The organism is Collinsella tanakaei, assembly GCF_016900375.1.
Lineage (GTDB): Bacteria > Actinomycetota > Coriobacteriia > Coriobacteriales > Coriobacteriaceae > Collinsella.
On the sequence record NZ_JACJKB010000002.1, the window covers coordinates 172,799 to 261,736 of the forward strand.

Consider the following 88,938-nt stretch of genomic DNA (forward strand, 5'->3'; position numbering starts at 1 on the left):
ACCGAGTTCATCTCGCAAAACGCTGCCTGCGGCATCCCCGACGAGGGCGTCGGTCGCATCGAGCGCTATGCGATCGCCTATACCGGGTGCGTCGAGGTCGACGGCGGCTATGCCAACGCGGTGCTCGTCAGCTTCTGTGAGCGCGGCCTGCCGTGCGGCTACTCGGCCTTCGTGCTGTTCGACGGCATGGGCGAGGGAGACAACTTTATGTGGAGCGACCCTGAACCTGCAGGTGAGGAACCCGCGCTCTTCTAAGAAACGCTACTATATATTCGTTTTTTCCGAACCGGTTACCGAGAATATCGCGCGCCCGCCGATTGGCGCTGGCTCGCTGCTGCACTGAGTGAAAGGGAACACATGCGCGTTGAGAACCTGAGGGATATCGCCATCATCGCCCACGTCGACCACGGCAAGACCACGCTGGTGGATAAGCTGCTGCGCGCCACCGACGCCTTCCGCGCCAACCAGAAGGTCGAGGACCGCGTGCTCGACTCCAACGATCAGGAGCGCGAGCGCGGCATCACCATTCTGGCCAAGAACATCTCCATCGAGTACAAGGGCGTGAAGATCAACGTCATCGATACCCCCGGCCACGCCGACTTCGGCGGCGAGGTCGAGCGCGTGCTGCGCATGGCCGACGGCGCCCTGCTGCTTGTCGACGCCTTCGAGGGTCCCATGCCCCAGACCCGCTTCGTGCTGCGCCACGCCATCGACACGGGCCTCAAGATCATGATCGTCATCAACAAGATCGACCGCGACGGCGCTGAGCCCGAGCGCGCCTACAACGACTGCCTCGACCTCATGGCCGACCTCGGTGCCACGGACGAGCAGCTCGAGTTCGCCATGGAGCACGTCGTGTACGCGAGCGCCGTGAACGGCTTCGCGCGCCTCGACCCGAACGACGGCAACGACGACATGTACCCGCTGCTCGACATGATCCTGAACGACATGCCCGCGCCCGACGTCGACGTGGACGGCCCGCTGGCCATGCAGTGCGTGACCGTGGACCACTCCAGCTACGTGGGCCGCATCGGCATCGGCCGTGTGTACTCCGGTACCGTGCACCAGGGCGACCAGATCCTCGTCGTCAAGAACGATGGCGAGCGCGCCACGGCAACGGTCAAGCAGCTGTTCACCTTCGACTACCTGGGTCGCACCGAGTGCTCCGAGGTGGGCGCGGGCGACATCGCCGCGGTCGTGGGCGTCGACTCCACCGACATCGGCGACGTCTACACCGATCCCGAGAACCCCGTTGAGCTCGACCCGATCGAGATCGACCCGCCGACGCTGTCCATCGTGTTCGAGGCCTCGACCTCGCCGCTCGTCGGCCGCGATGGCGACATCGTGGGTGCGCGCCAGCTCAAGGAGCGCCTGTTCAACGAGCGCGAGAACAACGTGACCATGCGTATCGAGGAGCTGCCCGACAAGAGCGGCGTCGAGGTGTCCGGCCGCGGCATCCTGCACCTGTCCGTCCTGATGGAGACCATGCGCCGCGAGGGCTTCGAATTCCAGGTCGGCCGTCCGCGCGTGCTGTTCAAGAAGGACGACGACGGCAATCGCATGGAGCCCGTCGAGCAGGCTGTCGTGGAGTGCCCCGACGAGTACGCCGGCAAGGTCATCGAGGTCTTCGGCAACGCTGGCGGCACCATGACCAACATGCAGGCGGGCACGACTGTCACGCACGTCGAGTTCCGCATCCCCACGCGCGGCATCATGGGCCTGAAGAACCGCGTCATGAACGTCACGCACGGCGAGGGCGTGTTTTACCACACCTTCCTCGAGTACGGCCCTTACGCTGGCGAGATCGGCAACCGCAACAACGGCGCCATGATTTCGATGACCACCGAGAAGGCGGTCGCCTACGCGCTCGGCACCCTGCAGGAGCGCGGCCAGCTCTTTGTGGAGCCCGGCACCGAGTGCTACGAGGGCATGATCGTGGGCGAGCGCTCGAAGCCCGGCGACATGGTTGTCAACATCGCGCGCACCAAGAACCTGGGCAACCAGCGTTCCTCCACGGCCGACATCGCCGTGCAGCTCGTGCCGCCGCGCACCTTCTCGCTCGAGGAGGCGCTCGAGTACATCGCTGACGACGAGCTCGTGGAGATCACGCCCAAGAACATCCGCCTGCGCAAGCGCCTGCTGAACGCGACGGACCGCAAGAAGGCGGCTGCTCGCGCCATGAACGGCAAGTAAGGCTTTATCACATCAACTGAAAGGGGCGGGTCAAACGACCCGCCCCTTTCTTTTTATATGTCGAGACGACGGTGCGCACGTGCCTTGCGATGCTTGCGCAGCTTGTCGAGGGCGGCCTTGCGGCGTTCGTAATGGCGGCGGCGCTCGATATCGGCCTGGACACGCTCGCGGCGCTCCTCGAGCTCCTCGACGGAGCGATTCGTGGTTTCGGGGCGGGTGCTGTTGCGCACACGGCGGCGCGAACGGTGCAGCGCTTGGGCGATATCCATATCGACCGGGCTTTTGATGTCGAAGTGCAGCGACAGGTAGCGCAGCGACATGGTGACGATCACGCATGCGACGAGCGCGACGATGTTGGAGAGCCCGGCGCCGACCATGAGCACGTAGACGACGGCGCCCGCGATGGCGGCGACCGCGTAGAAGTTGCTGCGCTGGAAGATAGCTGGCGTCTGGCCGAGGCAGATGTCGCGCAGCATGCCGCCGCCCACGGCGGTGAAGAAGCCCATCATGACGCCGATGATCGGCTCGAAGCCGTAGGCGAGCGCCTTGTCGGCACCGGTGGCCGAGAACAGGCCGACCGAGAAGATGTCCAGAAGGCCGATGAGTCGGTCCTGCTTTTCCAGCAGCGAGGGGATGAGGAACGACACCGCGGCGGTGATGATGGCGGCGGGCAGTGCCAAGGGCTGATTCAGGATGTAGACGTTTCCCACCTGAAGGATAACGTCGCGCAACAGACCGCCGCCCAAGCTGACGATCACGGCCAAGCATACAGCTCCCAGCAGGTCGAGTTGCTTTTCACGCGCTTTGAGGGCACCGGTGACTGATGCCGTGATGATGGCCATCATCTCGAACCCGATGGGGATCGTCACCATGCGGCTGGCTGCGCCGGCACCGGCGACGGCTGCCGTCACAGCGGGGTATGCGATATCGAGCAGGGCGGTCATGCAAGGGTCTTTCCGGTCGATCGTGCGCTGTCGGGCGGGCCATGTGGCCGCCCTGTGCCATCTTACACGGAATCGGGCGCGCCGAACGGGGCATTGCCTGCCGCTTGACCCGGCATACGGTATTCACTTTTGCACCGCACTCATGCACATGACAGTTAGGACGGGGCGCACTGTCATGTTTTTCTCCTTCCAGGCAGCCATCGCCAGCCGCTCCGAAATCGAACCTACGGGTTTGTACCGTTTCAACGCCCCCAAACGGTACAAACCCACAGGTTCGATTTTCATGACAGTTAGGACGGGTCCCAGTGTCATGTTTTGCTGTCCGCGGCGCGGGTCCTGCGGGTTCGAATCCCTCTCTCGGTTGGGCAATCGACCTGTTCGATATGCCGTCGCTGAGTGGCGGAGAGAGAGGGATGTCGGCCGCCGCTTCGCGCCGCCCTCCCGCTGCGGGCGGCTGCGCCGCCCTTGCGACTCATGCTGGCAAAGACGCTCACGCGCTTTGCGCAGCATGAGGCCCTGCGGGTTCGAATCCCTCTCGCGCGTGGTCGAGAAGGGCTCCGGGCCTCAAACTATTTCATTGTTGGGGATTTAACGGGCGGAGAGAGAGGGATTCGAACCCTCGGAACGCTCGCGCGCTCAACGGTTTTCAAGACCGCCGCATTCAACCGCTCTGCCATCTCTCCGTAATGTGTAATGATAGCATCGAATCCAGACGAGTAGGGGAAGGGGAGGCGCGTGGTCGCGATGGATGCGGACGAGAGGTTCATGCGCGAGGCGCTGGCAGAGGCGCGTGCCGCTGCGGAGGCCGGCGAGGTTCCCATCGGTGCGGTCGTTGTTTTCGAGGGCCGTGTTATCGCGCGCGCCCATAACCGCCGCGAGCTCGACGAAGACCCATCCGCCCATGCCGAGTTCTCCGCGATGGTTGCCGCTGCACACGCGCTCGGGCGCTGGCGCCTGACGGGCTGCACGGTGTACGTGACGCTCGAGCCCTGCACCATGTGCGCGGGCCTCATGGTCAACGCGCGCATCGACCGCTGTGTCTACGGCGCGACGGATCCCAAGGCGGGTGCGGTGGGGTCGCTCTACGACCTCAGCCGCGATTCCCGGCTGAACCATGCGTTCGAGGTGCGCTCCGGCGTGCTCGAGCAGGAATGCGCGGAGGTGCTGCGCACGTTCTTTGCGGCCGCCCGAACGCGCGAGCTGCCGCGCGAGACTCCCGATGACGTGCCTCGCGCGAACGACCGCCCCAGCTCGCAGCCACGCATCCCGCAACCACGCGTGCTGCTGGCTCTCGACTCGTTTAAGGGCTCGGCGCAAAGCGCTCGGGTCGAAGCCTGGGTGCAGGAAGGCGTCGAGCGCGCTTGCCCGGGCGTTCGCGTGCGCTGCCTGCCCATCGCCGATGGCGGCGAGGGTACGCTCGAGGCCATCGGGGCGACGCTCGGCGGTATCGAGCAGACGGCATCGGTCACCGGCCCGCTCGGCTCGCCGGTGCGTGCCCGCTACCTGCAGGGCGCGGGCGAGCGGGGCGACATAGCCGTTATCGAGATGGCCGAGGCAGCGGGTATCGAGTACTCGCCCCGCACGCAAAGCGCCGCCCTGCGGGCAACGACCCGAGGCGTGGGCGAGCTGCTGCTCGAGGCGCTAAAGGCGGGTGCCCGCACGGTCTACTTTGCCATCGGTGGCAGCGCGACGAGCGACGGTGGCGCGGGATTTCTGCAGGCGCTCGGAGCGCAGCTGCTCGACGAGCGCGGTGAGCAGATCGCGCCCGGTCTTGCCGGCTTGGCTGACCTTGCGCATATCGACATCGCCCCTGCGCTGAAGGTCCTTACAGGCTGCCGTCTTGTGGTGCTTTCCGATGTCGATAATCCGCTCGTGGGGGCTCGCGGCGCGGTGTGCACCTTCGGTCCGCAGAAGGGCCTGGGTAGCGATGCGGCAAATGACGCAGATCGCACTGACATCTTGCGGAAACTCGACGCCCGCATGGTCGCCTATGGTCGCCGGCTCGATGCTGCGCGCGGGGGCGTTTGTCTCGACGCCGAGCCTCCTGCGCGCCGCTTCCGCTCGGTGCTCGGCGTGCCAGGCGCGGGTGCTGCCGGCGGCCTCGGCGCGGCGCTCCTCGCCCTGGGGGCGCAGATGGTCCCCGGCGGCAACGCGGTGCTCGATCTCGTGGGATTCGACGAAGCCGTTGCCAACGCGGATCTGGTCATCACGGGCGAGGGCATGATCGACGCCCAGACGGCTCACGGCAAGGCGCCGGTGGCCGTCGCGCGCCGCGCCAAGCGCTTCCACAAGCCGGTGGTCGCTCTGGGCGGTGGCCGGGCCGAGCAGCTTGAAGCTGTGTACGCCGAAGGCGTCGACCTCGTGCTTCCCATCGTGCGCGCGCCGATGTCGCTCGCCCAGGCGCTTTCGCCCGAGGAGACCCGGCGCAACCTCATCTGCGCTGGCGAAGAGGCCCTGCGCGCCTATCTGCTGCGCAACGCCCACTGACGATTGCTGCCGGGGGCAATGCGCTCGGGGGAAACTGCCTCCCGGTACCAAACGCCCAGAATGCACCTTGCGGAGAGCCCGATTCCGTCCAACTGGTATCGGATGGCCAAACCGGGCCGCCGTAGACGCCGCGCCCACCGCAGCCACGGCGGTCGCCAAGCCGAACCATCCCGCCGCCGTGCCATCCGCCTTGCCCTCCGCGTGCGTGATACGATGCCTATCGTTTACCGCCAAGCGATGGGAGCGCCTATGTCCGAGCACATCACCTACAACTTCGACCAGGTCATCGATCGTCGTCACGATCGCTGGAGCTACTCGGAGAAGTGGAGCGATTCGGCGGAGACCGCCGAGCATTGCGGCGTGCCGGCCATCGCCGACGACCATATCGCCCTCTTCACCGCCGATATGGATTTCCGCTGCGCCCAGCCCATTCTGGACGCCCTGCACGCGACCGTCGACCATGGCATTTTCGGCTACTCGGGCCTGGCGGGCAACACCCGCTACTACGATGCGTTGCGCGCCTGGTTTGCGCGCCGCGACGGCTGGGACATCGACACCGACCTCGTGTCGTACTCGCCTGGCACGGTGCTGGCGCTCAACATCTGCGTCCACGCCTTCACCAAGCCGGGCGATGCCATCATCATCCAGCGCCCTGTCTACCCGCCCTTCACCAGCGCGGTCGAGGGCAACGACCGCGTCGTGCTCGACAACCACCTCGTGCGTCACACAGCCGACGACGAGCAGGGCGACCTTTACTACACCATGGACTTCGACCAGCTCGAAGAGCTTGCCGCTCGCGATGACGCGCGCATGCTCATCCTGTGCAACCCGCACAACCCGGTCGGCCGCGCTTGGACGGCCGAGGAGCTCGCTCGCGTGGCGGATATCTGCACCGCCCATGACGTGCTGATCGTGGCCGACGAGATCCACGGCGACCTCATGGCGCCCGGCTACCGCATGGTGCATCTGGCTCAGGCTGCGCCCAAGGCGCGCGTCGTCACCTGCACGGCCACCAACAAGACGTTCAACCTGGCCGGTCTTCCCGCGACTAACATGGTGTTCAGCAACGCCGCCGATAAGGCCCGCTTCGAGGAGGTTCGCGGCTACGCCGAGCCCTCGCCGTTTGCCATCAGCGCCGCTATCGCCGCATACGAGGACGGCGAGGACTGGCTCGCGCAGTGTCTTGCCTACATCCAGGGGAATATCGACGCGGTGATCGGCTACTTTGCCGAGCATCTGCCCGACGTGGGCGTTCGCGCGCCGGAGGGCACCTACATCCTGTGGTTCGACTTCACCGAGCGCTGCCGGAAGCTGGGCATCGACGGCGCCGAGCTGCATCGCCGCATCTACGAGGATGCCCGCGTCTTGCTGCAGGACGGCACGAACTTCGACCCGCAGGGCGGCGAGTTCTTCCAGCGCATGGTGGTGCCGAGCCCGCGCAGCATGCTGCTCGACGCCTGCGAGCGCATCGCCCGCGCACTCTCCTAGCCGACAAGTTGGTGCCAGGTACAAACTTGTCGCCCGGCACCCCGTCGCCGATGCGCGCTTACGGAACATGGTACGAGGGTTGGCTGTGCGCTTACGGAACACATGGGGCCTCGGGGCGTTCCGATAGCGCACAGTCATTGCAATCGGCCAGTTTTATGACAGTGGGCCCCGTCCTAACTGTCATGCTTTTGCGATTTTGGGGACAGGTCCCAAAAATGCACGGGGTCTGCTAGTATGGAGCGACAGCGCCTAGCGCGCTCGATGGGTTCGGGTGACGATATGTTCCGAATCTGGTCAGGTCCGGGAGGAAGCAGCCATAAGGATCCTCTGCCGGGCACCCGTTCCCATCGAGCGCACGGGCGCTACTTTTATGCCGCGACGGCGTGTCAGGCGGCTGCGAACGGCCCGGCGCACCCCCATATCTGCGATTTACCTGAACTCATAGTTGCCTTTACCCCAGCGTTACGTATGTGTGCGGGCGGGTGTCGTATGATAGCGGGCGGTTGTGTCCCGCCCGGCACCGCGCCCGCAGCCCCGGCTGCATGCCGCGCGATGTGCCGTGGCCGTAACGAGGGTACCTTATGCTGGAACTGCTCAAACGTTTTTCAGCCGGCTTTCGCCGGTACTTTGTCATCGGGCCGGCATGCAAGCTGCTTGAGGTGTTCTTCGACCTGCTGACGCCACTGGTCATCGCGCGCATGATCGACGAGGGCGTCGGCGCGCGCGACGCGGGCATCGTGTTGCGCTACGGCGCACTGCTCATCGGTATGGCCGTCGTGGGCATGGGCTTCACGCTCGTGTGCCAAAAGATGGCTGCTCTGGCATCGCAGGGCATGGGCACGTCCATCCGCTCGGCGCTCTACCGCCGCATCAACGAGTTCTCGTACGCCGAGCTTGACCGCTTCGGCACGCCCTCGCTCATCACCCGCATCACCAACGACATCAACCAGGTGCAGCTCGCCGTGGCGCTCGGTGTTCGCCAGCTCATCCGCTGGCCGTTTCTCGCCGTGGGCTCCATGGTGGCGGCCCTGCTGATCGACCTCAAGCTCGGTTTGATCTTCCTGATTTCCACCCCGCTCATCGGCCTGGTGTTCTGGATCGTCATGGCCCGCTGCGTGCCGTATTTCAAGCAGATGCAGGCGCGCCTCGACCACATCGGCCTCATCACGCGCGAGGGCCTGTCGGGCGTCCGCGTGGTGCGCGCCTTCGTGCGCGAGGACCACGAGCGCACGCGCTTCCGCGACGCCGCCTACGCGCAGGCCGCCGTGGCCATCGCGGTGGGCAAGCTCTCGAGCGTGCTCAACCCCGTGACCTTCCTCGTCATGAACCTCGGCGTGTGCGCCATCCTGTGGATGGGCGGCATCCAGGTGAACACCGGTGCGCTCACCCAAGGTGAGGTCATGGCCTTCGTGAACTACATGACGCAGACCCTGCTCTCCATCGTGTACGTGGCGAACCTCGTGGTCGTGTTCACCAAGGCGAGCGCCTCGGCTTCGCGCGTGAACGAGGTGCTCGACTGCGAGCCGAGCATCACCGATGAGGGCAACGAGCCCGTCGCGCTGCCGAGCGCCGAGGCTGCGGCCGCCGGTACGGCCGCGCCCGCACTGCGCATGGACGCCGCGTGCTTCGCCTTTGGCGATGCCGACGTCAACACGATCGACCGCGCGAGCCTGACGCTTAAGCTCGGCCAGACGCTCGGCGTGATTGGCGGCACGGGCTCCGGCAAGTCGACGCTCGTCTCGCTCATCCCGCGCCTGTACGACGTGCGATCCGGCGCCGTCGAGGTCATGGGCGCCGACGTGCGCACCTGGCCGCTTGTGCAGCTCCGCCACGTGGTGGGCATCGTGCCGCAGCGCGCGAGCCTGCTTTCGGGAACCATCCGCTCCAACCTCTGCTGGCGCGAGACCGGTGCCTCCGACGACGACCTGTGGAGCGCGCTCGAGGTTGCCCAGGCGGCCCACTTCGTGCGCAAGCTGCCCCAGGGGCTCGATGCTCCGGTCGAGGCCGGCGGTAAGAACTTCTCCGGTGGCCAGCGCCAGCGCCTGACCATCGCCCGCGCGCTGGTGGGCAATCCCTTGCTGCTGATTCTGGACGACTCCGCCTCGGCGCTCGACTTCAAGACCGACGCCGCGCTGCGCCATGCGATTTGCGAGCGCGCGGCGGGCGGCGTGGCCGCGGGTGGGTTGCCGCTCTCCACGGTGATCGTGAGCCAGCGTGTGTCGTCGGTGCGCGACGCCGATCTCATCTGCGTGATGTCGCATGGCAGCGTTGCGGGCCTCGGCACCCACGATGAGCTGCTGGCCAGCTGCCCGCTTTACGAGGAGATCTGCCTGTCGCAGCTCAAGCGCGAGGAGCTCGAGGGGGCTGGCGCCGCCGCACCCTCCGCAGCCGCAGGAAAGGAGGTCGCCGAATGAACCCCTATGCTTCCGCAGGATCCGTCTCGACCGTGACGGCGAGCGTGTCCGGTAACGACAACCTGAACGGCGACGGCAAGGGCACCCCGCGCGGCGACATCGGGGGCCGCCGCCTCTCGACCGCCGAGGTCACGCGCCGCCTGCTGACCTACGTGCGGCCTCACGCCGGGTCGTTCTCCATCTCGTTCATCTCCGCCGCCATCTCGGTGGTGCTCCAACTCTACACGCCGATTCTCATCGGCCAGGGCATCGACCTCATCATCAGCACCGGCCAGGTCGACTTCGCCGCGCTCTTCCCGCTCGTGCGCACGCTCGCGTTCGTGGTCGCGGGAGCGGCTGCCTTCCAGTGGCTGCAGGGCTACTGCGTGAACCGCCTGTGCTACGAGACGGTGCGCGACATGCGCATCGAGGCCAGCGAGAAGCTCGGCCGCATGCCACTGTCGTTCATCGACGCGCATCCGCATGGCGACCTCATCTCGCGCGTGGTCAACGATGTCGACCAGGTGGGCGACGGCCTGCTCCAGGGCTTCACGCAGCTGTTCACCGGCGTGGTCACCATCGTGGGAACGCTCGTGTTCATGCTTACGATCTCGGTTCCCATGGCGATCGTCGTCGTGCTCGTGACCCCGCTGTCGGTGCTCGCGGCCTCGCTCATCGCCAAGTTCTCCAACCGCAGCTTCGTCGACCAGCAGCGCATCCAGGGCCAGCTCGGCGGCTACATCGAGGAGTATGTCGGCAACCAGAAGCTCGTGGAGGCCTTTGCGCACGGCAGCGACGCCCAGGAGGGTTTCGACGCCATCAACGGGCAGCTGTACACCGCGGGCGAGCGCGCGCAGTTCTTGAGTTCTCTCTCCAACCCGGGCACGCGCTTCATCAACAACATCATCTACGCCGTGGTGGCCATCATCGGCTGCATCTGCGTGATCACGGGCGTGCCCGCCGCGCTCACGGTCGGCGAGGTGCAGACCTTCCTGTCCTACGCCAACCAGTACACCAAGCCGTTCAACGAGATCACGAGCGTCATCACGCAGATCCAGACGGCCTACGCCTCGGCCCGTCGCCTGTTCGCGCTGCTCGACGCCACCGAGGAGGAGCCCGACGCGGCCGACGCCCTCGAGCTTTCCGACGCGCGCGGCGAGGTGGAGCTCTCGCACGTGGACTTCAGCTATGTGAAGGACCGCAAGCTGCTGCAGGACATCTGCATCGACGCCCGCGCCGGCATGCGGTTCGCGCTCGTCGGCCCCACAGGCTGCGGCAAGACGACGCTCATCAACCTGCTGCTGCGCTTTTACGACGTGGACGCCGGCACGATCATGATCGACGGTCACGACACGACGGACATCACGCGCGCGAGCCTGCGCCGGAGCTTCGGCATGGTGCTGCAGGATACCTGGCTGTTCGAGGGCACGGTGCACGATAACATCGCCTACGGCAAGCCGGATGCCACGCGCGAGGAGGTCATCGACGCCGCGCGCCGTGCGCGTGCCGACAAGTTCATCGCCGCTCTGCCGCAGGGCTACGACACGGTGATCGGCGAGGACGGCGGCTCGTTCTCCGCCGGCCAGAAGCAGCTTCTGTGCATCGCCCGCGTCATGCTGACTGACCCGGCGATCCTGCTGCTCGACGAGGCGACCTCGAGCATCGATACCCGTACCGAGCTGCAGATTCAGGCAGCCTTCGACGAGCTCATGGCGGGCCGCACGAGCTTCGTGGTGGCGCACCGTCTGAGCACGATCCGCAACTCCGACTGCATTCTGTACATGCGCGACGGTGTGATCGAGGAGCGCGGCACCCACGACGAGCTCCTCGCCCGCGGCGGCGCCTACGCCGAGCTCTACAACTCCCAGTTCGCCGAGGCCTGACAGTTAGGCCGGGGCCTACTGTCATAAAAACCTTGCCGTTGCATTGACTGTGCGTTATCGGAACGCCGGCCGCGACTGGCTGTGCACCATCGGAACATCCTCATCGCCGATATGTTCCTAAAGCGCACAGCCAGACCCTGCGCAATGTTCCGATAGCGCACATGAGGCGCCGCAAGGATGCGCCGATGCGCAAAAAACTTGCCGCCGCAGGCTTCGCGCCCACGGCGGCAAGTTTGTACCTGGCACCATCTTGTCGCTACAGCACCTCGACGCCGTTGGTGGCGCAGGCCTGCAGAAAGTCGGCCGGCAAGTTGCCGTCGCTGACGATGATGTCCACCTTGTCGAGTCCGCAGACCGAGAACGTGCTGCGGTTGCCCACCTTGCTGGAATCCATAAGGGCGATCACCTCGTCGGCCTGCTCGATGCACGCGCGTTTGAGGCTCGCCTCCTTGCTCGAGCCGCAGGAGAAGCCCGTCTTGGGCGAATAGCCCGTCACGCCCATGAAGTACTGGTCGAACGCGAGCTCTTTGATGGCATCGACGCTCTGGCTGCCGGTGATGCTCATGCTGTAGCGGTTGAGCTTGCCGCCGATAACGTAGACCTGAGGGCGCTCGAGACGCGCAAGCTCGGCGGCGCAGGTGAGGCCCGAGGTGAAGATCAGCGCGTTCTCGTCGGGGAACTCCGCCGCAAGTGCTGTCGTCGTGCTGCCGGAATCAAGAAATACGCTGGTATTGGGCTTGATGAGCTCGAGTGCCTTGCGGGCGACCAGGCTCTTGGCCTCGATGTTCTTGCCCGTACGCGTGCTCAGCAGGCCGTCGGTGCCGATGATCTGCTCCACCGAGCGCGCCCCGCCGTGGATGCGCACGATGCGCCCCTCGGCATCGAGCGCCTTCAGGTCGGTGCGCAGCGTCATCTCCGACACGTTGGGAAACTGCTCTTTCAGCTGTCGGAACGAAACCGTACCCATAGCATCGACCAGCCCAACGATAGCGTTACGGCGCTCTTCCATATCAACCACCTAGATAATCGAGGCAATCATTCGGAAGCTCTATCTTATCAGCTTTCGAAGCGACAATTCGGGTGCGATCGGGGCTGCGGCCATACAGGCAAGGCGATGCTACGAACGCGCAAAAACCTTGCTCTACAGATGGTTCACAACGTTGTTAATGCTACCGGCTATGCAGAGGACGCCGAGAATGAAGAACAGAACAATGCCGATAGTGCGCGAACGCGGCTTCTCTCCTTCTAGAGGAAACCGGTATATCACTGCGCAATGGATCAGACAGACGACCCCAAACATGATACCCAGCGCATACGAGACCGCTTTTGCATCCATGAGGATGGCTACGCCGTTCGTAATTACAAGGACGCTCGTTATGCCCGACAGGGTCCTTCGAGGGGATAATGCATCGTTCTGCTTGGCCATCGGACGCTTCCGTCAGCTGATTTGCGACATGCGTATGGTTCTCTGTCGCTACGTTTCCCGTTAATTCGAAAGTTTAAATGACGAGAGCCGGTCCGTAGCGTACGGCTCTTTTGTCGCGCAGAAGCGCGGCGCAAGCGGCGAAAGACATTCGAGCGAGGACGCGCCAGGCGACCCATATGCATAATGCGCGCCCGGCCAGGTTACAAGTGGCCGGGCGCGAGCAAGGTCAACAAAGGCGCCGAAGCCGGGTGCGCGCAAGATGGGGAGAGGCGACGCACCCGGCCGGCGGACGGAAGGAGCGAAAAGGCTACTCGGTCTCAGTCCAGTGCTCGAGCAGGTATCGCTCGGCAGCGGGGCACCACAGGCCACGGTTGGCCTCAACGATGTCGGCGAGCCCGGCGTAGCGCTCGTCCTCGGCGGCGCGGTCGCGCAGCTCGTCGAGGGCGGTCAGCGGCATGCTGATATGCGTGTAGATGAGCTTCTTGCCGCCAGGGATCTTCGGCAGGGTGAGCGTGGTCTCGGCTGCGGCGTCAAGACCGCCCACGTGGGTGACCATGACGGAGGGGTCGACGCGGTCGGCGGCGGTGAGCTCGAGCGACTCGACCATGTCGGCGGTGTTGCCGCCGGTCGTGCCCATCACGTGGTGGCTGCCGTAGTGGACCTCGTAGAAGTTGATCGGCGCGCTGAAGGCCTTGTCGGTCGGGCCGGCGAAGAAGTTCAGGCAGCCGTCGCGGCCCATGATGGCGTCGGCGAGCGTGACCACGGGCGCCACGGGCGCGTAGCACAGCACGTCGTCGAAGCCCTCGCCGCCGGCGATGGCGCGCAGCTCGGCCACGGGATCGGCCATCTCGCCGTTGTTCGCGAACACGAGCTCGATGCCCGTCTGCTCCTTGATCTCCGCCGGCGGGAAGAGCTCGGCGGCGCGGTCGAGGCGCTCCTGGTTGATGTCGGCCACGACCACGAGGCTCGGCCTGCGGTCGCAGTGCAGCGCGTAGGTGAGCGCGCCCAGGCCCATCGGGCCCGCGCCGGCAACAATCGCGAGCTTGCCGCCCTCGCGGATGCCCATCTCGTGCGTGTAGACGCCCATCTGGGTGTGGTACGCGGCGTGGAAGGCGCCGATCGAGCAGCTCATCGGCTCGGCGAGCGACGCCTGGTAGTAGGCCTCGCCGGTGTACTCGAGCAGGCAGTCGCACTCCATGACCTCGGCGGGCAGGATGCAATAGGTGGCGTCGCCGCCGCAGAACTCGTAGGAGTAGCCGGGGCTCCACATGGTGCCCTTGTAGTTGAGGGCGGGCTGGATGGTGAACTTCATGCCCGGCTTGAAGCGGTCGGCCCACTTGGCGCCGACCTCAACGATATCGCCGGCGAACTCGTGGCCCATGATGGCCGGGTGCTCGGCCACATCCTCGTGCACGCGCTTGTGCTCGACGCCCAGCGTGGCGCACTTGTACGTGGACATGCAGATGCTGTCGGACACGACGCGCACCAGCACCTCGTCGTCCTTGATCTGCGGGAGCTCGAACTCGTCGAGACGCAGGTCGTTGGCGGCATGAAGACGAACGGCTTTGGCTTTCATGACGTTTCCTTTCTATTTCGCATCTCGCGGATAGGAGATGCTGGGTTACGGTATGGGGGAGGGGAGGTGGTAGGAGATTTCCCGGTTGCCGCGGCTAGGCGCGGTGATTCTTCGGGGCTGCGGGCGCTAGAGCGCTTCGACGGTGACCTGCTCCAGCAGGCGGTCGATGTCGTCCTTGTGCGCGGGCTCGGTGCCCGGACGCATGACGGTTGCGGCGCCTACGGCCATGGACAGGCGCGCGGCCTCGTCGAGCGGCAGGGCGCGGTCGGTGGCAAAGGCCAGCGTGGCGACCACGGAGTCGCCGGCGCCCACGGTGGACTCGACGTCGACGGTGGGCTGGCGCAGGCGCCACGTGCCCTTCTCGGTGGCGAAAACGGCTCCCTCGCCGCCCATGGACACCATTACCTGACGGATACCGCTGGCCACGAGCTCGCGCGCTGCGGCGACGATGTCCTCGACGGTCGAAAGCTCGCGGCCAAGCAGGCGGCCGAGCTCGACGTCGTTGGGCTTCACCAGGTACGGCTTGGCGGCGAGGCCCTCGCGCAGGGCGTCGCCATCCGCATCGAGGAACACGCGGGCGCCGGCCTTGCGCAGGGAGCGCGCCCAGGTGGCGTAGGTGTTCTGGGGGCTGCCCGCGGGCAGGCTGCCCGAGAGCACGACGATGTCGCCCGGGTTGACGCCCAGCGTGACGATGGCGAGCGCGTCGTCGAGCAGCTCCTGGGTAACGGCCGTGCCCGGCTCGTTGACGTCGGTGTAGGTGCGGTTTGCGAGGTCGACGATCTTGGTGTTGGTGCGCGTCTGCCCCGGTACGTCGAAGGCCTTGACGGCGATGCCCATCGCCTGCAGCGCCTCCTGGATGAAGATGCCCGTGGCGCCGCCCAAAAAGGCGATCGCGGTGCTTTCGCCGCCGAGCTCGTGGATGGTCTTCGAGACGTTGATGCCCTTGCCGCCGGCGTCCTGGCGGACCTCGGACGCGCGGTTGACGGCGTCGATGGCAAAGTTGTCCACATAGACCGTCTTGTCGACCGCGGGATTCAAAGTAACAGTGTAAATCACGGGAAGCCCTCCAAATCTGTTGGAACGAAAGCTGAGTTCATAGTAAAACGCCAAAAATGGATGTCAATACAACAGCCAAAAACTTTGGAAACAACAGTGAAAAATGCCGCCTGCCGACGAAAACATGCCGTTAACGGTAGAAAAGTGTCCTTCATTCGGTAACTGTTGAAACAACAATCTAGGATAACAGCTGTCGAACTGATGGCCTCAAACGAAAGGGAGGACACGATGGCGATCAAAGACAAGGTGTCGTCATTCGGAAAGTTCTTGAGCGGTATGGTCATGCCGAACATCGGCGCGTTTATCGCTTGGGGTTTCCTGACGGCTCTGTTCATCGAGACGGGCTGGCTGCCCAACGAACAGTTCGCGAGCATCACGGGACCGATGCTGAGCTATCTGATTCCCGTGCTCATCGCCGCCCAGGGCGGCTACCTCACCGGAGGGGACCGCGGCCGCATCGTCGGCGCCATCGCGGTCATCGGCTGCATCGCCGGTGCCCCCGACACGACGATGCTCATGGGCGCTATGGTCATGGGCCCGTTCGCTGGCTGGGTCATCAAGATGTTCGATAAGTTCATGGAGGGCCGCACGCCCGCGGGCTTCGAGATGCTCATCGACAACTTCTCCGTGGGCATCATCGGCATGCTGCTCGCGATGCTCGGCTACATCGCCATCGGCCCGATCATGACCACGATTCTGGCCATCCTCATGGGCGGCGTGCAGATCCTCATCCAGTACAGCCTGATGCCGCTGCTCGCCATCTTCATCGAGCCCGCCAAGGTGCTCTTCCTCAACAACGCGATCAACCACGGCATCTTCACGCCCATCGGTATCGCGCAGGCCGAGGAGACCGGCCGCTCCATCATGTACATGCTCGAGGCCAATCCTGGCCCCGGCGTGGGCGTGCTGCTGGCCTACTGCTTCTTCTGCCGCGACAAGAAGACCCGTCAGTCCGCTCCCGGTGCCGTGATCATCCACTTCTTCGGCGGCATCCACGAGATCTATTTCCCCTATGTCCTCATGAACCCCAAGGTCATCATCGCTCCCATCGTGGGCAACATGTGCGCCATCGCGTGGTTCAGCTTCACCGGCACCGGCCTGACCTCCGCCGCCTCGCCCGGTTCCATCATCGCCTTCCTGTCCATGACGCCGCCTGAGTTCATGGTCACGAACATCATCGGCGTCGTGCTTGCCGCCGCTGTGTCGTTCGTCATCGCCGTGCCCCTCGTGCGCTCCATGGCCACCGCCGATATCGACCAGGCGAGCGAGCAGATGCGCGAGATGAAGGGCACCTCCGAGGCCGCGGTCATCTCCAACACCGAGGGCGGCAAGATCGTGTTCGCCTGCGATGCCGGTATGGGTTCCTCCGCCATGGGCGCCACGCGCTTCCGCAATCGTATCAAGGCCGAGCGCCCCGACCTGACCGTCGAGCACTCCAGCGTGGACACCGTGCCCGCCGACGCCGCGATCGTCGTCTGCCAGCGCGTCCTGTCAGAGCGTGCCCGCAAGAGCGCCCCAACCGCGCAGATCGTGACCATCGATAACTTCCTGGACGACCCCGCGCTCGACGCGCTGTACGACGCCCTGACCAAGCTTTCCAAGGCGCATGAGATCGCGACCGACGAAGTTGTGGCTCCCGCTCTCAAGGAGGAGCCGAAGGCCGAGGAGCCGGCGAAGTCCGCGCTCAGCGTGACCGCGGCCGACATTCAGGTGGGTTGCGCGACTCTGCCGCGCGAGGACGCCATTCGCGCCTCCGGCAAGATGCTTGTCGAGAAGGGTTGCGTGGACGCGAGCTACATCGACGCGATGGTCGAGCGCGACAAGCTCACGAGCGTCTACATGGGCATGGGCGTTGCGATTCCCCACGGCACCGGCGACGCGAAGGATCACGTGGCCAAGACCGGTGTGGTGCTGCAGCAGTACCCCGAGGGCGTCGACTTCGACGGCGAGAAGGCCTACCTGCTCTTCGGCATCGCTGGCAAGGGCAACGAGCACCTCGAGGTCCTGGCGAGCATCTGCAAGGTGCTCGAGGACGAGAGCGTGCTCGAGAAGATGAAGACCACCGACGACGTCGCCTGGATTGCCGAGACCCTGAACGCGGCAAAGTAGTCTTCAGAGCTAACACTATCCAATCGGCCAAGCAGGGGTGGCCGTCACGATAACGCGGGGGAGCGGTACCTGACAGCCGCCCCCCGCTTTTTTACTGGCACCTCCCGGCTACGTCCCCAATGAGGCCATTGTTGGCCTCATTGGGGACGTAGCCGGGAGGTGCCACTTGTTGGGACTCCGCGAATGTCCTGAAACATCTCCGTCCTGAAAGTGGACATTTGGGTATAGAGGTGGGTGTTGAGACATCCCACGCGAAAGGTGGAGGCTATGGCGTACGCAATCGTATACAACAGCAAGGGCGGCAACACCAAGATGGTGGCCAAGGTGCTTCAGCAGGCGCTCACCGGCGCCGGTGTCGAGGCGACGCTCACCGAGGTGACCCCCGATACCGTGCAAGCAGCCGCGCAGGCGGCGCGGGACGCCGAGGCGGTGCTCGCAGGCTTCTGGTGCGACAAGGGTTCCTGCACGCCCGAGATGGCAGACTTTTTGGCGGGCCTGGCGGGCACCCGCGTCTTCCTCTTCGGCACCGCCGGTTTCGGCGGCGAGCCGGCCTACTTCGCCCGCATTCTCGAATCGGTCCGAGCCAAGCTCCCCGAGGCCGCCGACTACCTGGGCGGCGCCATGTGCCAGGGCAAGATGGGTCCCGCCGTGCGCCAGCGCTACGAAGCCATGCTCGCCGAAAAGCCCGACGACCCCCGCATCCAATCCATGATCGCCAACTTCGACGCCGCCTCGACCCACCCCAACGCCGTCGACCTAGAAGCGATCACCACCGCCGCCAAACAATCCCTCAACCTCCAGTAACCGCCCGTGGCCTCATTGGGGACGTAGCCGGGAGAGGCCAGAAATGGCCTCTCCCGGCTACGTCCCCAATGAGGCCACAACAACATCCAAGCTACCGGACCCCTCCGAACCCTCGGCACCATCGGCCACAACGAAGATCAACAACGTTAACGCAGGAAGCCCCGTGTAGCCCCTTGAGCGAATCCGCAGGTTTTTAGGTCTTTGACCTAAAAACCTAGGACCAGCGAAAGGGGCTACATGGGGCTTCCGGTGGGAACAGGAAGGCCTACATGATCTTCGTTGTGCCCGGGTCCAGGTTCGGGTCCGTCTCGTTTGCGGCGGACTGCTTGCGCTTGGTGTAGATGCTCTTGCCGTCGTAGAAGAGCTCGTAGTACTGCATGGTCGCGTAGTCGTTGCGCGCGTCGATGGCCGCCTGCAGCGACGTGTTGCCGTCAGCCTCGCTCTGGTTCGACAGGTACCAGCGCATCGTCGAATCCTGGAAGCCCGTTGTGTTGATGGCGGGCAGCGCCTCGCGCAGGCTCAGCAGTGCCTTCTGGTAGGTGGAAAGCGGCGCGCCGATGACCTCCATGAGCTGGGAGCCCAGGAAGTTGACGGACAGGTTGTCCACCTCACTCGTCTGGCTGTTGCCCGCGACGTCGTAGTTCGCCCAGATGATGTAGTCGGTCTGCCACAGGCGCTCCTGATGGACCGCCTCGTCCTCGTCGGTGAACCACAGGTCGTTGAAGCGCGACGGGAAGTACGGCTGATGGTCGCCAAAGAACACGACCACGACCTTGCGGTCGAGCTGGCGCAGCTTGCCGATGAACTCGGCAAGCGCGCGGTCGGACTCCTGGATCAGCGAGACGTACTCGTTGACCTCGGCGTCGCTCATGCCGTCGATGGACAGGTTGAGCTGCTTGTCCTGCGGAATCAGGTTCGTGGTGTAGCCGGAGTGATTCTGCATCGTCACATCGAAGATGAACTGCGGGCTGCTGTTCGTCTCGAGCTGCTCGAGGATCTCGTCGTAGGTCGCGCGGTCGGTCACGATGTTGCGGAGCCACTCGGCTCCCGCGAAGTCCTCGATGGCCAGGAACTTATCGAAACCGAAGTCCTCGTACACGTTCTCGCGGTTCCAGTTCGTCGCGTGGTTGGGGTGCATGGCGAGCGTGTCGTAGCCCAGATCCTTGAACTGCTGGGCGAGGTTGCCCACGTCAGCCAGGTTGTAGATGGTGTAGGGATACACGCCCGAACCGAGGTTGGCCATGGAGTTGCCGGTCAAGAACTCGAACTCGGTATTGGCCGTGCCGCCGCCGTAGGCCGACACGAACAGCGATCCGCGCGCAAGGCAGTCCGACATGCTCTTGAAGTACTCGGGGCCGGTATAGTCGGCGTGGAGCATCTGGTAGATGGAGAGGTCTGAGAACGTCTCATTCATGATGGCGATGACGGTGGGCTTCTCCTCGCCGAACTGGGCCTCGGCGGCGGCGCGGTCCTCGTTGCCCGCCTCGGCGCTGTCGTAGGCGGCAGCGTACTCCTCGAGCAGGTCTTCAGCCTCGTCGACATCGTAGCCATCGGGCTTGGGCGGATTGATGGTCTGCGCACCGGAGATGAACGTGGGCAGGAAGCCCTGACGGTAGTAGCTCTCCAGCGGGCGCCAGGTGTAGATCTGGATGCCCAGCGTGTGGTAGTAGTCGATGAGGGTCGCATGGCCCGCCACGCCGCCGATGAGCGCGAGGCCCACGAGCAGGTTGATCACAAGGCCGCGGCGCGTGCGCTGCGCGCGCGCAGGGCGCAGGCGGCCGGCCGCCTGGAGCAGCAGCATGGCCAGCGCGGCGAAGGCGATGCCGTAGAGGCAGTACGCCGAAAGCATGTAGGTGTAGCCCGACCCCGCGACGGCGGCCGCCGTGGACAGGGCGGACAGGTCGCCCGGCGAGATGGGCATCGACTTGAACAGGATGACGAAGTACTCCGCAAGGCCGATGAAGAACAGCGCGAACGTCACGACGGCCGCAGCGGCGCCACGGCGCTGGAACAGGAAGAACACGCCTGCGAGCACGCCGCCGACGAGGAAGTACTCGAGCAGCAGGCACAGCGGGTACATCCAGGTGAGGTTATGGTTGGAGGGAATCTCGAGCGCGAGCACCGTGAGCGCCGTCGCGATCAGCAACAGCACGACCGTGACGGCAAACGGGTGGCTCACGCCGAATCCGGTGCCGTCCTCCTGGCGGGTCTCAAGGCGCTGCTTGAGCGCATAGCGGTTGAAGCTGAGGCCGGCGCAGGCGGTCAGCACCACGTTGGCGATCACCGCCGAGAGCGCGTCGTCCTGAACGAGGCCGATGCCCGACCACACGGCGACAAACGCCTGCATAAGCATGAAGATGGCGCCCCAGACAATCGCGCCGGCGCTCACGGGGGCCTGGGTGGCGCGTCCGCGGAGGATGCTGGCGACAGCGAGGGCGATCGAGCAGAGAAGGCCGATGCACGTGATGATAGTGACGGTCATGGAAAGATTGCTCCTTTTGGCCGTGTGGCGGCCGGATGAATCCTGATGCGGGGATGACAAATCCCTGATAATGCAAGCCCACATGGTACCGAACGATTGTCGAGATTCTATCGAGTTGACGAGGTGCGCACAGTTAGAACAGCGAAACTGCGAGCCGCGGGCGCAGTTTCCCGATTTCGCGCGCTGCATGCGCTGGCAATCGTGCCTGCCGTCACATATGCTCTCATCTAGAAGGGAAGGGCAAGTCATGGATGCAACATCATTCGTCCTTAAAGGAAACGTGTGCTACAGCGTGAGCCCGCAGGAGGCATCCTGCACGGCAGGCGGCTACCTGGTCTGCGTCGAGGGCAAAAGCGCCGGTGTGTTCGCCGAGCTGCCCGAGCGCTTCGCATCGCTTCCCGTGATCGATTGCGGCGACCAGCTGATCGTGCCCGGCATGAGCGATATCCACGTCCACGCCCCGCAGTACGCGTTCCGCGGCCTCGGCATGGACCTCGAGCTGATCGATTGGCTGAACACCCGCACCTTCCCCGAGGAGGCGCGCTACGCGGACCTCGCCTACGCCGAGCGCGCATACAGCATCTTTGCGGACGACCTGCGCCGCTCCGCCACCACGCGGGCTGTGGTCTTCGGTACGCTGCACGTCCCGGCAACCGAGTTGCTGATGGACAAGCTCGAGGCCACCGGCCTCATCACGTACGTGGGCAAGGTCAATATGGACCGCAACAGCCCGGATAGCCTGGTGGAGACAAGCGAGCAGTCGGCCGAGGCCACGCGCACCTGGATCGCCGACGTGGCGGGCCGCTACGAGCGCACCCGGCCCATCATCACCCCGCGCTTCACCCCGAGCGTCACCGACGATCTGATGGCCGAGCTCTCGCGCATCCGCGCCGAGTTCGACCTGCCGGTGCAAAGCCATCTGTCCGAGAATCTCTCCGAGGTCGAGTGGGTGCACGAGCTATGCCCGTGGTCGAGCTGCTATGGCGACGCCTACGACCACTTCGGCATGCTGGGGCCTGCGACCGTCATGGCCCACTGCGTGTATTCCGACAACGAGGAAACGGAGCTGCTGCGCCGCACGGGCACCTATGTGGCGCATTGTCCGCAGAGCAACGCCCAGCTTGCGAGCGGTATCGCGCCGATTCGCCGGTATCTGGACCTTGGCATGAACGTCGGTTTGGGAACCGACGTCGCGGGCGGCGCGGACCTCTCGATGTTCCGCTGCATGGCCGACGCCGTTGCGGTCTCCAAGCTCCGGTGGCGCCTTGTCGACCAGGAGCTCGCACCCCTTACCACGCAAGAGGCACTGTGGCTCGCCACGGTCGGCGGCGGCTCGTTCTTCGGCAAGGTGGGGTCGTTTGCCGAGGGCTACGAGCTCGACGCGCTCGTGCTGGACGACTCCGGCATCCGCACCCCGCGCGAGCTGTCGGATTGGGAGCGCGTGGAGCGCTATGTGTACCTGGCCGAAGAAGGCGGGAGGATCGCTCGCAAGTTCGTCGCCGGCCGTGAGGTCGAGCTCGGCGCGTAGGCCGAGCTGCGCATGCCCTCTCCGAGGCGGTGGGCCGTGCCCGCCCTATACTGGTGCGTGTACGACACGATCTCCAAGAGATGGGAGCCCCTATGACAGCCGAGTCCCCGATGTTTGGGCGCGAGACGCTCGACATAATCGAGCAGCGCAGCTCGACCAGGCAGTTCGCGCAGGATGTGGAGATCACCGACGAGCAGCGCGAAGCCGTGCTGCATGCCGCCTCGCGCGCCCCTTCGGCGGGCGCCATGATGATGTACTCGATCATCGACATCCGCCGTCAGGAGACGCTCGACCGCCTTGCCGTGCTCTGCGACAACCAGCCCATGATCGCCAAGGCGCCGTGGACGCTCGTCTTCGTGGTCGATTACTGCAAGTGGATCGATCTGTTCGAGCATATCGGCTGCTACGATCACGATTTCATAGCGCGCACGGGCATCGATCCCAAGCTCACGCCGGGCTTGGGGGAGTTCGCCATCGCAGCGCAGGACGCGGTAATCGCCGCGCAAAACGCTGTGATCGCGGCTGAGGCCGTTGGCCTGGGCAGCTGCTATATCGGCGACGTGGTCGAGAACGCCGAGGAGATGGGCGACCTGCTGGGCCTGCCCGCGTACACCGTTCCGCTCTCTATGCTCATCTTGGGTGCTCCCGCCAAGGATCGCCCCGCCACACCGCATCCCACGGTGAACCTCGTCATGCCCGAGCGCTACCGCCGCGCCGACGAGGCGACCCTCGACGCGCAGGTGGCCGAGATGGACGCCATGTTCCGCCCGCATGCCACGCGGCCCGGCGAGCGCGTGCTCGACATCTACATGCGCAAGCACACCTCCGACTTCATGGACGAGATGGGCCGCTCCATGGAAATCTGGCTCGACAACTGGATGTACGCCTAATCCAACCCCGCGGCGGCCTGGCCTCTCTGGGGACGTAGCCGGAAGGTGAAATTTAGGGGACAGGTCCCAAACTTGCAGGCGGGCGGGGAGCTTCCAAGCTCCCCGCCCGCCTGCAAGTTTGGGACCTGTCCCCTAAATTTCACCTCAGCTGGCCGCGGGTGGCCGAAAACATCTCCGTCCTGAAAGTGGACACGGGACGGCTGTGCGCTTAGGGAACATCCCCCGCGGTGCCGCTGTGCACTATCGGAACATCTCGCGCCCCAAAGCGTACCGATAGCGCACAGTCGGTTGCGGCCCGCGTTCCGAAAGCGCACAGCCGTTGTCGGCTAGCGCGTCAGCACCCGGCCGTCCGGCCCCGACATCTCACCTCAACAAACGAAGGCCGCCGCGAGTCGATCGCGGCGGCCTTCTGCCTTACGGATGCGAGATACGAGCTGCGCACAGCGCGCGGCGCACGCGCTCGCTAGTTCTTGTCCGGATAGATGCGCTCCAGGCGCTCGACGGCCTTGAACTTGGTGAACAGGGGCACGTACTCGTAGATGACGCTGGAGTTCTCCAGGCCGTACCACTGCACCGGCGAGCCGGCGTGGCGGCGGATCGCGTACTTGAGCGCGATGGCGGTACGCTCGCTCGCCTCGACGTCAGACTCGGGGGCAAGCGTCTTGTACACCATGCAGAAGCGGAAGCTGCCGATGGGGCCGGGCGTCTTGTACACCGAGTAGTCGCTCCTCTGCGGCGGCAGCTCGCCGGAGGCCGAAAGCTCGCCGACGACCTGGCGCAGGTAGGCGTTCACACGCTGGTTGACCTTATAGCCCAGGTAGAACGTCACGCGGAACACGTAGTCGGTGCCGAAGTTCTCCACCGAGTACGCGAAGGTGTGCGGCTCGTCGGTAACCTGAACGTTCAGGAACCAGTAGGCCTGCGCGCGCTTGGGATGCTTGTCGAAGATCGAGTACAGGATGTCGCGGTCCAGGTAATCGGGGCGCGGGTTGTTGGTCAGGTACACGAGGTTGTCGCACAGCTTGTCGTACGTCTCGTCGTGGCGCAGGCGATCGAGCTGGTCCAGATAGTCGTGGATGGGCAGCAGGTTGGCCTGACGACGCTCGACACGGCTGCCGTTGTACCAGCTCACCATGATGGCCATGATGAGGGCGGCGAGCATGATGGTGAAGTAGCCGCCGTGGAAGAACTTGGTGAGCGACGAGATGAAGAAGAAGCCCTCGAGCGCCACGAAGAACGCCACGAAGATGAAGGGGAAGACCTTCACGTGGCGGATCTTATGCAGGTAGAAGAAGAGCAGCAGCGTGGTGCAGAGCATCGTGATGGTGATGGCCAGGCCGTACGCCGCCTCCATGTGAGCCGAGGACTGGAACAGCAGCACGACGATGATGCAGCCGACCCACATGACGTTGTTGACCATGGGGATGTAGAGCTGCCCCTTGGTCTCGGCGGGGTAGAACACCTGCATGTGCGGCATGAGGTCGAGGCCGCTCGCCTCGGACACGAGCGAGAACGCGCCGGTGATGAGCGCCTGAGACGCGATGATGGCCGCGCAGGTGGAGAGCACGACGCCGAACGGGCGGATGACGTCGGGCAGCATCTGGAAGAACGGGTTGAGGTCGGAGATGCTCGCGAGGTCGGCGTTGCCGGCGTTGGCGAGCAGCCAAGCGCCCTGACCCAGGTAGGACAGGACCAGGCAGATCTTGACGAACGGCCAGGTGGCGTAGATGTTGCCGCGGCCCACGTGTCCCATGTCGGAGTAGAGCGCCTCGGCGCCGGTCGTGGCGAGGAAGCAGCTGCCCAGGATCATGATGCCCGCGTGGTTGTTGGGCGAGAACAGGAACATGATGCCGCGCAGGGGGTTGAATGCCATGAGGACGATGGGGTTGCCCAGCACGTGCATGAGGCCGGAGACGCCCAGGAACAGGAACCAGAACGTCATGACCGGGCCGAAGGCGCGACCGATCTTGGACGTGCCGGCGCGCTGCACCAAGAACAGGATGCACACGATGATGAGCGTGATGATGACGACGTTCGTCTGGTTATCGCCCATGACAGCATGGACCTCGGGAATGGTGCGCAAGCCCTCGATGGCGGTGGTGATGGTGACCGCGGGGGTCAGCACGCCGTCGGCCAGAAGTGCCGAGCCGCCGAGCATGGCGGGGATGATGAGCCATTTGGCGCCACGGCGCACAATGCTGTAGAGGGCGAAGATGCCGCCTTCGCCGTGGTTGTCGGCGCGAAGCGACACGAGCACGTACTTGACCGTGGTGAGCAGCGTCACCGTCCAGATGACGAGGGAGAGGGCGCCGAGGATGAACTCCTCGGTGACCGACATGATGCCACCGTTGCCTGCGAGCAGGGCCTTGGTGACGTACATGGGCGAGGTGCCGATGTCACCGTACACCACGCCCAGGGTGACCAACATCGCACCGATGCCGATCGGGATTTCGTGCGACGCGTGTGACGACGAGGCGTCAGCGCCGCACTGAGGGGTTGATCCCATGATGTTCGATTCTCCTTGTTGTATACGACGATACTTGGCAACCAATTATCGTAGCGAATCTGCATAAGGGCAAGCATCCGCATGCCTGGCCTCTCTGGGGACGTAGCCGGGAGGTGAAATTTAGGGGACAGGTCCCAAACTTGCAGGCAGACGGGGAGCTTTCAAGTTCCCCGTCCGCCTGCAAGTTTGGGACCTGTCCCCTAAATTTCACCTCCCGGCTACGTCCCCAGAGAGGCCAGGCCGCGGCGGATGTCCGAAAACATCTCCGTCCCGAAAGTGGACACCCAAACGCGGTTAGGCGCGGCGTACTAGGTAGCAGTGGTGGATCTTGGCGTTGCGGGCAAAGTCCTCGGGGATGGTCTCGGCCGTGATGTCCTCGATGGCTACGCCTGCTGCTGCGAGCTCGTCGAGCGAGGGCTTGAACGTGCGCAGGTTGCACGAGAAGATGGCCAGGCCGCCGGGTGCAAGCAGGTCGGCCAGGCAGCTGAGCAGCCACACGTGGTCGCGTTGCACGTCCCAGGTGCGTTCGCCCATCTTGGACGAGTTCGAGAACGTCGGTGGATCGCAGAAGATAAGATCCCAGGTGTGTCCGGCGCGGCGCTGCTCGGCGACCCACGCAAGCACGTCGGCGCGCACGAAGCGGTGGGCGCGGCCCGTAAAGCCGTTGAGCTCCATATTGCGGCGTGCCCAGTCCAGATAGGTATTGGACAGGTCGACCGTCGTGGTCTGCTGGGCGCCGCCGTCGGCAGCGTAGCAGGTAGCGGTGCCCGTGTAGGCAAACAGGTTGAGGAAGCGTTTGCATCCCTTGGCGCGCTGGCGAACGAGGTCGCGGGTCACGCGGTGGTCTAGGAAGATGCCGGTATCCAGATAGTCGTCGAAGTTGACCGAAAACGTGAGGCCGCCTTCTTCAATCAAAGGTGATGAACCTTTCGTTGAGGATTGGCGCTTCTGCCCGCGCGATCCCTTCGAGCCCGCTTCCGCATACTGCGAACCGCCGCGCGAGCGAGTGCGCGAACGGGCCGCCACATGGTCGGGCTCCACATCGAGCACGCGCGGGGCGATGGCGAGCATGTCGAGCATGCGTGCCTGAGCGAGCTCGGGGTCGACGGAGCGCGGCGCGGCGTACTCGGCCAGCACGAGCCAGCGGCCCGGCGTGGAGGCCGAGCCCTCGTACAGGTCGATGGAAGCTGCGTAATCGGGGAGGTCGGCGTCGTACACGCGATAGCACGTCACGCCGGAGCGCTTGGCCCACTTGCGGCGCAGACGGGCGACCTTCTTCAGGCGTGCGGCAAACTGATCCGACTCGGGGACGAGCACGGGGATGGGTGCGCCGTCGCCCAGGTCCACGGTTGCACGCGGAGCTCGGGCAGCTGCGGCCTCGTCTGCATCGCGGAGCCCGTCCGCGTCGGCCTCGCCGGGGGCGAATACCAGCAGGCGGGCCGGTTCGTTGTTCGGGCGCACGGCAATCGAGGCACTCATCGGGCGATCGAGCGCGCGTTCGGCCAGCTCGTCGCGCGCAAGCACGGCGATGGGCAGCGCGTCGAGGCCAGGAGTGTCGCAAAGGTCCTGCACGAGCTGCAGAGTGCGTCCCATCGTGGAGAAACCGGCCTCGGCGATGTCTGCCACCACGGCTCCGCCGAGTTCGATGCCGGCGACGACTCTGCCCAAGCCCAGCTTGGGCGCGATTTTGTCTACGTCTGCCTGCGCGAAGATGACGCGGCGGTCGAGGCCGGCACCCTTCAGCACGCGGCGGGCCAGCGAAAGCGCGCGCTGATCGTCATCGGCAGCCACGATGCGGATCGATACCGCCTCGTCGCCATCCGCTGCCTGCTGGCGCGCCTCGGCCTGAAGATGGGCCCAAGTCAGCGGGTCGTGCTCAACCCAGCTGGTAAAGCCCCAGTAATCGCGATCGATGCCCGGCGCCCGCCCTGCCGCGATCGAGGCCGCTTCGAGGGCGATGCCGCCGCCCGCGCAGCAGGCGTCAACCAGCACGCAGGGCGTGCCATCCTGCTCGGCGCGCCTGCAGCTCTTAGCCCATCCGACCTGCGCAAGCACGAGCGCCGCGTAGTCGGGGCGCAGCACGTGGGCGGCTCCGGCGTGCGCCGCCTCGCGAGGCAGGCGGCGGAACAGGGCCTCGCCCGAAAGGTCGAGCTGGATGCTCGCACGCTCGCCGCGCAGCGTGCAGGTGATGTGCGCATCGGGCTGGTCGGTGTCCACATCGGCGCGGCTGCCCGTCTCGTCCGCCAAGCGGTCGCATACGGCGTCTTTCACGCACAGCGAGATGTAGCGCGAGTTGCGCAGCTCATCGTTGGTGCCGCGCGCCGAAACGGCGATCGTGGAACCGCGGCGCAGGATGTCCTCCCACGGAATGTCGTAGACACCGTCGTACAGATCGCGCGCATCGCGGCAGTAAAAGCGCCCCACGACAACCAGCACGCGGCTCGCCAGGCGCGACCACAGGCATACGCGCTCGGCGTCCAGTGCAGTGCCCTCGAACGACACGCGCCCCTTTAGCTTGCGCACGCGCGGCGTACCCAAACCGCGCAGCTCATCGGCCAAAGCGGTCTCAAAGCCCTCGGGGCAGCTTGCGTAGAACTCCATGGGAAACCTTTCGAGATGTCGTCGTTGTCGCACCATTATATGCTGGCAGACAGCGTCGATGCCTGCCGCCGCGCGCCCCGCCCCGCCGGCCATGGTGGCTGTGTAGCGCTTACGCGTTGTTTGCAAATGGGGGCATCGCGCCAGTATATGATGGTGCCTGTTTGAGACGAATCCCCAGTAAGGACGGAACGGCATGCAGGACACCAACGGTACGGGCGCGGTCATCTTCTTCGACGTCGACGGTACGCTTATCTGGCACGACCCGTCGAGCAACGCCGCCCAAAACGTTGCTCACGCGCGCCCGTCCGCGGCGACGGCCGACGCCTTCGCGCGCCTTCGCGAGCGTGGCCACCAGGCGTTTATCTGCACCGGTCGTCCCCTGTGCCTTGTGCAGCAGGCACTGCTTGACCTTGAGCCCGCGGGCCTTGTGCTCTCCGCCGGCGCCTGTCTGTATATGGATGGCAAGATCGTCGAGGAGCATGTGATCGACGACGCGCTGCTCGAGGAGACCGTGCGCCGCTTTACTGACCTGGGCATCGAGGTCGTGTTCGAGGGTACTGACACCTTCGCAGCATTTTTGCCCAACGGCGGCGACTACACCGACATCCCGGGCACGGTGGTCACGCATTCGCTTGACGAGCTGCGCTCCAAGACGAACATGCGCTTCAGCAAGTTCTCCTTCACCAACGAGATGCTGCCCAAGCTTGATCAGATCGGCGATTTTCTGGCTAAGCACTATGGCCGCTACGACCTCGGTCTGGGCACGGGGGAGTGCACTCTGCTGGGCGTCGACAAGGGGGCCGGCGTCCGTGCCGCCCTGGCGTATCTCGGCCATGGCATCGAGAACACCTTCGCCTTCGGCGATTCGGAAAACGACCTGCCCATGCTGCGTGCCGTCGAGACGCCGGTCGCCATGGGCAACGCCCTCGATTCGGTCAAGGCAGAAGCCGTCTACGTGACCGACCGTGCCGAACACGAGGGCGTGTCTACCGGCCTGGCGCACTTCGGGCTGATTTAGACCCGCTGCGGCTCCAATTTCCTGCCGGAATTAGCTGACCCCAGGCGAGACCGCTGTTTCTCTCTCTAACTTGCCGTAAACAGCGGAGTTAGAGAGAGAAACAGCGGTCTCGCCTGGGGTCAGTTAATGCGCGACGGAGAAGCCAGCTTCATGGAGTTTCGTCAAGCTCTTCAGCATGCGTGTCACGTGTGCTGCGCAGATCGCCGCCGTGCACCGCCAGGCCACGCCATGAATCAGCCGGTAGGGCGCCCGTGTTTGATTCGGGCCAGATGCATGCCGACAGCGTGCAAGACACGGGCTCGAATCATCAGGATTCCGATTCAGCAGCACCGTTTACCGTAGACCTCCCACGAACCACTTGAGCAGCAAGTTCTTTAGTATTACGATAAAGTAATACTAAAGGTTGGGAGCGCCTATGCTATCCAGGCCCTTAGTAGTAAAGCATGCGTACAAGCATGGCCTCAGCAAACGAGACATCTTGCATGTATGGGAGTACGCGTATACAGCAAAATCGCGAGTTGACGAACGATCATTCGAAAGAATCCTTGTCGGCCCCGATGGAAAGGGCAGAGACATACAGCTGGTAGAGCTGTGGGACGAGCGGAGGCAGCGCATGGCGATTATCCACGCAATGCCTCTTGCAAGCGGTGGCAAGCAAGAGCTGGGATGGAGGCGATAGCGATGTTCAGAAAGAAGAAGCTGAGTATGGATGAGCTTCGAAACGACGAAGTCGTCCTCGTCGCCGAAGATGGCACGGAGTATACGAACAGGATGATCGACGACCTTGAGCAGAAGTTCGCAGCGGGCGATTTCGGCGAAGGCGAATGGGGCCCCATCCAACTCGGCCCAGGCTCCCCAGGAGGCCCCTCCAAACGCGAATGGCGCCGCATAATGTCCGCTCCACCAGGCCGCCCACGCCTAGCCCCAGAACCAACCGACGTAGTCACCTTCAAGATGCCCCGCTCCCTAGTCGACTACGTCAAGCAAGCAGCCAAAGCCTGCGGCAAGTCGAAGTCCCAATTCATCCGCGAAGCCGTCCTAGAAAAAGCCCAAGCGATTCTAGATAACCAATAACGCAACGAGTCAGATAACATAGCCGGCCGGCGAAGCCACGCTTCGCCGGCCGGCGGTCAACAACAAGGGCCCTCCGGCGCATTGCGCCGGAGGGCCCCACAAAACCGAGCCTGCGCTTCGCGCAGGCCGGCCAACTTCCCCCCGCTGCGAGAAAAGCCCGCATGCGTCGTCTGGGTCCTGCCCGGGTTGCCGGGTGCGGTCCGGGCGCAATCCCGCAGGCCGCAGGCCGAGGACGCGCCCGGACCGCACCCGGCAACCCGGGCAGGACCCAGACGCGTCACGCAAAGAGCTTATTCGAGCTCAAACGCGCCCGTGTACAGCTGGTAGTACGTGCCGCGCTTGGCGATCAGCTCATCGTGGCTGCCGCGCTCGATGATGCGGCCGTGGTCGAGCACGATGATCGCATCGGAGTTGCGGACGGTCGACAGACGGTGCGCGATCACGAAGGTCGTACGGCCGCTCATCAGGGCGTCCATACCGCGCTGAACGATTGCCTCGGTACGCGTATCGATCGAGGAGGTCGCCTCGTCCAGAATCATGACCGGCGGGTCGGCCACCGCGGCGCGCGAGATGGACAGCAGCTGGCGCTGACCCTGCGACAGGTTGGAGCCGTTGTCGGTCAGCATCGTGTTGTAGCCCTCGGGCAGGCGCTCGATGAAGCCGTGCGCGCCGGCCAGCTTGGCCGCGGCGATGCACTCCTCGTCGGTAGCGTCCAGGCGGCCGTAGCGGATGTTGTCCATAACGGTGCCGGTGAACAGGTTCACGTCCTGCAGGACCATACCCAGCGAGCGGCGCAGGTCGTCCTTGCGGATCTTCTCGACGTTGATGCCGTCGTAGCGGATCTTGCCGCTCTGGATGTCGTAGAAGCGGTTGATCAGGTTCGTGATCGTGGTCTTGCCGGCGCCGGTCGCGCCCACGAAGGCGATCTTCTGTCCGGGCTTGGCCCACACGCTCACGTCGTGCAGCACGGTGTGGCCGGGCTTGTAGCCGAAGTCCACGTCGACCAGGCGCACGTCGCCCCGCAGCGGCACGAGCTCGACGGTGCCGTCCTGGTGCGGGTGCTTCCACGCCCAGCGGCCGGTGTGCTTGCCCTCGACCTCGACGAGCTTGCCGTTCTCCATCTTGGTGTTCACGAGCGTGACGTAGCCCTCGTCCTGCTCGGGCTCCTCGTCCATGAGCTCGAAGATGCGCGCGGCACCCGCGAGGCCCATGACCACGGCGTTGATCTGCTGCGAGATCTGACCGATCTGGCCGGCGAACTGCTTGGTCATGTTCAGGAACGGCACGGTCACGGCCACGGAGAAGCCCAGGCCGGAGATGGACAGGTTGGGCACGTTGAGAGCGATGAAGACGCCGCCCACGAGCGCCACGATGACATACATCAGGTTGCCGAGGTTCATGAGGATCGGGCCGAGCGTATTGGTGTACATGTTCGCGGCGCGCGCGGCGCGGAACAGACGCTCGTTGCGGACGTCGAAGTCCTCCTGCGCGGCGTCCTCATGGCAGAACACCTTGACGACGCGCTGGCCGTTCATGATCTCCTCGACATGGCCCTCGACCACCGAGATCTCGTGCTGCTGCGCGAGGAAGTTGCGCGCGGAGCGGCCGCCGAGCTGCTTGGTCATATAGGCCATGAAGCCCACGCCGAGGATGACGACGAGCGCCATCCAGACGCTGTAGTACACCATGATGGCGACGACGGAGACGCAGGTGATGACGGTCAGGCAGATGTTGGGCATCGACTGCGAGATCATCTGACGCAGCGTGTCGATATCGTTGGTGTAGTAGCTCATGATATCGCCGCGCTGGTGCTGGTCGAAGTAGCTGATCGGCAGGTCCTGCATGTGGTCGAACAGCTTCTCGCGGAACTTCTCGAGCGAGCCCTGGGTGATGATGGCCATGAGGCGCGTCTGCGTGAAGTTGGCGATGAGCGTGATGGCGTACACGCCGACCAGCGTCAGGCTGAGCGTGGTGACCTGGCCGGACACGGAGTTCCAGTCGCCGGATTCCCAGGTGGCGCCGACGATCTCGAGCGCGCGCTGGATGAAGATGGCGGGCACGGCCGACAGGATCGCCTGCACGAGGATGCAGATGCCCACGATCGGCAGCAGCTTGGGATAGAACGAGAAGAGGGTCTTCACGAGGCGGCCGAGGATGTGGCCGCGGCCGGGGCGACGATCGCCGTCGTCGGTCTGTCGGCCGGCGACGTTCTGGCGGTTGGCCTCGTACTGCTTTTTGGCTTCGGCGTTAATGCTCATCGGCGACACCCCCTTCCAGGGTCGTGGCTTGCGGTGCGGTAGCGGCGGGCTCGGGCGCGGCAGCCGGCTCGGCTGCGGGCGCAGCCTCGGCCTCGACATCCTCCTCGCTCGTACGGTTCTGCTGCTCGTACGTGTCGCGGTAGATGTCGCAGGTCTTCATGAGCTCGTCGTGCGTGCCCAGGCCGGCGATGTGGCCATTGTCCAGCACGAGGATGCGGTCGGCGTGCTCAACGGAGCTCGTGCGCTGGGCGATGATGATCTTGGTGGTCTCGGGCAGGTACTGCGCCAGACCCTCACGGATAAGGGCGTCGGTCTTGGTGTCAACGGCGGAGGTGGAGTCGTCGAGGATCAGGACCTTGGGGTGCTTGAGCAGCGCGCGGGCGATGCACAGGCGCTGCTTCTGGCCGCCGGACACGTTGGTGCCGCCCTGCTCGATGTAGGTGTCGTACTTCTGCGGGAAGCCCTGGACGAACTCGTCGGCCTGGGCCAGCTTGCAGACCTCGACAAGCTCATCGTAGGAGGCGTCGGGGTCGCCCCAGCGCAGGTTCTCCTTGATGGTGCCGGAGAACAGCACGTTCTTCTGGAGCACGACGGCCACGTTGTTGCGGAGGAACTCGAGGTCGTAGTCGCGCACGTCCACGCCGCCGACCTTCACGGAGCCCTCGGTCACGTCGTACAGACGGCTGATCAGGTTCACGAGCGAGGTCTTCGCCGAACCGGTGCCGCCCATGATGCCCAGGGTCTCGCCGCTCTTGATGTGCAGGTCGATCTCGGCGAGCGCGCGGTGCTCGGCCTTCTCGGAGTACTTGAACGTGACGTTGTCGAAGTCGATGGAGCCGTCCTTCATCTCGGTGACGGGATTCGCCGGGTTCTTGATGGTGGGCTCGGTCTCGATGACCTCGACGATACGCTCGGCGCTCTCCTGCGCCATGGTGATCATGGCGAAGACCATCGACACCATCATGAGCGCCATGAGGATCATGAAGCCGTAGGTGGTGAGCGACGAGAACTGACCGACGTTCAGTACGGTGCCGCGGGTGGAGATGATCAGGTAGGAGCCGAACTGGATGATGAAGGTGAACACCGTGAACACGGCGAGGTTCATCATGGGCGAGTTGAAGGCGAGGATCTTCTCGGCGCGGGTGAAGTCGGCGCACACGTCCTGCGCGGCGCGACCGAACTTCTGCTTCTCGTAGTCCTGGCGCACGTAGCTCTTCACGTCGCGCATGCCGGTGACGTTCTCCTCGATGGACTCGTTGAGCGCGTCGTACTTGCGGAAGACGGAGCGGAAGATCGGGTGCACGGTGCGGATGACCTTGAACAGGCCGAAGCCCAGGATGGGCACGACGATCACGAAGACAATGGCCATGGGGCCACCCATGATGAAGGCCATGACGATGCCGCAGATGAGGATCAGCGGGCAGCGGATGGCCGTGCGGATGATCATCATGTAGGCGAGCTGCACGTTGGTGATGTCCGTGGTGAGGCGCGTCACCAGCGAGGAGCTCGAGAACTGGTCGATGTTGGCGAAGCTGAAGCGCTGCACCGCGGCGAACACGTCGTGGCGCAGGTTCTTGGCAAAGCCGCAGCTTGCCTCGGAGCAGGTCAGGCCGGCGCCGATGCCGAAGCACAGCGACGCGAGGGCCATGACGACGAGGACGCCGGCGTACGGCAGCATCTCGGCCACGGACGCGCCCTGCTGGATCACGTTGATGAGCTGCGCGGTGACGAACGGGATGGCGACCTCCATCACCACCTCGCCCGACACGATGATGGGGGTGGCGATGGCCGCTTTCTTGTATTCGCGGATGCTCCCCATGAGCGTTTTAATCATTCAGTTCCTCCCAATGCTTGCGAACGATGTCGAGGGTGTCGGCAAGCTGCTCCTGCTGCTCGTCGGAAAGGCACGCGAACGCGCGCTGGCGAAAGCGCACCCGCGCCTCCTGCTCGCGCGCCGCCTCCTGCTCGCCCTTCTCGGTGAGGCGGATGGACAGCTGACGGCGATCCTCGGGATTGCGCGTGCGCTCGATAAGGCCGGCGTTTTCGATCTTGGCGAGGATCTCGGAAAGCGATCCGGGCTTCAGGTCGAAATACGCGCCGAGTTCCTGCTGCGACATCTGGCCGTCGTTTTTGGCGATCAGGCAGATGATGGCCGCCCGACCCGAACGGCCGCCGCTATGAAAGTGCAGGTAGTGGCCAAAGTAGCCGAGATTCCACAGCAGACGTCGCGCACGGGCCTCCTCGGGTGTGTCCGAGGGCTGCGCGGCTTCCGCCGGCGGGCACGACCGCGACGCGTCCGCGGCGCCCGGTGTGTCCGACCCACTGATCTCACTCATGCGGTGCTCCTTCCTTTATTCACGCTGTTTTCGTTTTTGCGGAAAAGAGATTACTACGCGCTTGGTGAAAGTCAAGGTACCGAATAGTTAGGTGGACGAATAATTTACATATCACGGTTCGCGCCGAGGCAGGAGAGCTGGTTGAGAGGCCATAACGCGTCTGCTTGGGTAGCTAGTGGCCGGGATCTGTGTGCGTCCGGCTATGAGAGCTGATCCAGCAGGGCGGTGCAGCCGGCGAGTACGTCGCGGTACGTGGCATCGAAGTTGCCGGTGTACCACGGGTCGGCCACGTCGCCGGGGCGGTCGGTCCAGTCGAGCAGGCGGCTGACCTTGCCGTCGGGATCGCTGCGCAGGATGCGCTTGAGACCGCGGCGGTTCTCGGCATCCATATAGATGATGTGGTCCCACGAGTCGTATTCGGCAGGGGTGATGATGCGCGCGCGGTGCGGGACCAGGGGGATGCCGACCTCGCGCAGCTTGGTCTCGGTGCCCCAATGTGGCGGGTTGCCGATTTCTTCGTAGCTTGTAGCGGCCGAATCGATCTCGAACTCGGATGCGCGTCCCGCGCGGTGCACGAGTTCGGTCATGACGGACTGCGCCATGGTCGAGCGGCAGATATTGCCGTGGCAGATGAACAGAATGCGATGCATGGGCGCTCCTTGCGGTCGGGTTTTCATCATCTTACCTGTGGACGGGCGCGCGGATGGGCGCATTTGCCTTCTGGTGGCCCGATTTGGTGCTGTTGTGCGCTGGCTTTGCGTTGCGGCGGCGGGTGGAGCCGGGTCTCGGAGGGGCGCTTGGATGAAATGGCGACTTTTGTACCGCTGTGGGCGGCGCTGGCGGGACGATAGGGGCTCTAGGCTATGACGTTTTAGCCGTTTTGCGCGAAATGGCCGCTTTTTGGGGATTGGTCTGCAGGCAGGACGGAGGGCCTGCGGGTACAAAAGTGGCAATTCTAGCCAGAAGGGTTGCGCGTGCGCTGCCAATAGCCGTCCGACAGCCCGGCCTGGCGCCAGGGCACAGGGGGTGCTTGGTTATTTTTTAACTTGAGCATTGTTTGAGGGACCGTCGGGCGCTGTTCGGCGGTCTGAGAAAGTGTTGTTATGGCCGCATTGCGCGAATTGTCCGCTATTTTGGCTTGTTTCAGAGCAAATTACCTAAGGTAAACAGTGCTCAAGTTACATTTTCTGCCAGGCGACGGGCAATCGAGGCTTGCTTTGCTCGCAAGTCGGCCTCAAACGGGCGCTCGGCAGCCGGATTCCGCGCCATGCGCCCAGTAGGCCGCGCGCAGCTACCCGATTGCAACTGCGAGCGCGAACACGGCTGCCAGCAAAACGGTTCCCAAGCTCGTGGGCGCCATGAAGCGGTCGAGCTTCTCGTGATCGAGCTGGCGGCATACGCCCTGCGTCGCGTTTACGAGGGGGTAGGACGCGGCGAGCACCACGGCAGCGCGAACGAAGGTGAGAAGGCTCACGCCTCGCACCAGGAACAGCGCCACCACGAACAGCGCAAGCGCAGCGTACACGAGCGTCAGGTGGTAGGCGCGCATGTACGACTCGCCGGCAAGGGCAGCAAGCGTCTCGGGCGACTGCGCGCGCTTCACGGCTGCCGGCCCCGCTGCGGAGACCTCGGCATCAAAAGCGGCAAGATCGGCGTGCGGCCCGCGCTCCATCAGTGCGACGAGGCCCGCGATTTCCTCAGGCGAGCGGCCCTGCGCCTGGCGTTCGCCTGTGCGCGCACCCGCGGCGTACAGGCGGTTCGCTAGGGTGCGCTTGCCCTTGGCGGCGTCGGCAAGGGAGTCGCGCATGTTGTTGATATTCATGACGGCGGCGACGGGCAGGCCTAGCGCCACGCCGGCAACGACGGCGGCGGCATCGGGCTCGTGCGTGTATAGGAACGCCCCCGCAATCACGGCGACGAGCCCGAAAAACACAAAGCTCATGATGTCGCCCAAGCCCAGATAGCCGTAAGGGTGCGGGCCCACGGTGTACAGTACCGCCGCGGCGATGGCGGCAACGCCGAGCGCAACGAACACGCCGGCGGCCACGGCAGCATCGGCGCCCATGGCGGGGCCTCCCAAAAAGGCGACGGCAATCAGCAGGCAGCCGAGCACAAAGGTCACGAGGCACAGCGCAATCAGCGCGCGCTTCATCTGGGCGGGCGTGATGATTCCGCGCTGCATGCCGCGGCGCGGCCCCACGCGGGTCTCGTCGTCGAGGCCGTGCGAAAGGTCGCCGTAGTCGTCGGCAAAGTTGGCAATAACCTGCAGCAACAGCGACACGACGAGCATAAGCGCGAACACCTGCGGCCGCCATGCTTCACGCGCGACGGCGAGCCCCGCCGTGACAAACGAGCCCGAGGCGGCAAGGGGCAGCGTGCGCAGGCGCGTCGCCTCGATCCAGGCCGCACGTACCTCGTTGGCGCTATGCATGCGGGGGCTTGCGGGGCGGTTCGGGTTGGTGGATGGCATGGGGTCAGCTTTCTGTATGCGGTCGAGTTTGTCCGCAGGCCATTATAGCGAGCGCGCGATGGGCTTGCGCACGCCCCCGCATCGGGGCCGTCCGCCCTTGCTGCCAGCTCTCCACATGCGGCGCGCGCTGTGCCGGGCGGTACAATGGGCGCGTCTTCAACCTGAGGCTTCAGCCGGTCCGACCGCTTCGCGAAGGGCGGCACGTAAAGGAGGCTGCGATGATCTGTCCGTTCTGCCACGCCGAAATCGCCGACGGATCGGCGTTTTGCACCTCATGCGGATCGAAGATCCCGGCGCCGCGGACCGTGTGTCCCGCCTGTGGGGCTGCGGTCGAACCCGGCACCGCCTTCTGCGCGCATTGCGGCGCCAGCTTGAATGGCGCGACGGGCACGGCGACGGCGGGGAGCGCGTCGCCGGGCGAGACGGTGGTCGACTTGGCGCGCGACGCGGTCATGCCCAAGGCGGCCGGTCCCATGCCGCTGTCGAGCAGCTACCAGGCGCAGCGGCAATTCCAGCCCGGGCAAGCGCCCGCAACAAAGAAGAAGATGAGCGGCGGTAAGATCGCTGCGATCGCGGCGGGCGTGCTGGTCGTCGCCGGGCTTATCGGTGCGGGCGTCGGGTACACCATCGACCAGCAAAACAAGCGCGAGGCCGCCGAGCAAGCTGCCCAAGCCGCCGAAGATGTGGCGAACGCGCAGCACGAGGTGGCCATCAGCGTGTCGGGCGACGGCTGGGACACCGATGCCGGGGCGTCGCGCCTGCCTGTGCACGTGGTGGGTGCCGAGTCGACGGGCCTTTCGGTGAACGAGGTCCAGTACGTCGATTCCGCCGGTCAGGGACTCAGGCTGCGCCAGGGGACGTACAGCCTGAACGTATCGGCATCGCCTATCGCTGCCGACGGCACGGTGTTCACGGTGCCGAGCAACACCGTCTCGGTAAGCTTTACCTCGTCGGATGTCGACGAGCGTATCGACGCCACGTCTGCCGGCTCGTTCACGCTCGCGCCCATTGCAGCCCTCGACGTGACCGACGACGTCATCAGCGCCGCCTACGATGCCGCGCTTGCAGACACAACCGACGGCGCCCCCGACGCCGATGCTCTCAAGGATGCCGCCGTCAAGCGCCGCGACGACGCTGCTGCGAAGAAGGCCGCCGAGGAGCAGGCCGCTGCCGAGGAGGCCGCCCGCGAGGCGCGCCACGTGGTTGTCGCGAGCTACGAGCTCGACCTGCCCGAGTATTGGGATGGCCGCGTGACCGTGCAGGTCAACGGCGACGACGTGTATATCTACTCGAAGGCATATCCCGACTTGGAGGTCTGCCACATCTTCGTGCAGGACGGCCCGAGCGAGGTGATGGGCGACATCGGTAACGCCTGCCTGGGCGACGTGTCCTTGGGCGGCGGTAAGTACGCGACCGCCTGGGTGACGAACTGGGCCTATGTGATCGGCGAGGCCTACTTCCGGGATTCGTCCGATCCCGACGACTACTACACCATGAGCGAGGCGCGGGAGATCGTGGACATCCAATCGGGAGGTGCCGCTTCGTACGACAAGATCGTCGAGGACATCGACGCCTCCGGCGAGCCGTACTCCGACGATATGCTGCCGCTTCACAACTACCTGTACCACAACGTTATCGAGGCCATTCGGGCTCGGTAGGCTGCGGGGCGGGTGGCGCCCTGATGCCTCACGGCACAAAAGGGGGGCGGGCCTCGGTTCGAGGCCCGCCCCCCATGATGGTGTGATGGCGTGTGCTTACTCCGCTACTGCGGCCTCGGCGGCCGCGGCGCGCTCGCGCGCATCCACGCGCTTCAGTGCCTCGATGGCGCACTCGAGCATGCCCGGATCGGCTTTGCGTGTCGTCAGGCGCTGCATCTGCAGGCCGGGCCACAGGGCGATCTTGACGATGGGGTTGTCGGGATGCGATCCCGCCCACTTGACGGTGACCTCGTAGGACACGCCGGCGACGATCGGCAGCATGGCGAGGCGCGTCGCGAACACGAAGAGCGAGCGCACGATGCCCTCGAGCCCGAGTGCATCGGCCCAGGCACCGACGGGCAGCACCGCATGAAGGATCAGGGCCACCGCAATCGTCATGACCAGAAACGCGGTGCCGCAGCGCACGTGCAGGCGCGAGAACTTGGCGGCGTTTTCCGGCGTGAGCGGCAGGCCGTGCTCGAAGCAGTGGATGGACTGGTGCTCGGCACCGTGGTAGCCGTACATGCGCGCCATATCGGGGATGAGCCCCACGCCGCCCACGTACGCGATGAGCACGACGATACGCAGCAACGCCTCGACGAGGTTCCACACGAGCGAGTTGTCGGCCGTCAGCTCACCTACGATGAGGTTCGTGAGCAGCAACGGCACGGCGACGAAGATGCCAACGCCCAGCAGTACGCCGACGCACGCGGAAATGGCCATGGCGATGCCCATGCCCGAGCCGTCCTGCTCGTCGGCGTCGGCCTTGTCGGAAGTCGCGTCGGCATCGGGGGCGTCTGCGGAGTCGGCGCCCCCAGCGCCGGAGCCACTCTCGTCTTCGTCCTCGTCGAACACGAAGGCATGCTCGGACGCGATGTCCAGCGCGCGATACGCAAGCATCATCGACTCGGCGAACGATACGCAGCCGCGCACGATGGGCCAGCGCATCCAGCCGGGGCGTGTCGAGGGGTCCGGAAGGTCGTGTTCCTCGACGTACATGGTGCCGTCTTCGCAGCGTACGGCAACGGCCCAGTTGAGCTTGCCGCGCATCATGACGCCCTCGAGCGTGGCCGATCCTCCGATATGCGTGCAGAACAGTTCGCCCTCTTCGGCGATGTCCCGCTGCTGTTGCTTTGCCATGGGTTTCTCCCGGTCGGTTGGTTTCTGGAGTAGTAGCTTACCGCGCCTTGCCGCAAACGCGGTGCAGGCGACGTGTTTGCCCGATTAACCACATGCTCCGGGGTCGTGGCGGGCGGCATTCGACCTCAATCAGAGCCAAAAACTGTCCGAGATTAAAGTTAGTTCAGATATGCGTAACCCGAGCAAAACGGTCGGGTTTCGTTTTGGCCGTTTTGAGCCACACAGGACGCCAGCTAGGCAAGAAGCTGAGCCCGGATTAATACAAAACATAACATCAGCGTCTAAGCCGCGCGTCCAGCCCATCGAAAATCAACCCATAAAATCAGTGTACTTACGCATATCTGAACTAACTTTACAAAACAAACCCCCTTCCATTAAAAACGGGGCCAAATCCGATTCGCAAAGCCCCTCCCACGGCCTCGCGAGGGCCATTTTGCGCTGTCTCGTCGGCCAGAATCGCCGCCCGCTGCCGCGCAGGACGATCCACAAAGCTCTCGCGCTATAGTGAAGGTGCATGTTCGCTCTATTCCCTTACCGCAAGGAGAAGCCATGTCCATCACCACTATCTCGCGCGGCGGCCTGACCTCCAGCATCGACAGCATGGGCGCCCAGCTCTGCAGCCTGGCGCTCGACGGCAAGGAATATCTCTGGCAGGCAGATCCCGCTTTCTGGGGCAAGCACGCTCCCGTGCTGTTCCCGATCGTGGGCAACCTGCGCAATGACGAGGCGACATCGGTCGCCGGCCCCTGCCATATGGGCCGTCACGGCGTCGCGCGCATCAACGAGCACGCCATAGCCCAGATAGCCGATGATGGTTCGTCGGTAACCTTCGAGCTCACGGACACCGCTGAGACCCTTGAGGCCTACCCGTACCGCTTCAAGCTCAACATGACCTACGCGCTCACGGGTCCCGCGTCGCTTACGCAGACCTTCACGGTCACTAATACGGGCGACGTCGACCTGCCGTTCTCGGTGGGCGGCCATCCGGCATTCAACATCCCCGCGCCCGGCGGTGCCGAGGCGGGCGAAGTCTTCGAGGACTACGAGTTCCGCTTCGCGGAGCCCTGGACGGCCACCTGTCCCAAGATCGTGGCCGGCGGTCTCGCCGACCCCACCGACACCTTCACGCCGCTTGAGCAGTCCGACACGCTCCAGCTCACGCGCGACTGCTTCGCGTACGACACCATGGTGCTCGACCATGTGCCCGCAAACACCGTGTCGCTCGTGGGCACCAAGTCCGGCCACGGCATCAAGGTCGACTTCCCCGGATTCGACTTTTTGGGCGTGTGGTCGGCGCCCGGAGCGCCCTTCGTGGCGATCGAGCCTTGGACGGGCCACGCGACCCTCACCACCGAGGACGACGTCCTGGAGCACAAGGAGGGCATCACCATCCTGCCGCCGGGTGCCATAGACGAGCGCTCCTTCACGATCACGCTGCTGTAACGCCGCTGCATACGAACCGTGGACGCGGGCCGTACCCACAGGGTGCGGCCCGCTCGCGTTCCCGCACGCTGGGCAACGCTTCCGCAGGCCCATCGAGATCTGCCTGCACCTCGATGCCGCACGAGAGCTGTTTTGGCATACCGTTTGCTGCGATTATTCGGTTACATGCGTGTTTCGTCGGCTTTCACTCTAGCCTTTCGTATACGCGCGCGGTATGCTGCCAGCTTGTACGCGTAACTTTCTCGCATTAAGTTGCAAGGGGGAGGGGAATGGGTCCCCTCCGGTTGCGCCGTACGGAAGGGGTCATACACAAAACTTTTTGGAAGGGAAACCATCATGACCAAGAATTCCTTTGCAAACGCGCAACCTGGGCAGTGCTCTCGTCGCGACTTCCTCAAGCTCTCCGGGCTCACGGCGTTCAGCGTGGGAGGCATGATGTTCCTGACCGGATGCGGCCCCGCCGCGCAGGATTCCGGTGACGCCGACGACACCGATGCCGCTGCGGACGACGCCGCCGGCGAGGCTACGCTCGGCGATGGCACCACGCTGCGCGTCGGCATGGAGGCCGCCTACGCCCCGTATAACTGGCAGGTCACCGAGGCCAGCGACTACACCATCCCCATCGACAACGTCGACGGTGCCTATGCCGACGGCTACGACGTGCAGGTCGCCAAGATCATCGCCGAGGGCCTGGGCATGGAGGCCGTCGCGGTCAAGCTCGACTTCGCTGCGCTTATCGACTCGCTCAACAACGGCCAGATCGACATCGTCTGCGCCGGCATGTCCGTCACCCCGGAGCGCGAGGAGTCCGCGGACTTCACCGATTCCTATGTTGACGACGACATCGTCATGATTACCAAGAAGGACTCCGCTTACGCCGGCGCCACCACGTTCGCCGAGCTCGCGGGCGCGTCCATCCTGGGCCAGGCCGCCACGATGTACGACGACGTTATCGAGCAGATCCCCGACGTCAACCACATGACGCCTGCCGAGACCGTGCCCCTGGTCGTCGAGAACCTGTCAAGCGGCACCTGCGACATCATCACCTACTCCATGCTGTCGGTGCCCAAGCTGCTCGAGACCTACCCCGATTTCGTCGAGCTCGAGATGACCGACAAGTTCGAGGGCTCCGTCATGCCCGACAACGCGGCCATTGCCAAGGGCAACGACGCCGTGCTCGAGCAGATCAACGAGATCATCGCCGGCATCTCCGAGGAGGACCGCCAGACGATGTGGAACGAGTGCATGGATCGCCAGCCCGCCTAATGCGCAGGTAGAGCACCCATTAGCTCCATGTCATATACCGTTTGAACGGGGCGCGCAACGGCTGTGTAAGCCGCTGCGCGCCTTAGGCGTATCAGAACCGCTGTTATGGGCCGAACCGTATCGGCCGGCATCTACTAAAGGAGAGAACCATGAGCTCAGCCCTATCAGGCGAGCAGCGGGCAGCAACCAAGCGGGGCCGTGTGGCCTCGTTTGTGCTCGACGACCATCGCTACGTGCTGCTGGGCACGGGCGTCGTTGCCTTTATCGGCATGATGCTTTCGAGTCAGCCCCGCCCCGCCCTGAGCTTCCTTGCCAACGCCTTCACCGTCGAGCTGGTGATGTACTACCTGCTCGCGGCATGGCTCGTCGTGAGCGCCGTTGCGCTCGTGTTCAAGCTCACCCACTGGAAGAACTACGCCGCCACCGCGCCGTTCACCAAGCCGGCCGTCGCCCGCGTGCTGCGGTATGCGTCCTACGTCGTGTGGGCGATGACGCTCGTGCTCATCGTGGACCGCGTGGTCATGGGCATCGCGTCGGCGTGGCAGGTCGCCGTGGCCGCCGAGTCGCGCCCGACCGACGACATGCTCCAGAGCATGTGCTACATCCTGTGGAACGGCCGCGCCACCTTTGCCACTGGCCTCATGACCACCATCGAGCTTGCGGTGTTCGGCACGGTGATCGCGTTCTTCCTGGCGCTTTTGCTCGTGTTCTGCCGCATCCAGACTATCGACCGCCCCGATAACGACTTCGTGCGTTTCCTCAAGGTCGTGGGTTGCGGCTTTGCCAAGGTCTACTCCACCGTCGTGCGCGGCACGCCGATGATGGTGCAGGCGATGATCATCTACTTCGGCATCTTCGGCATCCTGCGCACCACCGACCTCACCACCACGCAGATCAACACCATCTGGTCGGCGTTCGTAGCGGGTCTCGTGACCATCACGCTCAACTCGACCGCCTACATGATGGAGGTCCTGCGCGGCGGCATCGAGTCGGTCGACCTCGGCCAGACCGAGGCGGCGCGCTCGCTCGGCCTCTCGCAGTGGCAGGCCATGCGTAAGGTCGTGTTCCCGCAGGGCGTCAAGTACGCCATCCCGGGCCTGTCCAACGAGCTCATCATCAACATCAAGGACTCGTCGGTGCTCTCGGTTATCGGCACGTTCGACCTCATGTTTGCCAACACGACCGTATCGGGCATCTACTACCAGCAGTTCCAGACGAGCCTGATCGTCACCGTGGTGTACCTTATCTTGACGCTCGTGGCGTCGTGGCTGCTCGGCCGCTTCGCGCATCACTTCGACGTCAAGCCCGAGCCGTTCGGCAGCTCGTCCGACCAGAACATCGTTATCGAAGAGATTGAGCCCGTTCCCGTTCGCGATGGCGAGAACCATCGCCGCGGCTGGGGTCAGGGGAGGTAGCCCATGGCGACTGTAAACGCATCCGAGCCGATGGTTCGCATCGAGGGCCTGCGCAAGTCGTTCGGCAGCCATGAGGTGCTGCGCGACATCAATCTCGACGTCATGCCCGGCCAGGTGGTCACGATCATCGGCGCCTCCGGCTCCGGCAAGTCGACGCTTCTGCGCTGCATCAACCTGCTCGAGACGCCCGACGCCGGACACGTGTGGTTCCACGGCGCCGACCTGGCCGCCGAGCACGTGGACGTCAACCGCCTGCGCGAGAAGATCGGCATGGTGTTCCAGGGCTTCAACCTGTTCAACAACATGAACGTGCTGGACAACTGCACGCTTGCGCCCGTGACGCTCAAGAAGATGAAGAAGGCCGAGGCCGAGAAGGTCGCCATGGGGCACCTCGAGTCCGTGGGCCTTGCCGACTTCGCGCGCGCCAGCGTGAGCACGCTGTCCGGCGGTCAGAAGCAGCGCGTGGCCATCGCGCGCGCCCTGTGCATGCAGCCCGACCTCATGCTGTTCGACGAGCCGACCTCCGCGCTCGACCCCGAGATCGTGGGCGAGGTGCTCGAGGTCATGCGCGGCCTTGCGCGCGACGGCATGACGATGGTCGTGGTCACGCACGAGATGGCCTTTGCCAAGACCGTTTCGGACCGCGTTGTCTTCATGGACAAGGGAGTCATCGCGGAGGAGGGCACGCCGGCCGAGATCTTCGGCGCGCCCAAGCACCCGCGCACGCGCGAGTTCCTGTCCCGCTATCTGGACGATTAGCGCCTGGCGGGGATACACCGTTTTGGATTGTTGCGCTCCGGCGTCGCGTGTGCGGCCCGGAGCGTTTTTTGCGACAAGATTGAACCCGGCACCATCTTGTCGGCATGCCTGGTCTGTGAACGTTTTGCGCACGTCAGGACCCCCAACGGCCCCGACGCATCGCCCGCGCTTGCCCCACGCGCCAAGGCGGGTATGATAGATGGCCGAGAGAAAGGAATCGCGCGTGTATCTTAAATTCGACATGTTCTAGCTGGGCTCATATGCTGCTCGCCTGCCGAGCGACCCCGTTTCATGTTCATGCTGCGGGCGCGTGCCCGCCGACTGCAAAGGATTTCATCATGCGCGACAAGCTGGAAAAACTCATCATCGCCTACGAGGAGCTCGAGCGTAAGCTCTCCGACCCCTCGGTGGCCTCCGATATCAAGGAGTTCACGCGCCTCAACAAGGAGTACGCGCATCAGACGCCGCTGGTAACGGCAGCTCGCGAGTACCTCAGCGCGCTCGACGACATCGAGGCCGCCAAGGAGATGCAGCGCGACACGTCCGATCCGGATGAGAAGGCCATGCTGCAGGAGGACATCGCCGCCAACGAGGCCAAGCTGCCGCAGCTCGAGGAAGACATCAAGTTCATGCTCATCCCCGGCGACCCTAACGACGAGAAGAACACCATCGTCGAGATCCGCTCCGCCGCTGGTGGCGACGAGGCGGCTATCTTCGCGGGTGACCTGTTCAAGATGTACCAGCGCTTCTGCGACCACCAGGGTTGGAAGCTCGAGGTGCTCGACTCCAGCCCCAGCGACGCGGGCGGCTTCAAGAGCATCGAGTTCAAGGTCAACGGCGACAAGGTCTACTCCGTCATGAAGTACGAGTCTGGCGTGCACCGCGTGCAGCGCGTGCCCAAGACCGAGAGCCAGGGCCGTATCCAGACCTCGACGGCCACCGTCGCCGTGCTGCCCGAGGCCGACGAGATCGACGTGCAGATCAACCAGTCCGACCTGCGCATCGACACGTACTGCGCCTCCGGCCCCGGCGGCCAGTGCGTGAACACCACGTACTCCGCGGTGCGCATCACCCACCTGCCCACCAACACCGTCGTGCAGTCGCAGGAGCAGCGCTCGCAGATCCAGAACCGCGAAGTCTGCATGCAGATGCTGCGCGCTCGTCTGTACGAGATGGAGCTCGAGAAGCAGCAGGCTGAGCTTGGCGCCGAGCGTCAGAGCCAGATCGGCCATGGCAACCGTTCGGAGAAGATCCGCACGTACAACCAGCCGCAGGACCGCGTGACCGACCACCGCATCGGCTTCAACTCCACCTACAACGGCGTGCTGCTGGGCGACCAGCTGAGCGCCGTGATCGAGGCGCTTGCCGCCGCCGATCGTGCGGAGAAGCTCGCGGAGGCCGTGGACTAAGCTTCTGAATGCCGTAAACGGCAGGGAGAGATATCGCCAGGGAAACGGGCGAGGGGAGAGCGACGCCCCTCGCCCGTTTTCGTGAAAGCTACAGCGAGTTCGTGGGCGAGGGCGGCAGCTTCGTTTTCGCCGCCAATGCCGAAGCGGTTCAGTCCAAGAACAGCGAAGATGCCGCTTTGCCCGACAAGGGATGGCCGACCGCTGAGGCATCCGGTAACAACCGGATGCAAATGAAGGCACGACTACGTTCGACGGGGAGTAGTAGATACGGGAAATCGAAGCAGAGGATTCTTTGGGCGACTTGGGCTTTCCGTTATGGTGCTCGTCATGGCGCTTGCGGTCGGTGATGGTTGCTGCTCCTGTACGGGTAAGAGCGGCTGAAGACGGCGCTGGAGATAAGGTAACCGTCAAGGTTGATGATACGTCCGCTAACGGTTGGTATACCGGATCGGCAACTATCGAGGTCCCCTTTGGTGACTATACGGCGACCGAGGATGAGGGTTGGGCGTGGCGCTACGACCCGACCGTCGAGGTCTGGTCGAGCAGCACCGATGACGGAGCACGAGGACGAGGAGCCCGAGCCCGGCCCCGGTCCCGACGAGCCGGACACCCCGGATGCGCCTGATACGCCCGACACCCCGGACACCCCGGACGACGGCGGCAAGCCTGGCCCCGGCGACGCCCCGGTCGACAAGACCGACAAGCCGCACGCCGACGCTCTCGCCCAAACCGGCGACAACACCCTGCTCATCGTGGGCGGCATCGGCATCGCCGCCGTGATCGTCATCATCGCCGGCATCGCCCTGCGCCGCCGCCAGCGCTCCTAGCCCTTGCCTTGTGGGGGCGGTGTGAACGGAAGGCCGTTCGCACCGCCCCCATTGCGTATGCGCTCTGTGGTTATCGCGAGCTGCCATGGCAGCTCCAAGCTCCCTGTGCGAAAATACTGAGAGTTTTGCACGTAGAACCATGCGCCGCTGCAGGGCGCCCGCGTCGCGCCCGAGCGCGAACAGCATAGCCGGAAAGGGTTACACATGTTGAACAAGAGTCCGCGCATCAAGCGCGACAACGAGCCTAAGCCCGAGGAGGCCCCGACCTCCAAAAAGGAGCGCAAGACGACCCATAAGGAGAAGGTCCACAAGGGCGTCATGATCGTGGTCGTGGCCATCGGCTGCGCCGCCATGCTGCTCTCCGTGACCGCCATGGCGTGCTCCGGCGTTCTCAACCAGGTGACCACGCAGGAGAGCTACCAGCTCACCGGCGGTGTGGCCGCTACGGTCAAGGGCGTGAACATCACCGAGGACACCATCACCAAGCAGATCATGTCCATCCGCAACGCCTACGGCCACGGCAGCGACGGCAGCTGGGCCCAGTACCTCGTCGACAACGACCTGACCCCCGAGAGCTACCGCGAGCAGACCATCGAGTCCTACGCCGACCAGTATCTCCAGCAGGCCGCCATCAACGAGAACGACATCACCGTCTCCGACGAGGAGGTCGAGGAGGCCTGGCAGAATGCCTGCTCGAGCTACGGCGGCGAGGACGAGTTCATCGAGCAGCTGTCCACCTACGGCTACACCGAGGACACCTACAAATCCAGCCTCAAGAACAGCCTGGCCCAGGACAAGCTCAAGGAGGCCGTCGCCCCCACCGAGAACCCGACCGATCAGGACATCATCGACTACCTGAACGAGAACCTCGACACCTACAACGACGCCCGCCGCTCCTCCAACCTGCTGATTTCGGTTGCCTCCGACGCCACCGACGAGGAGAAGGAGGAGGCCCGCGCCAAGGCGCAGGAGGCCCTCGACAAGATCAACTCCGGCGAGCTCTCCTTCGAGGACGCCGTCGAGCAGTACTCCGACGATACCGGCTCCAAGGATGACGGCGGCGACGTGGGCTGGGACAAGCTCACGAGCTTCGTGACCGAGTACCAGGACGCCCTGTCGCAGATGTCCGTCGGCCAGGTGAGCGACATCGTCGAGACCACCTACGGCTACCACATCATCAAGTGCACCGACTACTTCCACGTGGACGACCAGGTCACCTCGATCGACCAGGTGCCCGAGGAGATGCGCGACTACATCTCCAACATCGTGAAGACCCAGGCGCAGAGCGAGGCCTACACCAACTGGTGGAACGACTACAAGGAGAAGGCCGACCTGCAGATCAACCCCATGCCCGAGAACGTTCCCTACAACGTGAGTCTCGACGGCGTGACGAAGTCCACCGGCAGCGCCGAGTAGCGCGAGCCGTACATATCCCGCACGTAAGGGCCGAGAGGAGCGATCCTCTCGGCCCTTTTGCAGTATTGGTCACGAGTAAAGGGTTCTGAAAGGTTAGACGGTTGTTCGTTGAGTTGCCGTTCGACTCTCTTGGATGAAATCGCCACTTTTGTACCGCTGGATGCAGGGTGTAGGGGCTGTATAAGGCAAATAAAGTTGCCAAATCATACATAGCTGACAAAACGGACTTACCGATAGATCCTTTTTGGCCTATGAGAAAGACCCGTTCGTACCCTGCCGGGTACAAAAGTGGCGATTTCATCCAAACAGGGGGTTATTTACTCTCGAATGATTGTCCTACGGCTAGTTTTTACAGCGCGCCGGCAAAGCCGAGCCTGGTGGGTCACCCGCATATGCGTTCAATTTCTAAAAACAAGGTACAAGTTCCAGACGCAAACGCCCCGCGTGAATGCAATGTAGGGCGCCTCTTCTTCGCGCCATGCTCAACGGCTACACCGGCGGCATGCCTACAGCTTTTCTCAAATCGTTGAGCAGCCTGTCTTGTAGTTTGCGATACTCTTTGACCTGGTAGCGATACCTGACTCCCGCGAACCTGTGTATCGTTTCGGCAATGGCTTCGAGTGCCGTTATGCTTGCCATTTGCTTCCTGTCGATCACGATAACGCGCACTCCCATTCCCTGAAGTCCGTTGTTGCGATTGGCATCGTGTATGCGCGAATTAACCAGTTCATGCCCGATGCCGTTGTACTCGATGTCGGATTTTGCCGCCGGGATGTATAGGTCACAGTCCGCATATGGCATGCCGTCGGCCATGGCTACCGCGTTGTCGTTGAAGTCGAGGCGAAAGTTGAGCAGCACTCCCTGGGGAAGCGCCGCGCAATTGAATCCACCGTATCGATGCGGGAGGCCGAACATGCCGTACTGAACCGATTCGGCCGGGGAGCGCGATCCCTCCGCCGCATAGCGAACGGCGCGTCGGAACGTTTCATCAATCCCTCTAGTCGTCCAAGCGGCAAGCGCTTCGAGTTCTTCGAGCGTCGTCGCCGCTTCACAACCGTTATGGATTTGATCGACAACAGCTGCGACTATCTTGGTCTCTCGAGTCTGCGAATCAGCAAGCACGTCTTCGTCCGATATATGTGGTGGGTCATCGTCTTCTGACTTTCCCTCGGTCTGTTGTTCTGAGCTTGTATCGCTGCCGTCTAGGTTGGGCCATGTTTTGCCATTCTCGAGGGGAAATGTCGCCTCCGGCGGAAGCGTGTAGGCGCCTAGCAGCTCCATAATCAGCATGAACGTCTGCGCAAACGTATGGCTGCGCGCGTAGAGCAGCGCCGTGAACGCAGGCGAGGTGCAGCATATATCTGGCTCGATCTGCATGAGTGCATGATGCGGGAGCGTACCAGAGAAGACCGTGCAACGAATGCCTCCCTTGTTCCTGCGGTGCGAGGCATCGGCCACGAGGACCCATAGGTCGCCATCGTCGGCTTCCTCATAAAACCCTTTGCGAGACAAAGAGGCAAAGTCAATCTGGCTCTGGTTGGGCAGGCAGCGCCTGAAAGCCTCTTCCTGTTGTTGATCACCGAGTGGGTGCCATGTCAGGGCAGAATACGACCGTCGTGCGGCTCGGATGCCGCGGACGGAAGATATGCCAGTAATAATAATCATACAAATGATAATAACATCCGGACATTAATAAAGTATGTGAAAACATACTAAATGATACAAGGCGACAAAGAATCACTTCATGATGGTTCATGATTCGTCAGAGGTCACTCTCCTGTACCCGTCGCTCCTTTTTGGGTTTGAAGGCAGTGGCTTGAGAGGCGTGGATGGAATTGCGACTTTTGTACCGCAGAGCCCTGCTGTCCGCGGTTCCATTCCGATGTTCGAAGGCCACAGGCTACGCGCGATGTCCTGCTTCTGTGGCAGAACTGACGTTTTGACCGCTTTGGGCAGATGAATTGACGGGCGTGTCGAAGCGTCTCTGACCTAGGTGAGGTAATTCGGGTACATAACTCACGATTTCATCCAAGGAGGTTGCTTGAGCACGCGCGAGGCAGCCGCTGCCCCCTGATCGGCGCCCGTCAGCCCGCGGCGGGCAGGTAGAATGGAGGGCGCACAGAAGCAAGGTCACCAACCGAGAAACGGAGCACGATATGACAAGCGAAGAGCTGCACAACGAGATGGTCGCGGCCATGAAGGCCAAGGACAAGACCCGCCTGTCCATCATCCGCCAGGTGATTGGCGAGGTGAAGAACCTCGAGGTCAACGAGCGTCGCGACGCCACCGAGGAGGACGTCAACAGCATGATCAAGCGCCTGATCAAGCAGACGGGCGAGACGCTCGAGATGTCCATCAAGGCTGCCAACAACCAGGAGCGCACCGACACCCTGACCGAGCAGGTCAAGATCCTCGAGAGCCTGCTGCCTGCCCAGGTGACCGGCGATACCCTGATCGAGCTCATCGAGAGCACCATCGCCGAGCTGGGCGCCAGCAGCAAGAAGGACATGGGCCGCGTGATGGGCGCACTCGGCAAGGCCACGGGCGGCAACTTCGACAAGCCCATGGCCGCCAAGGAGGTCGGCGCCCGCCTGGCATAGCGCCGCGCCCCGCAGCCATCAAAGCGAAAGCAAACGAAGGCCCGTCCCGGCAAAGTCCGGGGCGGGCCTTCGCGTGACCGCGCGAACCGCTTGCGGGCCGCCGCGGCAGCGCCGCCACCAGCCGTCTACCTGCGCCATCGCCGATGCGTGCATATTATGTGCCGCATCGCCCGACATCATGTTAAATCGGTGAGCCGCCCCGCCAACCTGCGCCCCGACAACGGCGCAGGTAACCAAACTGTTTCGGAATCCTCCCAGCAAACACTCCATCAAAGCGATGCGTATAATGGGACTCCCCAAGGGTAAAAGGATGCGCAACTGCTGCATTCGCACGCTCTTTTATCGAATAATCCGTATGCGCTACACTGTTGGCCATATGTAACCGTTCGATTACCGACTCGTTGCGGGAGCTCGGAACTACCGAAGCCCGCCCGCACACGACCGTACAATATGTGAGCCGCGCTGATCCGCACCACCCGCTCGGCAGGTGGTTGGTGCATCGCGCGCCCGGCGAAGAAGGAAGGAACCGCGTACATGGCCGATATGATCGAAATCCGCGGGCTGAACAAGTACTTCGGCGATCTGCATGTCCTGAAGGACATCAACCTGACCGTCAAGGCGGGCGAGAAGCTCGTTGTCATCGGACCCTCCGGCTCCGGCAAGTCCACGCTCATCCGCTGCATCGACTACCTCGAGGAGCCCACGAGCGGCGACGTCGTCATCGACGGCATCCCGCTGACCAAGAAGAACCACCTGGAGATGGCCCGCAAGTACAGCTCCATGGTGTTCCAGCAGTTCAACCTGTATCCCAACATGACGGTGCTGGGCAACCTGACCCTCGCGCCGATCAAGCTGCAGAAGAAGAGCAAAGAGGAGGCCACCCGCGCCGCCATGGCCGCGCTCGAGCGCGTCGGCTTGGCTGCAAAAGCGGGTGAGTATCCTCAGAACCTCTCCGGCGGCCAGCAGCAGCGCGTCGCCATCGCGCGCGCCATGTGCACCAAGCAGCCCATCATCCTGTTCGACGAGCCCACCTCGGCGCTTGACCCGGAGATGATCCAGGAGGTGCTCGACGTCATGATCGAGCTCGCCCAGGAGAACATCACCATGGTCTGCGTGACCCACGAGATGAACTTCGCCAAGCAGGTGGCCGACCGCGTCATCTTCATGGACGACGGCCAGATTCTCGAGGAGGGCACGCCGGAGCACTTCTTCACCAACCCGCAGAACCCTCGCTGCAAGGACTTCCTCAACAAGATCCTGCACTAACCGCGGCACCGCGCGGGCGCAGATGTCGCCCGCCAGCTGCCCATATCTTGGAGCCCCTGCGACCTTTCGTCGCAGCTGGCCATATCCGTACCGAATTTGGAAGGGGTACCGATTATGAAGAACATCTCTCGTCGCAATTTCCTGCAGGTCTGTGGACTCGGCATCGTCGCGGCTGCTGGCGCAAGCGCGCTCACTGGCTGCGGTGGCAGCGATTCCGGTAGCGGCTCCACCGCTGGCGATTCCGGCTCCAAGGTCGAGGCCATCAAGGCCCGCGGCAAGCTCAACTGCGGCGTCAAGGCTGACGTTCTGGGCTATGGCTACCTGAACACCGAGACCAACGAGTACGAGGGCCTCGAGATCGACCTATGCTACCAGGTCGCCGCGGCGGTCCTGGGTGTTTCCTACGACGAGGCCAAGGAGAAGAAGCTCTGCGAGTTTACGACCGTGACGCCCAAGACCCGCGGCCCGCTCATCGACAACGACTCCCTCGACATCGTCTGCGCGACCTACACCATCACGCCCGAGCGTGAGGAGGACTGGGACTTCTCCACGTCCTACCGTACCGACTCCGTCGGCATCATGGTCATGAAGTCCTCCGGCATCGCCGAGATGGCCGACTTCGACGGCAAGATCATCGGCGTGTCCCAGGGTTCCACCACCAAGGACGCTATCCTCACCATGTTCGAGGAGAAGGGCATCGGCGCCACGCCCGAGTTCAAGGAGTACCCGGACTACCCGTCCATCAACTCCGCGCTCGAGTCTGGCAACATCGACGCCTTCGCCATGGACCGCTCCACGCTGAACACCTACATGAACGACCAGAAGGAGCTCGTCCAGCCCGACATCGAGTTCGGTACGCAGGATTACGGCATCGCCTCCAAGAAGGGCTCCGACCTGTCCGACGTCGTCGATGAGACCGTTACCGAGCTGCTCGACAACGGCTGGATGGATGAGGAGATCACCACCTGGCTGGGCGCGAGCGCGTAACCGTAGCCGATAGCTACCTGCGGGGCGGACGCCAGATACGGACGTCCGCCCCTGTGTTGTCTTCAGATAAGGCTGGTTCGTGAGAATCATGGGCCGCGCGGCCTTCGCTGCGCACCGGTCTCATCTTGAGACAGATTGGAAAGGAGAGATATGCTCGACGGGCTGTTTGACGCCAAGCGTTGGGAGATCACGATGGCGGAGATGCCTGCGCTGTGGGAGGGCTTTGCCTTCACGCTGCAGGTGGTTGTCGCCGGTCTGCTGATCTCGCTCGTGCTGGGCACCATCTTGGGCGTCTTCTCGACGACGCGTTCGCGCGTGCTGCGACTGATCAGCCGCATCTACGTTGAGTTCTTCCAGAACACGCCCCTGCCGGTGCAGGTGTTCTTCTACTACATGGCCGGTCCGCGCGTGCTGCAGATGATCACGGGCGCCGAGAGCCCCGTGCGCCTTTCGGCCTTCGCCATCGGTGCGCTCGGCGTGGGCCTGTACCATGCCGCGTACATTTCCGAGGTCATCCGCACGGGCATCGAGTCCGTGCCGCGCGGTCAGATGGAGGCGGCGCTTTCGCAGGGCTTCACCCGCGTGCAGTCCTACATCTACATCATCCTGCCGCAGACCTTCAAGGTCATCCTGCCCCCGCTGTGCAACCAGGCGTTGAACCTGGTCAAGAACACCTCGGTGCTCGCGCTCATCGCCGGCGGCGACCTCATGTACAACGCGGACAACTTCGTGTCGACTTACGGCTACCTGCAGGGCTACATCATGGCCTGTGTGCTGTACTTCATCATCTGCTTCCCGCTGGCCATTCTGGTCCAGTGGCTCGAGCGCCGCTCCAAGCGCCGTCCGCGCGCCAAGAACATCCCGGGCATCACCCCCGCCCCCGAGCCCGCAAAGGAGGCGTAACGCATGGAGATCTTCACCCCGGCAAACGTTTCCTTCATCATGGCCGGCTTCCTCAAGACCATCGAGATCTCGGTTCTGGCCATCATCTTCTCGGTGATCCTGGGCACGGTGCTCGCGCTCGTCAAGCAGTACTGCGTGGGCAAGCTGAGCCCGTTCAAGTGGCTCGTGAGCGCCTATATCGAGCTGTTCCGCTGCACGCCTAACCTGCTGTGGATCCTGTTTATCTACTTCACGGTCAAGGGCAGCGACATCTTCATCTCGGTGCTCGCGTTCACGATCTTCACCTCCGCGGTCATGGCCGAGATCATCCGCGGCGGCCTGAACTCCATTCCTAAAAGCCAGTTTGAGGCGGCCAAGTCGCAGGGCTTCGGCTTCTTTGCCAGCATGCGCCTGATCATCCTGCCGCAGACGTTCAAGACGATCATCCCCGCGCTGTTCTCGCAGTGCACGACGGTCATCAAGGACTCCTCGTATCTGGCCGGCATCAACGTGATGGAGTTCATGTTCTCCGCCAAGGTCGTCATGGGTTACACCAGCGACCTCAGCCAGGTGTTGCTGCTGTACGGTTTCGTGTTCTTGCTATACTTCGTGTTGAACTTCGGCATCTCGCTGATCGTGCGCGCCTACCAGCGCCGCGTGGTGGCTGCGTAGCGATTGAAACGAGTGGCCGGGCGCGTGGCGTCCGGCGGATTGGAAGGCTGCTATGGCGGATTCGAGCAAGAAGCATCGCGACGTCTCCAAGCTGTTGGCTCAGGACCTGTACAGCAACACGAACCTGGGCGCCCCCACCGAGGAGGGCGATCCGGAGTACCCCGTGGTGATCACCATCGCGCGCGAGTACGGCACCGATGCCCACGAGATCGGCATCGCGCTGCAGGAGCGCCTGGGGATTCCCCTGTACGACAACGAGCTGCTCATCCGTGCGGCACGCCGTTCCGATACGGTCGTCGACATGGTGGCGCCCTACGACGAGAGCGTCGCCGCCGAGATGATGGCGTTTCTGCCGGATCGCTTCGATTCGCGCACCATGGCCGACCAGCTCTTCGAGAGCCTGAAGCAGGTCATTCTCGACGTGGGCTCCAGCGAGTCGTGCATCATCATCGGGCGCCTGTCCGACTACATCCTGCGCGACAACCCGAACCTCATCAACGTGTACGTGACGGCGCCGCTCGAGGAGCGCGTCGAGATCGTGTGCAAGCGCCGCGGCATCACCGAGGCGCAGGCCATGAAGCGCATCAAGCGCATGCAGCGCAACCGCGAGCTGTTCTACAAGCGCTATTCCGCGGGCAAGACCAAGCTGCGTGCGCACAAGGACCTGACCGTGAACCGCGCCCTGTTCGGCGTGGAGGGCACTGCGGACATCATCGCCGCCGCCTACAACGTCAAGATGCGCGAGCTCGGCCGCCTCTAACTTACTACTTGGTCTCATTGGGGACGTAGCCAATACGCGCCATCCTGGGTTCTCCCGGGGTGGCGCGTTTTTGTCCACTTTCAGGACGGAGATGAAAGTGGACATTGTCGGCCGACGGATGCCCTGTGCGCTTTGGGAACATCCCTCGCCGTCTGACTGTGCGGTTTGGGAACATATCGTGGCCGGAGACGTTCCTTACGCGCACAGCCAAGTGCGGCCAGTGTTCCCAAAGCGCACAGTCAGATGCCCGGAACGTGCGCGCGCAGCGGGCTGGCCTCTCTGGGGACGTAGCCGGGAGGCGCCACGCCGGGGGTCCCAGGCAGCAGCTTCACCGCGGTGGCCGGCTTGGCGCCTCCCGGCTACGTCCCCAGAGAGGCCAGCCGGCTTGCGTCGCCGATGTCCGGAAACGTCTCCGTCCTGAAAGTGGACATCCTCACGCGTCGAGCAGGTGGACGACGAGGAGGGCGACTTGCGGCATGATGCCGGCGGCGTAGGCGGCGCGGAAGATCTGCAGCACGGCGATCTTCGTCAGGTCGGCGCCCAGGTCGGCGGCGATGAGCGCCATGTCGCTCGCGCCTCCGGGCGATGAGGCGAACAGCGCGCTGCGCATGTCGAGCATGCCGGTCCTGCTCGCGATAAGCGAGAACAGAAAGTTCAGCAGCATATACATCGCGAACATGATGACGAGCGGGCCGACGAGCGTGCCGAGATGCGAGATGGTCTCCGGCGTCACCGTTGAGCCCACAAGGCTGCCGGCAAGCACCTGTGCCATGCGCTTGATGGACATGGGCATGTGCGTGGCGTCGGTCGTCAGGTTGAGTACGGCCACGCCGATCAGCGAGAACAGCAGGGCACCGGCGGGAACACCGGACAGATAGCCCGCTGCACCGCAGGCCACGCTGACGGTCAGCGTGAACACGGTGCGCTTGCGGTCGGTGTCGATCAGCCGATCGAGGAACGTATCGCTGCCGTGGAGCGTCATGTCGAGTGGGTCGTGCTCGATTTCGGGCTGGTCGCGCGTCATGAACTTGATCCACGTGGGAAAGATGGCGAGCACGCTGGCCAGGCGCACCGTCTGCATGATGGCGACGGTGCTGGCGTCGGCGTCCATATCCATGGCGATGAGCGAGACGTCGGCAATGCCGCCGGCCACGGTGGAGAGCAGGCCGGTCATGAGATCCCAGCCGAAGACGACGTGAAACACGATGCCGAGCACGATGGTGTTGGTTGTGAGCATGACGAGCAGCATGATGAGCGGCTTGATCATGAGTGGGATGTTGCGGACATCGCGCCGGGTGACGGACATGCCGATGAACGCACCCGAGATGCCCTGCGAGAACATCTTGATGGGCGTCGGCATGAGGGCGAAGCCCGTGAACGCGCTGAAGATGCCCACGGCGAGCATGCTGCCGATCATGGCAGGTACGGGGATGCCGATGCGCCGGCCGATAAGAAAGCCGGCAACGGCTATAAGCAGGGTGACGAGAATATGCAGCGGTTCCATGGGCCTCAGGTGGTCGAATCAGATAGTTGACATATCAATCATTCTAACCACAAAGCCCAGCCCTGCGCAACCGCAGCGGAAAAGGCATGACAGTGGACCCCATCCTAACTGTCATATGGTCTGGCCCCTGTGGGGACGTAGCCGGGAGAGGCCATTTTTGGCCTCCCCCGGCTACGTCCCCACAGAGGCCAGCCGCAGGCCAGACCGGAGGCCGGGGCCGGGGCCCGGCCGGGGCCAGACCGGAGGGCGAGCATCTGCAGAAGACGGGGCGCTATCGCTATCAGTAATGAACCACGTTGCCGGCAGCGCGGATGCGTTCGATCACCGGCGCCGCCTCGTCGCTCGCGAAGTAGCGGTAGGTGCTCTCGGGCGTGAGGGCGCGCACGGTGTCTAGGTCGCCCTCCTGCAGGGCCCGGCGCACGGTCGAGGCGCTCACGACGGCGCCATCGACCTCCAGGCGCGGCACGACCGTCACCTCGACGCCGGCGCGCGGCAGCTCCTCGAGCATCACGCGGTTGTACACGCCGGTCACCTGGCTTGTGGGCTCCTCGCCTACAAATCGGTGCGTGATGCCCAGCTCGGCGGCAATGCGGCAGAACACGGCGATGTCCAGCTTGGCGTGCCCCTCGTTCACCGCGGCGTCATCCTTCAAGAAGTAGCTCGGGAACGTCGCGGACGAGATGATATACGGCCCCGACTCATGCACGACGACGTTGTCCAGATCGGCCACGCCCTCGCACACGAGCTTCTTGCGCACCGAAAACGGCACGAGGCTCGCGTCCTCGCTGACCACGAACAGATGCAGCGTGTCGACCGCCGCCGCGGCGACCTCAACTAGGTGCCGGTGCCCGAGCGTAAACGGGTTGGCGTTCATGATGACGGCGCCCGCCGTGCCATCCCGGCGCGTGGTGGCAAGCCCGCGCAGGTACGACGAGAATCCGTCCGGACAGTTCTCCAAAAACACGAGCATGCCGTCGACGCGGGCGATCTCACGGAAGCCCAGGTCGCAGAAGAACTTGGCCGACGACACCTTCGTGTACACGAACAGGTGGATGTTCCCGCGCTGGTACTGAACGTCGACCAGATGCGTGATGAGCTTGTTCATGAGCCCTTCGCCCTGGTAGCGGCTGTCGACCGCCAGGCAGCGCAGCGTGTTGCCGAAGCAGCTGCCCGTGGCGATCACGTTCAGGTCGTCGTCCTGGATGGCGCAGGTGTAGTCGAGGTTGCCGTCGCGCTGGATGCCCTCGCGCTCCAGCAGCGCGTCGACGCGGGCCATCGTGCTCTTATCCTGCGGCCAAACCTTCGAAACGATGTAGTCGTCCATTGCTCTCCCATCTCGGCGGCGGGCCGTCATGCCTTGCAGCGGCCTGCCTCCGTTGTCATCCCATGCGCGCAAATCCCCAGCCTGCGCTACCGCTCGCCGTGCAGCTCCTTCACGAGCTCGATCAGCGCCTGTACCTGCGGCAGCTGCTCGGATTCCTTCTGGCAGTCGATATACATGCGGCGCACGAAGGGCTCACCGTTCGCAAAGCTGCAGGGGCGCTTGCAGCCGTCGAAACCATCGAGTGCGATCTCGGGCAGCAGGGCCCAACCCAGCCCCAAGCGCACAAGCCGCTGGCAGGTGTTGAGGTCGGTCACGTTGATCTGGTTTGCCGCAGGCGAGAGGTCGTTCTCGTGCAGCCAGCGCATCATGAGCGTCGACTGCACGGAATCGGTCGTGTGGTTGATGTACGTGAGCTCCGACAGGGGCGTGTCGGCAAGCTCCGCCGTGCACACGGCGTACACGCGCTCCTGCGCAAGCAGGTACTGCATGCCGTCCCAGGGAAACTCGCCGCGCAGCACGGCCACGTCGAGCGAGCCGGCCTGGAGGCTGCGAATCAGGTCGCGGCTCTGCCCGGTGACGATGTCCAGCTGCACGCGCGGATAGCGCTCGTGGTAGGTGGCCAGAAGATCGGGCAGGTAGACATAGGCGTAGTTGGTCGAAAACCCGGCGCGCAGCGTGCCGCAGATCTCGCCCTGCACGTCGTTGATCTCGCGCCGCAGCTGCTCGAGCTCGCGCTGGGCCGCTTCGGTGCGCGTGAGCACGATCTCGCCGGCGGGGGTGAAGCGCACGCCCTTGCGCGTGCGGATGATGATCTCGGAGCCCAGCTCGCGCTCCATCGCCTTGATGCGCTTCGAAAGCGCCGACTGCGTGAGGTACAGCCGGTCGGCGGCATGCGTGATGTTCCCGCTGTCCTTGAGGGCGCGAAGCAGCGCGAAGTCCTTCTCGTCCACGGTCTCTCCCATCGGCCCGGGGCCTGCGTCTGGACGCGCCGTCCCGCGGGACGGCATGGCAGCATTCCATTAGGTCATGCCGATAATAGCGTGCTTTGTGAAGGCAATCATGACGAAATATCGTGTTAATCGAGTCCTATAAGGACTATAACCGCGAAAAACAGCAGAAATACAGCCGAATGGCGTGCGAACCGCGGCGAATGGCTCAAAACGGTGCAATTAAAAACACCGCAAGAACCATTACCAAATGGAATGGCACACCGCGCTTATATTGCAGCAACGCGCATGACCAAACGCCCATACGATGTACGAGAGAGAACGGCGCGCAGTCGCGCCGCTGCACGTGCCGGCGGCTACGGAAAACGCCGGCGCGAGGAAATCGGAGAGGAGTGCGAATGGTTATCGAAAAGACCGCGATGGCCGGCACGCTCGAATCGAGCGATGCCCAGGTGACCGTATCGCCGGCGGACACGCTGGAGATCGTCATCGAGAGCAGCGTCATCAACCAGTACGGTCGCCAGATCAAGCAGACCGTCGTCGAGACGCTTGGGCGCCTGGGTGTCGAGAGCGGCCTGGTGTCCGTTGTCGACAAGGGCGCGCTCGACTGCACGCTCAAGGCGCGCGTGGAGTGCGCGGTGTTCCGCAGCTGCGACGCGTCGATGGAGAACATTCCCTGGGGAGGTGTCATCCAGTAATGGCAGGTAAGATTCATCGCCCGCGCCCGAACAAGGACCGTCTGCGCCGCACCATGATGTTCATGAACGCGCAGCGCCCGGGTCTCATCAAGGACGCCTACATCTACGGCTGCGACTCGATCATGCTCGACCTCGAGGACGCCGTCGCCGTCAACCAGAAGGACGCCGCGCGCTTCAGCCTCTATCACGCGCTGACCACTGTCGACTACGGCGACACCGAGGTCATCGTGCGCATCAACGGCACCGATACCGAGTACTGGCGCGAGGACGTCCGCGTGTGCGTGGCCGGCGGCGCCGACGGCATCCGCATCCCCAAGTGCGAGAGCGCCGAGCAGGTCAAGGAGGTCGAGGCCGCCGTCGAGGAAGCCGAGCGCGAGTTCGGCGTCGAGGTCGGCTGGACCCTGCTCATGGCCGCGCTCGAGAGCCCGCTGGGCATCATGAACGCCTACGAGATCTGCACCGCGTCCGACCGCATGCTCGGCTGCGCCATCTCCGGCGGCGACTTCCGCACGTCCATGCGCGTGCAGATCGAGCCCGATGGCATCGAGATCAACACCGCCCGCTCCATGATGCTGCTCGCGGCCCGCGCCGCCGGCGTGCAGTGCCTCGACACCATGTACCCCAACCTGGACGACGAGGAGGGCTTCCGCCGCGAGGTCGACCTCATCGTGCGCATGGGCTTCGACGGCAAGTCCCTCATCAACCCCAAGCAGATCGCCTACGTCCACGAGCGCCTGGCGCCCACGCCCAAGCAGATCGCGCACTCCGAGAAGATCGTGCGCAGCTGCCGCGAGCAGGCCGACGCCGGTGTCGGCGTGTACGTCGTCGACGGCAAGATGGTCGATCCCCCGTTCTTCCGCGAGGCCGAGCGCATCATCGAGCTGGCCAAGAAGTGCGGCGTCTACCACGGCGATCTGTAGGAGAGGAGAGCAACCATGATCAATGCGGTTGGAAGGGATATCCCCGATTACCTGCTTGTTGACGGAAAAGAAGTCTATCAGGGCCGCTTCGCCAAGGATGGCCAGGTCATGAAGCGCGATGCGCCGACCTGCGTCATGAACGAGAAGCCCGTGGCCGATAAGCTGTGCGCGAGCATCCGCGAGGCCTGCGAGAAGTGCGGCGCCCACGACGGCATGACCATCAGCTTCCACCACGCGTTCCGCAACGGCGACTATACCGCCTCGATGGTCTGCAAGGTGCTCGTCGAGGAGATGGGCATCAAGGATCTGCGCGTGGCCGCCACCTCGCTGGGCGACGCCCACAACCTGCTGGCCGACTACATCGAGCAGGGCATCATCGTGCAGGTGCAGGCCTCCGGCGTGCGCGGCCGCATCGGCGATGCCATCTCGCACGGCAAGCTGAAGGAGCCGGCGATCATCCGCTCCCACGGTGGCCGTCCCCGTGCCATGATGGCCGGCGAGCTGCACATCGACATCGCGTTTCTGGCTGCGGCGTCCTCCGACAAGGTGGGCAACGCCAGCGGCAACGGCGGCAAGAACAACTGCGGCTCCATGGGCTACGCCATGCCCGATTCGCGCTATGCGGACAAGGTCGTCGTCATCACCGACACCCTGGCGCCGTTCCCCAACGTGCCTGCGTCCATCAAGTGCGAGGACGTGGATTGCGTCGTCGTGGTCGACGAGATCGGCGACCCCAAGCGCATCGGCACCAAGGAGGCCCGCGTCACGCAGGATCCGCGCGACCTCATGATGGCCGAGCGCGCGGCCGATATCATCGCCGCCACCCCGTGGTTCGTCGACGGCTTCTCCTATCAGACCGGCGCCGGCGGCCCGTCGCTCGCCGTGACCCGCTTCCTCGAGGAGCGCATGGACGCCAAGGAGATCAAGATGGGCGTCGCCTTCGGCGGCATCACCGGCAACATGTGCGACCTGCAGGACCGCGGCTACGTGCGCAAGATCGTCGACACGCAGGACTTCGACACCAAGGCGATCGCGCACCTGCACGACTGCCCCGATCACGTCGAGATGACCGTGAGCGACTACGCCAACCCGGCTTCCAAGGGCGCCTACGTCAACTACCTCGACTACATGATTCTGGCGGCGCTCGAGGTCGACACCAAGTTCAACGTCAACGTCATCACCGGCTCCGACGGCGTGGTCCGCGGCGCGCCCGGCGGTCACCCCGATACCGCCGCCGGCTCCAAGTGCTGCATCATCGTGACGCCGCTCGTGCGCGGTCGCATGCCGACCATCTGCAAGGACGTCACCACGGTGACGACCCCCGGCGAGTGCATCGACGTCGTCGTGACCGACTACGGCACCGCGGTCAACCCGGCCCGCCGGGACATCATTGACTGCCTGGACGCCGCCGGCATCCCGCACGTGAGCATCGAGTACCTGCAGGAGAAGGCCTACTCCATCGTGGGCGAGCCCGACCCGCTGAAGTGGGAGGACAAGGTCGTGGCCATCGTCGAGGCCCGCGACGGCACGATCCTCGACGTCATCCGTCAGATCAAGCCCTATACTTTCGACTAGCTGCAAGATTGGGGACAGGTCCCAAACTTTCACACAAGGCCCTGCGCACAGCGCGCAGGGCCTTTTTATATATGTCCTATTTATATGCATGAAAGTTCGGGGCCTGTCCCTAAACTTTCATCAGGCCTTCTGCTTGGGAGAAGAAGACGCCGAGCGAGATGAGGTCGGCGGCGCCGCCGGGGCTCACGTTGCGGGCGATCAGCAGGTCGTCGTAGGCGATGAGCGTGGCGATGAGCTCGTCGTGCGAAAGGTCCCGTTCGTCGAGGTCACGGCAGAAGGCGCGGTGCTCGACGAGCGCCTGCATACCGCCGCGGTGGACGACGTTGGTGTCCTCAAGCTGCGCCATCAGCTTCACGAGCGCGCGCAGCAGCGTGTCACGGGCGTCTGCGCTCACGGCGCTGCGCTCCCGCAGGTAGGGGAGGAGCACCTCGCGCAGCAGCGGATAGCCCTGGGCGGCCTCGCCACGCGCCCCTTTGAGTCCCTGTTCCAGGTAGACCGCCTCGCCGTGCGTCAGCTGGGCGCCGCCCGTGCGGACGCTCGAGAGCAACGCGCGCACATCGCGGCCGAGCAGGCTCTCGCCCATGGCGGAAACGAGCTCGAGCGTGCGAGTGGTGTCGCGGGCGGCAAAGGTACACGAAGAATCGCCCCGCTCGCGCAAGACGGCGCCTGCGGCGCCCAGTACCAGCGCGAACATGAAGTTCGCGCCCTTATGCGTGTTGATGCCGTCCGTGGCGGCGAACATGGCGCCCTCAGCGCGGATGCCGATGCGTCGCAGGGCGTCGGCTAGCTCGGCGGCGTCGCCCGCGCCCTGATTCCAGCCTGCCTGCACGTACTCCGCGAACAGCGGTTCCAGCGCGGCGGCGCTCGCCATGAAGGTGGAGAGGTCCATGTCGGTGTGCGCGCCCGTGTTGCGCTGGTCCACGAGCCCGGGCTTGGGCGTCAGGCGCGCTTCGGTCACGAGCGACACCGCGGCCATGTGCGCGAGCTCGCGGGCGAAGTCGGCATGTGCGTCGCGGCCGCGATCACAGCCGCATGCATTCAGATTGTCAGACGATGCCACAGTCCGTCATTTCCTCGTTGACCAGGCCATAGGAGTTCCTGAGGTGCGCGCGCACGACCTGCTCGATCTTTTTCTCGGGGCCGAAGCGCATGGCCAGATAGATGCCCCAATGCTCCTCGAGCGCCTGGTTGCGGCGCAGTTCGGGCTTCGCGGACACGTTGCGGAAGTAGCGCGTGTACGCCTGAAGGGGCTCAATGATGCTTTGAAGCCGCGGGCTGTTCGCCTTGGCGAAGATGAACTGGTTGAACTCGTCCCAGTTGTTCACGACGCCGTCCACATCGTTGGCGGCGTTCAGGCGCTGGCCCTCCTCGAGCAGCTGGCGCATCTCCTCGAAGTCCTCGTCGGTCATGTTGTGAGCCGCCTTGGTGGTGGCGAGCACCTCCAGGACCACGCGGATCTCGTAGACCTCCTCGGCGTCGCGCTTGCTGATGCCGCGCACGATGACGCCGCTGCCGGGCTTGCGGTCGACCAACCGGTCGGCGGCAAGCATATCCAGAGCTGCACGAATGGGGGTGCGGCTGATGTGAAGCGATTGGGCGAGCTGCTTCTCGTTGATGGAGGTTCCAGCGGGAACGCGTCCGAGCGTGATGGCCTGCTTGAATGCATCGAACAGCACGTCCTTGATGGGTGCGTTCTTGGACAGGTCCAGAAACTCGCATAGGGTAAGCATCAATTGCTCAGTGTCCATGCCCACCTCCAACGGCCAATCGATTGTAACGGGAGTAAGTATACACGTGTATCTGCCTGTTACTGCGAACAACGCCCCACATCAAGGACCGCAAATCTGCAGGTGGTCAATTGTCGACCCCCATCGGGCGGCTTTCGCTTTGTCCGCTTCCGGGGGCGTCTGCGGCCCGGAAGCGGACAGAAAAAGCCGCGGCCACCGAAGTGGTCGCGGCTCGGAAAGAGGGAGCTAGATTAGCTCGTGTCCAGCGGTGACTAGACCTGCGGGATGTACAGCGGGATGGCGCCCGTGGCCATGATCGTGACGACGAAGATCACGAAGATGCAGGCGGCCCACTTGCCAGCGGCGCGCTGCCACTCGCCCAGATCCTGGCCGGTAAGGCGCAGGAGCAGGTAGATGAAGGCGGTCAGCGGGGACAGCAGGTGGAAGGCCTGGCCCATGAGGGAGGCGAGAGCCATCTGCAGGTTGGTGAAGCCGTAGGCATAGCCGGCCTCGGCGATGGCGGGCATAACGCCAAAGTAGAAGCCGTCGTTGGAGATGAAGAACGTACCAGGAGCGGAGATGAGGCAGACGATGAGACCCCAGAAGCCGGCGAGCTGCTGCGGGATGATGTAGATCAGCGACTGCGCAACCGCGTCGGACATGGACAGACCGAGCTCAGAGTCGCCCTGGAACAGGCCCATGAAGATACCGGCGCCGAAGATCAGGATGACGACCTGCACCGCGTCGCCGCCGTTGGCGCCGATACGAGCGTTCTGGTCCTTGATCTTGGGGTAGTTCACGAGCAGCGCGATGATGGTGCCGAGCATGAAGAGCATCTGGTTGGGCAGCGAGATGGCCTCGATGAAGGAGCCGGCAACGAGCCAGGCGATCAGAACGACCGTCATGATGGCGTTGAACAGCCAGTTCTGGGGACGACGAAGCTCGAGGGTCTCGGGATCGTCGACAGCGCAGAGCTCGTCGATCTCGGCCTGCGTGAACTCGGTCACGCCAAGGCGCTCGCGCTCCTTCTTACCCATGTAGCGGGCAACGACCACGATGTTGAAGATCACGGAGATGATCATGCCGGGCATGAGGTAGGACAGGATGTCGCCGCCGACCTCGCAGACGGCCATGGCGCGCGCCGTGGGGCCGCCCCAGGGCAGCAGGTTCATAACCGTGTTCTGAAGGATGACCAGGACAGCCAGGTTCATCTTCTTCATGCCGAGCTTCTCGTAGATCGGCAGGAAGGCCGCGCAGCACACGAGCGTGGTGGTGGTGCCGTCGCCGTTCAGCGAGATGGCGGCAGCCACGACCGCGGTGGCGATGAGGACCTTCATGGGGTCGCCCTTGGCGAACTCGATCATCTTCTTGGTGATGGGGTCGAACAGACCGGCATCAAGCATGATCGAGAAGTACAGGATGGCGAACAGCAGCAGGATGCCGGTGTTGGCCGTGGTGCCCAGGCCGTTCATGACCCAGTCGCCGATAAGCGTCCACTTATCGATGTTGCCGGTGACGATCAGCACGAGGAACGCGAATACCATAGGTACCGTGCACAGTGCGACCAGCGGCGACAGTTTCTTGGTCATGACGCAGAACATGAAGACTGCGATCATGAGCCAGCCGAGAATGGTAATAGCCATTACATCACCCTTCCCTTTCCCTTTTCCGTTAATTCCGTTGTCCTACAGATACGGTGGCAGCATGCGACATGTGCAGCGTTCGCAGGCGGCCGATGCTCGGGAGAGAAAATAACGGTTTGAGGGTGTTGGGATTGCCGACTTGGGCGATTCGGAACAACAGAAAAACAACCGGTATCTGCGAAAATGTCAAAACCCCAGCTAGATGGCCAAATACACAAAGCGGACACCCTGCAGTTCGCAGAACACCTACCGTTCGCCACGGGATTCACTACCGTTCGCCGGTCGAGAGACAGAAAAAAAGCATGACAAACCGGCATACGTTTGCATGCGCTTCTAGAATATAACGTGCGAAAAAGCGAGGTAGACAGGGGTGATACAGCAAAAGCGCACGTAGCCGGCTGGCCGAACAGCTAAAGTGCAATCGCCCGTACACGTGCGACTATAAAGTAGAAGCCGGTAATCGCAAGGCACGCATATATGAGGCAATTGACTCATGATTGCCGAGGAAAACCGAGGGGAAGTGAATACATGGGCTTCTTTGATTGGCTAAGGCACAAAAACGACGAGCCCGCTGCGGCGCCATCCGCTCCGGCTGCATCGCCAGCCCCCGCCCCCGCCGCCCCTGCGGCACCGAAGGAGGAATGGGAGCCGGTCCCGGCTTTCCTGCCGGTCGATGCAGCAGAGCATCGCACGGTCGTCGTCGCCGCCACGGCCATCGCCGCGGGCGACCGGCCCGACAGCCAGATGGTTGTTCGTCGGGTGAGCGTCGCGAACCCCGAGCACCGTCTCGTGTCGACCATCGCATCGGCACTTGCCGCCGGGGCCTTGGAAACCAGCAAGTTCGTAGTCAAAGGTGTCTACAAAAAGAAAGTGATGGAGGAGGACCATGCTTCGTAAGTTCAAGATCTCGATCGACGGGACCCAGTACATGGTGGAGATGGAGGAGATCGGCGCGCCGGTCCCGACGCCCGCCGACGCCGTTGCCGCCCCTGTTGCCGCTCCGGCTCCCGCCCCGGCGCCTGCCGCCGCTCCCGCTCCGGCCGCTGAGCCCGAGCCCGCGCCTGCCGCTCCCGCCGCGACCGCCTCGGCTCCCGCCGGCGCCAACGTGCAGACCGCTCCCATGCCCGGCAAGATCGTCGACGTCCAGGTCAACGTGGGCGACAAGGTCTCCAAGGGCGACGCCATCATGGTGCTCGAGGCCATGAAGATGGAGAACCAGATCATCGCCGAGTACGACGGCACCGTGGCCTCCATCGCCGTTGCCAAGGGCGATATGGTGAACCCCGGCGACGAGCTGATCGGCATCGCCTAAATCGGGCGCAGCGCAGGCGGGTGCCTGCGCATTTCTATAGGAGAGGAATGACCATTGGAAGTACTGACTACCGCCGTTGACGTGCTCACCGCCGGCGTGCTCGGTCTCGCTGCCGAGCCCGGCCGCATCGTGATGATGCTCGTCGGCATGATCCTTATGTATCTGGGCATCAAGAAGGAGTACGAGCCCACGCTGCTCGTCCCCATGGGTCTGGGCACCATCCTGGTGAACATTCCCGACTCCGGCGTCCTCGCCTTCGGTGGCGAGCCCGGCCCGTTCCAGATCCTGTTCGATATGGGTATCGACACCGAGCTCTTCCCGTTGCTGCTGTTCATCGGCATCGGCGCGATGATTGACTTCGGCCCGCTGCTGGCGAGCCCCTTCCTGCTGCTGTTCGGCGCCGCTGCGCAGTTCGGCATCTTCTTCGTCATCATCGTGGCCGGCCTGCTCGGCTTCAACCTGGCCGACTCCGCCTCCGCCGGCATCATCGCCGCGGCCGACGGCCCCACGTCGATCTTCGTAGCGAACTCGCTGCAATCTAAATACCTCGGCGCCATCATGGTGGCGGCCTACTCCTACATGGCGCTCGTGCCCATCATCCAGCCGATCGCCATCAAGGCCGTGACCACCAAGAAGGAGCGCCAGATCCGCATGGTCTACAAGCCGGGTTCGGTTTCGCAGACCGCCAAGATCATCTTCCCGATCGTCATCTGCATCGTGGCCGGCCTCATCGCCCCCGCGTCGCTGCCGCTCGTCGGCTTCCTGATGTTCGGTAACCTGCTGCGCGAGTGCGGCGTTCTGGACAACCTGTCCATGTCCGCTCAGAACGAGCTCGTCAACCTCATCTCCATCCTGCTGGGCCTCTGCGTGTCCGTCCGTATGCAGGCTGGCGAGTTCCTGCAGGTCGACACCCTCATCATCATGGGCCTCGGTCTGCTCGGCTTCGTGATGGACACCGTCGGCGGCATCATGTTCGCCAAGGTGCTCAACATCTTCCGCAAGGAGAAGATCAACCCCATGATCGGCGCGTCGGGCATCTCGGCGTTCCCGATGAGCTCCCGCGTTATCCAGAAGCTCGCCACCGAGGAGGACCCCGGCAACTTCATCCTCATGCAGGCTGCCGGCTCCAACGTGGCAGGCCAGATCGCTTCGGTCGTCGCCGGTGGTCTTATCCTCGGCATCGTCCCGGGCCTTATGTAGAAAGGGGGATCTGTTAGATGACTACCGCGATTCTGAGCGAGTCCCTGCTGATCCTCGCCCTCGGTTGGGGCGGTATCTTCGTCGTCATGATCATCATCTACCTGGTGTCCATGGCGCTCATGAAGATGTTCCCGGCAGACAAGAAGTAGGGCGCACGCCCGTTTTCACCGCATGAGCCGGCCGCGCGCCGGCTCATGTTCCCGACGGCCCCGCCGTCGGCACCTTGACACCCTCGCGTCCGATGCAAGGTTCGGACGCGTCGTGTAGGCAGGTATCTGAATCTGGCCCATGCGGGTGCAGCCGCGAAGCCAGGTTTTGGTTCCCTGCGTCATGGGAGTCGCTCGACTCCGGCCCGCATCCGGCGCGCCAACCCGGATGCATGGCACTGCAGCGCATTCGCACGGCGGCCGATGCTCACGCGAGCCGTGTTCGCGCGTTTTGTGCCACACAGCTCGCAACAACCTGACGGAAAAGGGTTCATGGCATGGGTCGGGAGGAAGTGCCCTTCCTCCCGACCGGGATTGGAGTGATCCGAAACATGGAACTGAAGCAACAGGCCGTTGCGGGAACTGCGGAGTCGAGTGACATCATGATCACCATCGACCCCGTCGGCGGCGACGCCGTCGACATCTCGCTCGACAGCAGTGTCGAGAAGGCGTTTGGCGATCGCATCCGCGAGGTCATCGCCGAGACCTTGAAGAATCTCGGTGTCACGGGCGTGAAGGTCACGGCCGTCGACAAGGGCGCGCTGGACTGCACCGTCCAGGCCCGCACCATCGCGGCCGTGTACCGCGCTGCGGGCAATGCCGGCGAGTTTGACTGGAAGGAGATCGACGCATGGAACGCCTAAGGAGAACCATGATGTTCATGCCGGGTGCCAACCCGGCGATGCTCCGCGATGCCGGTCTGTACGGCGCCGACTCGCTCATGTTCGACCTCGAGGACGCCGTGTCCATCGCCGAGAAGGACACCGCCCGCGCCCTCGTGCACTTCGCCCTCAAGACCTTCGATTACGGCGACACCGAGACCATCGTCCGCATCAACGACCTCAACACGGTCGGCAAGCTCGATATCGACGCGGTCGTCCGCGCCGGCGTCGACGTGGTCCGTCTGCCCAAGACCGAGACCGCGCAGGACGTCATCGACGCCGACGAGGTCATCACCGAGGTCGAGAAGGCCTGTGGCCGCGAGGTCGGCTCCACCGGCATCTTCGCGGCTATCGAGTCCGCTGAGGGAGTGCTGAACGCGCTCTCCATCGCGAAGGCCTCCCCGCGCGTCCGCGGCATCGCCCTGGGCGCCGAGGACTACGTCACCAACCTCAAGACCCAGCGCGCCTACGGCGACAACATGCAGCTCTACTTCGCTCGCGAGATGATCCTGCACGCCGCCCGCACCGCTGGCGTCGCCGCCGTCGACACCGTGTACTCCGATGTCGACAACATGGACGGCTTCCGCGAGGAGGTCGCCCACATCAAGACCCTCGGTTTCGATGGCAAGTCCGTCATCAACCCGCGTCAGATCCCCGTGGTCAACGAGGTCTACGCGCCCACCGAGAAGGAGATCCAGAAGGCCAAGGAGATCGTCTGGGCCGCCCGCGAGGCCGAAGAGAAGGGCCTCGGCGTCATCTCCGTGCGCGGCAAGATGGTCGACAAGCCGGTCATCATGCGCGCCGAGCGCACCATCATGCTCGCTAAGGCTTCCGGTCTCATCGGGGAGGAGGATCTCTAATGGCTATCAACAAGATCGGTCGGGAGATCCCCGACGCTTTCGCCGAGCAGTTCGGCACCTACGGTTCCGAGTTCGAGAACATCAAGCCCTACCAGGCGGCGGTCCACGCCGTGTGCCCCCGCAAGCCCGGTGAGTCCAAGCTTCTCGATTCCATCCACGACGCCATCGTCAAGACCGGCATCAAGGACGGCATGACCATCTCGTTCCACCATCACTTCCGCGAGGGTGACTACGTGATGAACATGGTGCTCGACGAGATCGCCCGCATGGGCATCAAGGACATCTCCATCGCCCCGAGCTCCATCGCCAACGTGCACGAGCCGCTCATCGACCACATCAAGAACGGCGTCGTGACCCATATCACCTCGTCCGGTCTGCGCGACAAGCTGGGTGCCGCCATCTCTTCCGGCATCATGGACGAGCCCGTCATCATCCGCAGCCACGGCGGCCGCGCCCGCGCCATCGAGCGCGGTGACATCCACATCGATGTCGCCTTCCTGGGCGCCCCCTGCTGCGACGAGTACGGCAACGCCAACGGCTTCGAGGGCCCCTCTGCGTGCGGCTCGCTGGGCTATGCGCTCATGGACGCCAAGTACGCCGACCAGGTCGTGCTCGTGACCGACAACCTGGTGCCCTACATCAACACCAAGATCTCCATCCCGCAGTCCGACGTGGACTACGTGGTGAAGGTCGACGCCATCGGCGACCCCAAGGGCATCGCGAAGGGCGCCACGCGCTTCACGAAGAACCCCAAGGAGCTCATCATCGCCGAGTACGCGGCCAAGGTCATGATGGCCTCGCCGTACTTCAAGCCGGGCTTCTCGTTCCAGACCGGCACCGGCGGCGCCTCGCTCGCCGTCACGCGCTTTTTGCGCGAGGGCATGATCGAGAAGGATGTGAAGGCCTCCTTCGCGCTCGGCGGCATCACCAACTCCATGGTCGAGCTGCTCGATGAGGGTCTCGTGGGCGCCATCACCGACGTTCAGGACTTCGACACGCCCTCCGGCGCGTCGCTGGCCCGCAACGCCAACCATCTTGAGATCAACGCGTCCATGTACGCCTCGCCGCTGTCCAAGGGCGCTATGGTCAACCGCCTCGACATGGTCATCCTGTCGGCGCTCGAGATCGACACCGACTTCAACGTCAACGTCATCACCGGCTCCGACGGCGTCATCCGCGGCGCCTCCGGCGGCCACTGCGATGCCGCTGCCGGCTCCAAGATGGCCATCATCTGCGCGCCGCTCATCCGCGGCCGCATCCCGACCGTCGTGGACAAGGTCACCACGGTCGTCACGCCCGGCTCGAGCATCGACGTGCTCGTGACCGAGGTCGGTATCGCCGTCAACCCGGCCCGCACCGACCTCATCGAGGCCTTCCGCGGCCTCAACGTCCCGCAGTTCACCATCGAGGAGCTGCGCGATCGCGCCTACGCCATCGTCGGCGAGCCGAAGCCCATCGAGTTCGGCGACAAGACCGTCGCCCTCATCGAGTATCGCGACGGCACGCTGATCGACGCGGTGCGCAACTGCTAGTGCCTTCGGCGGCGTGAAGCCGCCGAGCCGAGCCCCCGCCCTCGCGGCGGGCTGGATATCAGAAAGGGGGAGCGTATGCCCGAGAACGTGAACGAGACCGCCAGCGCCGGCGCCACCACCACGCCTGCGCTGAGCGAGGCCGCGCGCCGCGTGTTCTGCGGTCCCGAGGCCGCGCTCCCCGATATGCTCGACGCCCGCGAGCGCCGCGCTGCCTGCCAGCGCCGGCTGCTCGCGGAGGCCGAGGCGGGGGAGTCGCTGCTATCCATCACGCTGTCCATCCCCGGGCCGCACAAGACCTCCGACGTGCTCGAGGCCGTCTTCGACGAGCTCTGCGCGCGCGCCGAGGAGGCGCTCGACGGCGCCCCCGTGCGCGAGTGCACGCGCCTGGGCGGCGTGTCGGGCCCCGAGCTGCTCATGCTCGTGGGTCTCGAGCCGCTCGAGCTCAAGCGCCGGGTATCGGCTGTGGAGGAAACGCACCCGCTGGGGAGGCTGGCAGACCTCGATGTGCTCGGACGAACGGGCGATACGCTATATTCGGTGCAAAGGACCGAGATCGGCCTTCAGCCGCGCAGGTGCCTCATCTGCGACGGCGAGGCCAAGGCGTGTGCCCGTTCGCGCGCGCACACCGTAAGCGACATGCAGGAAAGAATTGCCGAAATCATAAGCCAAGGGGGTTGTATCTAACATGAGCAAGCAGATCAAGTTCACCGAGACCGCGCTGCGCGACGGTCAGCAGAGCCAGATCGCGACCCGCATGCCCATCGAGGACATGCTGCCGATTCTGGAGACGATGGACCAGGCCGGCTATTACTCCATGGAGGTCTGGGGCGGCGCCACGTTCGACTCGTGCCTGCGCTACCTCAACGAGGATCCGTGGGAGCGCCTGCGCACCTTCCGCGCCCACGTCAAGAACACCAAGCTTCAGATGCTGCTGCGCGGCCAGAACCTGCTCGGTTACCGCAACTACGCCGACGATATCGTCGAGAGCATGGTCAAGAAGTCCGTGGAGAACGGCATCGACGTCATCCGCATCTTCGACGCCCTGAACGACGTTCGCAACCTGCAGACCTCCATCCGCGCTGCCAAGGAGGCCGGCGGCGAGGTCCAGGCTGCCATCTGCTACACCACGAGCGACGTGCACACCGTGCCCTACTTCGTGAACCTCGCCAAGGAGATGGCCAAGGCCGGCGCCGACACCATTTGCATCAAGGACATGGCCGGCGTGCTCGAGCCGGGCGTCGCCACCGAGCTCGTGGGCGAGATCAAGGCCGCCGTCGACCTGCCGCTCGAGGTCCACACCCACTGCACCGCGGGCATCGCCGAGATGACGCTGCTGAACTCCGTTGCGGCCGGCGCCGACATCATCGACACCGCCATCTCCGCCTTCGCCGGCGGCACCTCGCAGCCCTGCACCGAGTCCATGGCCATCGCGCTCGAGGGCATGGGCTACACCACGGGCCTCAAGATGGACAAGCTCGAGGAGATCGCCCAGCACTTCGCGCCCGTGCGCACCAAGTTCAAGGAGAACGGCACGCTCAACCCCAAGGTCATGGAGGTCGAGCCCAAGGCCCTGCTGTACAAGGTGCCCGGCGGCATGCTGTCCAACCTCATCTCCAACCTGAAGGACCTCGGCGTGTCCGACAAGTACAACGAGGTTCTGGCTGAGGTTCCGCGCGTCCGCGCCGACCTCGGCTATCCGCCGCTGGTGACCCCGCTGTCCCAGATGGTCGGCTCCCAGGCCATGATGAACGTCGTGACCGGCGAGCGCTACAAGGTCGTCCCGAAGGAGATCAAGGACTACGTCCACGGCCAGTACGGCAAGTCGCCCGCGCCGATCGACCCCGAGGTCCAGAAGCTGATCATCGGCGACGACGAGCCCATCACCTGCCGTCCGGCCGACCTCATCGAGCCCGCGCTGCCGCAGCTGCGCGAGGAGATCGCCCAGTACGCCAAGACGGAGGAGGACGTGCTCGATTACGCCCTGTTCCCCGAGCAGGCGCGCGACTTCCTCGGCCGTCGCGAGGACCCCTTCTACGACGTTCCCGTCCAGGAGGTCGAGGTCTCCATCGAGGCCTAACCGACAAGATGGGGCCAGGTACAAACCTGTCGCTTGCGGGCGGTATCCGGGGCAACCCGGGTGCCGCCCGTTTTTCCGTGTGTGGCGCGTCCCGGAGACCGAGAGAGAAAACGCCCGCCGGCCGCGGGGCCGACGGGCGCGCATGCTCAGACGTATGACAGCTTGGCGTGCGAGCAGGTTGGCGGGTTACTCCTCGCCGAGGAGCGTCTTCTTGATGGACGCAGCGGCGGTCTTGCCGGCGCCCATGGCCAGGATGACGGTTGCGGCACCGGTGACGATGTCGCCGCCGGCCCAGACCTTGGGGTTGCTCGTGCGGCCCTCCTCATCGGTCTCGATGAGGCCCCAGCGGTTGAGCTCGACGTCGGCGCAGAGCTTCGCGAACGGGTTCGCGCGCGTGCCGATAGCGGTGATGGCGACGTCGCAGGGGATGGCGAACTCGGAGTCCTGAACCGGAATCGGGCGACGACGGCCGGAGGCGTCGGGCTCGCCGAGCTCCATGCGCTCAAGCTCGATGGTGGACACGAAGCCGTCCGGGCCGGGCAGGAAGCGCAGCGGGCTGCAGAGCTCGAGGATCTCGACGCCCTCTTCCTTGGCGTGGTGGATCTCGGCGCGGCGCGCGGGCATCTCGGCCTCGGTGCGGCGGTAGGCCAGGGTGACCTTCTCGGCGCCCAGGCGAAGCGCGGTGCGCGCGGCGTCCATGGCCACGTTGCCGCCGCCGAACACGACGACGTTCTTGCCGTGGCGGATAGGCGTGTCGTACTCGGGGAACTCGTAGGCCTTCATGAGATTCGTACGGGTGAGGTACTCGTTGGCGCAGTACACGCCGGGCAGGTTCTCGCCCTTGACGTGCAGGAAGCGCGGCAGGCCGGCGCCGACGGCGAGGTACAGGGCATCGAAGCCCTCCTCGAACAGCTCCTCGGCGTCGAACAGGCGGCCGGCGACCGAGTTGTACTCGAAGTGGACGCCCAGCTCCTCCAGGCCCTTGATCTCGCGCTTGACGATGGCCTTGGGCAGACGGAACTCGGGAATGCCGTAGGTCAGCACGCCGCCGCCGGTGAAGAAGGCCTCGAACACGGTGACGTCGAAGCCCTCGCGCGCGAGCTCGCCGGCGCAGGCGATGCCGGAGGGGCCGGAGCCCACGATGGCGACCTTGTGGCCGTTGGCGGGCTTGCACTCGGGAGCCTCGCCGACCTCGTCGGCCATGTCGCCGAGCATGCGCTCGAGCTGGCCGATGGACACGGGGTCACCCTTCTTGCCGAGGATGCACTTGCCCTCGCACTGGTTCTCCTGCGGGCACACGCGGCCGCAGACGGACGGCAGCAGGTTGTCGGCCTTGATGGTCGAAAGCGCGCCGGCCCAGTCCTCCTCGCGGATCTTCTCGATGAACTGCGGGATGTGGACGCCGACGGGGCAGCCCTCCATGCACAGGGGCTTCTTGCAGTCGAGGCAGCGGTTGGCCTCGGTGATGGCATCGGCCTTGGTGTAACCGGTGTCGACCGGGCGGAAATCGTGCGCGCGCTCAGCGGCCGGCTCCTCGTTGGCGGGAGTGCGGGGCGCGCCGATGTTGGGGCGATACTTTACTTCTGGCATGCGCAATCCTCCTCATAGTGCTTCTTGGAAGCGGCCTCCTCGGCGCGGTAGCTGGCCTGACGATGGGCAAGGTCGTCCCAGTCGACCAGGTCGGCGTTGAAGTCGGGGCCGTCGACGCAGGCGAACATCGTCTCGCCGCCGACCTCCACGCGGCAGCAGCCGCACATGCCGGTGCCGTCGACCATGATAGGGTTCAGGCTCGCGACGATAGGAATCTTGTGCTCGCGGCAGGTGCGCGCGGAGAACTTCATCATCGGCACGGGGCCAACAGCAAAGGCGGAGTCGATCGCGTCGGTCTCGCACAGGCGCGAAAGCGGCAGCGTGACGACGCCCTTCTCGCCCATGGAGCCGTCGTCGGTGGTGACGAAGAGCTCCTCGAGCGGCAGCGCGGCGAACTGCTCAAAGAGGATCAGCAGGTCCTTGGAGCGGGCGCCCATGATGGCGTAGACCTTCTTGCCCTGCTCGCACAGCATGCGGGCGACCGGGTAGGCGATGGCCAAGCCGACGCCGCCGCCGATGACGGCGACGCTGTCGCCCTCGATCTCGGTCGGCTTGCCCAGCGGGCCGGTGATGTCCTGGATCTCGTCGCCCTCTTCGAGCTTGGAGAGGCACTCCGTGGTCTTGCCGACCACCATGAAGATGAACTCAATCCAGCCCTCTTCGGGATTCCAGTTCGCAAACGTGAACGGAACGCGCTCGCCCGTCTCGTCGATGCGCACCATGAGGAACTGGCCGGCGTGAGCCTTCTTGGCCATCCTCGGGGCGTGGACGCGGAACTCGAAGACCTTCTCCGAGAACTGCGTCTTCTTCAGAATCTTGTACATAAATCCCCTCTCTGAACGGTGGAGACGCCGTAGCGACAAGGCGCTTTGGGCATACAGGCTAAGTATACCCTCGCATGTTTGCCTGCAAGCTCCCAACCCGGTCAAAGTGGTCGCATCTGGGGCGTGTGGCGCGCAACGCAAGGGGCCGCCCCGGCGACATGCGCCAGGGCGGCCACTTTCACCAGCTTGAGCTGCGGTTTCTAATGCTTTCCGTTGCCCGAGGCCCCGCCGTTCACGTGATCGCGCGCAAAGATCACGCCGCGCGTGAGCGCAAGCGCGGCCGCCTCCGCCGCGCGGAACGCGGCGTCATCGAACTCTTCGGCCTCCTTGGCGCGCAGCTGCTTCAGGACGAAGTCGGCCACCTGCATGCGTCCCGGAGGCTCGCCGATGCCTACGCGGATGCGCGAGAAATCGCGACTTCCGAGTTTGTCGATAATCGAGCGCAAGCCGTTGTGGCCGGCGTGTCCGCCGCCCACCTTGATGCGCACATCGCCGGCGGGAATGTCGAGCTCGTCGTGGATCACGAGCAGCTCCTCGGCCGAGATCTTGTTCGCCGCGCACAGCTTCGAGATGGGGCCGCCACTCGTGTTCATATACGACTGCGGCTTGACCAGCAGCACCTCGCGCTTGCCGCCCTCGGCATCGGGGTCGTTCACGTTGATCGAGGCCACCTCGGCGCCCGACTGGTTCTTCCAATACGTGACGTTCGCCTGGCGCGCAAGCTCATCGATGGCGCAAAAGCCGGCGTTGTGCCGCGTGCGCGCGTACTCGTCGCCCGGGTTGCCAAGCCCCGCCACCATGCGGATCTTCTTAGGTTGGGCCGCTGCCATAGCAGCCTCCTTTCGCGTCGTTTTCCCGCCCTATGGTGACGAGGGTCAAGGGGAATGTCAATTTTCGCTCGCGAAGGGGTCAGGTGGACAATCTGACTAGATATGTACTTTTTTGCCTACCGCAAGGACGATTTTCTTGCGCGGACTTGCTCCAGCGCTGATGCGAGAAACCTGCTCGCAATCAATATATTAAAAAGAGAGCACATAATATAATGCGCATGAAGCTGCGGCGCGGCATCGGGGGGAAAGAAAGATGCATATCTGGGCAGATTGTCCACCTGCCGCATTGGTGCAGGATTAAAGAACCCCCAACGACCCTAGAAGACGGCGTTTCGCCGGCTTACTATTGCCTACACCGCTTTCAAGCCCACGCCTTTGCGAAGAGCATTCAGAAGATTCTGCTGCCTATTGCGGTATCCGTTGATCCGATATCTAAAGCGTTGGCCTGCGCTGCGGTAAATTGCTCGAGCGATTGCTTCGAGCGCCTCGATGTCGCTCATTTGGGCGCGCGTGATGATCATGACCGTGATGCCCATCCCCTTGAGGCCGTTGTTTCGTTTCGCATCATGCAGGACGGAGGAAGCGTCCTCATGGTCTGAGCCGTTATACTCCAGCACAAATCTGGCTGCAGGTATGAAGGCATCGCACACAGCATAGGGGATTCCAGATGCCATTACGCACGCGTCGTGGTCGAAGTCTATGCGATGGTTCAGCAGCATGCCGCCCTTGGGCAGGCTGCGGCAGGCAAAACCTCCGAGGCCCATTGGAAAGCCAAAGACGCCGTACTGTATGGACTCCATGGGAGACGCGGATCCGGGTGCAGCCAGGGCGACCGCTCTTCGGAACGTGTCGTATCTGCTGCTTTTTGCCCACCGCGTGAGAGCGCGGAGCTCTGCGATGCTTACGGCGGGGTCGCATCGGTAGCGCACCTGATTGACTTCGGGGACTTCGGGTTTATCGGGCTGCGACCCTTGCTTGTCATCCTTCGTGAAATCGGAATCTGGGCTCCACGTCTCGCCGCGCGCAATCGGAAACGTCGCCTCTTCGGGCAGCGTGTATGTCCCCAGGAGCTCCATGACCAACATGAAGGTTTCCTCGAGTGAATGGGTGATGGAATATTGGAGCGCGATATGAGCAGGCGACATGGCATAGATGCCGTGGCCGACGCGCATAATGGCGCCATTTGGCAGCTTACCGGAGTAAACGTGCTGAATAATCCCGGGGTATGAGGACGGTCTTCGGGAATTTGGTGATCCTACCAGTACGTGCAGTAGTTCGGGCTCCGATTCGTCTATGAATCCATGTTTGTCGAAATCGGTAAAGTCGAGCTTTCGCTTGTTGGGGGTGGAGGCGTTCAGCACGCGTCGGGCCTCATCCTGCGAGAGAGGCTCCCACGTCAGACAAGAGTAGATTCTTCGCTCTCGGCGAATGGCGCGTAAGGCGTTTATGTCAGCGATAATAGTATCCATAGATATATAATACATTAAGAAGCAGCTATTTATATCTATGAATTCTAATATAGTAATTAACAAGAAATATAAAGAGAGCTGGATGATCTAACAATGGACGGCATGGAGACTCTTGGCGATGGAGCCGAAACGATTTGTGGACAATCGGCCCAGATATGTACTTTTTTGAAGCTGGCTTTCGAGGCAGAAGACGCTTGAAGCTACCGGACAACGAACAGAGAGCCAAAAACCACCGCCAAAATGAATCTGAGCCGATCGATAAGCGGGAAATCAGCGATGCTACCGCGGCTAGAGCGGCTAGCTGCCACACGAAAAGATACATATCTGGGGAGATTGTCCGCTAAGCGGAACGGACGCCTCTGCTCCACGCATCATGGCAGGGCGGAGGGACAGGCGGGCAATGAAAAGCCACGCGATAAGAAGAAGGGAGGGCGCGGCTTTGCCGCGCCCTCCCTTAACTCATGTAGTGGAATGCCGGATGCATTCAGTTACAGCGCGAAGTCGCCGCCCACGAGCTTGGAGACGGACTGCTCGACGTACACGGCGTTGATGGCGCTCGCGAACTCGTCGGCAACCGTGATGGTCTTGATCTTGCCACCCACCTCGACGGGGATGGAGTCGGTGACGAGGCACGCGACGATCGGCGCGTCGTTCAGTCGCTCGATGGCCGGGCCGGAGAAGATGCCGTGCGTGGCGCACACGTAGATGTCGCCGGCACCGAGCTTCTTGAGCTCACGCACGTTGGCGCACAGGGTGCCAGCGGTATCGATCATGTCGTCGTTGATGATGCAGGTCTTGCCCTCGATGTTGCCGATGATGCCCATGACCTCGGCGGCGTTGTGGCGCGGACGGCCCTTGTGCGCGATGGCGAGGTCGCAACCGAGCATGTCGGACAGCTTCTTAGCGGCCTTGGCGCGGCCCACGTCGGGGGACACGACGACCAGGTTCTCGGTGTCGAAGCCCTTCTCGTTGTAGTAGTCGCCGAACAGCGGCAGGGCGGACAGGTGGTTGACCGGAATGTCGAAGAAGCCCTGGATCTGGCCCTGGTGCAGGTCGAGCGTGATGATGCGGTCGACGCCAGCGCGCTCGAGCAGGTTGGCGACCAGGCGCGCGGTGATGGGCTCGCGCGGAGCGGCCTTGCGGTCCTGGCGCGCGTACGCATAGTGCGTGATGACGGCGGTGATGGTGCGAGCCGAGGCGCGCTTGGCGGCATCGGTGGCCACGAGCAGCTCCATCAGCATGTCGTTGACGTTGGGCCCGGCGATGGACTGGACCAGGAACACGTCAGCGCCGCGGACGGACTCGTCGAAACGGGCGTAGATCTCGCCGTTGGCGAACTTCTCCAAGGCGAGGCCCGAGAGCTCGACGCCCAGGATGTCGGCGATCTTCTGCGCGAGCGGTCGGTTGCACGAGCCCGAATACAGGCGCAGTGACTTGTACATCTGCTGGGTCAATTTTTCGTCCTGTGCTGGCATTTTGCCGATTCTCCTTAGCTCGTGGACTGCCATGCCCTACCCATGGTTACAGCCGGGCGCGCCTGCGCTCGGTGTAGCCCTCGACGATGCGCTGCTCGGTGCGCTCAAGGGCGAGCGCGCCGTCAGGTACATCCTTCGTGATGGTGCCGCCGGCTCCCGTGATGGCGTCGGAGCCGATGTGCACCGGTGCGACCATCATAGTATCGGAGCCGATGAAGGTTCTGTCGCCGATAACGGTCGCATTCTTGTTTTTACCATCGTAATTGCACGTAATGGACCCCGCGCCGATGTTGACGCCTTCACCCATGGTGGTATCGCCGATATAGGACAGGTGAGGAACCTTCGAGCCGCGGCCGATGGTCGACTTCTTGATCTCTACGTGCGTGCCCGCCTTGGAGCCGTCGAGCATATGCGTGCCGGGGCGCAGGTAGGCGCGCGGGCCGCAGTCGACGTCGTTTTCGAGCACGGCGTCGACGGCCACGGTCTCGTCGACCACGCAGCGGTCGCCCACGCGCGTGTCGGTGAGGCGCGTGTTGGGGCCGAGCTGGCAATCCTCGCCCACGACGCAGGCTCCGATCAGATGCGTCTGCGGCCACACGACGGTGTCGCGGCCGACCTGCGCATCCGGGCCGATCCAGGCCTGGGCGGGGTCGATGAACGTAACGCCCTCGGCCATGAGGCGCTCGTTGATGGCGTCGCGCGCAAGCGCGGTGAGCTGCGCGAGCTGGGCGCGGCTGTTCACGCCGAGGCCCTCGCGGTAGTCGTCGCAGTGGTAGATGGTGACGCTCTGGCCGGCATCCTTCAGGATCTCGATCATGTCGGGTAGGTAGTACTCGCCCTGGGCGTTGTCGCAGCCGACCTCGCCGATGTGCGCGGAAAGCTGGGCGCCGTCGAAGGCATAGCAGCCGGCGTTGCACTCCAGCAGGCCGGCGGCCTGCTCGGGCGTGCAGTCCTTCTGCTCCACGATGCGTGCCACGGAGCCGTCCTCGTCGAGCTCGATGCGGCCGTAGCCGAAGGGGTCGGGCGGCGTCATGGTGAGCACGGCGGCGGCATGCGTGCCGTCGCCGACGGTGTCGGCAAAGGTGCGGATGGTCTCGGACTTGATGAGCGGGAGGTCGCCGTTCAGGATGACCATCGAACCGGCGTCGATGCCGGTGGCGTCAAGCGCGCAGCGCACGGCGTGCGCGGTGCCCAGGCGCTCGGTCTGCTCCACGCACTCGACGCGCGCGGCCTCGCTGGCGCCGTAGCGGGCGTCGAGCAGGCTGCGGACCTCGTCCGCGTGGCTGCCGATGACGACGACGATGCGGTTGCAGCCCGCGGCGAGCGCGGCGTCCACCACCCAGCAGATCATCGGCTTTCCCAGAAGTGCATGCGAGACCTTGGCATGATTCGACTTCATGCGCGTGCCCTCGCCAGCTGCCATGATGATGGCGGTGACGTCCATCAGACCCCCTTCGGGTTGGGTTCAAGATGCGCACGGCCCCACGTCAAGGCGATCGGGCCGCACCTATCAAAATGATACCGCAGCCAATGTCCACTTTCAGGACGGAGATGTTTTCGGACATTCTGCCCGGATTGAGGGGCGCGATTGGCCGGCGGACGGCCTGTCCGCCTCTCTGCCCGCCGCCTTCGCTCGCTCCGCCAACCCTTGGCTTTCTCGTGAGATGGCGCGCCGCCGCCGCATGCCGCTTGAATATTAGGGCAGCTAGCGGGTAGGGTATAGAGCGACACACCTTGGTCATCCGGGAGGCGGGCCGCGTCGAAGCACGGCTCGCCTCTTTCTGTACATGCCCACTTGCTGGGCGCCCCGGCCAACCCCGGCCAACACCGGCCAGCCCCTGCCGGCCGACCCGCGCCCGTCCATCCACCCCGGAGGTCCCATGCACGGAGACACCATCCTTCTCATGACATTCGTGCTCGCGCTCGTCGCCGCGTTCGCCGGCGGCATGGTCGCGCGCGCCCTGCGCCTGCCGCCCATCGTGGGCTACCTGCTCGGCGGCCTGGTTGTGGGCCCGTTCACCCCCGGCTTTGCCGGCGACTCTCACGCCATGAACCAGCTCGCCGAGGTTGGTGTCATGTTCATGATGTTCGGCACCGGCCTGCACTTCTCGTTCAAGGACCTGCTCGAGGTCAAGGGCATCGCCGTGCCCGGCGCCATCCTGCAGATCGCCCTCGGCACGGTCGCGGGCTACGCGCTCGCGCTCGCGTTCGGCTGGGAGCCCGCCGCGGGCATCATGCTCGGCCTGTCGGTGAGCATCGCCTCGACGGTCGTCCTCATCAAGAATCTGACCGACGCCGGCCTGTACCAGAGCCGTGGCGGCCGCATCGCCACCGGCTGGCTCATCGTGGAGGACCTCGCAACCGTCGTGATCCTCGTGGTGCTGCCGGTGGTCTTCGGCCCGGGCGAGGTCAGCCCCGCGCAGCTGGCGGGCGAGCTTGCGATTGCCCTGGGCAAGACCGTCGCCTTCGTGGCCATCATGCTCGTGGTCGGCCAGCGCGTGCTCCCGTGGCTGCTCGCCAAGATCGCCCGCTTCTGCCCGCGTGAGCTCTTCCAGCTCGCGGTGGTGGTGACGGCCCTTGGCACGGCGCTCGCCGCGGCGGCCCTCTTTGACCTCTCGTTCGCGCTCGGTGCCTTCCTGGCCGGCGTGGTCGTGGGCACGTCCAAGCTCTCACACCGCGTGGCGGCGGAGGCCATCCCGTTCCAGGACCTGTTCTCCATCATCTTCTTCGCGAGTGTGGGCATGATGGTGAACCCCGCCACGCTCACGGCGCACCTGGGCCAGCTCATCGCGCTCGTCGCCCTCATCATGCTGGGCAAGTGGGTCATCAACATGGTACTCGGCGCGCTGTTCTCAGCGGGCACGCGAACGTCGCTTACCATCGCCGCGGGCCTGTCGCAGATCGGCGAGTTCTCGTTCATCATCGGCCAGACGGGCATGTCGCTCGGCGTCCTTTCGGCCGACCAGTACAGCCTGATCCTCGGCGGCGCCGTGGTGTCCATCGCGCTCAACTCGTTCGTGTTCAAGCTCGTCGACCCGCTGTGCGCCCGCATGGAGCGCACCGGCTGGCTGGCCCGCGTGTACGAGCGCCACACGCGCACCATCGAGCCACCCAAGGAGGGCCTGCGCAACCACGTCGTCGTGGTGGGCTATGGCCACGCCGGTACGTACGTGGCGGAGGTGCTCAAGGACCTCGACGTGCCCTGCCTCGTCGTGGAGCGCGACCTCACCATCGCGGAGGATGCGGAGGCGGCTGGCCTGCCCGTGCTGGTGGGCGATGCTGCCAACTCCGAGATCTTGGCCCATGCGCATCTGGAGCGCGCGCGCGTGCTGGTGATTGCCCTGGCGGCGGAAGGTGCCGCGGAGATAATCGCCCGCGAGGCGCGCGAGATCGCTCCGAACTTGCGCGTCGTGGCCCGCGCCGACTCACAGGACGGCGTCGAGGCGCTCGTGGCGGCAGGTGTGGATGACCTCGTGCGCCCCGAGCTGGAGGGCGGCATCGAGCTCATGCGTCACACGCTGCTCGATCTCGGATACCGTCCGCGTCAGATTCAGGCCTACGCCAACGACCTGCGCGAAAGCGGTTACGCCGCGTTGGGCGACAACGGCCGCGCCGAGCGCCAGCGCGCGTTCGGCCACCTGATGGCATCGCTGTCGGAGCTCGAGCTCCACTGGGTCGAGGTGGGGGAGCGCTGCCCCATGGCGGGCTGCTCGCTGTCGCAGCTGAACCTGCGCGCCCGCACCGGCGCCAACGCCGTTGCCTTGCGCCGCGCTGGCGAGATCGAGGTCTTCCTCGACGCCACGACCGTCTTGCACCCCGGCGACTCCGTGGGCCTCATGGGGACCGCCGAGCAGCTCGAGGCGGCGGAGTACCTGCTCAGGGGATAGCCGAGAAAACCATCCACAACCAACCCAACCAAAAAGGGCGCCGCGCAGGCGCCCTTTTCTACAGCTCGATCTCCAGCGTGACGGGACAGTGGTCCGACCCGAAGATGTCGTTGCGGATGCCCGCCGCGCGCACGCGGTCGGCCACGGTGTCGCTTACCAGGAAGTAGTCGATGCGCCAACCCGCGTTGTTCTTGCGCGCGTTGAAGCGGTAGCTCCACCAGCTGTAGGCGCCCTCCTCGTCCGGGTGCAGGCTGCGGAAGGTGTCGGTGAACCCGGCGTCGAGCAGCTCGGTGAACTTGCCGCGCTCCTCGTCCGAAAAGCCGGCGTTGCCGCGGTTCGACTTGGGGTTCTTGAGGTCGATCTCCTCGTGCGCAACGTTGAAGTCGCCGCAGGTCACCACCGGCTTGTCGGTCTCGTCCTCGAGCCCCTTTAAAAACGCGCGGTACGCGTCGTCCCACGCCATGCGCGTGTCGATGCGCGCGAGCTCGTTTTGCGCGTTGGGCGTGTACACGTCCACGAACCAGAAGCGGTCGAACTCGAGCGCGCACACGCGGCCCTCGGTCACCGCGGCTGCCACCAGGTCGTTGCCAGCGGCATACGCGAGCAGGCTATCGGCGCGGCGCACCGATAGCGGCTCCTCGCGGCTGAAGACGGCCGTGCCCGAATAGCCCTTGCGCTCGGCGTAGCTCCACGTCTGCACGTAGCCGGGCAGCTCGATGGCAACCTGCCCCTCCTGCAGCTTGGTTTCCTGCAGGGCGAGGATATCGGCGTCGAGTTCGGTGGCGATATCGGTAAAGCTCGGCTCCTTCTTGAGCACGGCGCGCAGGCCGTTCACGTTCCACGACGCAAAGCGGTACGTGCGGGCGTCGGCGGGCTGGTCGGTCATGGTTGCTCCTATCTTCAAGTCGGGCGCGGTGGCGCGGCGATGCGCGGGTCGCCCGGACGATCAGTCTGTCCCCATCGTACCCGAACGCGTGGACAATCCGCGCGGCGCTGCAAAGGCCGGCGCGTCTTCGGCATGGAGGCCGCATTCTTTGGGGGATGCCCCCCAAGGCCACGTCATTCGCCGCCCCGCAGCGCGCGTTTGGCCCAAAGAGGGGTTGACGTGCGCGAACGGTTCTTCCCTCGACCCGCCGCCGCTCTATAATAAAAGCTCGCGAGAAGGTGCATTTCGCCGCCGCGCGCAGACGCGGCGGTTCTATAGCTATGGGGAGGTCCCATGTCGGACGATATCCAGCCTACGACCCACTGGTCGAACAGCTGCATGACGATCATCAAGGTGCTCTCGGTGGTGTTTTTGCTGCTGAGCCTGCTGTTTTTGGCCATCGCAGGCGCTAACTTCGCCGTACTGGGCGCGATTTTCTCCGATCCCGAGTGGGAGGGCACGCTGCGCGCCGTCATCTTCGGCGCGGTGGCCTTCGCGCTCGTGTTCGCGCTTTCGCTGCTGGGGCCGTGGGCGACGTCCATGCGCACCGAGCTGCACACCATGATGTTCACCGGCGTCGCCGCCGTGGTGGTCGTCACGATGATCATCGAGGTCGCGTCGGGCTGCTTCGGCGCGTCGAGCGCCGCGTTCGGCATCGGCTACATCAACGGCTTCTGCCTGTTCACGGGCGTCCTCGCGGCCATGAGCTGCGGTTTGGGCGTGTCGTCCATCATGTCGGACCGTAGCCTTGCCGCCAGCAAGGCGCCGACCACCTGGCCGAGCGCTGACGAGCTCGTCGCCGCCGTCGAGGGCGAGGACGCGGCTGAGGGCGCTGACGAGGATGCGCCCGCCGCTGGCGATGCCGCTGCGGATGACGCCGCCGAGAGCGAGCCCGCCGACGAGCCCCTCGACCAGGACCTCGCCGAGAACGCTGAGCCCGATAACGCCGACGCTACCCCCGACGCGGATTCCACCGGCATGCTCGCCATCGACAGCGACATGATTGCCGAAGCCCGCGCCGGCCACGAGCCCGCTTCCGACGCCGCGCCGCTCGATCCTCTGGCCGACCTTGACGAGCCCGAGCTCGAGGACGAGGATGACGATGAGGACGACGTCCCCTTCACGGGCAAGCATCTGAGGGTCACCAAGTAGCGCAGCTGCACGACCTAAAGCGAGCTCGCCGCACGCGGGGCGCCGAGACGAGCGGACGTACACGCGGAAGAAGGCAGGCTATGGCATCCAACCAGGCGATTTCCGACCCCATCCAGGCAGCGCACGAACTCAAGCGCCTGTTCGACGAGCACGACCACGCCGTCTTCTTCGGAGGGGCGGGCGTGTCCACTGCAAGCGGCATTCCCGATTTCCGCAGCGTGGACGGCCTGTACCACCAGCAGTTCGCCTATCCGCCCGAGACCATGCTCTCGCATTCGTTCTACGTGAGCCACCCCGCGGAGTTCTTCGATTTCTACCGCAAGAAGATGATCGCGCTCGGCGCCAAGCCTAACCGCGCGCACACGAAGCTCGCCGAGCTCGAGGCCGCGGGCAGGCTGGACGCCGTCGTCACCCAGAACATCGACGGCCTGCATCAGCTGGCCGGGTCAAAGAAGGTGTGGGAGCTCCACGGGTCGGTCCACCGCAACATCTGCCAGCGCTGCGGGGCCGTGTACGACGCCGAATGGATCTGCGCACGCGGGCACGAGGACGAGCACGGCATTCCGCTGTGCCCTGAATGCGGCGGCCGGATCAAGCCCGATGTCGTGCTCTACGAGGAGTCGCTCGACCAGCGCGTGCTCATGGGCGCCGTGGAGTCCATCGCGAACGCCGACATGCTCGTGATCGGCGGCACGTCGCTCGTCGTGTATCCGGCGGCGGGCCTCACGCAGTACTTCCGCGGCGACACGCTCGTCATCATCAACCGCGACCCGACCCCGCAGGACCATAACGCCGACGTGCTGATTTCCTGCGACATCGCCAAGGCGTTCGACTTCTAAGCGAAGCCCGCGCTGCGCAAGAGCCGCCCAGCAACAACCCAAAGCCAGCCGCATACAGCGGCCCGCCCGCGCCCCCACCTGCCGTTCACCTACCTAACAGGTCTAATTGGGAAAAGGGCAAGCGTTCGCATGTATATATATTGGTGCCGCCGTCGCATAGTGGGGCGCAACGCTCGATTTTCCGAGCGCTCGGATCCACCACGCGAGGACGGAGTCACTATGGCAACTATGACCGAGCGGGAAATCCGCGACGTGCGGACGTACGGCGAAGGGGAGGGCGTGCATGTCCTGGACATGCAGAGTGCGAGCTCCCAGAACCTGATGCTGGCGGGGTACCTCAAGCTGTATCTGGCGCGCTGCCGCGACCAAAGGCGCCTGGACGACAAGACCATCAAGGCGTACCGGTGCGACATCCTGCAGTTTATGGCCTGGCTGGACGAGGGCCGGATGCAGTTCGACCGCGAGGCCATGCGGTGCTACCTGGCCTACCTGAACCACACGTGGGCCGCCAGCACGGTCAGACGCAAGCTGGCAAGTCTGCGGGCTTGGACCAACTGGCTCAAGCGCGAGCGCTTTATATCGGCGAGTCCCTTTGAGGATCTGGAGATCAACGTCCGCATGCCCCTGCTGCTGCCGCGCACCATCGCCCTGCCGGAGCTACGGCGCATCCTGGAGCCCTTGGAGTACGGAGGCAAGAAGCAGCGCAAGGGGGCATGGCAGCGTGACGCCATCGCCCTGCGCGACCAGGCGGTGCTCGAGCTACTGACAGCCACGGGTATCCGCGTGAGCGAGCTGTGCTCGCTGGACATGGAGAGCATCGACTTGGAGACCAAGCAGGTGCGCGTGTTCGGCAAGGGATCCAAGGAACGGATCGTAATCCTGGGGTCCAAGCAGACCCTCACGGTGATGGGGGAGTATATGAACGCGAGGCGCGTGCCCGAGGCCGCATGGTTCCAACCGGGGACCGACGCGCTCTTCTTAAGTAGGAGCAAGCACCGCCTGACGGACCAGGCGGTGCGGAAGATCATTCGCAAGAGGACGAACGAGGTTGGGGTGGAGCTGCACATCACGCCTCATATGTTTAGGCACACCTTTGCGACCACATTGCTGGAGCAGGGCGTGAGCCTGAGGTACATCCAGCAGCTGCTGGGTCACAGTTCGGTTAAGACCACCGAGCGGTATACGCACGTGTCGTTCGCGAGCCTGAGGCAGATCATGGAAGAGCACAACCCGCGCGACGTTATCAGCAACGCGTAAAGCAGAGGTGTACAAAATGCGGAGAGGAGGGGAAACAAAGCGGCAATACAAGGCTGTAGCAGGCCATTATACATAGAAGTGCAGGATTGGAACATCTTGGGTCAAAAAAGCCCACTGGTCTACTAAATGCAGGGTCAGAGGGCGTGTTTGGATAAAACGGCAGGAAAAATGGCGCGAAATTGAGAGGAAATAAGAAAAGGCGCTCGAAAAAAAGGTGGACAAAGAGTAAATCGGTGCTAGACTGGGTTCCACCGGTAGAGCTTAGGCTACTTTCGTGTCTATTCCGAGTCTCGCACTTGGAAAAGGCGGGAAGGTAGGCTAGACTCTATAACTGGCGATTATCTGTTCCTCACGGAAGGAGAAAGACGTATGACAGCTTGCGTCAACAGGAAGCACACCAAGAAGGTGGCCGCCGTCGTGACCGCGTCCCTGGTGGGCGCGC

Annotated in this window: 70 protein-coding genes, 1 tRNA gene and 1 other RNA gene (1 of these 72 running past the window's edge); 43 read left to right on the top strand and 29 right to left on the bottom strand. The window is 64.1% G+C overall.

The annotated features are described in order from the left end of the window. Together H6A16_RS02080 and typA are read left to right on the top strand one after the other, a co-directional pair. Positions 1–255 carry the 3' portion of a hypothetical protein gene (locus tag H6A16_RS02080; protein ID WP_204615699.1) on the top strand. 198 nt of this gene lie to the left of the window's left edge, so 255 of the gene's 453 nt are visible here — the last part of the coding sequence; the start codon falls outside the window, past its left edge; it ends in the stop codon at positions 253–255. Positions 256–357: 102 nt separating this feature from the next. Then, a complete protein-coding gene (gene typA / locus H6A16_RS02085) occupies positions 358–2,193 on the top strand; it encodes a translational GTPase TypA (protein WP_204615701.1) in 1,836 nt (611 codons plus the stop codon). Between the two features lie 53 nt (positions 2,194–2,246). Here the strand turns inward: typA and H6A16_RS02090 are convergent, their stop codons facing one another. Both H6A16_RS02090 and H6A16_RS02095 read right to left on the bottom strand, forming a co-directional pair. Beyond that, positions 2,247–3,137, bottom strand: coding sequence for a trimeric intracellular cation channel family protein (locus H6A16_RS02090; RefSeq protein ID WP_204615703.1), 891 nt, complete (start codon positions 3,135–3,137; stop codon positions 2,247–2,249). A 596-nt stretch (positions 3,138–3,733) separates the two neighbouring features. After that, positions 3,734–3,820 (bottom strand) — tRNA-Ser (locus tag H6A16_RS02095). Positions 3,821–3,881: 61 nt separating this feature from the next. On the opposite strand from H6A16_RS02095, the gene tadA reads away from it, so the two are divergent. The 5 genes from tadA to H6A16_RS02120 all read left to right on the top strand — a co-directional run bounded on the left by tadA (position 3,882) and on the right by H6A16_RS02120 (position 11,388). Then, positions 3,882–5,624 (top strand): tRNA adenosine(34) deaminase TadA, encoded by a 1,743-nt coding sequence (gene tadA / locus H6A16_RS02100; protein ID WP_204615818.1) that lies wholly within the window; start codon positions 3,882–3,884, stop codon positions 5,622–5,624. A gap of 249 nt (positions 5,625–5,873) precedes the next feature. Continuing rightward, positions 5,874–7,112: a MalY/PatB family protein gene (locus H6A16_RS02105; protein ID WP_204615705.1), complete on the top strand. Its 1,239-nt coding sequence runs from the start codon at positions 5,874–5,876 to the stop codon at positions 7,110–7,112. Positions 7,113–7,370: 258 nt separating this feature from the next. After that, positions 7,371–7,466, top strand: an RNA gene (gene ffs, locus H6A16_RS02110) — signal recognition particle sRNA small type. Positions 7,467–7,693: 227 nt separating this feature from the next. Then, a complete protein-coding gene (locus H6A16_RS02115) occupies positions 7,694–9,526 on the top strand; it encodes an ABC transporter ATP-binding protein (protein ID WP_204615708.1) in 1,833 nt (610 codons plus the stop codon). Then, positions 9,523–11,388, top strand: a complete 1,866-nt coding sequence (locus H6A16_RS02120) for an ABC transporter ATP-binding protein (protein WP_204615710.1) — start codon at positions 9,523–9,525, stop codon at positions 11,386–11,388. The genes H6A16_RS02115 and H6A16_RS02120 overlap by 4 nt, the downstream gene beginning before the upstream one ends. Before the next feature lie 256 nt (positions 11,389–11,644). On the opposite strand, the gene H6A16_RS02125 is transcribed toward H6A16_RS02120, so the two are convergent. The 4 genes from H6A16_RS02125 to pfkB all read right to left on the bottom strand — a co-directional run bounded on the left by H6A16_RS02125 (position 11,645) and on the right by pfkB (position 15,446). Beyond that, entirely contained in the window at positions 11,645–12,397 is a 753-nt protein-coding gene (locus tag H6A16_RS02125; protein ID WP_204615711.1) for a DeoR/GlpR family DNA-binding transcription regulator, read from the bottom strand. 132 nt (positions 12,398–12,529) lie between these two features. Beyond that, on the bottom strand, positions 12,530–12,814 hold the full coding sequence (locus tag H6A16_RS02130; RefSeq protein ID WP_204615712.1) for a hypothetical protein: 285 nt from the start codon (positions 12,812–12,814) through the stop codon (positions 12,530–12,532). 307 nt (positions 12,815–13,121) lie between these two features. Then, positions 13,122–14,390, bottom strand: coding sequence for a zinc-binding dehydrogenase (locus H6A16_RS02135; RefSeq protein WP_204615713.1), 1,269 nt, complete (start codon positions 14,388–14,390; stop codon positions 13,122–13,124). Between the two features lie 126 nt (positions 14,391–14,516). Further along, on the bottom strand, positions 14,517–15,446 hold the full coding sequence (gene pfkB / locus H6A16_RS02140) for a 1-phosphofructokinase (RefSeq protein WP_204615714.1): 930 nt from the start codon (positions 15,444–15,446) through the stop codon (positions 14,517–14,519). A 228-nt stretch (positions 15,447–15,674) separates the two neighbouring features. Between pfkB and H6A16_RS02145 the strand changes: the two genes are divergently transcribed. Further along, positions 15,675–17,555 carry a PTS mannitol transporter subunit IICBA gene (locus H6A16_RS02145; RefSeq protein ID WP_204615715.1) on the top strand — a complete coding sequence of 627 codons (1,881 nt, stop codon included), beginning with the start codon at positions 15,675–15,677 and terminating at the stop codon, positions 17,553–17,555. A 267-nt stretch (positions 17,556–17,822) separates the two neighbouring features. Continuing rightward, complete coding sequence (gene bilS / locus H6A16_RS02150) at positions 17,823–18,359, top strand: flavodoxin family protein BilS (protein WP_204615717.1); 537 nt, start codon at positions 17,823–17,825, stop codon at positions 18,357–18,359. A gap of 265 nt (positions 18,360–18,624) precedes the next feature. On the opposite strand, the gene H6A16_RS02155 is transcribed toward bilS, so the two are convergent. After that, complete coding sequence (locus tag H6A16_RS02155) at positions 18,625–20,841, bottom strand: LTA synthase family protein (protein WP_204615719.1); 2,217 nt, start codon at positions 20,839–20,841, stop codon at positions 18,625–18,627. Between the two features lie 247 nt (positions 20,842–21,088). On the opposite strand from H6A16_RS02155, the gene H6A16_RS02160 reads away from it, so the two are divergent. Continuing rightward, positions 21,089–22,369, top strand: coding sequence for an amidohydrolase family protein (locus H6A16_RS02160; RefSeq protein WP_204615721.1), 1,281 nt, complete (start codon positions 21,089–21,091; stop codon positions 22,367–22,369). Positions 22,370–22,461: 92 nt separating this feature from the next. After that, positions 22,462–23,259: a nitroreductase family protein gene (locus H6A16_RS02165; protein WP_204615723.1), complete on the top strand. Its 798-nt coding sequence runs from the start codon at positions 22,462–22,464 to the stop codon at positions 23,257–23,259. 463 nt (positions 23,260–23,722) lie between these two features. Here H6A16_RS02165 and H6A16_RS02170 read toward each other — a convergent pair whose 3' ends face one another. Further along, positions 23,723–25,765 carry a KUP/HAK/KT family potassium transporter gene (locus H6A16_RS02170; protein WP_204615725.1) on the bottom strand — a complete coding sequence of 681 codons (2,043 nt, stop codon included), beginning with the start codon at positions 25,763–25,765 and terminating at the stop codon, positions 23,723–23,725. A gap of 294 nt (positions 25,766–26,059) precedes the next feature. Then, on the bottom strand, positions 26,060–28,366 hold the full coding sequence (rlmKL, locus tag H6A16_RS02175; protein WP_204615727.1) for a bifunctional 23S rRNA (guanine(2069)-N(7))-methyltransferase RlmK/23S rRNA (guanine(2445)-N(2))-methyltransferase RlmL: 2,307 nt from the start codon (positions 28,364–28,366) through the stop codon (positions 26,060–26,062). A gap of 193 nt (positions 28,367–28,559) precedes the next feature. On the opposite strand from rlmKL, the gene H6A16_RS02180 reads away from it, so the two are divergent. Both H6A16_RS02180 and H6A16_RS02185 read left to right on the top strand, forming a co-directional pair. Continuing rightward, positions 28,560–29,384 carry an HAD family hydrolase gene (locus H6A16_RS02180; protein WP_204615729.1) on the top strand — a complete coding sequence of 275 codons (825 nt, stop codon included), beginning with the start codon at positions 28,560–28,562 and terminating at the stop codon, positions 29,382–29,384. Between the two features lie 681 nt (positions 29,385–30,065). Next, positions 30,066–30,458, top strand: coding sequence for a ribbon-helix-helix protein, CopG family (locus H6A16_RS02185; protein WP_204615730.1), 393 nt, complete (start codon positions 30,066–30,068; stop codon positions 30,456–30,458). 290 nt (positions 30,459–30,748) lie between these two features. Here H6A16_RS02185 and H6A16_RS02190 read toward each other — a convergent pair whose 3' ends face one another. From H6A16_RS02190 to menA, 5 genes are all read right to left on the bottom strand, one after another. Beyond that, entirely contained in the window at positions 30,749–32,716 is a 1,968-nt protein-coding gene (locus H6A16_RS02190) for an ABC transporter ATP-binding protein (RefSeq protein WP_204615731.1), read from the bottom strand. Next, positions 32,706–34,550 (bottom strand): ABC transporter ATP-binding protein, encoded by a 1,845-nt coding sequence (locus H6A16_RS02195; protein WP_239458136.1) that lies wholly within the window; start codon positions 34,548–34,550, stop codon positions 32,706–32,708. Before H6A16_RS02195 ends, H6A16_RS02190 begins: the two co-directional genes overlap by 11 nt. Further along, the gene (locus H6A16_RS02200) at positions 34,543–35,052 is read right to left on the bottom strand and encodes a MarR family winged helix-turn-helix transcriptional regulator (RefSeq protein ID WP_204615732.1); all 510 of its coding nucleotides are present in this window, start codon (positions 35,050–35,052) and stop codon (positions 34,543–34,545) included. Before H6A16_RS02200 ends, H6A16_RS02195 begins: the two co-directional genes overlap by 8 nt. 200 nt (positions 35,053–35,252) lie before the next feature. Beyond that, complete coding sequence (locus H6A16_RS02205) at positions 35,253–35,702, bottom strand: low molecular weight protein-tyrosine-phosphatase (RefSeq protein WP_204615733.1); 450 nt, start codon at positions 35,700–35,702, stop codon at positions 35,253–35,255. A 641-nt stretch (positions 35,703–36,343) separates the two neighbouring features. After that, positions 36,344–37,522 (bottom strand): 1,4-dihydroxy-2-naphthoate octaprenyltransferase, encoded by a 1,179-nt coding sequence (gene menA / locus H6A16_RS02210; RefSeq protein ID WP_204615735.1) that lies wholly within the window; start codon positions 37,520–37,522, stop codon positions 36,344–36,346. 218 nt (positions 37,523–37,740) lie between these two features. On the opposite strand from menA, the gene H6A16_RS02215 reads away from it, so the two are divergent. Continuing rightward, positions 37,741–39,180, top strand: a complete 1,440-nt coding sequence (locus H6A16_RS02215; protein WP_204615737.1) for a zinc ribbon domain-containing protein — start codon at positions 37,741–37,743, stop codon at positions 39,178–39,180. 96 nt (positions 39,181–39,276) lie between these two features. On the opposite strand, the gene H6A16_RS02220 is transcribed toward H6A16_RS02215, so the two are convergent. Then, complete coding sequence (locus H6A16_RS02220; RefSeq protein WP_204615739.1) at positions 39,277–40,359, bottom strand: DUF1385 domain-containing protein; 1,083 nt, start codon at positions 40,357–40,359, stop codon at positions 39,277–39,279. Positions 40,360–40,908: 549 nt separating this feature from the next. On the opposite strand from H6A16_RS02220, the gene H6A16_RS02225 reads away from it, so the two are divergent. From H6A16_RS02225 to H6A16_RS02255, 7 genes are all read left to right on the top strand, one after another. After that, positions 40,909–41,802: an aldose 1-epimerase family protein gene (locus H6A16_RS02225; RefSeq protein ID WP_204615740.1), complete on the top strand. Its 894-nt coding sequence runs from the start codon at positions 40,909–40,911 to the stop codon at positions 41,800–41,802. A 336-nt stretch (positions 41,803–42,138) separates the two neighbouring features. After that, complete coding sequence (locus H6A16_RS02230) at positions 42,139–43,068, top strand: transporter substrate-binding domain-containing protein (protein WP_204615741.1); 930 nt, start codon at positions 42,139–42,141, stop codon at positions 43,066–43,068. A gap of 149 nt (positions 43,069–43,217) precedes the next feature. Then, positions 43,218–44,483, top strand: a complete 1,266-nt coding sequence (locus tag H6A16_RS02235; RefSeq protein ID WP_204615742.1) for an amino acid ABC transporter permease — start codon at positions 43,218–43,220, stop codon at positions 44,481–44,483. A gap of 3 nt (positions 44,484–44,486) precedes the next feature. After that, on the top strand, positions 44,487–45,242 hold the full coding sequence (locus tag H6A16_RS02240) for an amino acid ABC transporter ATP-binding protein (protein WP_275052333.1): 756 nt from the start codon (positions 44,487–44,489) through the stop codon (positions 45,240–45,242). Between the two features lie 338 nt (positions 45,243–45,580). Next, complete coding sequence (prfA, locus tag H6A16_RS02245) at positions 45,581–46,651, top strand: peptide chain release factor 1 (protein ID WP_204615743.1); 1,071 nt, start codon at positions 45,581–45,583, stop codon at positions 46,649–46,651. Positions 46,652–47,202: 551 nt separating this feature from the next. Further along, entirely contained in the window at positions 47,203–47,478 is a 276-nt protein-coding gene (locus H6A16_RS02250; RefSeq protein WP_204615744.1) for an LPXTG cell wall anchor domain-containing protein, read from the top strand. Between the two features lie 204 nt (positions 47,479–47,682). After that, entirely contained in the window at positions 47,683–48,894 is a 1,212-nt protein-coding gene (locus H6A16_RS02255; RefSeq protein WP_204615745.1) for a peptidylprolyl isomerase, read from the top strand. A 489-nt stretch (positions 48,895–49,383) separates the two neighbouring features. On the opposite strand, the gene H6A16_RS02260 is transcribed toward H6A16_RS02255, so the two are convergent. Further along, entirely contained in the window at positions 49,384–50,559 is a 1,176-nt protein-coding gene (locus H6A16_RS02260) for a hypothetical protein (protein ID WP_204615746.1), read from the bottom strand. Between the two features lie 491 nt (positions 50,560–51,050). Between H6A16_RS02260 and H6A16_RS02265 the strand changes: the two genes are divergently transcribed. The 6 genes from H6A16_RS02265 to H6A16_RS02290 all read left to right on the top strand — a co-directional run bounded on the left by H6A16_RS02265 (position 51,051) and on the right by H6A16_RS02290 (position 56,061). Then, a complete protein-coding gene (locus tag H6A16_RS02265) occupies positions 51,051–51,494 on the top strand; it encodes a GatB/YqeY domain-containing protein (RefSeq protein WP_204615747.1) in 444 nt (147 codons plus the stop codon). A 534-nt stretch (positions 51,495–52,028) separates the two neighbouring features. After that, the gene (locus H6A16_RS02270) at positions 52,029–52,760 is read left to right on the top strand and encodes an amino acid ABC transporter ATP-binding protein (protein ID WP_275052334.1); all 732 of its coding nucleotides are present in this window, start codon (positions 52,029–52,031) and stop codon (positions 52,758–52,760) included. 114 nt (positions 52,761–52,874) lie between these two features. Next, positions 52,875–53,747: a transporter substrate-binding domain-containing protein gene (locus H6A16_RS02275; protein ID WP_204615749.1), complete on the top strand. Its 873-nt coding sequence runs from the start codon at positions 52,875–52,877 to the stop codon at positions 53,745–53,747. 150 nt (positions 53,748–53,897) lie between these two features. Continuing rightward, a complete protein-coding gene (locus tag H6A16_RS02280) occupies positions 53,898–54,650 on the top strand; it encodes an amino acid ABC transporter permease (RefSeq protein WP_204615751.1) in 753 nt (250 codons plus the stop codon). A 3-nt stretch (positions 54,651–54,653) separates the two neighbouring features. Further along, positions 54,654–55,301 (top strand): amino acid ABC transporter permease, encoded by a 648-nt coding sequence (locus H6A16_RS02285; protein ID WP_204615753.1) that lies wholly within the window; start codon positions 54,654–54,656, stop codon positions 55,299–55,301. A 52-nt stretch (positions 55,302–55,353) separates the two neighbouring features. Further along, the gene (locus H6A16_RS02290; protein ID WP_204615755.1) at positions 55,354–56,061 is read left to right on the top strand and encodes an AAA family ATPase; all 708 of its coding nucleotides are present in this window, start codon (positions 55,354–55,356) and stop codon (positions 56,059–56,061) included. Between the two features lie 433 nt (positions 56,062–56,494). On the opposite strand, the gene H6A16_RS02295 is transcribed toward H6A16_RS02290, so the two are convergent. From H6A16_RS02295 to H6A16_RS02305, 3 genes are all read right to left on the bottom strand, one after another. Next, on the bottom strand, positions 56,495–57,565 hold the full coding sequence (locus tag H6A16_RS02295) for an AbrB family transcriptional regulator (protein ID WP_204615756.1): 1,071 nt from the start codon (positions 57,563–57,565) through the stop codon (positions 56,495–56,497). 280 nt (positions 57,566–57,845) lie between these two features. After that, positions 57,846–58,889 (bottom strand): [citrate (pro-3S)-lyase] ligase, encoded by a 1,044-nt coding sequence (gene citC / locus H6A16_RS02300; RefSeq protein WP_204615758.1) that lies wholly within the window; start codon positions 58,887–58,889, stop codon positions 57,846–57,848. 86 nt (positions 58,890–58,975) lie between these two features. Further along, positions 58,976–59,851 carry a LysR family transcriptional regulator gene (locus tag H6A16_RS02305; protein WP_204615760.1) on the bottom strand — a complete coding sequence of 292 codons (876 nt, stop codon included), beginning with the start codon at positions 59,849–59,851 and terminating at the stop codon, positions 58,976–58,978. Between the two features lie 383 nt (positions 59,852–60,234). Between H6A16_RS02305 and citD (H6A16_RS02310) the strand changes: the two genes are divergently transcribed. From citD (H6A16_RS02310) to citF (H6A16_RS02320), 3 genes are read left to right on the top strand one after another with little or no spacing between them, the layout of a single operon-like run. Next, on the top strand, positions 60,235–60,534 hold the full coding sequence (citD, locus tag H6A16_RS02310) for a citrate lyase acyl carrier protein (RefSeq protein ID WP_204615762.1): 300 nt from the start codon (positions 60,235–60,237) through the stop codon (positions 60,532–60,534). Then, positions 60,534–61,454 (top strand): aldolase/citrate lyase family protein, encoded by a 921-nt coding sequence (locus H6A16_RS02315; protein ID WP_204615763.1) that lies wholly within the window; start codon positions 60,534–60,536, stop codon positions 61,452–61,454. The genes citD (H6A16_RS02310) and H6A16_RS02315 overlap by 1 nt, the downstream gene beginning before the upstream one ends. Before the next feature lie 15 nt (positions 61,455–61,469). Beyond that, positions 61,470–63,029, top strand: coding sequence for a citrate lyase subunit alpha (citF, locus tag H6A16_RS02320; RefSeq protein WP_204615764.1), 1,560 nt, complete (start codon positions 61,470–61,472; stop codon positions 63,027–63,029). A 109-nt stretch (positions 63,030–63,138) separates the two neighbouring features. On the opposite strand, the gene H6A16_RS02325 is transcribed toward citF (H6A16_RS02320), so the two are convergent. From H6A16_RS02325 to H6A16_RS02335, 3 genes are all read right to left on the bottom strand, one after another. Then, entirely contained in the window at positions 63,139–64,089 is a 951-nt protein-coding gene (locus H6A16_RS02325; RefSeq protein WP_204615765.1) for a triphosphoribosyl-dephospho-CoA synthase, read from the bottom strand. Beyond that, positions 64,076–64,777 (bottom strand): GntR family transcriptional regulator, encoded by a 702-nt coding sequence (locus H6A16_RS02330; RefSeq protein ID WP_204615766.1) that lies wholly within the window; start codon positions 64,775–64,777, stop codon positions 64,076–64,078. The genes H6A16_RS02325 and H6A16_RS02330 overlap by 14 nt, the downstream gene beginning before the upstream one ends. A gap of 251 nt (positions 64,778–65,028) precedes the next feature. Further along, positions 65,029–66,399, bottom strand: coding sequence for a CitMHS family transporter (locus H6A16_RS02335; RefSeq protein WP_204615767.1), 1,371 nt, complete (start codon positions 66,397–66,399; stop codon positions 65,029–65,031). 528 nt (positions 66,400–66,927) lie between these two features. Between H6A16_RS02335 and H6A16_RS02340 the strand changes: the two genes are divergently transcribed. The 9 genes from H6A16_RS02340 (at position 66,928) to H6A16_RS02375 (ending at position 74,248) form a co-directional block, all read left to right on the top strand. Beyond that, positions 66,928–67,296, top strand: a complete 369-nt coding sequence (locus H6A16_RS02340) for a hypothetical protein (RefSeq protein WP_204615768.1) — start codon at positions 66,928–66,930, stop codon at positions 67,294–67,296. Next, a complete protein-coding gene (locus H6A16_RS02345; protein WP_204615769.1) occupies positions 67,286–67,711 on the top strand; it encodes a biotin/lipoyl-containing protein in 426 nt (141 codons plus the stop codon). Before H6A16_RS02340 ends, H6A16_RS02345 begins: the two co-directional genes overlap by 11 nt. Positions 67,712–67,765: 54 nt before the next feature. Further along, positions 67,766–68,911 carry a sodium ion-translocating decarboxylase subunit beta gene (locus tag H6A16_RS02350; protein WP_239458137.1) on the top strand — a complete coding sequence of 382 codons (1,146 nt, stop codon included), beginning with the start codon at positions 67,766–67,768 and terminating at the stop codon, positions 68,909–68,911. Between the two features lie 17 nt (positions 68,912–68,928). Further along, entirely contained in the window at positions 68,929–69,060 is a 132-nt protein-coding gene (locus H6A16_RS10870; protein WP_275052335.1) for an OadG-related small transporter subunit, read from the top strand. Between the two features lie 389 nt (positions 69,061–69,449). Beyond that, on the top strand, positions 69,450–69,761 hold the full coding sequence (gene citD / locus H6A16_RS02355) for a citrate lyase acyl carrier protein (RefSeq protein ID WP_204615771.1): 312 nt from the start codon (positions 69,450–69,452) through the stop codon (positions 69,759–69,761). Continuing rightward, positions 69,749–70,639, top strand: coding sequence for an aldolase/citrate lyase family protein (locus tag H6A16_RS02360; protein WP_204615773.1), 891 nt, complete (start codon positions 69,749–69,751; stop codon positions 70,637–70,639). The genes citD (H6A16_RS02355) and H6A16_RS02360 overlap by 13 nt, the downstream gene beginning before the upstream one ends. Next, positions 70,639–72,171 carry a citrate lyase subunit alpha gene (gene citF / locus H6A16_RS02365; RefSeq protein ID WP_204615774.1) on the top strand — a complete coding sequence of 511 codons (1,533 nt, stop codon included), beginning with the start codon at positions 70,639–70,641 and terminating at the stop codon, positions 72,169–72,171. Before H6A16_RS02360 ends, citF (H6A16_RS02365) begins: the two co-directional genes overlap by 1 nt. 75 nt (positions 72,172–72,246) lie before the next feature. Continuing rightward, the gene (citX, locus tag H6A16_RS02370; RefSeq protein WP_204615776.1) at positions 72,247–72,855 is read left to right on the top strand and encodes a citrate lyase holo-[acyl-carrier protein] synthase; all 609 of its coding nucleotides are present in this window, start codon (positions 72,247–72,249) and stop codon (positions 72,853–72,855) included. Position 72,856: 1 nt separating this feature from the next. After that, the gene (locus H6A16_RS02375; protein ID WP_204615778.1) at positions 72,857–74,248 is read left to right on the top strand and encodes an oxaloacetate decarboxylase subunit alpha; all 1,392 of its coding nucleotides are present in this window, start codon (positions 72,857–72,859) and stop codon (positions 74,246–74,248) included. Between the two features lie 186 nt (positions 74,249–74,434). On the opposite strand, the gene gltA is transcribed toward H6A16_RS02375, so the two are convergent. From gltA to glmU, 6 genes are all read right to left on the bottom strand, one after another. Beyond that, the gene (gene gltA, locus H6A16_RS02380) at positions 74,435–75,838 is read right to left on the bottom strand and encodes an NADPH-dependent glutamate synthase (RefSeq protein ID WP_204615780.1); all 1,404 of its coding nucleotides are present in this window, start codon (positions 75,836–75,838) and stop codon (positions 74,435–74,437) included. Next, a complete protein-coding gene (locus tag H6A16_RS02385) occupies positions 75,826–76,662 on the bottom strand; it encodes a sulfide/dihydroorotate dehydrogenase-like FAD/NAD-binding protein (RefSeq protein ID WP_204615782.1) in 837 nt (278 codons plus the stop codon). The genes gltA and H6A16_RS02385 overlap by 13 nt, the downstream gene beginning before the upstream one ends. Before the next feature lie 200 nt (positions 76,663–76,862). After that, complete coding sequence (pth, locus tag H6A16_RS02390; RefSeq protein WP_204615784.1) at positions 76,863–77,492, bottom strand: aminoacyl-tRNA hydrolase; 630 nt, start codon at positions 77,490–77,492, stop codon at positions 76,863–76,865. A 350-nt stretch (positions 77,493–77,842) separates the two neighbouring features. Further along, positions 77,843–78,853: a hypothetical protein gene (locus tag H6A16_RS02395; RefSeq protein ID WP_342589703.1), complete on the bottom strand. Its 1,011-nt coding sequence runs from the start codon at positions 78,851–78,853 to the stop codon at positions 77,843–77,845. A 596-nt stretch (positions 78,854–79,449) separates the two neighbouring features. Continuing rightward, entirely contained in the window at positions 79,450–80,436 is a 987-nt protein-coding gene (locus H6A16_RS02400; RefSeq protein WP_204615788.1) for a ribose-phosphate diphosphokinase, read from the bottom strand. Positions 80,437–80,482: 46 nt separating this feature from the next. Continuing rightward, on the bottom strand, positions 80,483–81,880 hold the full coding sequence (gene glmU / locus H6A16_RS02405; RefSeq protein ID WP_204615790.1) for a bifunctional UDP-N-acetylglucosamine diphosphorylase/glucosamine-1-phosphate N-acetyltransferase GlmU: 1,398 nt from the start codon (positions 81,878–81,880) through the stop codon (positions 80,483–80,485). A 436-nt stretch (positions 81,881–82,316) separates the two neighbouring features. On the opposite strand from glmU, the gene H6A16_RS02410 reads away from it, so the two are divergent. Next, entirely contained in the window at positions 82,317–84,323 is a 2,007-nt protein-coding gene (locus tag H6A16_RS02410; RefSeq protein WP_204615793.1) for a cation:proton antiporter, read from the top strand. A gap of 58 nt (positions 84,324–84,381) precedes the next feature. On the opposite strand, the gene H6A16_RS02415 is transcribed toward H6A16_RS02410, so the two are convergent. Further along, the gene (locus H6A16_RS02415) at positions 84,382–85,209 is read right to left on the bottom strand and encodes an exodeoxyribonuclease III (RefSeq protein WP_204615794.1); all 828 of its coding nucleotides are present in this window, start codon (positions 85,207–85,209) and stop codon (positions 84,382–84,384) included. Positions 85,210–85,542: 333 nt separating this feature from the next. Here H6A16_RS02415 and H6A16_RS02420 point away from each other — a divergent pair, with 333 nt between their 5' ends. The 3 genes from H6A16_RS02420 to H6A16_RS02430 all read left to right on the top strand — a co-directional run bounded on the left by H6A16_RS02420 (position 85,543) and on the right by H6A16_RS02430 (position 88,496). Next, the gene (locus tag H6A16_RS02420) at positions 85,543–86,400 is read left to right on the top strand and encodes a hypothetical protein (RefSeq protein WP_204615795.1); all 858 of its coding nucleotides are present in this window, start codon (positions 85,543–85,545) and stop codon (positions 86,398–86,400) included. Positions 86,401–86,480: 80 nt separating this feature from the next. After that, a complete protein-coding gene (locus H6A16_RS02425) occupies positions 86,481–87,239 on the top strand; it encodes an NAD-dependent protein deacylase (protein WP_204615796.1) in 759 nt (252 codons plus the stop codon). Positions 87,240–87,458: 219 nt separating this feature from the next. Continuing rightward, positions 87,459–88,496, top strand: a complete 1,038-nt coding sequence (locus tag H6A16_RS02430) for a tyrosine-type recombinase/integrase (RefSeq protein ID WP_204615797.1) — start codon at positions 87,459–87,461, stop codon at positions 88,494–88,496. Positions 88,497–88,938 lie beyond the last annotated feature (442 nt).

Bases quoted from the DNA above. Each gene is read 5' to 3' on its own strand.
- H6A16_RS02220 (WP_204615739.1), bottom strand. From the start codon at position 40,359: ATGGCAAAGCAACAGCAGCGGGACATCGCCGAAGAGGGCGAACTGTTC.
- H6A16_RS02270 (WP_275052334.1), top strand. From the start codon at position 52,029: ATGGCCGATATGATCGAAATCCGCGGGCTGAACAAGTACTTCGGCGAT.
- H6A16_RS02180 (WP_204615729.1), top strand. From the start codon at position 28,560: ATGCAGGACACCAACGGTACGGGCGCGGTCATCTTCTTCGACGTCGAC.
- H6A16_RS02165 (WP_204615723.1), top strand. From the start codon at position 22,462: ATGACAGCCGAGTCCCCGATGTTTGGGCGCGAGACGCTCGACATAATC.
- H6A16_RS02135 (WP_204615713.1), bottom strand. From the start codon at position 14,390: ATGAAAGCCAAAGCCGTTCGTCTTCATGCCGCCAACGACCTGCGTCTC.
- menA (WP_204615735.1), bottom strand. From the start codon at position 37,522: ATGCCATCCACCAACCCGAACCGCCCCGCAAGCCCCCGCATGCATAGC.
- H6A16_RS02155 (WP_204615719.1), bottom strand. From the start codon at position 20,841: ATGACCGTCACTATCATCACGTGCATCGGCCTTCTCTGCTCGATCGCC.
- H6A16_RS02360 (WP_204615773.1), top strand. From the start codon at position 69,749: ATGGAACGCCTAAGGAGAACCATGATGTTCATGCCGGGTGCCAACCCG.
- H6A16_RS02170 (WP_204615725.1), bottom strand. From the start codon at position 25,765: ATGGGATCAACCCCTCAGTGCGGCGCTGACGCCTCGTCGTCACACGCG.
- H6A16_RS02235 (WP_204615742.1), top strand. From the start codon at position 43,218: ATGAGCTCAGCCCTATCAGGCGAGCAGCGGGCAGCAACCAAGCGGGGC.
- H6A16_RS02375 (WP_204615778.1), top strand. From the start codon at position 72,857: ATGAGCAAGCAGATCAAGTTCACCGAGACCGCGCTGCGCGACGGTCAG.
- H6A16_RS02275 (WP_204615749.1), top strand. From the start codon at position 52,875: ATGAAGAACATCTCTCGTCGCAATTTCCTGCAGGTCTGTGGACTCGGC.
- H6A16_RS02330 (WP_204615766.1), bottom strand. From the start codon at position 64,777: ATGGACACTGAGCAATTGATGCTTACCCTATGCGAGTTTCTGGACCTG.
- H6A16_RS02420 (WP_204615795.1), top strand. From the start codon at position 85,543: ATGTCGGACGATATCCAGCCTACGACCCACTGGTCGAACAGCTGCATG.
- H6A16_RS02125 (WP_204615711.1), bottom strand. From the start codon at position 12,397: ATGGAAGAGCGCCGTAACGCTATCGTTGGGCTGGTCGATGCTATGGGT.
- citF (WP_204615774.1), top strand. From the start codon at position 70,639: ATGGCTATCAACAAGATCGGTCGGGAGATCCCCGACGCTTTCGCCGAG.
- H6A16_RS02400 (WP_204615788.1), bottom strand. From the start codon at position 80,436: ATGCCAGCACAGGACGAAAAATTGACCCAGCAGATGTACAAGTCACTG.
- H6A16_RS02190 (WP_204615731.1), bottom strand. From the start codon at position 32,716: ATGAGCATTAACGCCGAAGCCAAAAAGCAGTACGAGGCCAACCGCCAG.
- H6A16_RS02415 (WP_204615794.1), bottom strand. From the start codon at position 85,209: ATGACCGACCAGCCCGCCGACGCCCGCACGTACCGCTTTGCGTCGTGG.
- H6A16_RS02160 (WP_204615721.1), top strand. From the start codon at position 21,089: ATGGATGCAACATCATTCGTCCTTAAAGGAAACGTGTGCTACAGCGTG.
- citD (WP_204615762.1), top strand. From the start codon at position 60,235: ATGGTTATCGAAAAGACCGCGATGGCCGGCACGCTCGAATCGAGCGAT.
- H6A16_RS02285 (WP_204615753.1), top strand. From the start codon at position 54,654: ATGGAGATCTTCACCCCGGCAAACGTTTCCTTCATCATGGCCGGCTTC.
- H6A16_RS02425 (WP_204615796.1), top strand. From the start codon at position 86,481: ATGGCATCCAACCAGGCGATTTCCGACCCCATCCAGGCAGCGCACGAA.
- H6A16_RS02200 (WP_204615732.1), bottom strand. From the start codon at position 35,052: ATGAGTGAGATCAGTGGGTCGGACACACCGGGCGCCGCGGACGCGTCG.
- H6A16_RS02145 (WP_204615715.1), top strand. From the start codon at position 15,675: ATGGCGATCAAAGACAAGGTGTCGTCATTCGGAAAGTTCTTGAGCGGT.
- H6A16_RS02430 (WP_204615797.1), top strand. From the start codon at position 87,459: ATGGCAACTATGACCGAGCGGGAAATCCGCGACGTGCGGACGTACGGC.
- pth (WP_204615784.1), bottom strand. From the start codon at position 77,492: ATGGCAGCGGCCCAACCTAAGAAGATCCGCATGGTGGCGGGGCTTGGC.
- citF (WP_204615764.1), top strand. From the start codon at position 61,470: ATGATCAATGCGGTTGGAAGGGATATCCCCGATTACCTGCTTGTTGAC.
- H6A16_RS02230 (WP_204615741.1), top strand. From the start codon at position 42,139: ATGACCAAGAATTCCTTTGCAAACGCGCAACCTGGGCAGTGCTCTCGT.
- H6A16_RS02290 (WP_204615755.1), top strand. From the start codon at position 55,354: ATGGCGGATTCGAGCAAGAAGCATCGCGACGTCTCCAAGCTGTTGGCT.
- H6A16_RS02315 (WP_204615763.1), top strand. From the start codon at position 60,534: ATGGCAGGTAAGATTCATCGCCCGCGCCCGAACAAGGACCGTCTGCGC.
- citX (WP_204615776.1), top strand. From the start codon at position 72,247: ATGCCCGAGAACGTGAACGAGACCGCCAGCGCCGGCGCCACCACCACG.
- H6A16_RS02105 (WP_204615705.1), top strand. From the start codon at position 5,874: ATGTCCGAGCACATCACCTACAACTTCGACCAGGTCATCGATCGTCGT.
- rlmKL (WP_204615727.1), bottom strand. From the start codon at position 28,366: ATGGAGTTCTACGCAAGCTGCCCCGAGGGCTTTGAGACCGCTTTGGCC.
- H6A16_RS02260 (WP_204615746.1), bottom strand. From the start codon at position 50,559: ATGATTATTATTACTGGCATATCTTCCGTCCGCGGCATCCGAGCCGCA.
- H6A16_RS02265 (WP_204615747.1), top strand. From the start codon at position 51,051: ATGACAAGCGAAGAGCTGCACAACGAGATGGTCGCGGCCATGAAGGCC.
- H6A16_RS02385 (WP_204615782.1), bottom strand. From the start codon at position 76,662: ATGTACAAGATTCTGAAGAAGACGCAGTTCTCGGAGAAGGTCTTCGAG.
- bilS (WP_204615717.1), top strand. From the start codon at position 17,823: ATGGCGTACGCAATCGTATACAACAGCAAGGGCGGCAACACCAAGATG.
- H6A16_RS02340 (WP_204615768.1), top strand. From the start codon at position 66,928: ATGGGCTTCTTTGATTGGCTAAGGCACAAAAACGACGAGCCCGCTGCG.
- H6A16_RS02115 (WP_204615708.1), top strand. From the start codon at position 7,694: ATGCTGGAACTGCTCAAACGTTTTTCAGCCGGCTTTCGCCGGTACTTT.
- H6A16_RS02280 (WP_204615751.1), top strand. From the start codon at position 53,898: ATGCTCGACGGGCTGTTTGACGCCAAGCGTTGGGAGATCACGATGGCG.
- H6A16_RS02205 (WP_204615733.1), bottom strand. From the start codon at position 35,702: ATGCATCGCATTCTGTTCATCTGCCACGGCAATATCTGCCGCTCGACC.
- tadA (WP_204615818.1), top strand. From the start codon at position 3,882: ATGGATGCGGACGAGAGGTTCATGCGCGAGGCGCTGGCAGAGGCGCGT.
- citD (WP_204615771.1), top strand. From the start codon at position 69,450: ATGGAACTGAAGCAACAGGCCGTTGCGGGAACTGCGGAGTCGAGTGAC.
- H6A16_RS02335 (WP_204615767.1), bottom strand. From the start codon at position 66,399: ATGGCTATTACCATTCTCGGCTGGCTCATGATCGCAGTCTTCATGTTC.
- H6A16_RS02090 (WP_204615703.1), bottom strand. From the start codon at position 3,137: ATGACCGCCCTGCTCGATATCGCATACCCCGCTGTGACGGCAGCCGTC.
- H6A16_RS02195 (WP_239458136.1), bottom strand. From the start codon at position 34,550: ATGATTAAAACGCTCATGGGGAGCATCCGCGAATACAAGAAAGCGGCC.
- prfA (WP_204615743.1), top strand. From the start codon at position 45,581: ATGCGCGACAAGCTGGAAAAACTCATCATCGCCTACGAGGAGCTCGAG.
- H6A16_RS02295 (WP_204615756.1), bottom strand. From the start codon at position 57,565: ATGGAACCGCTGCATATTCTCGTCACCCTGCTTATAGCCGTTGCCGGC.
- H6A16_RS02255 (WP_204615745.1), top strand. From the start codon at position 47,683: ATGTTGAACAAGAGTCCGCGCATCAAGCGCGACAACGAGCCTAAGCCC.
- typA (WP_204615701.1), top strand. From the start codon at position 358: ATGCGCGTTGAGAACCTGAGGGATATCGCCATCATCGCCCACGTCGAC.
- H6A16_RS02215 (WP_204615737.1), top strand. From the start codon at position 37,741: ATGATCTGTCCGTTCTGCCACGCCGAAATCGCCGACGGATCGGCGTTT.
- H6A16_RS02130 (WP_204615712.1), bottom strand. From the start codon at position 12,814: ATGGCCAAGCAGAACGATGCATTATCCCCTCGAAGGACCCTGTCGGGC.
- citC (WP_204615758.1), bottom strand. From the start codon at position 58,889: ATGGACGACTACATCGTTTCGAAGGTTTGGCCGCAGGATAAGAGCACG.
- glmU (WP_204615790.1), bottom strand. From the start codon at position 81,880: ATGGACGTCACCGCCATCATCATGGCAGCTGGCGAGGGCACGCGCATG.
- H6A16_RS02345 (WP_204615769.1), top strand. From the start codon at position 67,286: ATGCTTCGTAAGTTCAAGATCTCGATCGACGGGACCCAGTACATGGTG.
- H6A16_RS02225 (WP_204615740.1), top strand. From the start codon at position 40,909: ATGTCCATCACCACTATCTCGCGCGGCGGCCTGACCTCCAGCATCGAC.
- H6A16_RS02185 (WP_204615730.1), top strand. From the start codon at position 30,066: ATGTTCAGAAAGAAGAAGCTGAGTATGGATGAGCTTCGAAACGACGAA.
- H6A16_RS02250 (WP_204615744.1), top strand. From the start codon at position 47,203: ATGACGGAGCACGAGGACGAGGAGCCCGAGCCCGGCCCCGGTCCCGAC.
- H6A16_RS02120 (WP_204615710.1), top strand. From the start codon at position 9,523: ATGAACCCCTATGCTTCCGCAGGATCCGTCTCGACCGTGACGGCGAGC.
- H6A16_RS10870 (WP_275052335.1), top strand. From the start codon at position 68,929: ATGACTACCGCGATTCTGAGCGAGTCCCTGCTGATCCTCGCCCTCGGT.
- H6A16_RS02410 (WP_204615793.1), top strand. From the start codon at position 82,317: ATGCACGGAGACACCATCCTTCTCATGACATTCGTGCTCGCGCTCGTC.
- H6A16_RS02240 (WP_275052333.1), top strand. From the start codon at position 44,487: ATGGCGACTGTAAACGCATCCGAGCCGATGGTTCGCATCGAGGGCCTG.
- gltA (WP_204615780.1), bottom strand. From the start codon at position 75,838: ATGCCAGAAGTAAAGTATCGCCCCAACATCGGCGCGCCCCGCACTCCC.
- H6A16_RS02305 (WP_204615760.1), bottom strand. From the start codon at position 59,851: ATGGGAGAGACCGTGGACGAGAAGGACTTCGCGCTGCTTCGCGCCCTC.